This is a genomic window from Novosphingobium mississippiense (genome assembly GCF_044029535.1).
GTDB lineage: Bacteria > Pseudomonadota > Alphaproteobacteria > Sphingomonadales > Sphingomonadaceae > Novosphingobium.
Map to the genome: position 1 here is coordinate 1141292 of NZ_CP147001.1, position 113632 is coordinate 1254923.

At 64.8% G+C, this 113632-nt stretch carries 98 protein-coding genes, 6 tRNA genes and 1 pseudogene (2 of these 105 cut by a window edge); 54 read left to right on the plus strand and 51 right to left on the minus strand.

The window, feature by feature from the left end:
• The 9 genes from katG to trxA form a co-directional block, all read left to right on the plus strand.
• Positions 1 to 1327, plus strand: the 3' portion of a protein-coding gene (gene katG / locus WBP06_RS05320; RefSeq protein ID WP_395332587.1) for a catalase/peroxidase HPI. 860 nt of this gene lie to the left of the window's left edge; only the last 1327 of its 2187 coding nucleotides appear in the window; its start codon lies beyond the left edge, outside the window; it ends in the stop codon at positions 1325 to 1327.
• A gap of 176 nt (positions 1328 to 1503) precedes the next feature.
• Positions 1504 to 2961, plus strand: coding sequence for an adenosylhomocysteinase (ahcY, locus tag WBP06_RS05325; protein WP_395334041.1), 1458 nt, complete (start codon positions 1504 to 1506; stop codon positions 2959 to 2961).
• Between the two features lie 246 nt (positions 2962 to 3207).
• Positions 3208 to 5568, plus strand: coding sequence for a PAS-domain containing protein (locus WBP06_RS05330; protein WP_395332589.1), 2361 nt, complete (start codon positions 3208 to 3210; stop codon positions 5566 to 5568).
• Complete coding sequence (tsaE, locus tag WBP06_RS05335; RefSeq protein ID WP_395332591.1) at positions 5565 to 6026, plus strand: tRNA (adenosine(37)-N6)-threonylcarbamoyltransferase complex ATPase subunit type 1 TsaE; 462 nt, start codon at positions 5565 to 5567, stop codon at positions 6024 to 6026. The genes WBP06_RS05330 and tsaE overlap by 4 nt, the downstream gene beginning before the upstream one ends.
• A 98-nt stretch (positions 6027 to 6124) precedes the next feature.
• Positions 6125 to 7123 carry an aminoglycoside phosphotransferase family protein gene (locus WBP06_RS05340; protein WP_395332593.1) on the plus strand — a complete coding sequence of 333 codons (999 nt, stop codon included), beginning with the start codon at positions 6125 to 6127 and terminating at the stop codon, positions 7121 to 7123.
• On the plus strand, positions 7120 to 7845 hold the full coding sequence (locus tag WBP06_RS05345) for a nucleotidyltransferase family protein (protein ID WP_395332595.1): 726 nt from the start codon (positions 7120 to 7122) through the stop codon (positions 7843 to 7845). The genes WBP06_RS05340 and WBP06_RS05345 overlap by 4 nt, the downstream gene beginning before the upstream one ends.
• Complete coding sequence (locus tag WBP06_RS05350) at positions 7838 to 10849, plus strand: PD-(D/E)XK nuclease family protein (RefSeq protein ID WP_395332597.1); 3012 nt, start codon at positions 7838 to 7840, stop codon at positions 10847 to 10849. The genes WBP06_RS05345 and WBP06_RS05350 overlap by 8 nt, the downstream gene beginning before the upstream one ends.
• Entirely contained in the window at positions 10846 to 14352 is a 3507-nt protein-coding gene (addA, locus tag WBP06_RS05355; RefSeq protein ID WP_395332599.1) for a double-strand break repair helicase AddA, read from the plus strand. Before WBP06_RS05350 ends, addA begins: the two co-directional genes overlap by 4 nt.
• Before the next feature lie 84 nt (positions 14353 to 14436).
• Positions 14437 to 14757: a thioredoxin gene (gene trxA / locus WBP06_RS05360; protein ID WP_395332601.1), complete on the plus strand. Its 321-nt coding sequence runs from the start codon at positions 14437 to 14439 to the stop codon at positions 14755 to 14757.
• A 99-nt stretch (positions 14758 to 14856) separates the two neighbouring features.
• Here the strand turns inward: trxA and WBP06_RS05365 are convergent, their stop codons facing one another.
• The 6 genes and pseudogenes from WBP06_RS05365 to argJ all read right to left on the minus strand — a co-directional run bounded on the left by WBP06_RS05365 (position 14857) and on the right by argJ (position 19414).
• Positions 14857 to 15105 (minus strand): hypothetical protein, encoded by a 249-nt coding sequence (locus tag WBP06_RS05365; protein WP_395332603.1) that lies wholly within the window; start codon positions 15103 to 15105, stop codon positions 14857 to 14859.
• A 76-nt stretch (positions 15106 to 15181) separates the two neighbouring features.
• Positions 15182 to 15373 carry a hypothetical protein gene (locus tag WBP06_RS05370; protein ID WP_395332605.1) on the minus strand — a complete coding sequence of 64 codons (192 nt, stop codon included), beginning with the start codon at positions 15371 to 15373 and terminating at the stop codon, positions 15182 to 15184.
• Between the two features lie 111 nt (positions 15374 to 15484).
• Entirely contained in the window at positions 15485 to 16483 is a 999-nt protein-coding gene (locus tag WBP06_RS05375) for a hypothetical protein (protein WP_395332607.1), read from the minus strand.
• 225 nt (positions 16484 to 16708) lie between these two features.
• The gene (locus WBP06_RS05380) at positions 16709 to 17521 is read right to left on the minus strand and encodes an inositol monophosphatase family protein (RefSeq protein ID WP_395332609.1); all 813 of its coding nucleotides are present in this window, start codon (positions 17519 to 17521) and stop codon (positions 16709 to 16711) included.
• Between the two features lie 23 nt (positions 17522 to 17544).
• Positions 17545 to 18183, minus strand: coding sequence for a glutathione S-transferase family protein (locus tag WBP06_RS05385; protein WP_395332611.1), 639 nt, complete (start codon positions 18181 to 18183; stop codon positions 17545 to 17547).
• A gap of 3 nt (positions 18184 to 18186) precedes the next feature.
• A pseudogene (argJ, locus tag WBP06_RS05390) lies at positions 18187 to 19414 on the minus strand (bifunctional glutamate N-acetyltransferase/amino-acid acetyltransferase ArgJ).
• Between the two features lie 150 nt (positions 19415 to 19564).
• Here argJ and WBP06_RS05395 point away from each other — a divergent pair.
• On the plus strand, positions 19565 to 19843 hold the full coding sequence (locus WBP06_RS05395) for a hypothetical protein (RefSeq protein ID WP_395332613.1): 279 nt from the start codon (positions 19565 to 19567) through the stop codon (positions 19841 to 19843).
• 114 nt (positions 19844 to 19957) lie between these two features.
• Positions 19958 to 22696, plus strand: coding sequence for a preprotein translocase subunit SecA (gene secA / locus WBP06_RS05400; RefSeq protein ID WP_395332615.1), 2739 nt, complete (start codon positions 19958 to 19960; stop codon positions 22694 to 22696).
• Between the two features lie 102 nt (positions 22697 to 22798).
• Here secA and WBP06_RS05405 read toward each other — a convergent pair whose 3' ends face one another.
• The 4 genes from WBP06_RS05405 to WBP06_RS05420 form a co-directional block, all read right to left on the minus strand.
• Positions 22799 to 24919, minus strand: coding sequence for a TonB-dependent siderophore receptor (locus WBP06_RS05405; RefSeq protein WP_395332617.1), 2121 nt, complete (start codon positions 24917 to 24919; stop codon positions 22799 to 22801).
• A 193-nt stretch (positions 24920 to 25112) separates the two neighbouring features.
• Positions 25113 to 25187 (minus strand) — tRNA-Asn (locus WBP06_RS05410).
• Between the two features lie 81 nt (positions 25188 to 25268).
• Positions 25269 to 25343: transfer RNA gene (locus WBP06_RS05415), tRNA-Asn, on the minus strand.
• A 156-nt stretch (positions 25344 to 25499) separates the two neighbouring features.
• On the minus strand, positions 25500 to 26279 hold the full coding sequence (locus WBP06_RS05420) for an NAD kinase (protein WP_395332619.1): 780 nt from the start codon (positions 26277 to 26279) through the stop codon (positions 25500 to 25502).
• 102 nt (positions 26280 to 26381) lie between these two features.
• Here WBP06_RS05420 and WBP06_RS05425 point away from each other — a divergent pair, with 102 nt between their 5' ends.
• Complete coding sequence (locus tag WBP06_RS05425) at positions 26382 to 27704, plus strand: EAL domain-containing protein (protein WP_395332621.1); 1323 nt, start codon at positions 26382 to 26384, stop codon at positions 27702 to 27704.
• A gap of 200 nt (positions 27705 to 27904) precedes the next feature.
• Here WBP06_RS05425 and mfd read toward each other — a convergent pair whose 3' ends face one another.
• From mfd to WBP06_RS05440, 3 genes are read right to left on the minus strand one after another with little or no spacing between them, the layout of a single operon-like run.
• The gene (mfd, locus tag WBP06_RS05430) at positions 27905 to 31390 is read right to left on the minus strand and encodes a transcription-repair coupling factor (RefSeq protein ID WP_395332623.1); all 3486 of its coding nucleotides are present in this window, start codon (positions 31388 to 31390) and stop codon (positions 27905 to 27907) included.
• Between the two features lie 24 nt (positions 31391 to 31414).
• A complete protein-coding gene (locus tag WBP06_RS05435; protein ID WP_395332625.1) occupies positions 31415 to 31696 on the minus strand; it encodes a succinate dehydrogenase assembly factor 2 in 282 nt (93 codons plus the stop codon).
• 47 nt (positions 31697 to 31743) lie between these two features.
• Positions 31744 to 32166, minus strand: a complete 423-nt coding sequence (locus WBP06_RS05440; protein ID WP_395332627.1) for a host attachment protein — start codon at positions 32164 to 32166, stop codon at positions 31744 to 31746.
• A 78-nt stretch (positions 32167 to 32244) separates the two neighbouring features.
• On the opposite strand from WBP06_RS05440, the gene recG reads away from it, so the two are divergent.
• Together recG and WBP06_RS05450 are read left to right on the plus strand one after the other, a co-directional pair.
• Positions 32245 to 34332, plus strand: coding sequence for an ATP-dependent DNA helicase RecG (recG, locus tag WBP06_RS05445; RefSeq protein ID WP_395332629.1), 2088 nt, complete (start codon positions 32245 to 32247; stop codon positions 34330 to 34332).
• Positions 34333 to 34412: 80 nt separating this feature from the next.
• Entirely contained in the window at positions 34413 to 34718 is a 306-nt protein-coding gene (locus tag WBP06_RS05450; protein WP_395332631.1) for a YdaS family helix-turn-helix protein, read from the plus strand.
• A gap of 128 nt (positions 34719 to 34846) precedes the next feature.
• Here the strand turns inward: WBP06_RS05450 and WBP06_RS05455 are convergent.
• From WBP06_RS05455 to WBP06_RS05465, 3 genes are all read right to left on the minus strand, one after another.
• A tRNA-Pro gene (locus WBP06_RS05455) sits at positions 34847 to 34923 on the minus strand.
• A gap of 86 nt (positions 34924 to 35009) precedes the next feature.
• Entirely contained in the window at positions 35010 to 36557 is a 1548-nt protein-coding gene (locus WBP06_RS05460; RefSeq protein ID WP_395332633.1) for a methyl-accepting chemotaxis protein, read from the minus strand.
• Positions 36554 to 36889 carry a hypothetical protein gene (locus WBP06_RS05465; RefSeq protein ID WP_395332635.1) on the minus strand — a complete coding sequence of 112 codons (336 nt, stop codon included), beginning with the start codon at positions 36887 to 36889 and terminating at the stop codon, positions 36554 to 36556. Before WBP06_RS05465 ends, WBP06_RS05460 begins: the two co-directional genes overlap by 4 nt.
• Positions 36890 to 37003: 114 nt before the next feature.
• On the opposite strand from WBP06_RS05465, the gene thyA reads away from it, so the two are divergent.
• The 5 genes from thyA to WBP06_RS05490 all read left to right on the plus strand — a co-directional run bounded on the left by thyA (position 37004) and on the right by WBP06_RS05490 (position 42400).
• A complete protein-coding gene (thyA, locus tag WBP06_RS05470) occupies positions 37004 to 37975 on the plus strand; it encodes a thymidylate synthase (protein ID WP_395332637.1) in 972 nt (323 codons plus the stop codon).
• 153 nt (positions 37976 to 38128) lie between these two features.
• Complete coding sequence (locus WBP06_RS05475) at positions 38129 to 39427, plus strand: 3-methyl-2-oxobutanoate dehydrogenase (2-methylpropanoyl-transferring) subunit alpha (RefSeq protein WP_395332639.1); 1299 nt, start codon at positions 38129 to 38131, stop codon at positions 39425 to 39427.
• Between the two features lie 5 nt (positions 39428 to 39432).
• Entirely contained in the window at positions 39433 to 40485 is a 1053-nt protein-coding gene (locus tag WBP06_RS05480) for an alpha-ketoacid dehydrogenase subunit beta (protein WP_395334043.1), read from the plus strand.
• A 4-nt stretch (positions 40486 to 40489) separates the two neighbouring features.
• A complete protein-coding gene (locus WBP06_RS05485) occupies positions 40490 to 41797 on the plus strand; it encodes a dihydrolipoamide acetyltransferase family protein (protein WP_395332641.1) in 1308 nt (435 codons plus the stop codon).
• An 18-nt stretch (positions 41798 to 41815) separates the two neighbouring features.
• Positions 41816 to 42400, plus strand: a complete 585-nt coding sequence (locus WBP06_RS05490) for a YdeI/OmpD-associated family protein (RefSeq protein ID WP_395332643.1) — start codon at positions 41816 to 41818, stop codon at positions 42398 to 42400.
• A 7-nt stretch (positions 42401 to 42407) separates the two neighbouring features.
• Here WBP06_RS05490 and WBP06_RS05495 read toward each other — a convergent pair whose 3' ends face one another.
• Positions 42408 to 42875, minus strand: a complete 468-nt coding sequence (locus WBP06_RS05495; protein ID WP_395332645.1) for a hypothetical protein — start codon at positions 42873 to 42875, stop codon at positions 42408 to 42410.
• Positions 42876 to 43097: 222 nt separating this feature from the next.
• On the opposite strand from WBP06_RS05495, the gene WBP06_RS05500 reads away from it, so the two are divergent.
• Positions 43098 to 43174: transfer RNA gene (locus WBP06_RS05500), tRNA-Asp, on the plus strand.
• A gap of 89 nt (positions 43175 to 43263) precedes the next feature.
• Positions 43264 to 43340: transfer RNA gene (locus tag WBP06_RS05505), tRNA-Asp, on the plus strand.
• Positions 43341 to 43503: 163 nt separating this feature from the next.
• Here the strand turns inward: WBP06_RS05505 and WBP06_RS05510 are convergent.
• From WBP06_RS05510 to WBP06_RS05525, 4 genes are all read right to left on the minus strand, one after another.
• The gene (locus WBP06_RS05510; protein ID WP_395332647.1) at positions 43504 to 43719 is read right to left on the minus strand and encodes a DUF2842 domain-containing protein; all 216 of its coding nucleotides are present in this window, start codon (positions 43717 to 43719) and stop codon (positions 43504 to 43506) included.
• A 2-nt stretch (positions 43720 to 43721) separates the two neighbouring features.
• Positions 43722 to 44336 (minus strand): 5-formyltetrahydrofolate cyclo-ligase, encoded by a 615-nt coding sequence (locus tag WBP06_RS05515; RefSeq protein ID WP_395332649.1) that lies wholly within the window; start codon positions 44334 to 44336, stop codon positions 43722 to 43724.
• Positions 44337 to 44639: 303 nt separating this feature from the next.
• The gene (locus tag WBP06_RS05520) at positions 44640 to 45005 is read right to left on the minus strand and encodes a cell division protein ZapA (protein ID WP_395332651.1); all 366 of its coding nucleotides are present in this window, start codon (positions 45003 to 45005) and stop codon (positions 44640 to 44642) included.
• Positions 45002 to 45187, minus strand: coding sequence for a hypothetical protein (locus WBP06_RS05525; protein ID WP_395332653.1), 186 nt, complete (start codon positions 45185 to 45187; stop codon positions 45002 to 45004). Before WBP06_RS05525 ends, WBP06_RS05520 begins: the two co-directional genes overlap by 4 nt.
• A 210-nt stretch (positions 45188 to 45397) precedes the next feature.
• On the opposite strand from WBP06_RS05525, the gene tkt reads away from it, so the two are divergent.
• The 5 genes from tkt to WBP06_RS05550 all read left to right on the plus strand — a co-directional run bounded on the left by tkt (position 45398) and on the right by WBP06_RS05550 (position 52041).
• The gene (gene tkt / locus WBP06_RS05530; RefSeq protein WP_395332654.1) at positions 45398 to 47386 is read left to right on the plus strand and encodes a transketolase; all 1989 of its coding nucleotides are present in this window, start codon (positions 45398 to 45400) and stop codon (positions 47384 to 47386) included.
• 16 nt (positions 47387 to 47402) lie between these two features.
• On the plus strand, positions 47403 to 48410 hold the full coding sequence (gap, locus tag WBP06_RS05535; protein WP_395332656.1) for a type I glyceraldehyde-3-phosphate dehydrogenase: 1008 nt from the start codon (positions 47403 to 47405) through the stop codon (positions 48408 to 48410).
• Positions 48411 to 48707: 297 nt separating this feature from the next.
• Positions 48708 to 49907, plus strand: coding sequence for a phosphoglycerate kinase (locus WBP06_RS05540; RefSeq protein WP_395332658.1), 1200 nt, complete (start codon positions 48708 to 48710; stop codon positions 49905 to 49907).
• Between the two features lie 25 nt (positions 49908 to 49932).
• A complete protein-coding gene (locus WBP06_RS05545; RefSeq protein ID WP_395332660.1) occupies positions 49933 to 51060 on the plus strand; it encodes an acyltransferase family protein in 1128 nt (375 codons plus the stop codon).
• 57 nt (positions 51061 to 51117) lie between these two features.
• Entirely contained in the window at positions 51118 to 52041 is a 924-nt protein-coding gene (locus WBP06_RS05550; RefSeq protein ID WP_395332662.1) for a fructose bisphosphate aldolase, read from the plus strand.
• Positions 52042 to 52098: 57 nt separating this feature from the next.
• Here the strand turns inward: WBP06_RS05550 and WBP06_RS05555 are convergent, their stop codons facing one another.
• On the minus strand, positions 52099 to 52689 hold the full coding sequence (locus WBP06_RS05555; protein WP_395332664.1) for a hypothetical protein: 591 nt from the start codon (positions 52687 to 52689) through the stop codon (positions 52099 to 52101).
• 143 nt (positions 52690 to 52832) lie between these two features.
• Between WBP06_RS05555 and WBP06_RS05560 the strand changes: the two genes are divergently transcribed.
• Positions 52833 to 53381 carry a hypothetical protein gene (locus WBP06_RS05560; RefSeq protein ID WP_395332666.1) on the plus strand — a complete coding sequence of 183 codons (549 nt, stop codon included), beginning with the start codon at positions 52833 to 52835 and terminating at the stop codon, positions 53379 to 53381.
• Between the two features lie 27 nt (positions 53382 to 53408).
• Positions 53409 to 54047, plus strand: a complete 639-nt coding sequence (gene thiE, locus WBP06_RS05565) for a thiamine phosphate synthase (protein WP_395332668.1) — start codon at positions 53409 to 53411, stop codon at positions 54045 to 54047.
• Positions 54048 to 54230: 183 nt separating this feature from the next.
• Here the strand turns inward: thiE and WBP06_RS05570 are convergent, their stop codons facing one another.
• Genes WBP06_RS05570 through npdG form a run of 4 tightly spaced genes read right to left on the minus strand, consistent with a single transcriptional unit; the run spans position 54231 to position 57333 of the window.
• Positions 54231 to 55151, minus strand: a complete 921-nt coding sequence (locus WBP06_RS05570; protein WP_395332670.1) for a TIGR03619 family F420-dependent LLM class oxidoreductase — start codon at positions 55149 to 55151, stop codon at positions 54231 to 54233.
• A gap of 19 nt (positions 55152 to 55170) precedes the next feature.
• Positions 55171 to 56028: an SDR family NAD(P)-dependent oxidoreductase gene (locus tag WBP06_RS05575; RefSeq protein WP_395332672.1), complete on the minus strand. Its 858-nt coding sequence runs from the start codon at positions 56026 to 56028 to the stop codon at positions 55171 to 55173.
• A 13-nt stretch (positions 56029 to 56041) separates the two neighbouring features.
• Complete coding sequence (gene cofC / locus WBP06_RS05580; protein WP_395332673.1) at positions 56042 to 56686, minus strand: 2-phospho-L-lactate guanylyltransferase; 645 nt, start codon at positions 56684 to 56686, stop codon at positions 56042 to 56044.
• On the minus strand, positions 56683 to 57333 hold the full coding sequence (npdG, locus tag WBP06_RS05585; protein WP_395332675.1) for an NADPH-dependent F420 reductase: 651 nt from the start codon (positions 57331 to 57333) through the stop codon (positions 56683 to 56685). The genes cofC and npdG overlap by 4 nt, the downstream gene beginning before the upstream one ends.
• Positions 57334 to 57416: 83 nt before the next feature.
• Between npdG and cofE the strand changes: the two genes are divergently transcribed.
• Genes cofE through cofH form a run of 3 tightly spaced genes read left to right on the plus strand, consistent with a single transcriptional unit; the run spans position 57417 to position 61470 of the window.
• Positions 57417 to 58199 (plus strand): coenzyme F420-0:L-glutamate ligase, encoded by a 783-nt coding sequence (gene cofE / locus WBP06_RS05590; RefSeq protein ID WP_395332677.1) that lies wholly within the window; start codon positions 57417 to 57419, stop codon positions 58197 to 58199.
• Positions 58196 to 59140 carry a 2-phospho-L-lactate transferase gene (cofD, locus tag WBP06_RS05595; RefSeq protein ID WP_395332679.1) on the plus strand — a complete coding sequence of 315 codons (945 nt, stop codon included), beginning with the start codon at positions 58196 to 58198 and terminating at the stop codon, positions 59138 to 59140. The genes cofE and cofD overlap by 4 nt, the downstream gene beginning before the upstream one ends.
• Before the next feature lie 11 nt (positions 59141 to 59151).
• Complete coding sequence (cofH, locus tag WBP06_RS05600) at positions 59152 to 61470, plus strand: 5-amino-6-(D-ribitylamino)uracil--L-tyrosine 4-hydroxyphenyl transferase CofH (protein WP_395332681.1); 2319 nt, start codon at positions 59152 to 59154, stop codon at positions 61468 to 61470.
• On the opposite strand, the gene WBP06_RS05605 is transcribed toward cofH, so the two are convergent.
• On the minus strand, positions 61440 to 62006 hold the full coding sequence (locus WBP06_RS05605; RefSeq protein WP_395332683.1) for a TetR family transcriptional regulator: 567 nt from the start codon (positions 62004 to 62006) through the stop codon (positions 61440 to 61442). The genes cofH and WBP06_RS05605 overlap by 31 nt on opposite strands.
• Before the next feature lie 180 nt (positions 62007 to 62186).
• Between WBP06_RS05605 and WBP06_RS05610 the strand changes: the two genes are divergently transcribed.
• Positions 62187 to 62969 carry a Coq4 family protein gene (locus tag WBP06_RS05610; protein ID WP_395332685.1) on the plus strand — a complete coding sequence of 261 codons (783 nt, stop codon included), beginning with the start codon at positions 62187 to 62189 and terminating at the stop codon, positions 62967 to 62969.
• Here WBP06_RS05610 and WBP06_RS05615 read toward each other — a convergent pair.
• The 4 genes from WBP06_RS05615 to WBP06_RS05630 all read right to left on the minus strand — a co-directional run bounded on the left by WBP06_RS05615 (position 62956) and on the right by WBP06_RS05630 (position 65842).
• Positions 62956 to 63087, minus strand: coding sequence for a hypothetical protein (locus WBP06_RS05615; protein ID WP_395332687.1), 132 nt, complete (start codon positions 63085 to 63087; stop codon positions 62956 to 62958). The genes WBP06_RS05610 and WBP06_RS05615 overlap by 14 nt on opposite strands.
• Before the next feature lie 49 nt (positions 63088 to 63136).
• On the minus strand, positions 63137 to 63430 hold the full coding sequence (locus WBP06_RS05620; protein WP_395332689.1) for a hypothetical protein: 294 nt from the start codon (positions 63428 to 63430) through the stop codon (positions 63137 to 63139).
• A gap of 184 nt (positions 63431 to 63614) precedes the next feature.
• Positions 63615 to 64796 carry a sulfotransferase family protein gene (locus tag WBP06_RS05625; protein WP_395332691.1) on the minus strand — a complete coding sequence of 394 codons (1182 nt, stop codon included), beginning with the start codon at positions 64794 to 64796 and terminating at the stop codon, positions 63615 to 63617.
• Between the two features lie 149 nt (positions 64797 to 64945).
• Positions 64946 to 65842, minus strand: coding sequence for a helix-turn-helix transcriptional regulator (locus tag WBP06_RS05630; protein ID WP_395332693.1), 897 nt, complete (start codon positions 65840 to 65842; stop codon positions 64946 to 64948).
• Positions 65843 to 66025: 183 nt separating this feature from the next.
• On the opposite strand from WBP06_RS05630, the gene WBP06_RS05635 reads away from it, so the two are divergent.
• Genes WBP06_RS05635 through WBP06_RS05645 form a run of 3 tightly spaced genes read left to right on the plus strand, consistent with a single transcriptional unit; the run spans position 66026 to position 69096 of the window.
• On the plus strand, positions 66026 to 66817 hold the full coding sequence (locus WBP06_RS05635) for an SDR family NAD(P)-dependent oxidoreductase (RefSeq protein WP_395332695.1): 792 nt from the start codon (positions 66026 to 66028) through the stop codon (positions 66815 to 66817).
• Between the two features lie 22 nt (positions 66818 to 66839).
• The gene (locus tag WBP06_RS05640; protein ID WP_395332697.1) at positions 66840 to 67847 is read left to right on the plus strand and encodes a zinc-binding dehydrogenase; all 1008 of its coding nucleotides are present in this window, start codon (positions 66840 to 66842) and stop codon (positions 67845 to 67847) included.
• Position 67848: 1 nt separating this feature from the next.
• Complete coding sequence (locus WBP06_RS05645; protein WP_395332699.1) at positions 67849 to 69096, plus strand: MBL fold metallo-hydrolase; 1248 nt, start codon at positions 67849 to 67851, stop codon at positions 69094 to 69096.
• 185 nt (positions 69097 to 69281) lie between these two features.
• Here WBP06_RS05645 and WBP06_RS05650 read toward each other — a convergent pair whose 3' ends face one another.
• Together WBP06_RS05650 and WBP06_RS05655 are read right to left on the minus strand one after the other, a co-directional pair.
• A complete protein-coding gene (locus WBP06_RS05650; protein WP_395334045.1) occupies positions 69282 to 69662 on the minus strand; it encodes a response regulator transcription factor in 381 nt (126 codons plus the stop codon).
• Positions 69590 to 69913 (minus strand): MYXO-CTERM sorting domain-containing protein, encoded by a 324-nt coding sequence (locus WBP06_RS05655; protein WP_395334047.1) that lies wholly within the window; start codon positions 69911 to 69913, stop codon positions 69590 to 69592. Before WBP06_RS05655 ends, WBP06_RS05650 begins: the two co-directional genes overlap by 73 nt.
• 577 nt (positions 69914 to 70490) lie before the next feature.
• Here WBP06_RS05655 and cysD point away from each other — a divergent pair.
• The 11 genes from cysD (at position 70491) to WBP06_RS05710 (ending at position 82000) form a co-directional block, all read left to right on the plus strand.
• Positions 70491 to 71393, plus strand: a complete 903-nt coding sequence (gene cysD, locus WBP06_RS05660) for a sulfate adenylyltransferase subunit CysD (RefSeq protein WP_314465638.1) — start codon at positions 70491 to 70493, stop codon at positions 71391 to 71393.
• Positions 71393 to 73330, plus strand: a complete 1938-nt coding sequence (gene cysN, locus WBP06_RS05665) for a sulfate adenylyltransferase subunit CysN (protein WP_395332702.1) — start codon at positions 71393 to 71395, stop codon at positions 73328 to 73330. Before cysD ends, cysN begins: the two co-directional genes overlap by 1 nt.
• Positions 73330 to 74067, plus strand: coding sequence for a 3'(2'),5'-bisphosphate nucleotidase CysQ (locus WBP06_RS05670; protein WP_395332704.1), 738 nt, complete (start codon positions 73330 to 73332; stop codon positions 74065 to 74067). Before cysN ends, WBP06_RS05670 begins: the two co-directional genes overlap by 1 nt.
• 75 nt (positions 74068 to 74142) lie before the next feature.
• Complete coding sequence (locus tag WBP06_RS05675) at positions 74143 to 74811, plus strand: TetR/AcrR family transcriptional regulator (protein WP_395332706.1); 669 nt, start codon at positions 74143 to 74145, stop codon at positions 74809 to 74811.
• Positions 74812 to 75053: 242 nt separating this feature from the next.
• Positions 75054 to 76037, plus strand: a complete 984-nt coding sequence (locus tag WBP06_RS05680) for an MDR family oxidoreductase (RefSeq protein ID WP_395332708.1) — start codon at positions 75054 to 75056, stop codon at positions 76035 to 76037.
• 113 nt (positions 76038 to 76150) lie between these two features.
• Positions 76151 to 77851 carry a class I adenylate-forming enzyme family protein gene (locus WBP06_RS05685; protein WP_395332710.1) on the plus strand — a complete coding sequence of 567 codons (1701 nt, stop codon included), beginning with the start codon at positions 76151 to 76153 and terminating at the stop codon, positions 77849 to 77851.
• A gap of 12 nt (positions 77852 to 77863) precedes the next feature.
• Positions 77864 to 78280, plus strand: coding sequence for a nuclear transport factor 2 family protein (locus WBP06_RS05690; protein ID WP_395332712.1), 417 nt, complete (start codon positions 77864 to 77866; stop codon positions 78278 to 78280).
• An 81-nt stretch (positions 78281 to 78361) separates the two neighbouring features.
• Positions 78362 to 78808 (plus strand): MarR family winged helix-turn-helix transcriptional regulator, encoded by a 447-nt coding sequence (locus WBP06_RS05695; RefSeq protein ID WP_395332714.1) that lies wholly within the window; start codon positions 78362 to 78364, stop codon positions 78806 to 78808.
• Positions 78809 to 78949: 141 nt separating this feature from the next.
• Positions 78950 to 79687: an SDR family oxidoreductase gene (locus tag WBP06_RS05700; RefSeq protein WP_395332716.1), complete on the plus strand. Its 738-nt coding sequence runs from the start codon at positions 78950 to 78952 to the stop codon at positions 79685 to 79687.
• A 59-nt stretch (positions 79688 to 79746) separates the two neighbouring features.
• Positions 79747 to 81228: an aldehyde dehydrogenase family protein gene (locus WBP06_RS05705; protein ID WP_395334048.1), complete on the plus strand. Its 1482-nt coding sequence runs from the start codon at positions 79747 to 79749 to the stop codon at positions 81226 to 81228.
• Entirely contained in the window at positions 81170 to 82000 is an 831-nt protein-coding gene (locus WBP06_RS05710) for a TetR/AcrR family transcriptional regulator (RefSeq protein ID WP_395332718.1), read from the plus strand. The genes WBP06_RS05705 and WBP06_RS05710 overlap by 59 nt, the downstream gene beginning before the upstream one ends.
• Before the next feature lie 209 nt (positions 82001 to 82209).
• Here WBP06_RS05710 and WBP06_RS05715 read toward each other — a convergent pair whose 3' ends face one another.
• Both WBP06_RS05715 and WBP06_RS05720 read right to left on the minus strand, forming a co-directional pair.
• Positions 82210 to 83028: an enoyl-CoA hydratase/isomerase family protein gene (locus WBP06_RS05715; protein WP_395332720.1), complete on the minus strand. Its 819-nt coding sequence runs from the start codon at positions 83026 to 83028 to the stop codon at positions 82210 to 82212.
• 12 nt (positions 83029 to 83040) lie between these two features.
• The gene (locus WBP06_RS05720; RefSeq protein WP_395332722.1) at positions 83041 to 85251 is read right to left on the minus strand and encodes an acyl-CoA dehydrogenase family protein; all 2211 of its coding nucleotides are present in this window, start codon (positions 85249 to 85251) and stop codon (positions 83041 to 83043) included.
• A 217-nt stretch (positions 85252 to 85468) separates the two neighbouring features.
• On the opposite strand from WBP06_RS05720, the gene WBP06_RS05725 reads away from it, so the two are divergent.
• Positions 85469 to 86809, plus strand: coding sequence for an amidohydrolase family protein (locus WBP06_RS05725; RefSeq protein ID WP_395332724.1), 1341 nt, complete (start codon positions 85469 to 85471; stop codon positions 86807 to 86809).
• Between the two features lie 105 nt (positions 86810 to 86914).
• On the opposite strand, the gene WBP06_RS05730 is transcribed toward WBP06_RS05725, so the two are convergent.
• On the minus strand, positions 86915 to 87718 hold the full coding sequence (locus tag WBP06_RS05730) for a helix-turn-helix domain-containing protein (protein ID WP_395332726.1): 804 nt from the start codon (positions 87716 to 87718) through the stop codon (positions 86915 to 86917).
• Between the two features lie 313 nt (positions 87719 to 88031).
• On the opposite strand from WBP06_RS05730, the gene WBP06_RS05735 reads away from it, so the two are divergent.
• Positions 88032 to 88979, plus strand: a complete 948-nt coding sequence (locus tag WBP06_RS05735; protein ID WP_395332727.1) for an enoyl-CoA hydratase/isomerase family protein — start codon at positions 88032 to 88034, stop codon at positions 88977 to 88979.
• On the opposite strand, the gene WBP06_RS05740 is transcribed toward WBP06_RS05735, so the two are convergent.
• From WBP06_RS05740 to WBP06_RS05760, 5 genes are read right to left on the minus strand one after another with little or no spacing between them, the layout of a single operon-like run.
• A complete protein-coding gene (locus WBP06_RS05740) occupies positions 88905 to 90332 on the minus strand; it encodes an amidohydrolase family protein (protein ID WP_395332728.1) in 1428 nt (475 codons plus the stop codon). The genes WBP06_RS05735 and WBP06_RS05740 overlap by 75 nt on opposite strands.
• Complete coding sequence (locus tag WBP06_RS05745) at positions 90326 to 91525, minus strand: CoA transferase (RefSeq protein ID WP_395332729.1); 1200 nt, start codon at positions 91523 to 91525, stop codon at positions 90326 to 90328. Before WBP06_RS05745 ends, WBP06_RS05740 begins: the two co-directional genes overlap by 7 nt.
• A complete protein-coding gene (locus WBP06_RS05750) occupies positions 91515 to 93014 on the minus strand; it encodes a class I adenylate-forming enzyme family protein (RefSeq protein WP_395332731.1) in 1500 nt (499 codons plus the stop codon). Before WBP06_RS05750 ends, WBP06_RS05745 begins: the two co-directional genes overlap by 11 nt.
• A 6-nt stretch (positions 93015 to 93020) precedes the next feature.
• On the minus strand, positions 93021 to 93311 hold the full coding sequence (locus tag WBP06_RS05755; RefSeq protein WP_395332733.1) for a hypothetical protein: 291 nt from the start codon (positions 93309 to 93311) through the stop codon (positions 93021 to 93023).
• Positions 93312 to 93363: 52 nt separating this feature from the next.
• A complete protein-coding gene (locus WBP06_RS05760; RefSeq protein ID WP_395332735.1) occupies positions 93364 to 94593 on the minus strand; it encodes a CaiB/BaiF CoA transferase family protein in 1230 nt (409 codons plus the stop codon).
• Between the two features lie 338 nt (positions 94594 to 94931).
• Here WBP06_RS05760 and WBP06_RS05765 point away from each other — a divergent pair, with 338 nt between their 5' ends.
• The gene (locus tag WBP06_RS05765) at positions 94932 to 95249 is read left to right on the plus strand and encodes a hypothetical protein (protein ID WP_395332737.1); all 318 of its coding nucleotides are present in this window, start codon (positions 94932 to 94934) and stop codon (positions 95247 to 95249) included.
• A gap of 80 nt (positions 95250 to 95329) precedes the next feature.
• Here the strand turns inward: WBP06_RS05765 and WBP06_RS05770 are convergent, their stop codons facing one another.
• Together WBP06_RS05770 and WBP06_RS05775 are read right to left on the minus strand one after the other, a co-directional pair.
• Complete coding sequence (locus WBP06_RS05770; protein ID WP_395332739.1) at positions 95330 to 95818, minus strand: MarR family winged helix-turn-helix transcriptional regulator; 489 nt, start codon at positions 95816 to 95818, stop codon at positions 95330 to 95332.
• Between the two features lie 20 nt (positions 95819 to 95838).
• Complete coding sequence (locus tag WBP06_RS05775; protein ID WP_395332741.1) at positions 95839 to 97092, minus strand: acetyl-CoA C-acetyltransferase; 1254 nt, start codon at positions 97090 to 97092, stop codon at positions 95839 to 95841.
• 288 nt (positions 97093 to 97380) lie between these two features.
• On the opposite strand from WBP06_RS05775, the gene WBP06_RS05780 reads away from it, so the two are divergent.
• Both WBP06_RS05780 and WBP06_RS05785 read left to right on the plus strand, forming a co-directional pair.
• Positions 97381 to 99033 carry an MFS transporter gene (locus WBP06_RS05780; protein ID WP_395332743.1) on the plus strand — a complete coding sequence of 551 codons (1653 nt, stop codon included), beginning with the start codon at positions 97381 to 97383 and terminating at the stop codon, positions 99031 to 99033.
• Positions 99034 to 99104: 71 nt separating this feature from the next.
• Entirely contained in the window at positions 99105 to 100142 is a 1038-nt protein-coding gene (locus tag WBP06_RS05785) for a dihydrodipicolinate reductase (RefSeq protein ID WP_395332745.1), read from the plus strand.
• Here the strand turns inward: WBP06_RS05785 and WBP06_RS05790 are convergent, their stop codons facing one another.
• Genes WBP06_RS05790 through WBP06_RS05800 form a run of 3 tightly spaced genes read right to left on the minus strand, consistent with a single transcriptional unit; the run spans position 100143 to position 105932 of the window.
• Positions 100143 to 101552, minus strand: a complete 1410-nt coding sequence (locus WBP06_RS05790; protein ID WP_395332747.1) for an efflux transporter outer membrane subunit — start codon at positions 101550 to 101552, stop codon at positions 100143 to 100145.
• The gene (locus tag WBP06_RS05795) at positions 101549 to 104746 is read right to left on the minus strand and encodes a multidrug efflux RND transporter permease subunit (protein WP_395332749.1); all 3198 of its coding nucleotides are present in this window, start codon (positions 104744 to 104746) and stop codon (positions 101549 to 101551) included. The genes WBP06_RS05790 and WBP06_RS05795 overlap by 4 nt, the downstream gene beginning before the upstream one ends.
• Positions 104747 to 104753: 7 nt before the next feature.
• A complete protein-coding gene (locus tag WBP06_RS05800; protein WP_395332751.1) occupies positions 104754 to 105932 on the minus strand; it encodes an efflux RND transporter periplasmic adaptor subunit in 1179 nt (392 codons plus the stop codon).
• A gap of 186 nt (positions 105933 to 106118) precedes the next feature.
• On the opposite strand from WBP06_RS05800, the gene WBP06_RS05805 reads away from it, so the two are divergent.
• Positions 106119 to 106511, plus strand: a complete 393-nt coding sequence (locus tag WBP06_RS05805; RefSeq protein WP_395332753.1) for a hypothetical protein — start codon at positions 106119 to 106121, stop codon at positions 106509 to 106511.
• 90 nt (positions 106512 to 106601) lie between these two features.
• On the opposite strand, the gene WBP06_RS05810 is transcribed toward WBP06_RS05805, so the two are convergent.
• The 5 genes from WBP06_RS05810 to infA form a co-directional block, all read right to left on the minus strand.
• Positions 106602 to 106677 (minus strand) — tRNA-Phe (locus tag WBP06_RS05810).
• A 100-nt stretch (positions 106678 to 106777) separates the two neighbouring features.
• Positions 106778 to 106972, minus strand: coding sequence for a DNA gyrase inhibitor YacG (locus tag WBP06_RS05815; RefSeq protein WP_395332755.1), 195 nt, complete (start codon positions 106970 to 106972; stop codon positions 106778 to 106780).
• The gene (locus tag WBP06_RS05820; protein ID WP_395332757.1) at positions 106969 to 107943 is read right to left on the minus strand and encodes a ribonuclease E/G; all 975 of its coding nucleotides are present in this window, start codon (positions 107941 to 107943) and stop codon (positions 106969 to 106971) included. Before WBP06_RS05820 ends, WBP06_RS05815 begins: the two co-directional genes overlap by 4 nt.
• Positions 107936 to 108589 carry a Maf family protein gene (locus WBP06_RS05825; protein ID WP_395332759.1) on the minus strand — a complete coding sequence of 218 codons (654 nt, stop codon included), beginning with the start codon at positions 108587 to 108589 and terminating at the stop codon, positions 107936 to 107938. The genes WBP06_RS05820 and WBP06_RS05825 overlap by 8 nt, the downstream gene beginning before the upstream one ends.
• The gene (gene infA, locus WBP06_RS05830; RefSeq protein ID WP_007014967.1) at positions 108570 to 108815 is read right to left on the minus strand and encodes a translation initiation factor IF-1; all 246 of its coding nucleotides are present in this window, start codon (positions 108813 to 108815) and stop codon (positions 108570 to 108572) included. The genes WBP06_RS05825 and infA overlap by 20 nt, the downstream gene beginning before the upstream one ends.
• 236 nt (positions 108816 to 109051) lie before the next feature.
• Between infA and WBP06_RS05835 the strand changes: the two genes are divergently transcribed.
• Positions 109052 to 111607 (plus strand): TonB-dependent receptor plug domain-containing protein, encoded by a 2556-nt coding sequence (locus WBP06_RS05835; RefSeq protein WP_395332762.1) that lies wholly within the window; start codon positions 109052 to 109054, stop codon positions 111605 to 111607.
• A gap of 105 nt (positions 111608 to 111712) precedes the next feature.
• A protein-coding gene (uvrC, locus tag WBP06_RS05840) for an excinuclease ABC subunit UvrC (protein ID WP_395332764.1) crosses the window boundary here: on the plus strand, positions 111713 to 113632 show its 5' portion. Its footprint extends 42 nt past the window's final position; the window shows 1920 of its 1962 coding nt (coding positions 1–1920); the start codon lies at positions 111713 to 111715; its stop codon lies off the right edge, out of view.

The following is a 113632-nucleotide window of genomic DNA, read 5'->3' on the forward strand; positions in this document are numbered from 1 at the left end:
TGCGCAGCAGGGCCTCGGCTGGCTGAGCGGACATGAAAGCGGCTATGGCGATCACACGATCACTTCCGGCCTGGAAGGTGCATGGACGCCCACGCCGACGAAGTGGGACATGAGCTATCTGCACATGCTGCTGGATTACGACTACGAGCTGGTCCGCAGCCCCGCCGGTGCGCAGCAATGGCAGCCGATTGGCCAGAAGCCGGAAGACATGGCCCCCGGCGCGCACAGCCCGGATCGCCGCTTGCCGACGATGATGACCACCGCCGACATGGCGTTCAAGGAAGACCCGGAATACCGCAAGATCATTGAACGGTTCCGCGCCGAACCGGCATGGCTGGAAGACCAGTTCGCCAAGGCCTGGTTCAAGCTCTGCCACCGCGACATGGGCCCCAAGGCGCGCTATCTGGGCGCCGAAGTGCCGGCTGAAGACTTCCTCTGGCAGGATCCGCTGCCCAAGGGTGGCGGTTCGACCGTTGGCGACGTGTCTGCGCTGAAGGACAAGATCCGCGCTTCGGGCCTTTCGGTGTCCGAACTGGTCTCCACCGCATGGGCCTCCGCATCGACCTATCGTTCGTCCGACCATCGCGGCGGCGCCAATGGCGCGCGCATTCGCCTTGCGCCGCAAAAGGACTGGGAGGTTAACGAGCCCGCCAAGCTGGCCAAGGTCCTGAAGGTCTATGAGGATATCAAGGCTGGATCCGGCGGCAGCGTCTCGATTGCGGACCTGATCGTGCTGGGCGGCGGCGTCGGGATCGAGAAGGCGGCGGCCGATGCCGGCACCCCGATCGAGGTGCCGTTCACGCCGGGCCGCGTCGACGCCTCGCAGGAACAGACCGACGTTGACGGTTTCGCCGTTCTTGAGCCGCGCGTGGACGGGTTCCGGAACTATCTCCAGGTGCCGTACAATGTCCCCACCGAGGAACTGCTGGTGGACCGTTCGCAACTGCTGGGCCTCAGCGCCCCGCAGATGACGGTGCTGGTCGGCGGCCTTCGCGTGCTGGGCGTCAACTTCGGCGGGTCGAAGGATGGCGTCTTCACCACGCGCGAAGGGCAGTTGACCAATGACTTCTTCGTCAACCTGCTCGACATGAAGACGGCGTGGAAGCAAGTGGATGACGAGGCGGACGAAACCTTCATCGGCACTGACCGCGCCAGCGACCAGCAGAAGTGGACGGCGACGAGGACCGATCTGGTGTTCGGTTCCAACTCGCAGCTTCGCGCATTGAGTGAAGTCTACGCTGCGGCCGATGCGGGCCAGAAGTTCGTGCGCGACTTCGTGGCTGCCTGGGTGAAGGTGATGAACGCCGATCGCTTCGACCTGGCGTAAACAGCTTTGGGTTGAAGCAGGAAGGGGCGGGGGAGTGCGGTCTCCCGCCCCTTTCCCGTGCGTGAAAGCCAGGCGGCAGGAGCTTCTGAAAATCGGATATAAAGATATCTTTATATTTGCGTCGCGCGGATCGAACGGGTAGGGACGGCGCCATCGCGGCACCCTTCGTCATCCCGATGCAGGGGCCGCTGAGGCAACACTTCCAGGAGTTAGCGCCCGTGGCCACGACCACCGCCCCCGACTACGCCATTGCAGACATCTCGCTCGCCGATTTCGGCCGCACCGAGATCGCCATTGCCGAAACCGAAATGCCCGGCCTGATGGCGCTGCGCGAGGAATACGGCGCTGCCCAGCCGCTGAAGGGCGCGCGCATCACCGGCTCGCTGCACATGACGATCCAGACCGCCGTGCTGATCGAGACGCTGGTCGCGCTCGGCGCCGAAGTGCGCTGGGCCACCTGCAACATCTTCTCCACGCAGGACCACGCCGCCGCCGCCATCGCCGCGCGCGACATTCCCGTCTATGCCATCAAGGGCGAGAGCCTGGCCGAATACTGGGACTATGTGGGCCGCATCTTCGACTGGTCGAGCGAGGGTAACCCCGACCTGACCTGCAACATGATCCTGGACGACGGTGGCGACGCCACCATGTTCGCGCTCTGGGGCGCGCGCGTCGAAGCCGGCGAGCCGCTGTTCGAACCCTCGAACGCCGAGGAAATCGAGTTCGTTCGCGCGCTCAACGCCTTCCTCAAGGCAAAGCCGGGCTACCTCTCGCGCACCGTCAACGCCATCAAGGGCGTTTCGGAAGAGACCACCACCGGCGTGCACCGTCTCTACCACCTCGCCAAGGACGGCAAGCTGCCGTTCCCCGCGATCAACGTGAACGATTCGGTCACCAAGTCGAAGTTCGACAACCTCTACGGCTGCAAGGAATCGCTGGTCGACGCGATCCGTCGCGCCACCGACGTGATGCTGGCCGGCAAGGTGGCTTGCGTTGCCGGCTTCGGCGACGTCGGCAAGGGTTCGGCTGCTTCGCTCCGCAACGGCGGCGCCCGCGTGATGGTCACCGAAATCGACCCGATCTGCGCCCTGCAGGCCGCCATGGAAGGCTATGAAGTCGTCACCATGGAAGACGCCGTGAAGCGTTGCGACATCTTCGTGACCGCCACCGGCAACGAAGCCGTCATCACCGGCGAGCACATGGAAGCGATGAAGGACAAGGCGATTGTCTGCAACATCGGCCACTTCGACAGCGAGATCCAGATCTCGGCGCTCGACAACTACGAGTGGAAGGAAGTGAAGGCCGGTACCGACCTCGTCACCTTCCCGGACGGCAAGCAGATCATCGTCCTCGCCAAGGGCCGCCTGGTGAACCTGGGCTGCGCCACCGGCCACCCCAGCTTCGTCATGTCGTCCAGCTTCACCAACCAGACGCTCGCGCAGATCGAACTCTTCACCAAGAATGACGAGTACGACAACAAGGTCTACGTGCTGCCCAAGCACCTCGACGAAAAGGTCGCCGCGCTCCACCTCGAAAAGCTGGGCGTGAAGCTCACCAAGCTTTCGAAGAAGCAGGCCGACTACATCGGCGTGCCGGAAGCCGGTCCGTTCAAGCCGGACCACTACCGCTACTGATTGGGGACGGGGTTTGGGGTGTGGCTCTGGAGTGTCACCCTTAGACCCCGTCGTCCCCGCGAAGGCGGGGATCCCGCTTCCTTCTTCCCTACCCGCACAACAAGCGGAGCCCCCGCCTTCGCGAGGGTGACGGGAAAAGAGGCGTCGAGGGTCAAACCTAACCCGCGAACAACATGGGGAGAGTACCGGTACCACGGTACTCTCCCCATTGTCTTTGTGGTCCCGGGCAAGCATAGCCGGAAGCGAATGGATCACGAACGCTTCGTACCCCTCATCATCGGGCTGCTCCTCGCCGCATGGATGCTGGCGGCGGCTTGGGCGGTGCTTTCCGCAAGAAGCCGCCAGAAACGCGCCGAAGCACAGCTTCGCTCCGCGCGCCGGTTGGGCCGCATGGTGGAGGAATCGCCAGCGATTCCGCTGCTGGTCCGTTCGGACGGCCGCATCGAAGGGCCGCCGCGCGTCGCGCAATGGCTGGGTTTCGAGGCGGTGCCCCAGTTTCTGTCCGAACTCGATGGCGGCGATCGCGGCTTGCCCACGGACAAACTGGCCGAACTGACCGAAGCAGTGCGCCGCACGCAGAAAACCGCCGCGCCGTTCCGCATGGTTGTCACCCCGCGCAATTCCGCGCGCTCGCTGGCGCTGCGCGGCCATCTGGCCGATCCCCAGGTCTCGCCCGGTGGAGCCGCGCTGGTCTGGCTCTTCGACTTTTCGGATAGCGAGGGCGAACTCGTCCGCCTGCGTGACGAGGCCGCGCGTGCGCGTGGCGATTTCACCGCGCTGGTCTCGCTGATCGAGGCGGCGCCGATGCCCATGTGGTTCCGCCGTCCGGATGGCGAGCTGCAGCTGGTGAACTCGGCCTATGTCACGGCGGTTGGCGGGGAAAGCGCGCAGGGCGTGGTCGCGGCCGGCACCGAGCTGGTGGAGATCGTCGACGGCGTCACCCCCGCGCAAGTGGCGCGCATCGCCGCGCAGAAGGGCGCGCCGATCCAGCGCATCGTTTCCACCACGATCGACGGCCAGCGCCGCGCCATGCGCGTCAGCGACCTGCCGCTGGGTGACGATGGCGTGGCGGGCTATGCGGTGGACATCGAAGACCTTGAGGAAATGTCGCGATCCTTCCGCGCGTTCCGCGATGCCCAGCGCGCCCTGCTCGATCAGCTTTCGGCGGGTGTTGCGCAGTTCGACGGCCGCAAGCGGCTCAGCTTCGCCAACCAGCCGTTCCAGCGCCTGTTCAAGCTGAACCAGAACGCACTCCAGGATCCGCCGGTGTTCGAGCGACTGCTCGACGCCGCGCGTGACGCCGGGCGCGTGCCTGAGGTCCGCGATTTCCCGGCATGGCGGCGCGAGAAGGGGGCCTGGTTCGCTTCCAGTGAAACGAACGAGGAAGCCTGGACGCTTTCGGACGGCACGCATTTGCGCATCGTCGCCCAGCCTTTGCCCGATGGCGGGCTGCTGCTGATCGCCGAGGATCGCACGGAACAACTGCGCCTTTCGGCCGTGCGCGATACGCTGCTGCGCACGCGCACCGCGATGTTCGACAGCCTGTACGAATCGGTGGCGGTCTTCGCGCCCGACGGCCGCGTGCAACTGTGGAACCGCCGTTTCGCCGCCGATTGGGGCTTGGAGACCGACTTCCTCGACACGCACCCGCATGTGGAGGCGCTGCTCAAGAAGATCGCGCCGCGCCTCAAGTTCCCGGCGGAGGTGGAGACGGTGGGGAACGTCGTGCGCGCTGCCGCGTTGGACCGCGCGCAGAAGGGTGGACGCCTTGCGCTCGCGGATGGGCGGATGCTGGAATATGCGGGCGTGCCGCTGCCGGACGGCAATGGTCTGCTGGCAGTGCTGGACATCACGGATTCGCAAAAGGCCGAAGCCGCGCTGCGTGAAAGCAACGAGGCGCTGATCGAAGCGGACGCGATCAAGACGCGCTTCCTGGCCAAGATCAGCTACGAACTGCGCACGCCGCTCACCTCTATCGGCGGTTTTGCCGAGTTGCTGGAAGCAGGCGTGGGTGGCGATCTCAACCCCGGCGGCCACGAATATGTCGCCGCCATCCTCGCTTCGGTCGATCAGCTGGGCGAGCATATCGACAGCCTGCTGGACCTTTCGCAGAGTGAGGCCGGTCTCCTGCCGCTCAAGAAGGAAGAGATCGATCCGATGCCCTTCATCCGCGCGGTGGTGGAGGAACGCTCCGCCCGCCTAGAACGCGCCGGACTGGTGCTGGATCTGCGTGCGGACGGGTTGCTGCGGCCGTTCCAGGGTGATCGCCGCCGCCTGGCCCGTGCGGTGGGCCACCTTGTCGACAACGCCATTGCCGCCTCGCCGCGTGGCCAGCGCGTCCTCGTGCAGATGGCGCGGCGCAGGTCGACAGAGGGGGAGGACGTGGTGCAGATCCTCGTGCAAGATCGCGGGCAGGGCATGGACAGTCGCAGCCTCGCGCTGGCGTTGGACGGCATGAAGCAGAGCGCCGACGGCAAGAGCGTGGAGCGTAGCCAGGGCCTCGGCCTGCCGCTCGCGCGGCAGTTGGTAGAGGCGCATGGCGGCGCGTTGCGCCTCGTTTCGGAGCGCGGCAAGGGCACCAGTGCCTTGGTGGAGTTGCCGGAATGAAGATCGCGCTTCCCGACCTTGCGGCGATGGACCGTTTCGGCCGCGCCATCGCCGATGCGCTGCGGCCCGAGGATGTAGTGGCACTGGAAGGCGGGCTTGGCGCCGGCAAGACCACACTGGCGCGCGCGATCATCGCCGGTTTGGGGCATGAGGGCGAGGTTCCCTCGCCCAGCTTCGCCATTGTCGAAGTCTACGATCCGCCGCCTCTTGGTCAATCCGCGGTGCGCCTTCCGCTGGTCCATGCCGACTTCTACCGCCTCGCCCATCCGTCGGAGGCGGACGAGATCGGGCTGGACGACTATCGGCAAGGCGCGGCGCTGATCGCGGAGTGGCCCGATCACGCGGGTGGCTTCACGCATGAGCCGGGCTGCCTCTCGATTACGCTGGAAGTTGCGGAAGAGGGGCGGATCGCCATTGTCGAAGGGGGGGCGGATTGGCGGGATCGCCTTGCGTTCTGACTTCGTCAAAACGGCGATCCCCGTTGTTGGTTTGTCGCATTTTCCGAGTCGTCAGGTGTTTCCACCTGACTTGAAAATGCTCTAGGGCGAATCCCGAAATGAGCACGATTCCCGCCAATCTCCCCGAGGGCCTTGAGCCTTTCCTTGCCGATGCCGGCTGGCATGGCGCCATTGTAGAGCCGCTGGTCGGCGATGCATCCTTCCGCCGCTATTTCCGCGTGCGTGGATCGCATGGCGAATCGGCGATGCTGATGGACGCCCCGCCCCCCACCGAGGACCCACAGCCCTTCTTGCGCGCCGCGCGCTGGCTGGACGCGAACGGCATGCGTCCCCCGCGCATTCTGGCGGAGCGGGCCGATCGCGGCCTGGTGCTGATGGAAGACTTTGGCGATGCGCGGATGCGCGACTATATCGACCAGTGGCCGGATGACGAACGCGCGATCTACAAGGGCGCCGTCGATGCGCTGGTGCAACTGCACAAGCTGCCGCCCGGGCCGTTCCTCGACTATTCGATGAGCGAATACCAGCGCGAGGTGCGCCTGTTCCTGGAATGGTATGCGCCCGCCCAGAACCTCTACGTCGATGCCGCCGGCTTCACGGCCGCTTGGGAAGCCGTGCTGGGCGAAATGCTCCCCCGCCAGCGCCCCGGCGTCACCGTGCTGCGCGACTACCATGCAGAGAACATCATGTTGCTGGGCGCGCTGGAAAAGCAGGGCCTGCTGGACTTTCAGGACGCGCTGGTCGGCCACCCGGCTTATGACCTTGTCTCGCTGCTGCAGGATGCCCGCCGCGATGTCTCGCCCGAGCTTGAGGCGGAGATGTTCGACCATTACCTGCGCGCCACCGGCGTCGATGCCGAAACCTTCCTGGCCGATTACGCCCGCCTGGGCGCGCAGCGGAACACCAAGATCGTCGGCATCTTCGTGCGCCTGTTCAAGCGTGACGGCAAGCCGCGTTATCTCGACCTGATCCCGCGCGTCTGGGCCCAGCTTGAACGCGATCTGGCCCACCCGGCGCTGGAGCCGGTGGCGCGCTGGTTCGATGCCAACGTGCCGGACGAACTGCGCGCGGCCAATGGCGGGAGCTTCACTGCATGAACCAGACGCCGCTCGCCAGCGATACCGCGATGGTGCTGTCCGCCGGTATCGGCAAGCGCATGCGTCCGCTGACCGCCACCCAGCCCAAGCCGCTGGTGCGCGTGGCCGGCAAGTCGCTGATCGACCATACGCTGGACAAGCTGGATGCGGCCGGGATCGCCAAGGCCGTCGTCAACGTCCACTATCTGGCGGACGCGCTGGAAGGGCACCTGAAGGTCCGCCGCAAGGGGCCTGAAATCGCGATCTCAGACGAGCGCGAGCAGTTGCTGGAAACCGGCGGCGGCATGGTGAAGGCCGCGCCGCTGCTGCCCGACACCTTCTTCTGCCTCAACAGCGACAACATCTGGCTCGACGGTCCGGTGGACGTGTTCCACGAGCTTTCGCTGGCGTGGGATGAGGACAAGATGGACGCGCTGCTGCTGCTGGTGCCGCACCCGCGCGCGATGAACTACCGGGGTGAGGGGGACTTCCACCTCGACACCGTGGGCCATGTGATCCGCCGCAAGCCGGGCTATGTCGCGCCGTTTATCTATTCGGGCATTCAGATCGTCTCCAAGCGCCTGCTGCGCGATGCGCCGGAAGGGCCGTTCTCCACCAACCTGCTGTGGACCCGCGCGATCGAGGAAGGGCGACTGTTCGGCATCGTTCATACCGGCCTGTGGTTCGAAGTGGGCTCGCCGGACATGATCAAGCCCACCGAGGAATGGCTGACCCGTGCCTGATAGGGGCGGGCCGAAAGTCCACTCCATTGCTGCCCACCGCGGTTTCGCCGATGCCCTGGTGGCGGGGCTGGCCGCACGACATGGGGAGGGCGAACTCGGCTTCGCGCGGCTGACGCTGCTGCTGCCGAGCCGCCGCGCGGTGCGCACGGTGACGGAAGCGTTCGTGCGCCACGCCGGCGCGGTGGAAAAGCCCGGCCTGCTGCTGCCACGCATGGCGGTGGTGGGCGATCTCGACCTTGATGAGACGCTGGGCCCGCTGCTCGATCCGCTGGGCGCGGCAGACATTGCACCTGCCGCCGATCCCACGCGGCGCTGGCTGCGGCTTGCCCATTTTCTGCGCGAAGTGGATGGCGATGCGGCGGGGAAGGGCGCGGCCCTGCTGCGCCGCGCCTGGGAACTCGGCCGTACGATGGATCGCCTGCTGGTCGAGGGGATTGCCCCGCTCGATCTGATGAGCGAGCGGGTGATCGGCGTCGTCGGCGAACTCGCCAGCCACTGGACGGACAACACGCGCACGTTCCTGAAAGTGCAGCAATACTGGCTGGCGGAACTGGCCGAGCGCGGCGAGATCGACGCGCCGGAACGCCGCAACCAGTTGTTCGAGCATGCCGCGCGCGAATGGCGCGCCGCGCCGCCGCCGTTCCCGATCGTTGCGGCCGGCGTGACGAGCGCCTCGCCCGCACTGGCGAAAATGCTGCGGGTCGTCAGCGAATTGCCCGAAGGCAGCGTGGTGCTGCCGGACTTCGACCTTTCGCTGCCGGAAGACGTGTGGGACGAGCTTGGCACTGCCGGCAATTCGGCCGAGCCGGAAGACCCGCCGTTCGGCCCGCATGACGCGGTTACGCACCCGCAATATCACCTGAAGCTGTTGCTGAACCGCATGGGCGTCTCGCGCGAGGAAGTCTCCGCATGGCATCGCTCCGGCCCCGGTGCATCGCCGCCGTCGCGCAGCACGGTGATTTCCAACCTGTTCCTGCCGCCGCAGGCGTCCACGTTGTGGGTGGACCTGCCGGTAGAGAAGCGCCGCCTGCCCGGTGTGCGCCTGATGGAAAGCCCGCATCCGGAACAGGAGGCGCAGGCCATCGCCATTCTGGTGCGAGAGGCACTGGAAGTGCCCGAGCGCCGCGTCGCGGTCATCACCCCGGATCGCGGGCTTGCGGCGCGCGTGGTCGCGCATCTCACCCGCTGGGGCATTGCCGCCGACGACACTGCCGGTCAGCCGCTTTCGCAGACGGCGGCCGGACGTCTCATGCTGCTGCTGGCCGAAGTGATGGCCGATCAGGCCGCGCCGGTGCCGCTGATCGCCTTGCTGGTCCACCCGCTGGCGGGTGCGGGAGAGGGCCGCGCCCGCTGGCTGGAATCCGCGCGCAAGCTGGACCGCGAACTGCGCGGGCCGCGCCCCGGTGGTGGCCTTGCCGCACTGGCGGAGATTGCCCAGGCTCGCAAACTGGGCGAGTGGTGGGACGAAGTGGAAGCCGTGCTGGCGCCGCTTTTCGCGCTGGCGGAGGGCGATCCGCTCGACATGATGCTGGGCAAGCTGGTCGATGCGGCGGAACTTCTCTGCGGAGAGGCGATCTGGTCCGGTGCGGACGGGCGCGCACTCAGCGCTATGGTGGAGGATTTGCGCGCTGCCGCCGCCTCGGCGGGTACGTTGTTCGATCCGCGCGAACTCCATGCCACGCTGCGCGATGTGATGGACCGCGCCGCGGTGCGTCCGCCATGGGGCGGGCATCCGCGTGTATCGATCTACGGTCTGCTGGAAGCGCGCATGAGCCGCGCCGATCTGGTGATCTGTGGTGGACTGGTGGAGGGGACCTGGCCCGCGTCGCCTTCGCAGGATGCGCTGTTGCCGCCTGCCGTGCTGCGCGCGCTGGGCGTGCCGGGTGCGGACTTCCGCATCGGCCTTGCTGCGCATGACCTTGCCGCAGCATTGGGCGCACCCGAAGTGGTGCTGAGCTGGGCATTGCGCGATGCCGGAGGCCCGGTGATCCCGTCGCGCTTCGTGCTGCGCGTGAAGGCGCTGTTGGGCGAGCAGGCGGAGCGCCATGTCGAGAGCGAGGCACCTCGTCTTGCCCGCATGATCGACGATGCCGTGCCGGTGCCGGCCCATCCGCGTCCGCAACCGATGCCGAGCGTGGATCAACGCCGCGTCGATCTGTCGGTTACCGGGCTCGATCGCCTGCGCGGCGATCCTTACGAGTTCTACGCCAATGCCATCCTTGGCCTCTCGCGCCTCGATGCGTTGGATGCGGAGCCGAGCGCGGCGTGGAAGGGCGAAGTCGCGCACCTTGTCATGGAGCGCTGGCACCGCGCGGGTGAGCCGGTCGACGGGTTGCACGCGATCGCGCAGCAGGTGCTGGTGGAGAAGAACGCGCACCCATTGATGCGCGCGCTTTGGTGGCCGCGCCTGTCTGCTGCGCTCGATACGTTTCGCGATCTGGTGCTCGCGCACAAGACCCATGGCCGCCGCGTCATCGCCACGGAGGCGAAGGGCGGCATGGATTATCGCGGCATCAAGGTTCATGGCCGTGCCGACCGGCTTGACCGGCTGGCGGATGGCAAGCTGGGTGTGGTCGATTACAAGACCGGCTCGCCGCCGACGACGCGCCGCGTGGAGGAAGGCTTTGCGCTGCAACTCGGCCTAGTGGCGATGATCGCCGAGGCGGGCGGGTTCAAGGACCTTGAGGAAAAGGTCATCCAGGGCGAGGCGGAGGCGTTCGAATACTGGTCGATGGCCAAGAACAAGGATTCCATCGGCTATACCACCACCCCGCTGAAGGAAGGCAGCAAGCGCACCGGCGTGCTGCCCGATGAGTTCATGCCGCATACCGAGGACTATCTGAACGACGCGCTGGACCGCTGGATCCTCGGCACCGAACCCTTCACTGCTAGGCTCAATCCGGAACTGGGCTCGTACGCCGATTACGACCAGCTGATGCGGTTGGACGAGTGGATCACCTCGCTCGGCGGCCGTCCCCAGCCCAAGGCGGAGGAGGGCGCATGAGCGGCCCGGCTACCGTCCATCCGCTGCACGGCAACCAGATGCTGGCGGTGGACCCGCGCGATAGCGTGTGGCTTTCGGCCTCGGCCGGCACCGGCAAGACGCAGGTGCTGTCCTCGCGCGTGCTGCGGCTTTTGCTGCAGGAGGGCGTTTCGCCTTCGCAGGTGCTGTGCCTTACCTTCACCAAGGCCGGCGCCACCGAAATGGCGGCGCGTATCAACGGCACGCTGGCCGAATGGGTTCGTCTGGAAGAGACGCAGCTATTCCTGCGCCTGGACGCCATCGGCGCGCCCACCGATCCCGATACGATGGCCCGGGCGCGCACGCTGTTTGCTGCGGTGCTCGATTGCCCGGGCGGTGGGTTGCGGATCGACACCATCCACGCGTTCTCGCAATGGCTGCTGGCGACGTTCCCGCTGGAGGCCGGGCTCGTTCCCGGCACCCGGCCGATGGAGGACCGTGAGCGGACCTTGCTGGCACGGCAGGTGCTTTCCGACCTGTTGGTGGAGGCGGAACAGGCCGCGCTGGGCGACACGCATCTGCTGCGCGCCATTGCCCAGCTTTCGCTGCGCCATGGCCCGGATTCGGTGATGGACTTCCTGCTGCGTTGCGCGAACGCGCGGGAGGCGTGGTTCGGGCCGGGATCGTGGCAGGCGGGCGACATGCGCGATCATGTGCTGCGTCTGCTTGGCCTGCCCGGCGACGCGGGCGAGGACATGCTGGCGGCGATGTGCGCGGACGATCAGTTCGACGTGCGTTCGCTGCGCCGGTGCTGCGAAGTGCTGGCCGAATGGAACACCGCCACCGCGCACAAGGCGACCGATGTGCTGGTGCCCTGGCTGATGCATTCGCCGGCCAAGCGCGCCGAGCAGGTGGACGATATCTATGGCGCGCTGTTCACCAAGGACGACGCAGTCCGCAGCGCCAAGAACCTTGCGAAGTTCGAGCCGGATTACGAAGGCTATGCCACGCGCGTGGGCGAATGCCTGGCCCGTATTCGCGAGGTGAAGGCGCTGTTGGGGCTGGCCGATCGGCTCGTCCCCGCGCTGCGCCTTGGCCGTGCCTTCGCCATCGCCTGGGACGAGGCGAAGCAGCGCGAAGGCCTGATCGACTTCGACGACCAGATCCGCCGCGCTGCCGACCTGCTGCGCGGGCAGGCATCCGCCGACTGGATCCGCTACAAGCTGGACCGCCGCTTCGACCATATCCTGGTGGACGAGGCGCAGGACACCAACGCCGCGCAGTGGGACATCGTCTTCGCCATGGCGGAGGAGTTCTGGGCCGGTGAAGGCCAGCATGAGGGGGGGCATCTCGACCTGATGCGCACGCTCTTCGTGGTGGGCGACTACAAGCAGGCGATCTTCCGCTTTCAGGGCACCAGTCCGGAAAACTTCCGCCGCGCGGCGGACCGCGTGCGCGGGCTGATGGACGATGCGGCGGACAACGCCGATATGCTGCGCAGCGCGATCATGCCGCGCCGGCTTGTCGAACTGGGTCTGGACCGAAGCTTCCGCACCGCGCAGAAAGTGCTCGATTTCGTGGACGACGCCATCGGCGGCATCGGTCATGGCAATTTCGGCCTCGACCGTCCGGCGGAGCGCCATGTCGGGCAGGAACGGCCCGGTTACGTCGCGCTGTGGCGGCCGGTGGCCGAGGAGGTCGACGAAGAAGAACCCCTCGAAACCGATGACAACGACGGTGCGCAGCCCAACTGGCTTTCGCGTCCGGATCGCCAGATGGCGGAGCGGATCGCGCAACAGGTCAAGGCATGGCTCGATCCCACCGGGCCGGGCTTTGCGCTGCACAAGGGCAAACCTCGCCGCGCCCATGCGGGCGACATCATGGTCCTGGTCCGCCAGCGCAAGGAACTGGCCGGGCTGATCGTCGCGCGGCTTCATGCGGCGGGCGTGCCGGTGGCGGGCGTGGACCGTCTGCGACTGGGTGCGCCGCTGGCGGTGAAGGACTTGATCGCCGCGCTGCGCTTTGCGGTGCAGCCGCTGGACGACCTGACGCTGGCCAGCCTGCTCGTCTCGCCATTGGTGGGCTGGAGTCAGGAGCAATTGCTGCGCTTCGGCCATCGAGAAAAGCGCGTGCGGCTATGGGATCACTTGCGCACGCAATCCGGCCCCGAAATCGGCATGGCCATGCAGCAGTTGGGCGATCTGCTGGCGCTGGCGGACTATGCACCGCCGCAGGCCACGCTGCACTGGTTGCTGGTCGGCCCGTGGCAGGCCCGCCGCAAGCTGGTCGCGCGGCTGGGCACCGAGGCGAACGACCCGATCGACGAACTGGTCAACGCCGCGCAGGCCTATGTCATGACCGATACGCCCAGCCTGGCGGGCTTCCTGGCATGGTTCGACGCCGGGGATGGCGAGTTGAAGCGAGAGGCCGATGCCGCGCAGGGCCTTGTCCGCGTGATGACCGCGCACGGATCGAAGGGCCTGCAGGCGCCCATCGTCATCCTTGCCGACGCCACCGGCAATCCCGAAGCCGCCCGCGAACGGGGCTTCGAACTCTCCGACCCGCGCGAGGCGCGCCGCAAGGTGCCGCTGCCGCCGCTGGCGAAGGACGAGAAGGTCGGCCGCATCGCCGCGCAGATCGCCGACAATCGCGAAGGGGACGAGCAGGAGCACTGGCGCCTGCTCTACGTCGCCATGACCCGCGCCGAGGAAGCGCTGTTCGTCGGCGGCGCGCTGGGCAAGCGCGATACGGACGGCCCGGCTGAGAAAAGCTGGTTCGCCCGCTTGCGCACGCTGTTCGAGGACGGCGCCGAGGTGGAGGACGCGATCTGGGGCATGCGGTGCGAATACGGCACGCCGCCCGCGCCGCTTCCGGCCGAGGTCGTTTCCGTCGAACTGCCGCTGCGCGAGCCGCTGCCGCGTTGGCTGGAGCGCGTGGCCCCCGCCGAACCGCGCCCGCCGCGCCCGCTGGCACCGTCCGCACTGGGTGAGGACGATGCCCCCGATCCGCCGTTCCCGCCCGGAGCCGGCCGCGATGCCCTGCGGCGCGGTACGCTGGTGCACAAGCTGCTGGAACGCCTGCCGCAAGTTTCGATCGATGCGCGTGAGGAGGCAGGCTGGCAGTGGCTGGCCCGCAACGCCGCCGATCTGGATGAAACCGCGCGTCAGGCCATGCTGGACAGTGCCTTGGCGGTGCTGGGCAATCCCGATTGGGCGGACCTGTTCGGGCCGCAGAGCCTTGCCGAAGTGCCGGTGGCCGCCGTCGTCGGCGGGCAGGTGGTCGCGGGCACGATCGACCGTCTGGTGGTGGAGCCCGACCGCGTGCGACTGGTCGATTACAAGACCGCGCGCCGTCCGCCGGAACGGCTGGATCAGGTGCCGCGGGGCGTCCTGCGGCAGATGGCGGCCTATGCCGCCGCGCTGGAAGTGGCCTTTCCGGGCCGTGCGGTGGAGGTGGCCTTGCTCTACACTTCCGTTCCGCGTCTGATCGAAGTTCCGCGCGCGGCGCTGGAGGCGAACAAGCCGGACTTTGCACAGGTCCAGTAAAGCTATGTGGTTGGGGACGTTGCCACGCAACAATTCGTCCCTAGATTGCGTTCAACCCGAGATACCCCCGAGGAGTTCAATTTCATGGCGACCATCGCTGTTACCGACGCCAGCTTCGAAGACGACGTTCTGAAGTCCGACAAGCCGGTGCTCGTCGATTTCTGGGCCGACTGGTGCGGCCCCTGCAAGATGATCGGCCCCGCTCTCGAAGAGATCAGCGAGGAACTGGGCGACAAGGTGACCATCGCCAAGATGGACATCATGGCCAACACCGGCATCCCGGCCGAGATCGGCGTGAAGTCGATCCCGCTGATGGTGCTGTTCAAGGACGGCCAGGCCGTTGCGCAGAAGCTGGGCGCCGCGCCCAAGAGCGCACTGAAGGGCTGGCTCGAAGGCGAACTGTAAAGAGTTCGCCGGGGCACCGATTTCCCCGAGCAGTAAGTGCAAAAACCCCTTCGGCAGCGATGCCGGAGGGGTTTTTGTTTGCTTCGTGTAAACGGACTCTCAGTCCTTGCGGACCAGAGCCACGCGCAGTCCGGCGTCTCCATCCACCGTGATGGCTTGCCCATTGGACAGGCTGACGTTTTGCGTCATCTGGATGGTGCGATCGCCCGCGCCCGCGCAGTTGTCGAGATCGGCCGGGCGTGTCCACTCGATCCGGAGGGCATAGCTGTCCGGATTGCTTTCGCCGGAGTAGCTTTGGTTGAGCGATACGGTCACCCGGCGGGATACGTTCTGGCGCCGTGATGGCACATCCACGCAGCGGGTGGGCGCGGCATCGCTCTTTTCCTGCGAATAGCGTGCGCCAGCACCGCGGGATACCGCCAGTTCACCCCTGCCACAGCAGTTCCGATCCGGCCGTCACGCGTACATTCACACGCTGCACGCGGTCGGTGCCGCTTGTACCGACGGCTCTGGGCGTAAGAACCGGCGGCGGGATGGCCGTGGTCTGGATGGGTGGGGGCGGCGGCGCGGCGGCAATCGCGGTCTGGGCCATTAACAGGGCAAGCATAGTTGGCATCGTTCATTCCCCTTGTCGCAAGGGTACGGCTATCTCGCCCGGGAATTTAAGAATGCATTACGTTCGGCAGAGAGTGGCGATTACAATTTGGTCAAGATCAGGATGATGCAATCATTGCATAATTCCAGATTGGGCGGTGTTGGCCGCATGGTTGGGCGATTGCGGGTTTGCTGCAGCAAGGACCAACTCGGCGTGCGGGAGCTGATCGAGCGCCAGCCGTTTCCACAACGGATGATGGGCAATTCGGGTGCACAATGCCGCCCAGAAAGCGCCTTCGCCTGAGAGCGGATGCCCGTCGTTCTTGGGCCAGGCGCGATGCAGCAGGTCTTTCGCAAGATCGGCGTGACCCGACAGGGCCAGATCGGCAAGGGCTTGGACCGTTACGGGCGTGCCCGTGCCTGATTCCGGTGGATAGAGTTGGGCAACCGCATGTCTGTCTTTCGCCCATTCGTGCAGTTCATGGCGCATCGCGGCCAGGCGGGCCTCAAGTTGCCGGGCAGATGGAGGAAATTTGCCCAGGGCGACGAAATCGAGCGCGAAATCGCCACCTTGCGGGCTCGATTTCCAGCGAACGGGCAGGTTCACGATTATCGCCCCGGCATGAGGGGCGCCGTTGAAGAACTCGATATCGAAAGGCAGCTCGAACGCGGGCAAGGGGCCTTCCGAGTGGACCGCCACGCTATCCATCCGCTCACCCTGCAACTGGCGTATCGCAAGTGCTGGCGTCAGCGTGACGACGAACAGATCGCCAAAACCGCCCGAGCCGCCACTGTCGCCAAGGATCACCAGGCTCGGCGCGGAGGCTGGCGAACTTGCGATCCACAAGGGCGTCACACTCATATACCTCGCGCCCAGCGGCGTAACCTTTTTGCCCTGCTGGACGGCGACGCCACGGCAGAAGTCGTCGGTATCGCCGCCGGGCGGGCAGGGGGTGACGATCACGGCATCGCTGCCGTTCTGCCAGATTGCGCCCAGGGGTTGAGGGGCGGCTTCGGCAACTCCGGCGAGTGCCAGCGAAGGAAGACTTGCGAGCAGAAAGAAGGGGATACGCATCCGAAGCCGCCTGTGAAATGCGGCTTCAAGTCTCAACCGGCGCGCTTCGCCGGTCAAGGCGGCGTCCATGTGCTTTCAGGGGAAAGCGATTTTCCTACCTCGCCGCGATCTGTCACTGTTCGGGAAGGCAAGGTTCTTTGAAATCGTCGGAAATCCGGGGCTGTACCGCTCGCAAGGTGACAGATGGAGCGTCCAAGGTGACACTTTGGCACAAGGTGACGCCTTTTGCCTCAGGACCGTGTCAACCGTGTCAACCGAAGTGTCACCTTGTGGCGGAGGCGATCAGGCCTCCAGGGCGGCGAGGCGGGTGGCAAGGTCTTCGAACAGCGCGGGCGATGCGGCGCCGATCAGGCCCTTCCGCTCGATCTCGTCCACGCGATAGGGGCTGCCATCCGGGCGCGCGGCCATGCCGCCGGCTTCGTTGAGGAACAGCGCGCCGGCTGCGTGGTCCCACGGCAGGGTGCGCTCGAAGATGGCCACGTCGTTCTGGCCGAGCGCGAGACGGGGATATTGCTCGGCGGCGCAGCGGGGGATGTCGACCATGCGGTAGTGCGGGGCGACTTCCGTGCGGATGCGTTCGCGGCGCGATTCGTCGGTGAAGATCAGCGAGATCGCGGCGACGGGCGGCTCCTCGCCGGTGGCACGGGCGCTGAGGCGTTCGCCGTTCACCCAGGCGCCGCCGCCGGCCGATGCGTGGCAGAATCGGCCGGTCAGGCAATCGAGGATCCAGCCGCCCAGCGTCTCGCCCTTGTCGGCCAGCGCGATCAGCATGCCGAAAGGCGCCTTGCCCGAGGCGAAGTTGTTGGTGCCGTCGAGCGGGTCGACGATCCAGCAGAGCCGGTCCTTCAGCTTCAGCAGTTCGTTCTCGTCGGCGAAGGTCGCTTCCTCACCCACCACGGCGGCTTCGGGCAGGAGGGCGGTGAGGCGTTCGGTCAGGATCGCCTCGCTCTGCCGGTCGGCCACAGTGACGACGTCGTTCACCGCCTTGCTGATGATCTGCTCGCTCGTCAGCGACTGGTAGAATGGCAGGATCACATCGCGGGTAACCTCGCGCATGATCGTTTCGACCGCGATGTGGAGCGTGGGGGTGATCATGCGAAAGGCCTTCAGTGTGGGGGTCAGGTAAGCGGGATCATGACCTGCTGGGCATAGCCCTTGCGCTCACGGATGCGGGCGTACCATTCGGTGAGCGCCGGGAACTCCGGTCGCTCCAGCCCGAATTGGTCGAGCGGCAGGCTGAACCAGGTGTAGGCGTAGACGCCCATGGGAATGTCGCCGATGCCGAACTGGCTGCCGGAGAGCCAGGGCTTTTCGGTGAGGGCGCGCTCCAGCACGGTTAGATGGGCGATGCAGGTCTTCACGTCGCGGTCGATGGCGGCCATGTCCCACCGATCGCGCGGGGTGCGGGCCATCGCCAGGAAAGGCACTCGCTGCGCCTCGGCATAGGTGATCTGCCAGTCCATCCAGCGGTTGGCCAGCGCCCGGTCGATGGGGTCGCGCTGGAACCAGCGCTCACCGCCGTATTCGGCCGCCATGTAGCGCAGGATCGCGTTCGATTCCCAAAGCGAGAGCTTGCCGTCCTCGATCATCGGCACCAGCCGGTTCGGGTTCTTGGCGAGGTACTCGTCCGTATAGCCGAACTGGCCGCCGATATCGTGGCGGACGTAGTTCAGGCCCAGTTCCTCTGCGAACCAGGCGACCTTCTTGACGTTGTGGGAGTTGAGACGACCCCAGATCGTGAACACGGGTGCGGCCATCGCTTAGCTCCGATAATCAGCGTTGATCGAGATGTAGCCGTGCGTCAGATCGCAGGTCCACACGGTGGCGGCGCCTTCGCCAAGGCCCAGATCGACCTCGATGGTGACGTCCTGCCCCTTGAGGTGGGCGGCGACGGGGGTCTCGTCGTAGTCGGCGAGCGGCAGCCCCTCGCGCGCGGCCCAGGTGCCGCCGAAGCCGATCGAGAGCTTGTCGCGGTCGGCCGGTTCGCCCGCCTTGCCCACGGCCATGACGACGCGGCCCCAGTTGGCGTCCTCGCCCGCGATCGCGGTCTTCACCAGCGGCGAGTTGGCGATGGCCATGCCGACCTTTCGGGCGCTTTCATCGGAAACGGCGCCGGAAACAGCCACTTCGATGAACTTCTGCGCGCCTTCGCCATCGCGCACGACGAGGTGGGCCAGCTGGCGGCAGACGTCATGGATCGCGGCGGCAAAGGCGTGGGCGCCGGGCGAGGCGATCGAGGAGATCGGCGCGTTGCCGGCCTTGCCGGTGGCGAAGGCAAGTACGGTGTCGCTGGTGGAAGTGTCCGAAATCGACGGTGATGCAGGAGAAGGTGCGGAAGTTCGCGGCGGAGAGGCATTCCTGAAGGAAGGCAGGCTCCACGGCGGCGTCGGTGAAGATATAGCCCAGCATCGTCGCCATGTCCGGCGCGATCATGCCCGAGCCCTTGATGACGGCGGCAAGAGTGACCTTAATGTCGCCGATCATGGCGGTGGCCGTGGCGCCCTTGGCGAACGTGTCGGTGGTGGAAATCGTGTTGGCCACCTCTTCCCACGAGCAGGGCTCTGCGGTGAGCGCCTTCTCCACGCCTTCGCGCGCCTTGTCCTTGGGCAGCGGCACGCCGATCACGCCGGTGGAAGAGACGAAGACCTGTTCGCGCGGGCAGCCGATATGGGCGGCAACCTGGTCCATGATCTGCTCCACCGCCTCACGCCCGCGGTAGCCGGTGAAGGCGTTGGAATTGCCGGCGTTGACGACGAGTGCGCGGGCGTGGCCCTGCTTCACATTGTCACGGCCCAATTCCACTTCGCTGGAGCAGCACAGGTTCCTGGTGAACACGCCGGCAACGGCGGTGCCTTCGTCCAGCTCCACATACGTCAAGTCGCATCGGCCCCAGTCCTTGTACCCGGCACGCACGACGTGCGGGGTGACGCCGGCGATCGGCGGCATGGCGGGGAAGGGCGAGGCGAGCGGTGAGGTGGGATAGGCCATGGCGGGTGCGTAGCGCATGACCATGACAGGTCAATAGTCGCTGCAATTCCAGATCGCCTCGCAAGTATCATGGCGATCTTCCGTGCGTAAATCGGGTTGCGGCGCTCTCTTGTGTGGACAGGGCGGAAAGCGGCCCCTATCTGATCCGCCATGGCAAACCGCCTGCTACTCACCCTGCTGGCCCTGTTGACGGGCCTTGCCGCGCAGATCGGCCCTGCCGATGCGCGCGCGTCGCAGGTGGCCAGCCTGCAGGTCGTGCTGACCGAAGCCGCCGTGGCCGCCAAGGCTCCGCGCGCGCCGGTGGCCTTGGCCCAATTGCCCGAACCCGGGCTGCGCAACACCCGTCGCCATGCGCCGCCGCTTGTCGCGGTGCCGGATTCGCCGGCGGTGCCTTCGGTCCTGACCGGGATAGACCGGGCGCGCGAATAAGCGCGCCGTCTGCATTTCGCATCTTCGCGAAAACCTAATTTCACGCGCTCCGCCACGGGCGGTTGCGCGCATATTCGACATTCTCGACTTAAAACGAAAACAGGGATTCCCGCCATGTTCGGCGCACTCGCCAAGTCCATTTTCGGCTCGTCCAACGACCGCTACGTCAAGTCGCTCGACAAGATCGTCGCCCAGATCAACGCTTTCGAGCCCGTCCTTGAAGCGATGAGTGATGACGAACTGAGCGCGCAGACCGCCAAGTTCCGTCACCAGCTGTCCGAAGGCAGCACGCTGGATCAGATCATGCCCGAAGCTTTCGCTACCGTGCGCGAAGCGTCGAAGCGCGTGTTCGGCATGCGCCACTTCGACGTGCAGCTGATCGGCGGCATCGTGCTCCACCGCGGTGAAATCGCGGAAATGCGCACGGGTGAAGGCAAGACGCTGGTGGCAACCACCGCCACCTACCTCAACGCGCTGGAAGGCAAAGGCGTCCACGTTGTTACCGTCAACGATTACCTCGCCCGCCGCGACGCGGAGCAGATGGGCAAGCTGCACGGTTTCCTGGGCCTGACCGTCGGCGTGATCGTGCCGAACCTCAACGAGTACGAGCGTCGCGACGCCTATGGCGCCGACATCACGTATGGCACCAACAACGAATTCGGCTTCGACTACCTGCGCGACAACATGAAGCATGAGCGCAGCCAGATGGTGCAGCGCCCCTTCAACTTCGCGATCGTCGACGAAGTCGACTCGATCCTGATCGACGAAGCGCGCACGCCGCTGATCATTTCGGGCCCGACCGACGACAAGTCGGAACTCTACATGCAGGTCGACGTCGTCGTTAAGCAGTTCCTGCCCGAGGACTACGAGACCGACGAGAAGACCAAGAACATCAGCCTGACCGAAGACGGCGTCGAGAAGGCGGAGCGTATGCTCGAAGCCGCCGGCCTGCTGGTCGGTTCGAACCTCTACGACGTAGAGAACACGCAGGTGGTCCACCACCTCGACCAGAGCCTCAAGGCCGTGGTCATGTTCAAGCGCGATACGGACTACATCGTGAAGGACGACAAGGTCGTCATCATCGACGAGTTCACCGGCCGCATGATGGATGGCCGCCGTTGGTCGAACGGCCTGCACCAGGCAGTCGAGGCCAAGGAAGGCGTGCGGATCGAGCCGGAGAACCAGACGCTCGCCTCGATCACCTTCCAGAACTACTTCCGCATGTACCCGAAGCTTTCGGGCATGACCGGCACGGCTGCCACCGAGGCGGCCGAGTTCTACGACATCTACAAGATGAACGTCGTCACCATCCCGACCAACGTGCCGATCCAGCGCATCGACGAAGAGGACGAGTTCTACAAGAACACGCTCGACAAGTTCGGCGCCATCGCCAAGCTGATCCGCGACAAGCACGAGATCGGCCAGCCTGTCCTCGTCGGCACGGTGTCGATCGAGAAGTCGGAACTGCTGTCGGACTTCCTGACCAAGGAAGGCGTCAAGCACTCCGTCCTCAACGCCCGTTTCCATGAGATGGAAGCGCACATCGTCGCGCAGGCCGGCAGCCTTGGCGCGGTGACGATCGCCACCAACATGGCCGGTCGCGGCACCGATATCCAGCTGGGCGGCAACGTCGAGTTCCGCGTGGAAGACGAACTGCGCGACATGGCCGAAGGTCCGGAGCGCGATGCCGCCATCGCCACGATCAAGGCCGAAGTGGCCGAGCAGAAGCGCTTCGTCCTTGCGGCAGGCGGCCTCTGCGTGATCGGCACGGAACGTCACGAGAGCCGCCGCATCGACAACCAGCTGCGCGGCCGTTCGGGCCGTCAGGGCGATCCGGGCCTGTCGAAGTTCTACCTCTGCCTTGAGGATGACCTGCTGCGCATCTTCGGGCCGGACACCCTGTTCGCCAAGATGATGAACAGCAATCTGGCCGATGGCGAGGCGATCGGTTCCAAGTGGCTGTCCAAGGCGATCGAGACCGCGCAGAAGAAGGTCGAGGCGCGCAACTACGAAGTGCGCAAGCAGGTCGTCGAATACGACGACGTGATGAACGACCAGCGCAAGGTCATCTACGAGCAGCGTTCGGACATCATGGATGCCGACACGGTCGACGATGTCGTGATCGACATGCGCAACGACACCGTGAACGCCATCGTTGCCGATACCTGCCCGCAGGGTTCCTATCCGGAGCACTGGAATATCGAGGGGCTGAAGACCAAGTCGGCGGAAATGCTGGCGCTGGAAGTCCCGATCGAAGCGTGGATCGACGAGGACGGGATCGATCCCGAACTGATCGAGGAACGCATTGCCGCCATGGCTGAGGCGCACATGGCCGAGAAGATGGCCAATGACGATCCGGCGATCTGGCGTCAGGTCGAAAAGTCGATCCTGCTCGATCGTATCGACCACTACTGGAAGGAGCACCTCGCCACGCTGGACGCGCTGCGTCAGGTGGTGTTCCTGCGCGCTTATGCCCAGAAGACGCCGATCAACGAGTACAAGACCGAAGCCTTCGGCCTGTTCGAGCGCATGCTGGAAACCATCCGCGAGGATGTGACCCGCATTCTCTCGGTCAGCCAGCTGCAGATTCCGGAGCCGGTGCAGCTTCCCGAACTGCCGGACTTCCTGACCGGCCACATCGATCCGCTGACCGGTATCGACAACTCGAACGACGGCGACGGTTCGGCCCTGATGCCCGAACTGTTCGGCTCGCTGGCGGGCAGCCCGCAGGCCGGCGTCGGCCCCGGCGCCACGGGTGAGAACCCCTATGCGGACCTGCCGATCAGCCGCAACGCCCTGTGCCCCTGCGGTTCGGGCCAGAAGTACAAGCACTGCCACGGCGCTTTGGCGTAAGGCGGAAACGGAAAACGGCGGCCGTTGCATCTGCAACGCCCGCCGTTCCCTGGAGAGTTCTTCAAGGGGCCATGGCGCAATGCCGTGGCCCCTTTCTCTATGTCAGAAGCTGACGCCCAGCGTGCCGCGCACGGTACGCGGCGCGCCGTAATAGGCCTGATCCCACTGGAGGCTGGTCCAGTACTTCACGTTGGTCAGGTTATCGAGGTTGACCGCAAGCGAGACGTTCCTGGTCACCTGATAGCGGGCCATCAGGTCGACGATCACGTATTCGGACTGCGCGATGTAGTCGTTGTGGATCTTGCTCTGATACCGGGCCGAGGCGCCCAGACGCAGGTCGTTGAAGAACTGCGGGGTATAGCTGGCGTTCAGGCGAACCGTGTGGCGCGGAATGAAGGCGCGTGCGTTGTTGCCCTCGTCGTCCTCGATATCGGTCCAGGCATAGCCGCCGGAGACCTGCATCCCGGCGAAGACTTCGCCGGAGACGTCCACCTCGACGCCGTGCGACTTGGCGTCGACGGCTTCGTAGATCGTCTGGAGCATCTTGGGGTCGAAGCCGATCGATTGGGCGACGTTGTCCTGCTGCGTCTTGAACACGGCGACGGCGGCTGTCAGCTTGCCGCCGTTCCATTCGCCCTTGATACCGGCTTCGTATGTCTTGCCCTCAAGCGGGGCGATGTTCGAATAGTCGGCGGTCAGGTAGACTTGCGGGCTGAAAATCGTGGCATAGCTGGCATAGGCGGTCAGGTTGTGGGACAGGTCGAAGGTCAGGCCGGCAAAGGGCAGGAACTTCGTCTTGTCGAAATGGAACGGCGCGTCATAGCTGCTGCCGCTGCGCTTTGCGTTGGTGACGTTGGCGCCCAGCATTAGCTTCAGCGGATCGGCCAGTGACAGGCGGACAAGGCCGTAGGCGCTGGCAATCTTGGTCGTGTAGTCGGCGGTGACGCTGTAATCGCCCCAGTTCGGATAGGGGAAGCTGCCTTCGAAGGCGCTGTTGCCCGGCAGCGGCGTGCCGATCGCGTCGCCATCGACCGATTCCTGCTCCACCAGCTTCGACTGGCCGTAGTTGACGCCCAGAACCACGTCATGCTCGCGCCCGGCGACATGGATCTTGCCGGTGATGTTGGCATCCACCGTCGTCTCGCGCAGCTTGTCGAGATAGGCGCCGGGATAGGCGAGCAGCGAATCCGTGCTGTAGTAGACATAGAACAGCTTGGAATCCTGATTGCGCGCGCGGCGCAGCACGGAAACCTTGCCGACCCAGCCATTGCCGAAATCGTGGGTTACGTCGCCGAACAGGTTGCGGTCCAGCGAGTACCAGGTCGACCAGGGCTGGGCCGAGTTGGTCGAGCGAGGATAGGTGGCCGGCGTGCCGTCGGCATTGGTGAAGGGCAGGGCGCCCCAGCTGACGCCGCGCGGATCGCTTTCCTGCCAGGAATAGCCGACCGTGGCTACGGTATCCGGGCCGAGATCGGCGGCCGCGACGCCGTAAAGCGTCAGGCGCGAGGTATGGTAGTAATCGAGGTAGGAATCGCCATCCTGATAGGAGGCCACGAAGCGTGTGCGGATCGAACCGTCCTCGTTCAGCGGCGTGTTCACATCCACGTCGCCCCGGATCTCGTTGTAGGATCCGTAGCTGAGGCTGGCGGTGCCGCCCAGATCCTTGGTCGGGCGCTTGCGCACGAAGTTGATCGCGGCGGAGGGATTGCCCGTTTGCGAAAGCAGGCCGGTGGCACCGCGCACGATGTCCACGCGCTCGAAGATCGAGGTGTCGATCTGGCCGTTCTGCAGGCCATAGCTGAGCGGCTGGCCGATGCCGTCGAACTGGAAGTTGACGATGTCGAACCCGCGCGCATTGTAATAGGTGCGGTCGGTCTCCGCACTGTCCACGTTCACGCCGGTGGCGCGGCGTAGCAGGCTGTCGACGGTGTTGAGGCCGAAATCCTCGATCTGGGCGCGCGTGATCACACTTACCGCCTGCGGGGTTTCACGCAGCGAGAGGTTCAGGCGGGTGGTGCTGTTCTGCGCGTCCACGCCATAGTCCGTCGCCGTGCCGGTCACCACGATTTCGCGATCGGGGTTGGTTTCGTCCGCATCTTCCGCCCAAGCGGCCGGCGCAAAGGCCATGGTCGCGAACGCGGCCAGCGCCAGGCGCGATGCTCCGTTTTGAAAGACCGTGCGCCGGACCTGTTCGCCCGCCCTTACCCCCTGCGTGATGACCACCGAAATCTCCTTTGATAATGCGAGTGACTTGCAATAGTGGCTTGCATAGAGGCGCAATGTCGCATGTCAACGTCGCCGGGATTTCAGCGCGCAGGCGTGTTTTTCCAGCCACAGGTGACGATGAAGGTCACTGGGGCGGGATTGCGAATGTGCAGGAGGTGGTGCTGATTCCGACCGAACGGCCTGGGAAAGGTGGCTCCCCGAGTAGGATTCGAACCTACGGCCATTCGATTAACAGTCGAATGCTCTACCACTGAGCTATCGGGGAACAGCCTGTCGGTGTTTCCACCGTCGGGCGGAAAGGTTGCCTCCGATGCCTGAGCACCGCTTCGAACCCTTCAGAAAGAAGTGGCTCCCCGAGTAGGATTCGAACCTACGGCCATTCGATTAACAGTCGAATGCTCTACCGCTGAGCTATCGGGGACCAGCCTATCAGTGTCTCCACCGGCGGGCAGGGGTGCGCCTATAACAGCGCCATCGGGATTGGCAAGCCTGACTTTGACCAAAATGCTGCGAAAAGTTTTCCACAGCAGGCAGACTCCCGGAAAATGGCGCGGAAAGGTGTGCTTTCTCTTGGGTTTCAGACCTGGAACTGTTCGGCGAAAATGCGCTCTTCCAGCGTGAAGCCCGGGTCGAACAGCAGGGTAAGTTCCTTCTCGTATGTCGCGCGGATTCGCACCGAACGCACGTCGCGCACTTCCTTCTGGTCGGCAACGGCGGCCACCGGACGCTTGTCCGGCTCGCGCACGTGAAATTCCACTTCGGCGCTTTCGGGAAGAATCGCGCCTTTCCAGCGGCGTGGGCGAAACGGGCTGAGCGGGGTCAGCGCCAGCATCGGTGCGCCCAATGGCAGGATCGGGCCGTCTGCGGAAAGGTTGTAGGCGGTGGAGCCGACCGGCGTTGCCACCAGCACGCCATCGCCCACCAGTTCTTCCATGCGGACGCGGCCATTGATGCGCACTTCCAGCTTCGCTGTCTGACGCGTTTCGCGCAGCAGGGAGACTTCGTTGATGGCGTAGTACTTGAATTCGCTTCCATCGTTGCAGACTGCATACATCCGCAAAGGCGTCACCGGAACGCGGTGGGCTTCGGTCACGCGGTGGATGATCGGGATATGATCGTGCGGCCCGTTCATCAGGAAGCCGACGGTGCCCAGGTTCATGCCGTAGACGGGCTTGATGCTGTCACGGTCCAGCATTTCGTGCAGCACATGCAGCAGGAAGCCATCGCCGCCCAGCACGACCAGCACGTCCGCGTCCTCTGGGCTGACCCATGCATGCGCGTCGCGCAGCGCCTCGGCGCCTTCCTGGGCCTTGGCACTGTCCGAAACGATAAGGGCAAGCCGGAGTTCTTCGCTCATTTCCAATTCCTCAAAGGCGCGACCTCTGCGTCTCCGTCATCCTTTCGGCGACCTTTCGAATTTTGAAGGCTTTGGCAAGGGCGTTGCGCTAAGGAAGCGACCATGGGCTCGAGAAGGGATGGGGCACCGCAGGGCAAGGCCCGGGCGCTTGAAGACAGGTTGACCGGGATTCCCGGGCTGGAAACCGTGCGAGAGCGCGTTGCGGCCTGGCGCCTGGGTCACGAATCGGGTTCTGCGCATATCCACGCGATGCTGCTGGGACTGCGCCGGCTGGATGCGATCAACATGGCCTACGGTGCCGATGCCGGTGACGGGGCGCTTGCCGAAGTTGCTAGCCGCATTGCGCATTTTGCGGGCGAGGAACTGGACGGCCACTGGCTGCTGGCGCGTGCCGGGGGCGGTTCGTTCATTCTGGTCGCCAACGAAGCGTGTAGTCGGGAACGGTGGCAACTGATCGCCGATCAGTTGGCCGAGGCGGTGTCGCGGCCGGTAACAGTGCCCTCTGGCGTGCTGCGCCTGTCCCCCCGTATCGCGCTGGTGCGTACTCTGGCGGAAGAAAGCGTCGATTCTATGCTTGATCGCTTGAGCCATACGCTGGAGACGCTGCGCGACCAGCAAGGCACGATGTTGGCCTGGGCGGACGGAGAGGCCAGCCCGCCGGGCCATTCCGCCGCGCAACTGGAGGCCGATCTGCTGGGCGCGATCGACCGGGACGAGATCGAGATCCTGTTCCAGCCCCAGTTCTGCCTTGCCGACGATCGCCTGACCGGGGCCGAGGCGCTGGCGCGCTGGAAGCATCCGCAATTGGGCCGCATCGGCGCGGGTGCGCTGTTCGCGATTGCCGAGCGGGCGGACCATGTTGCGCCGCTCTCCCGCCATATCGCTGCGAAAGCGCTGGCCGCGGCGGGAGGCTGGCCGAAGAATCTGCGCCTTTCGATCAATGTCACTCCGGCGGACCTGGCCTTCGGCAACTATACGCGCCAGATGCTTGACCTCGTGCGGGCAAGCGGTTTCGCGCCGCGCCGGCTGACGCTGGAAGTGACCGAGCAGGCACTGATCGGCGATATCGCCCAAGCCGCGCAGATCATGGCGGAATTCTCCGCACAGGGCATTCGCATCGCGCTGGACGACTTCGGGGCGGGGTTCTGCAACTTCCGCTACCTGAAGGTCTTGCCGATCCATTACCTCAAGCTCGACCGGTCGATGATCGACGGGGTGACGACCGACAAGCGGGATGTGGCCGTGTTGCGCGCCATCGTCGCCATGGCCAAGGCGCTTGACCTGCAGGTCATCGCCGAGGGGATCGAGGAAGAAGCCCAGCGCAAGGTCGCCGCGCGTGAGGGCTGCGCCTATTATCAGGGCTTCCTGCGCGCACAGCCGATGAGCGTGGCGATGTTCGCCAAGTTGGCGCGCGCGACGGGGTAGGGTTTGTCGCTGGCGTTGCGTGGGCCCACCCCGCTGCGACTAGCTTCACTGCGTTCAGCAAGTCTCGCGCCCCTCCCGCTTGCGGGAGGGGAAAACAGAGCCACGGATAGTCGGCGCGCTGACACCCCCTCCCGCAAGCGGGAGGGGCGCGAGACTTGGCAGTTTACTGCCTAGTCGAAGCGGGGTGGGCCCGAAGCGACCTACCCCTTGCGCGCAACCGAAGCCAAACCCTTGGTCAACTGAAGCAACCCGTTCAGGCGGCTCTTCGGATCGCCCCAGGCGCGCGTCAGTACCAGCTTGTTGTCCGGCCGCAGCTTGACCGTCCCCTCAAGCCGCTCCGCATAGGCGATAAGGCCCACCGGGTTCGGGAAACTGTCGTTGTGGAAGCTGACGAGCGTGCCGCGCGGCCCCACGTCGATCTTGGCGATATGCGCCTCGATCGCCTGACGCTTGATCTGGATAAGCTTGATGAGGTTCGACGTTGCGGAGGGCAGCGGGCCGAAGCGGTCGATCATCTCGGCCGAGAGTGATTCGATCTCGTCCTTGCTGTCTGCGTCGTTAAGGCGGCGATAGAGCGCCATGCGGACGGCCAGGTCGGGAACGTAATCCTCCGGGATCATGATCGGTGCTTCCACCGTGATCTGCGGGGACAGGCCCGAAGTGTTCTTTTCCAGCCCAACGCCGCCCGCGCGGGCTTCGAGGATCGCGTCCTCCAGCATCGACTGGTAGAGTTCGAAGCCCACCTCTCGGATATGGCCCGACTGCTCGTCGCCCAGCAGGTTGCCGGCGCCGCGAATGTCGAGGTCATGGCTGGCTAGCTGGAAGCCGGCGCCCAGCGAATCGAGGTCGCTCAATACCTTGAGGCGCTTTTCGGCCACTTCCGACAGCGCGCGGCCGGCCGGCGTGGTCAGATAGGCATAGGCGCGCAGCTTGGATCGGCCGACGCGCCCGCGTAGCTGGTAAAGCTGGGCAAGGCCGAAACGGTCGGCGCGGTGGATGATGATTGTGTTGGCGCGCGGAATGTCGATGCCGCTTTCGACGATCGTGGTCGACAGCAGCACTTCGTACTTGCCTTCGTAGAAGGCGCTCATGCGCTCTTCCACTTCGCCGGCGCTCATCTGGCCGTGGGCGGAGATGACCTTCACTTCGGGCACGTTCTTGGCGAGCCATTCCTCGACCTCGGCCATGTCCGTGATGCGGGGCACGACGATGAAGCTCTGGCCGCCGCGATGGTGTTCGCGCAGCAGGGCCTCGCGCATCACCATCTCGTCCCATTCCATCACGTAAGTGCGCACCGCAAGACGGTCGACCGGCGGGGTCTGGATGGTCGAAAGTTCGCGCAACCCGCTCATCGCCATCTGGAGCGTGCGTGGGATCGGCGTGGCGGTGAGCGTCAGGACGTGAACGTCGGTGCGCAGCTGCTTCAGTCGCTCCTTGTGGTTGACGCCGAAGCGCTGCTCCTCATCGACGATGACGAGGCCGAGGCGCTTGAAGTTCACCGACTTGGAGAGGATCGCGTGGGTGCCGCAGACCACATCCGTGGTGCCGGCGGTCAGTCCATCGCGCGTGGCCTTGGCTTCCTTTTCGGGGACGAGGCGGGAAAGACGGCCCACTTCCAGCGGGAAGCCGCTGAAACGCTCTGCAAAGCTGGCGTAGTGCTGGCGGGCGAGCAGCGTGGTCGGCGCGACGACGGCGACCTGCTGGCCGGCCATGGCCGCGACGAACGCGGCGCGCAGGGCCACTTCGGTCTTGCCGAAGCCCACATCGCCGCAGACCAGGCGGTCCATCGGCTTGCCTTCGGAAAGGTCGCCCAGCACGTCTTCGATGGCGTGTTCCTGATCCTCGGTTTCCTGCCACGGGAACCGATCCACGAACTGATCGTAGGAAGACTTTTCCGGAAGCAGCGCGGGCGCTGTGCGCAGGGCGCGCGCGGCGGCGGTCTTCATCAGTTCGCCCGCGATCTCGCGGATGCGTTCCTTCAGCCGGGCGCGGCGCTTCTGCCACGCTTCGCCGCCCAGCTTGTCCAGCGCGACGCCTTCCGCCTCGCTGCCGTAGCGGGAGAGGACGTCGAGGTTCTCGACCGGGATGTAGAGCTTGTCGCCGCCCGCGTAGGTCAGCATCACGCAGTCGTGGGGCGACTTGCCGACCGGGATCGACTGCAGGCCTTCGTAGCGACCGATGCCGTGGTCCATGTGGACGATCAGGTCGCCGGGCGTCAGCGCCGCCAGCTCGGCGAGGAAGGCGTCGGAATCCTTCTTCTTTTTCTTCCGGCGGACAAGGCGGTCGCCCAGAATGTCCTGCTCGGTGACGACTTCGACCGAATCGTTGGTGAAGCCGGTTTCCAGCGGCAGCACCAGCGCGGCGCTGCGACCCTGCACGGCAAGGCCGAGCGCTTCCTGCCAGGTTTCCGCCAGCTTCGGCTCGGGCCCCTGTGCTTCGCCTAGGATCGAGACGAGGCGAGCGCGGCTGCCGGTCGAATAGGCGGCAAGGATGGCCTTGCGGCCGGTCTTCGCCACGGCGTGCAGATGCTTGGCTGCGGCCTCATAGGCATTGTCGCCGCGCGCGCGTTCGGGCGTGAAATCGCGGGCATTGCCGAAGCCGAAGTCGATGACCGTCTTGCTTTCCGGCTGCGCGAAAGGATCGGCGCGGTGGACCGGGAAGGCGGCAACCGCCCGCTCGAACTCCTCGCGCGCCAGATAGAGCGCGTCGGTCGCCAGCGGGCGGTACGATCCCGCCTTCTGGCCCGAGGTTTCGAGGCGGGCCTTGTGATAGTCCGCAATGTCGTTGAACCGCTCGTCAGTGGCGCCCAGTGCGGCGCTGTCGATCACCAGCAGGTCGTCGTCCGACAAGTGGTCGAACAGCGTGACCAGACGGTCCTCGAACAGCGGCAGCCAGTGTTCCATGCCGGCAAGGCGGCGACCGTCGCTGACGGCTTGATAGAGCGGGTCAGCCGTAGCGTTGGCGCCGAACATCTCGCGATAACGGCCGCGGAAGCGCTTGACGCTGTCCTCGTCGATCAGCGCCTCGCTCGCGGGGAGCAGCAGGTGTTCGGGCACAGTGCCGGTGGAGCGCTGCGTGCCGGTATCGAACAGGCGCAGCGTTTCCAGCTCGTCACCGAAGAAGTCGAGCCGCAGGCCGCCATCAAGTCCGGAGGGCACGATATCGAAGATGGAGCCGCGCACTGCGAACTCGCCCGCGTCGATCGCGGTGTCGCTGCGCTGGTAGCCCTGCCGACGCAGCAGCGCGATCAGGCTTTCATGGCCGATTTCCGTGCCGGGCTTCAGCAGGCGCACCGATTCGCGAATGCGGAACGGTGTGAGCACGCGCTGAAGCACGGCATTGGCGGTGGTGACCAGCAGTTGCGGGCCGCTGCGCTTCTGTTGGAGCCGGTGCAGCGCGGCCAGACGGCGGGCGCTGACCGACAGGGCAGGGCTGGCGCGGTCGTAGGGAAGGCAATCCCACGCGGGGAATTCGACGACATCCAGCTCCGGCGCGAAGAACTGCGCGGCTTCTGCAACCGCGCGCATGGCGCTTTCATTGTCGGCGATGAAGACTGCCCGGCCTCCAGCGCTCGTACTTGCCGCCGCGCGGGCAAGGTCCGCCATGACCAGCGGCTGGGCGCCGCGCGTTACCGAGGAGAGGGTAAGCGGCGCGGTCGCCGAGAGAATGCGTTGGAAATCGGCCATGCCGCCGCCAGTGTCCTTATAAGATCAGCGCGGAATATCGACGTAATCGAGCTTCATCATGCGGTCCATCAAGGGGCCGCGATATTCCTCGGGAATGCTTTGGGTGCCGAGCGCCCATGCCATGATGTCGACGTCTTCTTCCTCGATCATCGTCTCGAAGAGGTCGATTTCCGCATCGGACCATTCGGCGTGGAATTTGTCGAAGTAGCAGCCGATCATGTAGTCGGCCTCGCGTGTGCCGCGATGCCAGGCGCGGAACTTGAGGCGGGCGAGCCGCTCCGACCTCTGGGGTGTAAGTTCGGTCATGCCCGCGCCGTTACGATACGGCGCGGGCATGAGCAAGGTTTTGGGTATTAGCGCTGGATCACCTTGATGATCTCGCTGACTGGCCTGCCGGTCAGCGTCTTGGGCACTTCGGCGCGCAGCGTGGCTTTCAGTTCCTTGTGATAATGCCGCCGCATTTCGCCCAATGAGCGCGGATCGGCGACGATGACCAGTTCCGCGATCTCGCCTTCCAGCACCTGTTGGTTCAGCCACCCGGCCACGGCGGCGGCATGGGCGCTTTCATCCAGCGAATCGTTGCTGCCATCCCCGGTGCGGGCCTGATGGCGCTTGGGCGCATCGTTGCGGCGCGCGCCGGCGCTGAAATTGGTGGCCTCAAGCGAAGGGGGCTTCATCGTCGTCAACTGGGGCACGGCTTCGGCGCCCGAGTTGCGATAGAGTTCGAAGTTCTCGCCATCGACGATCGCGAAAACGGTTCCGTGCGGTATGAGCATGGAAGGCTCTCCTTTGCTGTGGGGTTCACCAGAGCCAACGAGGCTGTCCGCAAATCCGTTCCCCGGCGGTCTGGCGAAATGCGCCATAGTCACGCTAAGAGGCTGAGCATGCGGCCCGAAGCTTTGAATTGCCTGTTTACCGAGACCGATTCCCTCGATGGCGTGGGCCCGAAGCTCAAGCGCCCATTGGAAAAGCTTGGCCTCACGCGTCTTCGCGACCTTCTCTATCACTTGCCGGACCGCTTCGTGGAACGCCGCGCGGTGACGAATCTGGACGAGGCGAGCGTGGGCGAGAACGTGATCGTCCAGCTTACCGTGCGGGAACATCGCGCCTCATCCGGGCGCGGGCCGTTCCGGGTGCTGGCGGAGGACTCGATCGGCAATGTCTGCACGATCACCTATTTCGGCCGTGCCTCCTACACCGCGAAGAAGCAGCTTCCGGTGGGCGAGACGCGCTGGGTGGCCGGGCGGCTCGACCAGTACGGCCAGATGCTCCAGATGGTGCATCCCGAACACGTATCGGAAGACAGCGCCGCGCCGATCGGCCAGCTTTGCGAGGCGATCTATCCGCTGTCCGAAGGGCTGACGCAGGGGCGCGTAGCGGGACTGGTCCAGCAGGCGCTGAAGGTGCTGCCGGAACTGGCGGAATGGATCGAGCCCAGCCTCTACGACAAGATGAAGTGGCCGGCCTGGCGTGACGCGGTGATCGAGGCGCATCGCGGCGTCCACGCGGCCGCGCGCGACCGGCTGGCCTATGACGAATTGCTGGCCAACGCGCTGGCGCTGATGCTGGTGCGTGAGAGCAATCGCCGCCAGTCGGGCACGCCTCTCAAGGGCGATGGCTCGCTGCGGGCCAAGTTAAAGCTGCCGTTCGGGCTGACCGGCGCGCAGAAGCGCTCGATTGCCGAGATCGAGGGCGATGTTGTCCAGCAGGCGCCGATGCTGCGTTTGCTTCAGGGCGACGTCGGTGCGGGCAAGACCGTGGTGGCGCTCAACGCCATGCTGATCGCGGTGGAGGCCGGGGCTCAGGCGGCCATGTTGGCGCCGACGGAAATCCTTGCGCGCCAACACTATGAGACGCTGACGCGGATGCTACAGGGCACCGGCGTCGAAGTCGCCCTGCTGACCGGTCGCGACAAGGGCAAGGCGCGCGAGGCGATCCTGATGGGGCTGGTCGATGGCTCCATCAACATCGTCGTCGGCACCCACGCGATCTTTCAGGACACGGTTTCCTACCGCAACCTCGCGCTGGTGGTGATCGACGAGCAGCACCGCTTCGGTGTCGGCCAGCGCCTGATGCTGGCGCGCAAGGGGCGGCGCACGCCGCACACGCTGGCGATGACCGCCACGCCGATCCCGCGCACGCTGACTTTGGCGCAATACGGCGAGATGGAAGTTTCCAAGCTCGACGAACTGCCGCCGGGCCGACAGGCGATCGATACGCGTGTCGTTTCGGTGGAGCGCATGGGCGATGTCGTGGGCGCTATCGCTCGGCATATCGAGACCGGGCAGCAGGCCTATTGGGTTTGCCCGATGGTCAGCGAGAGCGAGAACGATGATCTGGCCGCTGCCGAGGCGCGTTATGCGACGCTGAAGGAGCGGTTCGGTGACGGTGTCGTGCTGGTCCACGGCCAGTTGAAGCCCGAGGCGAAGGATGCCGGCATGGAGCGCTTTGCCAGCGGCGAGGCTTCGGTGCTGGTGGCGACCACGGTGATCGAGGTTGGCGTCGACGTTCCCAATGCAACGCTGATGGTGATCGAGCAGGCCGAGCGCTTCGGCCTCGCCCAGCTTCACCAGCTGCGCGGGCGCGTGGGGCGCGGCAGCGAGAAATCGACCTGCCTGCTGCTACGCGGCCAGCAATTGAGCGAAACCGCCCGACAGCGCCTTGCCTTGATGCGCGAGACGCAGGACGGTTTCCGACTGGCGGAAGAGGATCTGCAACTGCGCGGCGGCGGCGAACTGCTGGGCACGCGCCAGTCGGGCGACACGCCGTTCCGTATCGCCAGCCTTGAGCAGATCACCAAGCTGTTGCCGCTGGCTCATGACGACGCGCGCCTATTGATAGAGCGCGATGGCGGCCTCACCGGTCCGCGCGGAGAGGCGGCGCGGTTGCTCCTCTATCTGTTCGAGCGCGACTGGGGTGTTCAACTGCTTCGCGGCGGATAGGGCCGAGTTGGAATGCGGGGGCCAAAAACCGGGGGACGCTGCGATTGACTTGGCTGCGTGGCCCTGTGATGGCCTGAGCCATGCCCCAGAAACCGGATATCCAGCTCGCCATTTTTGCCCAGGCAGTCGACGCAGTCGGCGGACAGCGCGCGATGGCGCGTTACATGGGGGTGTCCGAGAAGGAAGTGCGCGATTTCCTCTCCGGCGATATCCCGCTGGACCGCAATGCGTTGCGCTCCGCCTCGCAGGGGCTGATCAAGCAGGCGGACATGTGCCGCCGCCTTGAGCGCAAGCTGTCTCCCGCTTTCGTGGAGAACATGACCGAGAAGCAGTTGGAAGGGCTGACGCTGCCCGATGGACGGCCCGAGAACCACAAGCCGGGCTGATCCGGTATAGTCACGTTACCGCAGGGCGGAGGTTCGGATGGAACCTTCGCCTTTTTCTTTGCGTGTGCGATAGGCAACAAAAAACCCGGCGTTTCCGCCGGGTTGTTCTGCTCACCCGAGGGTGAAAATGGTCGGGGAAAGAGGATTCGAACCTCCGGCCCCTGCCTCCCGAAGACAGTGCTCTACCAGGCTGAGCTATTCCCCGACCGGTGGGCGTTCCGAAGACCGCCCTGGGCAGGAGCGCGCCTATATAGGGCGACTCACGGGGTGGCAAGGGGCCAAAATCGCTTTTCATGCGACGCGGCGATTTCCTCCTGTGGACAAGTCGACACTTTTTTCGGATCGCCCTCCGGAAACGCGGAAATGCGCCACTATTCGCGCCATCGTTTGTGCTTCTTCGGAAAGATGGCGGGCCGCAGCGGTGCCTTCTTCCACCATTGCGGCGTTGTGTTGCGTGGCCGAATCGAGGTTTCCGACCCTTTCGCTGATTCGACCGATCTCGTTCGCCTGCTCCTCGCAGACCTGCACGATGCGGGCGACGGCGCCGTCGATTTCCGAAATGTCGGTGACGATCGTTTCCAGCGTCTCGCCAGACTGGCCCACCAGCTTCACGCCTTGCGAGACCTGGCGCGAGGAGGTGTCGATCAGACCCTTGATGCGATTGGCAGCGTCGCCCGACCGCTGGGCAAGCGCGCGCACCTGGTTGGCGACGACCGCGAATCCCTTGCCGGCCTCTCCCGCACGGCCAGCCTCGATCGCGGCGTTGAGGGCGAGGAGGTTGGTCTGGAAGGCAATTCCGTCGATCAGTGCCACGATCTGCGCGATTTCATGCGCGGACTGTTCGATTTGGCCCATGGCGGAGACGGCGTTGTTCACCACGGCAGTGCCCGCCTGCGCATCGTCACGCGCGCGGGCGGCGTTGCCTTGCAGGGTGCGGGCGCTGGTGGCGTTGTCCTGCACGGTGATATTGAGCTGACGCAGGGTGTTGGCGATGTCTTCCAGCGTGGATGCCTGCTGCTCGGTCCGCTGGGCCAGATCGTCGGTGGCGATGCTGATCTCCCGCGATCCGGTTTCGATCTGGCGGGCCGCTTCGCTGACGCTTTGAACGATGGCATCCAGATCGTTGGCGGCGGCGTTGAAGAAGCCGCGCAGGTCTTCGTAGCTTTCCGGGAATTCGCGCGCGAGGCGCAGCGAAAGGTCGCCACTGGCGAGCGAGCGCAGGCCTTCGCCGATCTGTTCGATCACCACGCGCTGTGCGTCGGCGGCGCGGGCGCGTTCGCGCGCGGCAGCTTCCTGCACGCGCTCCCGCTCCGCATGGGCGGCGGCCTGTTCGAGGATCAGCGTCTCTAGCCGGGCGGCGATCATCACCAGCACTGCCGTTTCCAGCACGACGACGACGGCGTGCAGGATAACGCGGCCCAGTTCGCCGCCGTTGGGGAACACCAGTGTCGGCGCCACGAAGTTGGTGAGCAAGTGATGGGCTGCCGTGATCGCAGCGGCGGCCAGGATGGGGCGCCAGTCAGCCAGAATCGCCAGCATGGCGATCGCGGCGAAGAAGATCATGTGAAGGTCCAGCATCCACTCGCGGCCGGACCACTGCCACAGCAGGATTGCGGGATAGAGCGGCAGCGTGATGCCCAGTGTCATCCGGGCTTGCGCGCCGTTGCCGCCGCCCAGGACAAGAAGCGTGGGAACGATCGTGATCAGCACCGCCGCCACCACGGGGGCAAGGCCGGTCTGGGCAAATGGCAGGCCGCCAAGCGTGACGAGCACGCTGAGCCAGCAGACGATCAGGAGCCCGCGGGCTCCCTTGCTTCGCAAGTCTTCGAGTTGGTTCATGATGAAGAAGCCGGATTGTTGCGGGGGGATGTGCCGCACAGGGATTCCGGTACGGCGAGAAGAAGTGCGCCTTCGCGCAAGGCGGAAAGCGTCGCGGCGGGGGAGGGCACGCGCACGAAAGCGGCGCCGGTATAAGGGCCGGCGGCAAGATAGCCGGCATGCTCATGTCGGGCCCAATCCACCGCGCCGGCGGGATTGCCGCCGATCGGCAGGTAGAGCGCCGCGCCGCCGCGCGCCGGGGTGAGCGCAAAGGCCATCACGGCCAGCGCGATCAGGCCCTGAAGGGCCAGGGCGCAGCGCGAGACGGTCTTGCGTTCGGGGGCGGGGGTCATGTCTGCATTATAGATCGCCGCATCGCTGCGCGGCGGCATTGACCATTACGTAAAGTGGCTCGGCGACCTTCGCACACTCTTCCCCTGTGCGCTTTGCACGGTTAGGTCTGAGGCATGACCGAAAGCCTGCTCGAAGCCGCCGCTCCTTCCTCGTCCGGTGCCGGACGCCATTGGGAGTGGCAGTACCTCGATCTCATGCGACAAATCTGGGAGCATGGCGACGAACGCATCGATCGCACCGGCGTCGGTACGCGGTCCGTGTTCGGCGCGACGATTCGCTTCGATCTGTCCGGCGGGCTGATGCCACTGCTGACCACCAAGCGGATCTATTGGAAGACCGCGAGCCGCGAGATGCTGTGGTTCCTGACGGGTGACACCAATATCCGCTCGCTCTGCGCGCAGGGCGTGGAAATCTGGACCGACTGGCCGCTCGATCGCTATCGCAAGGCGACCGGCGAGGACATCGCCCGCGCCGATTTCTCCCGCCGCATCGTCGAGGACGAAGGATTTGCCGAGGAATGGGGCGATCTCGGCCCCGTCTACGGCAAGCAGTGGGTCGACTGGCCGGTCTACGAGCCGGCAGGCGACGGACTCTATAGTAAGCGTGCGCAGGGCGTGAACCAGGTCGCGCAAGTGATCGAGAGCCTGCGCAACAATCCCGGCAGCCGCCGTCACATTATCGAGGGCTGGAATGTTGCCGAGCTGGACGCGATGGCGCTGCCGCCTTGCCATAAGACCTATCAGTTCCACGTCGCCAATGGGCGGCTGTCCTGCATCCTCTATCAACGCAGCTGCGATCTTGGCCTCGGTTTCGCTTTCAACATGTGGTCTTTGGCGCTGCTGACCCGCATGTTCGCGCAGCAGTGCAACCTTGAGCCGGGTGAGGCCGTTTGGATGGGTGGTGATGTCCATCTCTATCTCAATCACGCCAGCCTGGTCGAAGAGCAGCTGTCACGCACGCCATCGGGTGAAGCGCGGCTGGATATCACGCGCAAGCCCGATTCGATCTTCGACTACCGGATCGAGGATTTTGTCGTGTCCGGCTACGCGCCGCAGGCGCATATCGCCGCGCCTGTCGCGGTCTGACGGGGCGACCTGTGGTCGGATCGAGTTTGTATTGACATTACTCTTGGTTGAAATATTGTGACCTGACCGTGGAATTTTGAAACGCGCCGTTAACCGTTGTTTTCGGCCCGTTTCACTCTTCCCGGCCCGATTCAAGGCGGGAGAGGAAGCAAGATGGCCGAAGGCCCGACACGTACAGGAAAGTCGCGCGGTAACCTGCCGCCCCTCGATCTCTATGTCCCCGAGCCGAAGTTCCGGCCGGGCGATCCGGTCGACTATTCGCATCTGGAAATTCCCGCCGCCGGCAAGCTGGCGCGGCCCGACGAGGGCTGCCCGGCCAGCGAGACATGGCCGCTGACGCTCGACCTCGTGCGCGTTCTGGATGAGAACGACGCGGCCGTCGGCGCGTGGAACCCGAACCTCGATCCCGAAACGCTGCGCCGCATGCTTTCGATGATGGCGCTGACGCGCGCGTTCGACGATCGCATGTATCGCGGCCAGCGGCAGGGCAAGACCAGCTTCTACATGAAGTCCACCGGTGAGGAGGCGGTGTCGATCGCTTGTGCTCACGCGCTGGCTTCGGACGACATGGTGTTCCCCAGCTATCGCCAGCAGGGCATCCTGATCGCGCGCGGCTATCCGCTGGTGGAGATGGTCAACCAGATCTACTCCAACCGCGCGGACCCGCTGAAGGGCCGCCAGTTGCCGATCATGTATTCGGCCAAGGACTACGGCTTCTTCTCGATCTCCGGCAACCTGGCCACGCAGTTCCCGCAGGCGGTGGGCTGGGCGATGGCCAGCGCGATCAAGGGCGATACCCGCATCGCCACCAGCTTCGTGGGGGAAGGTTCCAGCGCAGAGGGCGATTTCCACGCGGCGATGACGTTCGCGGCGGTCTACAATGCGCCGGTCGTGCTCAATATCGTCAACAACCAGTGGGCGATTTCCAGCTTCTCCGGCTTTGCCGGGGCGGAGCGGACCACGTTTGCGGCACGCGCGGCGGGCTATGGCATCGCCGGCCTGCGCGTGGACGGCAACGACATCCTGGCCGTCTACGCCGCGATGGAATGGGCTGCCAACCGCGCCCGCTCCAACCAGGGGCCGACGCTGATCGAGCACTTCACCTACCGCGCAGAGGGGCACTCCACCTCCGACGATCCCACCGCCTACCGATCCGCGCATGAGCGCGAGGAATGGCCACTGGGCGATCCGATCATGCGGCTGAAGAAGCACCTGATCGCGCTGGGCGAATGGTCAGAAGAGCAACACGCCGAAATGGACCGCGACGCGGCCGAGCAAGTGAAGGCTGCCACCAAGGAGGCCGAGAAGAACGGTATTCTGGGCCACGGCCTGCACCATCCGTTCCACACCATGTTCGAGGACGTGTTCGAGGAACTGCCCTGGCACCTTGAAGAGCAGGCGGATCAGGCGATCCGTGAGCGGCAGAGCAAGTTCCCGGATTGGAAGGACTGATCATGATGATTGAGGAAGATTCGGTCAGCCTCCACGACGCGCCGACCCGGCAGATGAACATGATCGAGGCGATCAACGACGCGCTCGACATCATGATGGCGCGCGATCCCGATGTGGTGACCTTCGGCGAAGACGTGGGCTATTTCGGCGGCGTGTTCCGCGCGACGGCCAACCTTCAGAAGAAGTATGGCCGCAACCGCGTATTCGATACGCCGATCAACGAATGCGGCATCATCGGCGCCGCCGTCGGCATGGCTGCCTATGGCCTGCGCCCGGTGCCGGAAATCCAGTTCGCGGACTATATATATCCGGGCATGGACCAGTTGGTCTCCGAGGCGGCGCGTCTGCGCTATCGCTCGGCGGCGGAGTTCATCGCGCCGATCACCGTGCGTTCGCCCTTCGGTGGCGGCATTTTCGGCGGCCAGACCCACAGCCAGAGCCCGGAAGCGCTGTTCACGCACGTTTCCGGCCTGAAGACGGTGATCCCGGCCAGCCCCTATGACGCGAAGGGCCTGCTGATCGCCGCGATCGAAGACAACGATCCGGTGATCTTCTTCGAGCCGAAGCGCATCTACAACGGCCCGTTCGATGGTTATTACGATCACCCGTCGAAGACGTGGAAGGGCCATCCGCTCGGCATGGTGCCCGAAGGCTATTACTCGATCCCGCTCGGCAAGGCGCGGATCGTGCGGGAAGGCGCGGCGCTGACGGTCGTCACTTACGGTACCATGGTCCACGTGGCCGAGGCGGTGCTGGCCGAAAAGGGCGTAGATGCTGAGATCATCGATCTGCGCACGCTGGTTCCGCTCGATCTGGAGACTGTGGAAAAGTCCGTGGAAAAGACTGGGCGTTGCCTGGTGATACACGAGGCCACCCGCACGTCCGGCTTCGGCGCCGAACTGGTGACCTTGGTGCAGGAGCGCTGCTTCTATCACCTGGAAGCCCCCGTGGAGCGCGTGACCGGCTTCGATACGCCTTACCCGCACAGTCTTGAGTGGGCCTATTTCCCCGGTCCCGTCCGCATTGGCGAGGCGGTCGATCGTCTGTTGAAGGATTGATTTGATGGGACGGTATACTTTCAGGCTCCCCGACATCGGTGAGGGCATTGCCGAGGCCGAGATCGTTGCCTGGCACGTCAAGATTGGCGACCGGATCGAGGAAGACGACCGCGTTGCGGACATGATGACCGACAAGGCGACGGTCGAGATGGAAAGCCCGGTTTCGGGCGTGGTGGTCGAAGTCGCCGGTGAGGCGGGTGACGTCATCGCCATCGGATCGCCGCTGGTGGTGATCGAGGTCGAAGGCGCGGGCAACGAGGTCGACGGTGGTAGGCCCACCGAGACCGTTGCAGCGGTTGCTTCAGTGGAGGTGGACGTTGTGGAGGCGGCTCCTGCGCCGGCACCGGCGTCTGTTGCTGCTCCCGAACCGGCACCGGCGCCCAAGCCCGCTCCGGCTGAGCCCGCAGAAGCGCGCGCGCCGGTACCGGCCGCAGTTCATGCAAAGGTCATGGCCAGCCCGGCCGTTCGCAAGCGCGCGTCGGACCTGGGCATCGATCTGTCCGAAGTGCGTGCCGCCGAAGACGGGCGCGTGCGGCACGGCGATCTCGACGCGTTCCTGTCCTACAATGCCTCGGGCGGTTTCCAGCCTGCCGGTATGCGGGGCAAGGACGAACAGGTTCGCGTGATCGGCCTGCGCCGCCGCATTGCCGAGAACATGGCTGCGTCCAAGCGCCAGATCCCGCACTTTGCCTATGTCGAGGAATTCGACGTGACGGCGCTGGAGGAAACGCGCGCGCAGCTCAACGCTGGGAGAGGTGACCGTCCGAAACTGACGATGCTGCCGTTCCTGATTTCGGCGATCTGCAAGCTGCTGCCCAAGTATCCGATGCTCAACGCCCACTATGATGACGAGGCAGGCGTGGTGACGCGCTATGGCTCGGTCCATCTGGGCATGGCGGCGCAGACTCCGGCAGGCCTGATGGTGCCGGTGATCCGCGATGCGCAGGATCGCAACCTGTGGCAGCTCGCCACCGAGATCGGCCGCCTTGCCAATGCGGCGCGCGACGGTTCCGCCAAGTCGTCCGAGCTTTCGGGTTCAACGATAACCGTTACTTCGCTCGGGCCGATGGGCGGCGTAGCCACCACGCCAGTCATCAATCGTCCCGAAGTTGCGATCATCGGTCCGAATCGCATTGTCGAGCGGCCGATGTTCGTGAAGGGCGCCGATGGCGTGGAGCGCATCGAGAAGCGCAAGATCATGAATATCTCGATGTCCTGCGATCACCGTGTGGTAGATGGCTGGGATGCAGCCAGCTTTGCGCAGGACCTGAAGAAGCTGATCGAGGCGCCGGCGCTGATTCTCGCCGGCTAAAAACGGGAGAGGGCATTCATGGGCAAGGATCCGCGCGTCGACGAGTATATCGAAAAGGCCGCGGACTTTGCCCGCCCGATCCTCATCCACTTGCGCGAAATCGCGCACCGCGCGCTGCCCGAGGCCGAAGAGGCCATCAAATGGGGCATGCCGCACTATCTGGTGAAAGGTAAGAACGTGGCCGGGATGGCCGCGTTCAAGGCGCACTGCACTTTCGTCATCCACGGCGACGGGCGGCAGGGCGATGCCATGGGCCAGTTCGGGCGAATCGCCGTGATCAGCGATCTGCCGCCCGAAAACGAACTCATCGAAAAATTGCAGGCTGCGCAGGAGCGGGTACTCGACAAGGGTACCGCGCTGAAGCGTGACGCGCCGCGCGCGCCCAAGGCGGAGATTCCGATGCCGGATGATTTCGCGGCTGCGCTGGCGGCCTGTCCGGCCGCGCAGGGGCATTATGACGGCTTCTCACCGTCCCAGCGGCGCGAATATCTGGAATGGATCACCGAGGCCAAGGCAGAGGCCACGCGCACGAAGCGCATGGCTCAGGCGGTCGAGTGGATTTCCGAGGGCAAGCGCCGGAACTGGAAGTACGAGCGCTGCTGAACCGGATTCAGCGGACGATGCCGCTGTAGGTTATCTGCCCGCGTCCGCGCGCCGCGCTCTGTGCAGGGATGCGCCAGCGGACATGGGTGACGTCTTCGGGCGTGGCGAGGCGGTTGCCGATTCTCAGCGTTCCGATGCGGCCCCAGGTTCGCCCGCCGTCCACGGAGACTTCCTGAAGGTCCTGTGCGCTCTCTTCATAGGAGAGGGCGGTGGGCATCGGGTTGGTGATGACGAAGCTGCCGCTGCCGCCCGTGCGGGACCAAGTGAGGATCGTGACCACCCGATCGCCGCGCATGAGGCGACTGGCGGGCTCCAGGCGGCGAGAGGCGGCGGGGCCGGTCCGTTCCACATAGACGGCGCTGGCAGTCGCCACCGAGGCTCCCGTGTGCATTTCGGCCTGGGCCGGGCCGGAAGCGAGCGCGCTGCCCGCGAGCGTGAGCGCCATGGCCAGATGGAACCGGCGGCCTGCTTTCATAGAGACAATCCCCTGCCGTCCTCATGCGGACGGGACATTTCGTGCAATTCCAGTCGCCAAGATATGGTTAACGTCAATCGGGGCCGATCAGGCGGGAATGGGTTGGCCGGGAGAAAATTCGGGGTGTGGATAAAAACTTTTCATTGTTCGGGTCATTCCCGTTGACAGGGTGGGGTGCCTGCCATAGAGGCGCGGCTCCCAAGCGGACGCAAACGCAAGAACGCGGGTGTAGCTCAGTTGGTTAGAGTGCCGGCCTGTCACGCCGGAGGTCGCGGGTTCGAGCCCCGTCACTCGCGCCACTTGGGAAATTCCCTGTCTGTGACAGGTAGGGAAAATGCTGGTAAACCAGCGACTTGAGGTAGTCTAAAAACCTCACATACATTGCTGCGCGGGTGTAGCTCAGTTGGTTAGAGTGCCGGCCTGTCACGCCGGAGGTCGCGGGTTCGAGCCCCGTCACTCGCGCCATTTCCTTCATGGAAATGGTAAAGCAATGAAACGAAAAAGGCCGGGTTCACACCCGGCCTTTTCTTTTGTCTGCGCGACTCATGTCAACGTGAAGACAGGGGCTAAGGTGGGCGGCGAAGCGGCCGAAAAGGAATCGCGAGGCGAAAATAAAAGCGCCGGGGAATCACCCCCAGCGCCCGGTCTCCATCCAGATCAGGAACCGCTTCAGCGGCAATATCCAGACGACACCTAGAATGACATAGACTGGCGTTTGGAACAGCGGATGCCAATCGGCCATCACTGGGGCCAGATAACGTGCGATCAGCAGGCCATAGGCGATCAGGACCGCGAACAGCCCCAGCACGCCAAGCGGGATTCTGAGAGTCGGTGTCTCTCGCAAGGTCAGATCTCTCCCTCATATATTCTGGTCGGCGTCACGACGGCGTCGAGGATGCGGTCGTGCGGTTCCAGCGGGAGGGTTTCGGCCAACTGGCAGTCCCAGGCAAGTCCGATTGCGGGCACGTCGGGATTGGCATCGAGCCAGCGATCGTAATGGCCGCCGCCCTGGCCCAGTCGATGCCCTTCGGCCGTGAAGGCCAGTAGCGGGACGATGACGATGGCCGGAACCACCGGATCGCTTTCGGGAAGCGGCTGCAGCGCGCCCCAGGGGCCGATCGTCAGCTGCTCCTCGTCGAAAGGGTTGTCCCAACGGCGAAATTCCATCGGCGATTCGCGCGATTCGAACCAGGGCAGGGCAACCCTGCGGCCATTCTCCGACAGCCAGCGTGCCCAGCCGAAGGCCGGGGCTTCATCGCCGACGGGCGCGTAGAGGCCGATGGTCAGCCCTTCCGGCATCATTTCGGCCACCGGCGCGGGCGGACGGTTCAGCACAAGCGCACGCAATCCTTGCGGAAGCGTGGCGACATACTCGGCGCGGGCGGCGCGATGCTGCTTGCGAAGCGCCGCCTTTTCGGTGGCGGGGGAGAGGGGGTGTGTCGAATCCACCGGTAATCCCATTCCTGGCATTCGGAGCCGCAAAGTAACATCTGTGCTCTCGATCGGCATATTGGATTTCCAACATGACACATGTTGGAAAGGGCGAGTTTTCGAGGGGGGAGGCTAAATCCCCGAACGGAACATTCGGGAAGGGGTGACGGGTCCACCATGGGTCGGTTGCCTAGAAATCCTCTGACGCCTTCACGTCAGGTGGGGACCATGTATTCCGGACCAGGGTCCAGACAGGGACAGCCCCCTTGGATTTGCTTATAGCCTCAGGGATGTTCGAACGGCTCGTGCCGGGCAGATCCCGTCCCCCCCTAATTAGGAGGTCTTGCCCGATCCCTCAAGGAGGTCGGCAAGATTTTCGATGCGTTCGGCAATGGCGCCCAGTCGTGCGGCCATTTCCGGCGGAAATTCGGCGGATGGAGCCGGGGTCGGAGCCGGTTCGACGGGCGGAGGGGGGGCAGTAACCGCCTTGGCCGCCGCCGCTTCGCGCAAGTTATGCACTTCGTCCGCCAGCATGATCGCCGCGAACAGCAGCATCCGTGTCTCGGTCTGGCCCACGGCACCGGCCGCGGCGACCTTGTCGTCGATCAACCGGCCGAGATACTCGACATGGCCTTCCTGGCCATCCGCGCAGGCCAGCGTGAACCCGCGTCCGCCTATCGTGAGGTTGACGTTGCTCATGGCCGGATCTTCGCATCAGGGCGCGCCAGCAGTTCGTCGAGTTCGCCCAGAGCGTGTTCGACCGTGATCCGCAGACGCGCATCGCGCGCCCGCTGCTCTACTGTTTCGGGGATCGCCCGGTCGAGACGCGCCAGCGCCGCCTCGATCCGTTCGACGACCTGTCCGATCGATACTTCATTCATGGAACTCGGTTACCGCGAAACCGCAAAAAGGCAAGAAATCGGCACGGTTTGCCGACAATTGCTTCGACGAAACGAAGAGTTTGTGCCACCACGCGATTGTCCGAGGGCCACGCATGATTGCGGTGCGGGTGAACTTGACGCCCGCTGGCCTCTCCCTAAAGGGGGTCGGCAAGCCGAATCGTTCCTTTTTCCGTTTACCGGAGCCACCCGATGACTCTTGCAGCCGACCGTCTCGCGCCGATGGCCAACGCCATCCGGGCGCTTTCCATGGACGCGGTTCAGGCCGCCAACAGCGGCCACCCCGGCATGCCGATGGGCATGGCCGATGTTGCCACCGTCCTCTTCTCGAAGTTCCTGAAGTTCGATCCCGCACAGCCCAAGTGGGCCGATCGCGACCGCTTCGTGCTGTCCGCCGGCCACGGCTCGATGCTGATCTACTCGCTGCTCCACCTGACCGGCTATGCCAGCCCGACGATGGACGACATCCGGAACTTCCGCCAGTTGGGCTCGGTCTGCGCCGGCCACCCGGAAAACTTCCTGATCGAAGGCGTGGAATGCACCACCGGTCCGCTGGGTCAGGGCGTGGCCATGGCCGTGGGCATGGCGATGGCGGAGCGCCAGTTGAACGCCACGTTCGGTGACGATCTGGTCGATCACCGCACCTGGGTGATCGCCGGTGACGGCTGCCTGATGGAAGGCATCAACCACGAAGCCATCGGTCTGGCCGGCACGCTGAAGCTGGGCCGCCTGAAGGTTCTGTGGGACGACAACAAGATCACCATCGACGGCGACACCTCGCTTTCGACCAGCGAAGACATCCCGGCGCGCTACCGCGCTTCGGGCTGGGACGTGTTCGAGTGCGACGGCCATGACTTCGCCGATATCGAACGCGCGCTGACCCAGGCTGCCGCGTCGGACAAGCCCACGCTCGTCGCCTGCAAGACGGTGATCGGCAAGGGCGCCCCCAACAAGCAGGGCGGCCACGACGTTCACGGTTCCGCGCTGGGCGATGCCGAGGTGGCCGCTGCCCGCGAATACCTGGGCTGGACTTCGGCTCCGTTCGAAGTGCCTGCCGAAATCCTGGCCGACTGGCGCTCGCTCGGTGAAAAGGGCGCCGCCGCCAACGCGGCATGGTTCGCCCGCCTCGCCGCATCGGACAAGGCCGACGAGTTCACCCGCCGCATGGCCGGCGAACTGCCGGAAACCGATGCGATCCGCGCCAAGCTGGCCGAATGGCTGGAAGGCGAATCCACCGTCGCCACCCGCAAGGCCTCGGAAAACTGGCTGAACGTGCTGGCCCCGGCGATCCCCGAGATGATCGGCGGCTCGGCCGACCTTACCGGTTCGAACAACACCAAGGCCAAGTGCCAGGAACCGTTCACTCCGGACAACTACGGCGGCCGTTACGTCTATTACGGCATCCGTGAATTCGGTATGGCCGCGGCCCTGAACGGCATGGCGCTGCATGGCGGCGTGATCCCCTACGGCGGCACCTTCCTGATCTTCTCGGACTACTGCCGCAATGCGATCCGCCTGTCGGCGTTGCAGCAGACCCGCGCGATCTACGTGCTGACCCACGATTCGATCGGCCTTGGCGAAGACGGCCCGACCCACCAGCCGGTCGAGCATGTCATGTCGATGCGCATGATCCCGAATCTCTACGTATTCCGCCCGGCCGACGTGATCGAGACGGCGGAATGCTGGAACGTCGCCCTGGAATCGCAGGATACGCCTTCGGTGCTGGCGCTTACCCGCCAGAACCTGCCGCAGCTGCGCAAGACCGGCGACATGCTCTCGGCCCGCGGCGCCTACACGCTTCGCCATGCAGAGGCGGATCGCAAGGTGATCCTGATCGCCACCGGCTCGGAAGTCGAACTTGCGGTCAAGGTCCGTGCGGAGCTTGAATCGCAGGGCATCGGTGCCGATGTGGTGTCCATGCCGTGCATGGAACTCTTCGCCGCACAGGGTGAAGCCTACCAGCACGAAATCCTGCCCCATGACGCGTCGATCCTGAAGGTTTCGATCGAAGCCGGCGTCACCATGGGCTGGGAACGCTATACCGCACAGAGCCGCAATGGCGGCCTGAACATCGGTCTCGACCGCTTCGGTGCCTCGGCTCCGGCCAAGGACCTGTTCGCTCGCTTCGGCTTCACCGTCGAAGCGATCGTCCCGAAGATCCTCAACAAGCTTAGCGTGTAAACAGGAGAATTTACCTATGGCGACCAAGGTTGCGATCAACGGTTTCGGACGCATCGGGCGCAATGTGGCCCGCGCCATTCTCGAACGCACGGACCATGACCTCGAGCTGGTTTCGATCAACGACCTGGCGGACGCCAAGGCCAATGCTCTCCTGTTCAAGCGTGACAGCGTCCACGGTACTTTCGAAGGTACCGTGGAAGTTGACGGCAACGATCTGGTCGTCAACGGCAAGCGCATCCACGTGACGGCAGAGCGCGATCCCGCGAACCTGCCGCACGCCGCGCAGGGCGTGGACATCGTGCTGGAATGCACGGGTTTCTTCACCGACAAGGCCAGCGCCGGCAAGCACATCGACGCGGGCGCCAAGCGCGTTCTCGTTTCGGCCCCGGCCAAGGGCGTGGACCTCACCGTCGTTTACGGCGTGAACCACAAGGAGCTGACCGCCGAGCACGTCGTCGTGTCGAACGCCTCGTGCACCACCAACTGCCTCGCGCCCTTCGCCAAGGTTCTGCATGAGAAGATCGGTATCGAGCGCGGTCTGATGACCACGATCCACTCGTACACCAACGACCAGAAGATCCTCGACCAGATCCACAAGGATCCCCGCCGCGCCCGCGCCGCCGCGATGAACATGATCCCCACCAGCACCGGCGCCGCCGTTGCCGTGGGCCTCGTTCTTCCGGACCTGAAGGGCAAGCTGGACGGTTCGTCGATCCGCGTGCCGACCCCGAACGTCTCGGTCGTCGACCTGACCTTCGTGCCGAAGCGCGACACCACCGCCGAGGAAGTCAACGCGCTGCTGAAGGAAGCGGCTGAGGGCGAACTGAAGGGCGTGCTTGGTTACACCGAAGAGCCGCTGGTCTCGATCGACTTCAACCACGACGCGCACTCGTCGACGATCGACAGCCTCGAGACCGCCGTGCTGGAAGGCAAGCTGGTCCGCGTCCTGTCGTGGTACGACAACGAGTGGGGCTTCTCCAACCGCATGGTCGACACGGCCGGCGTGATGGCGGGCCTGCTCTGAGGAGCTGATGGCGGCGGATCGCCCCGTTGGCGTCGCGCGGAGGAGGAGCCGTGCTGATGCCGATGGCGGGCGGTCTGCCCCACCACTGTCGCCGCGGAAGTCCCCACCGGGACTTTCGCGGCGCAGTGTATCGGGAGAAGGATGCAATCCTTCCTCGTCATTGCGAGCGTAGCGAAGCGATCCAGGGCAGCCCGCGCGCGCTCTGGATCGCTTCGCTACGCTCGCAATGACGGAATTTGCTGGATCAGGCGGTTGGTGCGGTGAATCTGCCGCCGTCGACGAGATAAGGATCGAACGATGAGCGCTTTCAAGACCCTTGATGATCTTGGTGACGTGAACGGCAAGGTTGCGCTGGTGCGCGTGGACTTCAACGTGCCGATGCAGGACGGCGTCGTTACCGACGATACCCGCATCCGCGCTGCTGCCCCGACCATTCTCGAACTTTCGGAGAAGGGCGCCAAGGTCCTCCTGCTCGCCCACTTCGGCCGCCCCAAGGGGGAGCGCGTGCCCAGCATGTCGCTTTCCATGGTTGTCGGCGCGGTGGAGAAGGTGCTGGGCAAGGAAGTGATGTTCGTGCCGGAAGTGGCGGGTGACGTGGTCAAGCAGGCCGTCGGCATCCTGCGCGCGGGCGACATCGCGATCCTGGAAAACACCCGCTTCTGGAAGGGTGAAGAGAAGAACGACGCCGAACTCGTCCAGGCGATCGCCGCGAATGGCGACTTCTATGTGAACGATGCGTTCTCCGCCGCGCACCGCGCCCATGCCAGCACCGAGGGTCTGGCCCGCGTGCTGCCGGCCTATGCCGGCCGCTCCATGCAGGCCGAACTTGAAGCGCTGGAAAAGGCGCTGGGCAAGCCGGAAAAGCCGGTTGCGGCCGTGGTCGGCGGCGCCAAGGTATCGTCGAAGCTGGACGTGCTGAAGCACCTGGTCACCCAAGTCGATCACCTGATCATCGGCGGCGGCATGGCCAACACCTTCCTCGCCGCCAAGGGCGTGGACGTGGGCAAGTCGCTCTGCGAGCATGACCTGACCGGCACCGCGAACGAGATTCTCGAAACCGCCGATCAGTCGGGCTGCACCGTGCACCTGCCTTACGAAGTGGTGGTGTCGAAGGAATTCGCCGCCAATCCGCCGTCGCTGCGAACCTGCAACGTCCACGAAGTGGCGGCGGACGAGATGATCCTCGACGTCGGCCCGCTGGCGGTGGAAGCGCTGAGCGACGTGCTGAAGACCTGCCGCACGCTGGTGTGGAACGGCCCGCTCGGCGCGTTCGAGACGGTGCCTTTTGACGCGGCGACGGTGGCCCTGGCCAAGACGGCGGCCGCGCTGACCCGCGAAGGGTCGCTGGTCTCGGTCGCCGGCGGTGGCGATACGGTCGCGGCACTCAACCACGCGGGCGTGGCGAACGACTTCTCGTACATCTCGACCGCGGGCGGAGCCTTCCTGGAATGGATGGAAGGCAAGGAACTGCCCGGCGTGGCGGCTCTCGAAGCCTGATCGCGGCAAAGGGCGGGCGGCGCGCATGAACACTCCGGTCCATGTTGCTGCTCAGGGCCGGCCGCAAGGCTGGCAGGGCCCGCGCCCGCCGTGGCACGGCCGCTATGTAACGCTCGACGGCATGCGCGGGATCGCCGCGCTTGCCGTCGCGCTGTTCCATTTCAACATCTCGCAGGCCCCGCACGGCTATGTGGCGGTGGACTTCTTCTTTGCGCTTTCGGGCTTCGTGCTCGCCACCAGCTACCTGCCGCGTTGGCAGGCGGGCATGGGCACCGGCGAGTTCATGCTGAAGCGCCTGGTCCGGCTTTATCCGCTGTTCCTCGTGGGCGTTGCGCTGACGACGGTGGTGGGGCTGGCCCGACTGCACAGTGGAGGCGATACCGCGCTGAGCCTCAAGACCATTCTGATCAGCACCGGCATCAATGCGCTCATGCTGCCGTCGCCGCTGACCAACACGCTGTTTCCGCTGAACGTGCCGGCCTGGTCGCTGTTCTACGAACTGGTCGCCAATCTTGCGATGATCGTGCTGCTGTTCCGCCTGCCGCGCCTTGGCGTTGCGGTGGTCTGCGCCTTGTCCGCAGCGTGGTTCGTGCCGGCGGTGCTGGAGAACGGATCGGGCAACATCGGCGCGGTCTGGCACGAATGGCCTATCGCATTGGCGCGTACGCTTTATTCGTTCGGCGCGGGGATGCTGATCGCACGACTGCCGCAGCCTGAACACCGCCCGGCGACGTGGGCTGGCGTTGCCTGCCTTGTCGCCATAGCGGCAATGCTGATGGCCGACCCGCAGTTCATTTCCACCACCCAATACGACCTTGCCTGCGCGCTGGTGCTTTCGCCGCTGCTGGTCTGGTGTGGTTCGCGCGTGGAACCGTCCCGCCGTTTCGCCCGCAGCGCGTGGTTCGTGGGCGAGGTGTCCTTCGCGCTCTATGCCGTCCATTGGGCGGTGATCGAGCCGATGCGTTACTTCAAGGACGATCTGCATTACGATGCCGTGCTGATGGCCTTCGTGTTCCTTGGCGCGTGCCTGGCCATCGCCTGGCTTTGCGTGCGCTGGATCGACGTGCCGGCCCGTACGCTGCTGACCGGCCTGCTGCGCCGCCGCGAAAAGGCGCGGCAGATGCGTCATGCGGCCGCCCATCCGCTGCCTTGAGGCGCGGACATACCGTTTCGTTCCGGTTCGCCGGAGCAAATCTAGGAGGAGAAACCCATGGAATTTTCTGAGATGGCGGCCAAGATAGCCGGCGGAAACGGCTTTATCGCCGCGCTCGATCAGAGCGGCGGCTCGACCCCGAAGGCGCTGAAGGGCTACGGCATCGAAGAAGGCGCCTGGTCGACCGAAGAGGAAATGTTCGGCCTGATCCACCAGATGCGCGCGCGCATCATTTCGTCGCCCTCTTTCACCGGGGACAAGGTTCTCGGCGCGATCCTGTTCGAACGCACGATGGACGGCGAAGTGAACGGCGTTCCCACCCCGCAGGCGCTGATCGCCAAGGGCGTGGTGCCGTTCATCAAGGTCGACAAGGGGCTTGAGGACGAAGGCTTTGGCGGCTTTGGCGGCGTGCAGCTGATGAAGCCGATGCCGACGCTCGACGCGCTGCTGGAGCGTTCGAAGGCGCTGGGCGTGTTCGGCACCAAGGAGCGTTCGGTGATCAATTCGGCTAATGCCGAAGGCATCGCCGCTGTCGTCAAGCAGCAGTTCGAGATCGCTGCGCAGGTCCTCTCGCACGGCATGATGCCGATCGTCGAGCCTGAGGTGAACATCAAGAGCGCCACCCGCGCCGAGTGCGACAAGATCCTGCTCGCCGAAATCCTCAAGAACCTGGACGCGCTGCCGGAAGGCCAGCGGGTGATGCTGAAGCTTTCGCTGCCGATCGTGCCGGGCACGTTCGATCCGCTCGTCTCGCACCCCAAGGTGCTGCGCGTCGTGGCGCTTTCGGGCGGTTACGAGCGTCCCGAGGCTTGCGCCGAGCTGGCCAAGAACAAGGGCATCATCGCCAGCTTCAGCCGCGCGCTGCTGCAGGACCTGCGCTCGCAGATGAGCGATGCCGAGTTCGACGCCGCGCTGAGCGACGCGATCGACGAGATCTACAAGGGTTCGACCCAGAAGGTGGACGCTGCGGCGGCCGCCTGATCTTTCCGATCACGCGATAGGAAAGGGCGGTGCCGCAAGGCGCCGCCCTTTCTCGTTTCAGATGCCGCCCATGAAGCGGAACCCGAACTGATAGGCGAACGGCGCGGGCTTTTTGCCGGCGACCGGACCGGGCTGCGCGTCCCGCAGTTCCAGCGCACCGTCAGCGATCTGCACGGGCTGGCCCAAGGTCATGTCGATCTTGTGAGAGCCGGAGCCGAGATCGACACGCACGCGCAATTTCAGGCGCCCGGCCTGGATGCACTGCACGCCTTGCGGGCATCGGCTGTCCTCGATCAGCGAAAGCGGTGTGACCTTGGGGCCATCGACAAAGACTGTCTCGCCGATGCGGGTATAGGCCAGCGGCGGGCCCTGATAAGGGCCTGACGGCGCAGGTGGGGCGGTTGCCGGTTCCGGCGCGGGCATGGGCTCAGCTGCGGGCGAGACCGGATTGCTCGGCGGCGTGTAGGCGGGGGCCGGCGGCGGCGGTTCAACCGGTCGCTGAGGAATGGCTTGCGCAGGAGGGGAGGCTGGCGTGGAGTAGGACGTTCCTCCTCCTTCGGGAATGATACGGCATCCGGCCATGGCGAACGCGAGCAGGGCCAGCGTGACGATGGGCGAAAGGGCGGGCGTCGCTGCGCGTCTTTTCATGTTCCTCCCACATAGCTTGAACGGACTTGTGGTTCCCAATGCCGTGCCGAACCTATCGGCCGGGCCTGAACCTGTCCCGAACGAATGGTGCTTTTCGGCGATGGACGAGATGGTTAGGATCTATCCTGACCATCGGGGAAACCATGAATTACTTCACGAAATCGATCGGCCTTCGCACACCGACTCTGCTCTGGATCGCGGCCGTGGTGTCGGTGAAGGTTGCGCCGTTGGTCCTGCCTGACAACGTGCTGGTTCTGGTTCTGCCGCCGTTCTTTGCCGCATTGGTGGCGACGAAGCTGATCGCGCTGTTTCGCCCCTCGCTCGATCCGATGCTGCGCCGTGCGATTGCCCTCTTGGCGGGCGAAACCTTCTGGCTGATGGCCGATGTCTTTCGCACGGACCTGATCCCCATGCCGATGGCGATCGACATCCTGGCCGGTTTCGCCCTGGCCGTCCTGCTGGTCTGGCGCCCATCGCGCGTGCTGGTGCGCGTGCTGATCGGCGGAGTGAGTCTTGCCGCTGCAACCGGCATCTACCTTGCATTGACCGCGCCGGGCTGGAGCCTCGACACCGCAGCCGAAGCGCTGCACGCGGTCTTGCGGTTGACGATCGTGCTGTTTGCGGTGGCCGCACTCAGGACCGTCAATCGTGAGCGCGAAGATGCGCACTTCGAAGAGGAAGTCTTTTCCTGAGCCTCGCGAAAGGCTAGGTGCGCGCACATGGAAGAGAACGAACGCGAACCGACGCAGCTTTACCTGATTTCCCCGCTGGACGTGACGGGTGGTTTCCCCGACCGTCTTGCCCGCGCGCTGGACGCCGGGCCGGTTGCGGCGTTCCAGTTCCGCGTGAAGCACGTGGACCAGCATGAGGCCGCCCGTCTGGCCGAGCCGCTGCAGAAGATCTGCGCTGACCGCGATACGGCGTTCATCGTCAACGATTCCACCAGCCTCGCCAAGCGCCTTGGCGCGGATGGCGTGCATCTGGGGCAGGAAGACGGCACGGTGGAGGAAGCGCGCAACGCGCTCGGCCGGGATGCGCAGATCGGCGTGACCTGTAACAACAGCCGCCATCTCGCGATGGACGCAGGTGAAGCAGGGGCGGACTACGTGGCGTTCGGCGCATATTTCCCGACCACCACCAAGGACGTGAAGCATATGGCCGGGCTGGACCTGCTGGAATGGTGGCAGGCGATCTTCGAGATTCCCTGCGTCGCCATCGGCGGCATCACCCCGGAGAACTGCGCGCCGTTGGTGACGGCGGGCGCGGATTTCCTCGCGGTTTCGGGCGCGGTGTGGAACGGCGACGAAGCGGCTGCGGTGAAGGCCTTCCACGAGGCGATTACCGGCGCGATGGCCTGAGGCGGACGCGGGCGTTCGCCCGATGACCGCTAAACTAGCCCAATAGAACCTCGTCATCCCCGCGAGGGCGGGGATCCCGCTTGTTCTTCATCGGCGGCGCGAAGGAAGCGGGGCCCCCGCCTTCGCGGGGGCGACGGAGTGTTGTGGTGAAAGGCCAGGTTGGGGCGTCCACCGCCCCGCCGGTCAAAAATCGATCTTCGCGATCACATCCTCGCCGAACTTCAACGCCAGCTCGCAGTATTCTGCGCGCGTTTCGGCATAGACCGTCGCCCCGGCACCATGAATGCCCAGCGATTTCAGATGCGCGAAGTGGTCTAGCGCTTCCTGCGCACTCCAGCCCGGCTTGATCGAATAAGTGGACGAGGCGATGACCTTCGGCGGCTCCGCGCGGCCGATCTTCTCGGCATGGGCGTGCATGTAGGCGATGGCTTCGCTAATATCCTCGTCACCCTCCAGATTGGCGGTGCGGGCGGTGTCGGTGACGGACTTGGGCACGAAGAACGGGTGCCAGGCGTCGCCCATCTCGGCAGCGCGGCGCAGTGCGCGCTTCGAATTGCCGCCCACCAGCAGCGGCGGGTTCGGCTTCTGCGCCGGCGTCGGCAGCATGCGGTTGCCCAGTGCGGTGTAGCCGGTGCCTTCGAAGGTGAAATCCTCACCGGTCCAGGCCAGCTTCATGGCGGTGATGTACTCGTCCATCAGATCGTTGCGGCTATCGAAATCGACGCCCAGCGCCTTGTATTCCGCCTTCATGTACCCCGCGCCAAGGCCCAGAATCACGCGGCCATTGGTGAAGTGATCGAGCGTGGATACTCCGCGCGCCACCACGAAGGGGTTGCGATAGGGCAGGACCAGGATGTTGGTCTGCAAGCGCAGCTTGGTCGTCACCGCGCCCAGCATGGAAAGCATGACGAACGGGTCCTGCGCATAGTGCCCGCCCGCATCCAGCCAGCGGGTCGAGGGCGCGGGGTGATCGGTGACGGTGCCGGCATAGAAGCCCGCCTTTTCCACGGTGCGCGCAATCTCGTGCACGGCTTCCATGGTGCCGTATTCCTGCGGCTTGTCGACCCGGTCGAAGGGCAGGCTGGTGCTGAGCGTGAAGGTCATGCTTGGCTCTTTCGTTTGTTCAGGCGGCCGCTTCGGGCGGCAGCACCCAGTCGTCATGATCGTTGCGCACCCATCCACCAGAGGCCCAGGTTCCTCCATCGACCGGGATGATCGTGCCGGTGACGTAACTGGCAAGGTCGGAGGCCAGGAACACGGAGACGCGGCCGCATTCTTCATCGATTCCCGCACGGCCGAGCGGGATGCGGCGACGGATCGCCTCTTCCTGCGCAGGCGTGGGCCGATGCCAGAGTTCCGGATCGACCGGCCCGGCGAACTGTCCGCGCGTACCGGGCGTCACCGTGTAGTCGGGCGCGATGGCGTTCACGCGGATGCCATGGTGGGCCAGTTCCACCGCCAGCGTGCGGGTGAGGTTGTTGATCCCGGCCTTGCACGCGGCATAGACCGCGTATCCCGGGGCCGCGCGAGAGGCCTCGATGCTGGTGACGTTGATGATCGATCCGCCGTTTCCGCTCTCGATCATGATCGGTAGCGCCGCTTGCGTTGCGGCCAGATTGGATACCAGGTTGAGGTCGATATGCCGCCGCCAGTTCTTCTCGGTCAGGTCCGCGAAGGGGCGCCGTGTTACACCGCCGACGTTGTTGGCCAGCACGTCCAGTCGCCCGAAATGGCGCGCCGCCTCGCTGACGGCATTCTGCACGACCTCCATATCCATGGCATTGCCGGCGATGCAGAGGGCGCGCCGGCCGCGTTCCTCCACCAGTTCGATCATCTGCTCGCAGCGTTCGGGGATCACGTCCAGGATCGCCACGTCCGCGCCCATGTCGGCCATGCAGAGCGCAACGGAACGCCCGATGCCGCCGCCACCGCCGGTGACGAACACGACTTTCCCCGTCAGGTCGATGACTGAGCCATCCACACCCGTTCTCCCTTCAAATGGGCCGTTTTCGGCCTCCGGAGCGTGGCCAACCGTCGATTTCCGGGTTGTAGACGCGCCTTAGAACGCGAACAGCATCAGCGAGATCGAGAGGGTCGTCTATATCTTTCTCCAGTCCGCAGGAGAGGATCGTCTCCACGGTAAGGTTGCGATTTTTCGCGTTTTCACAATGGGTTGAGAAGCTGTTCTCACCAAAGGAGAAAGGAAACCATATCCCTGCCGGCAATGGCAGCGACAGCGCATTGGTGCCGGTGCGGTGCCGGTCCGGCGCAATGCCCAGCGTATCGGCGGGCAGCGTGGCAAGGCGTTCGACATCGGCCAGGCCCAGGCAGGGCAGATCGGCGGGAAGCACCACGATCCGCTCCGGCCCGGCGGCGGTGATGGCCGACATCGTGCTTTCCAGCGCACCATTGAGGTCTGGCCCCGGATCGTCGAAGCGCAGCACCTTGCTGCCCAGATTGGGCCGCGCCGGTCCCAACACGCAAACGCGCTGGATGGCGCGGCACCCGCTCACCGTGTCGAGCACGTGGCGCAGCATTCCGCAGACCAGCGCCTCGCGCTCGTCGGGATCGAGGGCGGAGGCCAGCCGGGTCTTTCCCAACCCGGGCGCCTTGACCGGGATGAGCGCCCAGCAGCTCACGGCACCTCAGGTGCTGCGGTAAGGTTGGTGAAGCGTATTCCGGCCCCGTCGGCCTTGTAGGTCTTGTTCATGTAGATGAGGATAGAGGTCAGCGCCTCGGCCGCCGCCGAATTGGCCAGAGCCCCGCCGGAGAGCCCACGCAGGCCCATGCCGGGGCAAAGGTCCACCACCGTTTGGCGCGCCTCTACATCGTCCGAGAAGACCAGCACGTCGCAGTCGATCGCATGGTCGCTGTCGAGGTGATGGGCCGAGACATTGTGGAACGCGGTGACGAGCCGGGCGTCCGGGCCAAGATGGTCGCGCGCCTGCATGGCGGCGCTGCCTTCGGCCGGAAGCTGCACGCGCATGACCTTGGGCGGCACCAGCGGCACGGTGGTATCGACGACCACGGCATTGCCCACCGCACCGGCGATCTGTCGCAAGGTATCGCCCTGCGAGGCGTGTGGCACGGCAACGATCACCACGTCCTTGCCCTTGGCGGCCTCACCATTCTCGGCATGGCCGGCGGCGCCCAGTTCCGCGGCCGTCGCACGGGCCTTGTCCGCCGTGCGCGAGCCGATGGTCACCTGATGCCCCGCCCTGACGAGCCTTCGCGCGATACCCCTGCCGAGTGCACCGGTTCCGCCGATCACCGCGATTGCTGCCATCAGATTATCTCTCCCGCGAATTCTTGGTCGTTGTCATTGTCGTTTCCAGCGTGGCGGCTCTAGACAGGCGTTCGGGAGGATCGATGAAGCGAAATCCAGAACTGACCGTGCGACCGCTCGCCGGATTGCCCATGTTCGCTACCGGAATGTCGATTGCGCAAGCGATATGCGTAGGCCTTGAGGCTGAAGGCGACCGGTTCCGCGATGGCGATATCTTGGTGGTGGCGCAGAAGATCGTCTCCAAGGTAGAGGGCCGCGCACGCGATCTCCATACGTTCACGGCTTCTGAGGAAGCGCATGAGCTTTCGCGCGCAACCGGGCGTGAGCCGGAGATGATGCAGGCGATACTGGAGGAGAGTTCCCAGATCCTGCGTCGCACCCCGGCGGCGGTGATCGCGGCGCATCGTACCGGGCATGTGCTGGCGAACGCCGGGATCGATGCATCGAATGTCGAAGGCGGGGATGCGGGGCGGGTGCTGCTCTGGCCGCTCGATCCCGATGCATCCGCACGGGCGTTGCGGCACGAAGTTCAGGTATTGTCTGAAGTTCGGATCGGCGTGGTGATCGCGGATTCAATGGGGCGGGCCTGGCGGATCGGCACTTTGGGTACTGCCATCGGCTGTGCGGGACTGGCCGTGCTGGAGGATCGCCGCGGCCGCGCGCAGGACCTGTATGGCCGTACGCTTCAGGCGACCGTGATCGGCATTGCCGACTCCGTTGCCGCCATGGCGGCGTTGGCGATGGGCGAAGGCGCCGAGGGCACCCCGGTCGCGCTCGTGCGCGGCTGCGAACGCTGGGTTACCGAGGAAGACGGGCCGGGCGCGGCCAGCGGGCTGCGGCCTATCGAGCAGGACATGTTCCGATGAGCGGCAAGCATATTCTCGCGCTTTCGGGCGGTGTTGGCGGCGCGAAGCTGGCGGCGGGGCTGGCTGCCGTCATGGCGCCGGAGGATCTGACGCTTGTCGTCAACACCGGAGATGATTTCGAGCATCTTGGCCTAACCATCTGTCCTGACATAGATTCAGTCACTTATGCACTGGCCGGGCTCAACGATACGCAGCGTGGCTGGGGCGTGAAGGACGAGACATGGCAGACCTTGGCCATGCTCCGCGCACTGGGTGAAGAGGGCTGGTTCAACCTCGGCGACCGCGACATGGGCATGCACATCGCCCGCTCATGGCGTTTGCGCGCAGGTGAGACACTTTCTGAAGTGACGGCGCGGTTGACGAGGGAACTCGGCATCGCGCACAGGGTCGTTCCGATGAGCGACGATCCCGTTCGCACGCAAGTCCTGACCGACGCGGGGTGGACCGACTTTCAGCGCTGGTTCGTGGGAGATCAATGCGCTGCACCCGTTTCCGATGTGCGTTTCGAGGGGGCGCCCGGCGCCAAGCCGTCGCCCGGTCTGGCTGAGGCGCTGGCGCGGACCGACCTTGCCGCGATCGTCATTTGCCCTTCCAACCCGTTCCTCAGCGTCGATCCGATCCTGGCCATCGACGGCGTGCGACAGGCGCTGGAGACGCGACGGGTTCCGCTGATCGCGGTCTCGCCGATTGTTGGCGGCACCTCGGTGAAAGGCCCGCTCGCCAAGATGCTGGCCGAGCGTGGGCAAGCCGTCAGCAACCACGCCATCGCCCATCACTACAGCGATCTTCTCGACCACCTCTTGATCGATCATGCCGATGAGGCCGATGTCTCTGGTTTGCAGGCACGGGGCCTGAAGGTCACCGTGACGAAGACAATGATGCGCGAAGCCGCCGACAGGGAAAGGCTCGCGCAGGAGGTGCTTGCCATCGCGGGCATCTGAAGGGTGAGCAGATGCAGGACGATCGCCACACGCTGAAGGCATGGCTGCTGGGCGCTCCGTTGGAGGAGGTCACAGCCCACGCAAGGGCCAGACGAGACGCAAACGGCCCGGCACGGATGACCTATTCGCCCAAGGTCTTCATTCCGCTGACGCGGCTCTGCACCGACGTCTGCCACTACTGCACCTTCGCCACCACGCCTTCGCGACTGGAAGCGCCCTACCTGACGGCTGAGGAAGTGCTGGAAATCGCCCGCGCCGGTGTCGCTGCGGGCTGCCGAGAAGCACTGTTCACGCTGGGAGACGCGCCGGAGCGCCGCTATGCCGTCGCGCGCGAATGGCTGGCGGAGCGCGGCTTTACCCGCACGATCGATTACGTCCGCCACTGCGCCGAACTGGTGCTGAAAGAGACTGGCCTGCTGCCGCACGTCAATGCCGGTGTGCTGGAGGAAGACGATTACCGGATGCTCCGCCCGGTTTCGGCGTCGGCGGGGCTGATGCTGGAAAGCACCTCGGAGCGGCTGCTGGAAAAGGGCATGTGCCACCACGGCTCGCCCGACAAGGAGCCGGCTTTGCGGATCGCCTCGCTCGCTGCGGCCGGCCGCGCGAAGGTGCCGATGACGAGCGGCGTGCTGATCGGCATTGGCGAGACGGCGGAGGAGCGGATCGACGCGCTGCTCGCGCTGCGCGATCTGCACCTTGAGCATGGTCACTTGCAGGAAGTGATCGTCCAGAACTTCTGCCCCAAGCCGGGCACGAAGATGGCGAAAGCGCCCGAAGCGAGCGAGGCCGACTTTCTCCGCATTGTCGCCGCCGCGCGCATCCTGCTGCCCGATGAGGTTTCGGTTCAAGCGCCGCCCAATCTTAATGACGAGCGCTTGGTCGAACTGATCGATGCGGGGATCGACGATTGGGGTGGCATTTCGCCGGTCACGCTAGATCATGTGAACCCGGAAGCACCCTGGCCTGAAGTAGAGCGTCTGCGCGGGATTTGCGCAGCCAAAGGCCTGCCGCTGGTCGAGCGGCTTACCGTCTATCCGCGCTTCGTCACGGGCGAGGATCGCTCATGGCTCGATCCGGCGATCCGTCCGGCGGTGCTGCGCCATGCCGATGCCGAAGGGTTGGCGCGCGACAGCGTCTGGAGCCCGGGGCTGGCCGATCAACATGCGCCGGGCAGCGTGCGCGCGCCGCTGGGGCATCATCACGATGGCCCGGTCGCAGCCTCGCTCCACCGCATCCTTGATCGCGCGGCGAGCGGGGCGACCTTGAGTGAGGACAAAATCGTCGCGCTTTTCGCCACGCGCGGGGCGGCGGCGCAGGCAGTGGTTGCGGCGGCGGATGCTCTGCGGGCGGAAGTCAGCGGCGATACCGTGACTTACGTGGTCAACCGCAACATCAACTACACTAATATCTGCACCCACACCTGTTCGTTCTGCGCGTTTTCCAAGACGAGCAGCAAGGCGGGCTTCCGCGACAAGCCGTATAATCTGGACCTGTCCGAGGTCGCCGGCCGCGCGCGCGAGGCGGTGGAGCGCGGGGCGACGGAGGTCTGTCTGCAAGGCGGCATCCACCCGAGCTATACCGGCGAAACCTATCTTTCGATTCTGCGTGAAGTGAAGGAGGCTTGCCCGAACCTTCACGTCCATGCTTTCTCGCCGCTGGAGGTCAGCCAGGGCGCGCGGACGCTGGGCATGCCGGTGCGGGACTATTTGGCGATGCTGAAGGACGCGGGGCTGGGCTCGCTGCCCGGCACGGCGGCCGAGATCCTTTGCGACGACATTCGCGAACAGATATGCCCCGGCAAGCTGACGACGCAGGAATGGCTCGATGTGGTCGGCACTGCGCATCGTGTGGGCCTGCCGACGACCTCCACGGTGATGTTCGGCCATCTCGAAGGCATCGAGCATTGGGCGCGGCACTTGCTGGCGCTGCGCAATCTGCAACTCGATACCGGGGGCATCACGGAGTTCGTGCCGCTGCCGCTTGTCCATATGGAAGCGCCGTTCTACCGGCGCGGACAATGCCGCAAGGGGCCGACCTGGCGTGAGGCGGTGATGATGCACGCGGTGGCGCGTCTGGCGCTGAACGGGGCGATCAACTCGATCCAGTGCTCGTGGGTGAAGCTGGGCATGGACGGCGCCGCCGCCGTGCTGGCGGCCGGCGCCAACGACTTGGGCGGCGTGCTGATGGATGAGAGCATCAGCCGCGCAGCGGGTGCGGCGCATGGCCAGGGCGTAACGATTGCCGAACTGCGTGAGGCTGCCGAAAGTGTCGGTCGCACGCTGAAGCAGCGCACCACCCTCTATGGCGAAGTGGTGCCGGAGCCGGCCTGAACTGGATGAGCCAGATCGGCGTAACCCATCACGAGACGCACCAGCCCATCCTCGATTTCGGTGTCGCCGGGCGCGGTTTCGGGGCGCATGATCATCGCGCGCAGCACGCCGACGAAGGCGTTGGTCAGCACGAAGGCTTCTCCGCGCGTCAGCCTGCGGTTGCCGCCGGGCGCGTTCGGACCTGACGGCGAGGAGAGCAGGGCGGTCAAATGCTCCAGCAGCGGTGCCATACGGTGCGTGCCGCGCGCGAGAGAGCGCTCCATCAGCAGCCGGTGCACGCGCCGCCGGTCGCCATAGGCTGTCGTCACGGCGCGCACGATCAGGCCCACGCGCTCTCGCACCGATACCGTGGCCTGATCGGCCAGAACGGTCAGAATCCGATCCGACAGTGCGGCCATCTCACGATCGGCCAGGCTATCGAGGATCGCCTCCTTGTTTGGGAAGTACTGGTAAAGCGTACCGATGCTGACGCCCGCCGTTTCGGCGACGGCATTGGTAGTGAAGCCTTCGTGGCCCTTGTCTTGCAGCAGCCGCATGGCCGCCTCCAACATGAGTTCGACTTTGTGCACCGCCCGTCCCTGACGTGGCCTGCGCGTCTTTAATGGCGGATTTTCGGGCGGTTTTGAGGTCATGATGAGCAGTGCGGAACGCGAGTTTCAGAACGTGAGCTTTGCTCATATTAATATCGTTATCGGCTTCTTGCCAAGGAACGGATTATGACATCGGATATCTCCACCGTGATCCCTGACCGTCGCGACTGGGCTACCGCCTTCAAGGCGCTGCGCCGCTTGCTGGCGGATGCCAACGATACGCAGCAAGTCTTCCGCATCATGCGCGCGCTCAATGCGGGCACGGCAAAGGCCGGTTATCTGCGGCTGCTGCGCACGGCGGATGGCGGGCGCATCGCCTACGAGCGGGTGGAACTGGCCGAACGCTTCTCCGATCCGGCCTTCGTCGCGCAATTCGGCGAAGGCACCGTGGGCGCAGCCTACGCCGAATTCCTGCGCGCGACCGGCTATTCCGCCAATGGCCTGGCCGAAGTGAGCCAGATCGACGGCGTCGCTCTCAACGTGCGCCATCCCTACCTCTGGTACGGCCGTCGTATGCGGGACACGCACGATATCTGGCACATCCTCACCGGATATCGCGCCGACGAGCCGCTGGGAGAACTGTGCCTCGTGGCGTTCTCCTATGCGCAGACCCGCGGGTTGGGCTGGGCCTTCATTGCGCTGGGCGGCGCTCTCAAGTCCTTGCGCGTGCCCGGCGGCAAACTGGTGCGGCGAGCGATCCGCGAAGGCTACCGTCGGGGGAAGAACGCAGCGTGGCTACCCGGCGAGGATTACGAACGCCTGCTTGCCGAGCCGCTGGACGCGGCCCGGGCCCGGCTCAACATTCCCGAGCCCACCGCCTATCGCGCGGCGCGGGAGTCGGTGGGACGTGCCGCCGTACGAGCCGACGGCACGTTGCCGGTTTCCTTTCCGCCGATCACATTTTCCTGATCTGCTGCCACATCGCGTCAGGCATCCAGGTATATTCGATGTAGTGTCCGAAGACCTTGCGCGCATCGAGGTAGAGGAACTTCAGCGCGTTGGGATCGTCGCCCTCGGGGCGCTCCATGGCGAGCGGAAATTCCTGCGCGTCCACGCGCTTGCGGAAGTCGGCCCAGTCATCGACGCCGAAGCAGATGTGGTGGAAGCGCAGCGGGCCGCCATTCGAACAGGCAATTGGCGTAGATCCCCACTTCGTCGATCTCGTTTTCGATCAGTTCGATCTGTAGTTCGCCGATCCAGATGAAGCAGATGCGACCTTTCTGGCGCTTCAGCCCCTGTGGGGTAAGCACTTGCTGGTCCACCGGAATGATCATCGGTTCGCGGGTCAGTCCGCGCCCGCGGAATAGGTCGATCCCGGCTTCCAGATTGTCGCAGACATAGGCGTTCTGGTAGTGGCGGCCTTCGAGCATCAGTCTCTCCTAAATTCCATGTCCACCATCTCCGTCATCCCCGCGTAGGCGGGGATCCCGCTTTTTCTTGCGGCGTGGCTAGAAGAAAGCGGAGCCCCCGCCTTCGCGGGGGCGACGAGGTGGGTTGGGCAGGCGGCAGTTCGTGTCCGGTCCATACCGGATTCCTGCCGAGCGGTGCCTTCTATCAGCCTTCGCGGGCCACGTCGTAACGCGACAGATAGCGTTCGAAGAGCGGCTCAAGCTCCGCCTTCTCGATGCCGTACTGGGCCAGCTTGTATTCGTGCTTGCCAAATTTGTCTTGCGGGTTGTCGTCCACCCACTGCTGGATGCCGGCCTCTGCCTCGGCGGTCCATTCGTCGCCCAGCTGCTGGTAGACCCTCTTCATCGTGCCGATCGGATCGGCGGTCATGTCCGCGTAGTGGACGTCGATCACCTTGTCCTCGCCATGCTTGTCGCGGAAATCCATGATGCGGTTGGCGTGCTCCGCCGCCTGCCAGGTGTAGTTTTCCTTGAGCCACGCCGTGTCCGGCTTGCCCATGTGCGCCATGTGGCTGAGCGAGATGATCGAGCAGAGCGATCCCGTTGCCGTGAACGGATCGCGGTGCGCCCAGAGCACGCGGGCATCGGGATAGACCTTGAAGATCGTCTCCAGCCACAGCGCGTGGCTGGGCTTCTTCACGTTCCAGACGCCGCCGGCATTCTGCTGGAGCACCTGAAGGAACTTCTTGTGGTACTCATAGGCGCTGGTCATGTCGCAGGAGAAGATGAACTCCTTGTATTCCGGCAGCTTGCCCTTGGAATCGATCATCAGCGTCTTGAAATCATGCGCCATGAAGAACACGCATTCGTTCGGGTAGACGGCCGATCCGCGATAATACTTGCCCATGGCCGGATTGGCTTCGAGCATCGCCTTTTCCTGCGCCAGACGGGCCTGCGCGCGCGGGTCGGTGGTGAGCAGGTCCTTCGAGGCGACTGGCGGCACCGGATCTTCGATTTCCCAAGTCAGCGGCGAGCGGCGCGCGGGATCGGCGGCGAGCAGGTTGGACAGCAGCGTGGTGCCGGTGCGCGGCACGCCCATCACGAAGACGGGGCGTTCCACCGGACAGGTGAGCAGTTCCGGATTCTGGCGAAGATAGTCCGAAATCTTCAGCCGGCCGCGAAGGTAATGCAGCGTGTCCGCCGTGGCGCGAGCGATGCCGCCTTCGGTGTACTGTCCGCGTGAAATGCCGGCGTTGAAGTCGTTCACGAAGACGTCGAAGCCCTCGCGCCAGGTGTCGTTGTCGAAGGCATCGATGCCGGTGTCCTTCATCGCCTGCTCGACGAGGGCGTCGCCGACGATCTGGTCCGCCGTGAGTTGCTCGGCCATTGCGTGATCCTCTTTCCCGTGTCTCTTTGCGGGCCGCTGCGGCGGCCTCATGGATACGAGGATAGCCCGTGCGCAGGGGCGATTGGCAATGCGGCAGGCGCCTCAGATCGGGTCGATATGTCGAATCCGGGCCAAGACCGGCAGGTGTCTTACGCCGCTACCGAAGGCATTGCAGCCAGCGCGCGGCCCTGCCGCTGGCGGAAGGTGCTGGGGCTGGCGCCGACTGCACGGCGGAACGCGAAAGTGAAGCTGGATGGCGAGGCAAAGCCCATCGAAAAGGCGATGGTCTTCACGCTCTCCCCCTCCATCAGCAGGCGCTTCGCTGCCTCCATGCGGCGCTGTTCGATATAGTCGCCGATCGAGCAGGCACGGCTGACGCGGAACCCGCGTGTCAATTGGCGCACCGACAGCCCGCACAGGTCGGCCAGTTCCTTAAGCGGCGGGGCATTCAGATCTCCGGCAAGGCGTTCCTCGATCACGCGCAGGCGCCAGCCGGACAGTCCGCCGGTCATCGGCCTTTCGGAAACTTCCAGACCATATCGCCCGAGTTCGATGGCCAGTTCGCCGCCCAGCAGTTCCAGCATCCGGCGCGAGGCAAGGCCGGGGTGGCGTACTTCGGCGGTGATGCGGAACAGCAGGGCGCGGACTTGCGCGCTGCCGATGTCCAGCGCCGCGGCAAGGTGTGAATCGTCCCACGGCAGGTCGCGCCCCAGAAGTTCGTGCACCAGCGCCGCGTCGATCGTGCAGACCAGCGATGCCTGCCGTCCGCTGCCGCCCCGGATATAGAGCGATTCGCCGGGCGGGATCGCGAAGACGTCGCCCAGTCGCTCGAACCGATGCGGCCCCCAGCGCTCACGATAACCGCCGCGCGATTGCAGCGGGCGGGGGGTGAGGCACATGTTTACATGATAGCCTTGGCCCACGGCGTGGCGGGTGTCGGTGGGCTCCGGAATGTCGAAGCGCACGATTTCGGCATGGATTCCGGGCGCGGACAGGGCGGCGTCCACGATCATCGTCGGCAGCGGGGTGGCCGTGCTGGCAGGCATCTCTCGTTCTCCGGAACGCCTCAGGTGCTTCTCGGGTCTATGGCCCGAATTCGTGTCCCTGACGCTTGGATAAGGCCTGATTTCTATGCCCCCCGCGCTTGCGGGACAAGGCAGGTCTCGGGAAACATCGCGCCAACGAAAGCGGGCAGGTCAGCGCCGCATATTGGGATTGAGGAAAGAATGATGGCAAAGGGCCTTTTCGACTGCACGGGCAAGGTGACCGTGGTGACCGGCGGCAATGGCGGCATCGGCTTCGGCTTTGCCATGGGCGTTGCCAAGATGGGGGGCGACGTCGCGATCTGGGCCCGCAATGCCGAGAAGAGCGCCAAGGCCAAGGCCGAACTGGAAGCGGCCGGCGCGGGCAAGGTGATCGCCTATCAGGTGGACGTTTCGCAAGAGGCGAACATCGTCGAAGGCTACAAGCAGGTCATGGCGGACTTCGGCAGGGTGGACTGCGTGTTCGCCAACTCAGGCGCTTCGCCGCGCTATAACTCGGTGTTCGAGATGCCGACCGAGCACTGGCACGAATTCCAGAACACCGCTCTTCACGGCGCCTTCTTCACCTTGCGCGAAGGCGCGCGGTTGATGAAGGAGCGGGTTGAGGCGGGTGACGAGAGCGGCGGCAGCCTGGTCGCTTGCGGGTCGCTCTCGCTGTTCCAGGGCCTGCCGGGTAAGATGGAATATGCCTCGTCCAAGGCTGCGATCGCGGCGGCAGTGCGCTGCCTTGCCATCGAACTGGCGCCGCTGGGCATTCGCGCCAATGTGGTCGCGCCGGGCCTGATCATGACGCCGATGATGGGCGAGGGGCCGCGCGCCGATGCTGTGGCCGCCCACTTCGCCCCGACGATCCCGATGAAGCGCACCGGTTATCCGGCGGACTTCGAGGGTATCGGCGCCTATCTGTGCTCCGACGCCAGCTCGTTCATGACCGGCGAAACCGTCACCATCGACGGCGGCTACATGGTTCGTCCGTAAGCGGCGCGAAGGGAGAGAAGCGATGGAACTGCTCAAGATCCATGGGCAAGGCGATGTCCGCCTCGATGCTTACGAACGTCCGGCGGCGGGGCCGAAGGACGTGGTGGTGAAGATGAAGTCGGTCGGCATCTGCGGATCGGACCTGTCCTACATCAAGATGGGCGGCATCCCGCCGGGCGTGGAGACCGCGCTGGGCCATGAAGGTGCCGGCGAAGTGATGGAAGTGGGCGCGGAAGTGTCCGGCATTGCGGTGGGCGACGCTGTGATCGTCAATCCGATGATGACCCCCAGCAACATCGGTTCGGGCGGGCCGGAAGGTGCGTTTACGCAGGAATTGCTGGTGCGCGAGGCGCGACTGGGCGACTCGATCCTGCCGATCCCGGAGGGCATCTCTTATGACGTTGCCGCCATGTGCGAGCCGCTGGCCGTCGCCATGCACGGCGTCAACCGCGCCGACGTGAAGCCGGGCGACAAGGTCGTGGTGTTCGGCTGCGGGCCGATCGGCCTTGGCATGTTGCTGTGGTTGATCGATCGCGGGGTGACCGATGTGGTCGCGCTCGATCTTTCGGAAGAGCGGCTGGAGCGCGCACGGGCGCTGGGCGTGCAGGCGGCGCTCGATCCCAGCAAAGTGGACTTGCGGGCGGAACTGGCGAAGCTGCACGGCGAAGTGCCCAGCTATGGCCGCGTGGGCGTGGGCACCGATGCCTTCATCGACGCGGCGGGCGCACCGAACATCCTGACCGAAGTGATCATGATGGCCAAATTTCATGCAAAGCTGGTCATCACGGCGGCCTATATGCGGCCCATCGAGTTCCCGGTTGGCCGGATGCTCACCAGCGAGATGACCATCACCACGGCGGTCGGCTATCCTACTGAAATGCCCGAAGTGATCGCCGCGATGCCGCGCCTGAAGGACAAGATTGCGGCGATGATCAGCCACAAGCTGCCGTTTAGCGAGATCATGAAGGGCCTGGAAATCGCCGCAACGCCGCAGTCCGCCAAAGTCATGATCGGTATCGAGGAGGCTTGAGATGAGTGATGTGAAAGACGCCGGACCGAAGCTGGCTGGTCTCGTCCGCTCGGGCGACGAACAGGCGGACGCCATCGCGATCACCGATTTCGTGTTTCAGGCGAACGATATCTCGAACGCCTATCTGGTCACGACGTCCGAGGGCGACGTCATGGTCAACACCGGATTCATGGACAATGCGGAGCGCACCAAGCGCCTGCTGACTCCGCCGCGTACCGGGCCGCTGGCCTTCATCATCCTCACCCAGAGCCATGCGGATCATTACGGCGGCGTGCCGGAATTCCTGGAGGACGGCACGCAAGTCGTTGGCGGGCCGGGCTTCAACGAGGCGCTGGGCGACATGATGGGTCTCCAGTCCTTCTTCGGGCCGAGGAGCGGCAAGCTCTGGGGATCGACGCTGAAGCGCGGCGGCACGCCGAAGCCGGCGCCGAACGTGGTTCCGGACATTCTGGTCGACCGGAAGCTGACCATCGAACTGGGCGGCCGCACGTTCGAACTGATCTCCACACCAGAGGGTGAGACGATCGACTCGCTGACGGTGTGGATGCCCAAGGAGAAGATCGCCTTTACCGGCAATGTCTTCGGCCCGGTCTGGCTCTCGATGCCGTTCCTCAACACCCTGCGCGGGGACAAGCCGCGGCTGGTGCGCAACTACCTGAAGTCGCTGGAGACGATCCGCGATCTTGGCGCGGAAATCATCGTCACCGGTCATGGCGAGGCCATTCGCGGTGCCGAACGTATTCGTGCGGATCTAGACAAGATGCACGCGGCGGTGAGCCATGTGCGCGATTACACGCTGGAAGGCATGAAGGCGGGCAAGGACGTCCACACACTGATGCGCGAGTTCGCCTGGCCGGAAGGGCTGGAGATCGGCGAGTTCCACGGCAAAGCCGCCTGGGCGGTCAAGTCGATCTGGCGCGAGTATTCGGGCTGGCTTCACTACGAGGATGGCACCACCGCGCTCTACGGCGTGCCGCGTTCGAGCGTGGATGTCGACCTTGTCGAACTGGCCGGTGGGGCTGCCAAGCTGGCCGACCGCGCACAGGCGAAGCTGGATGCCGGGGCTGCGCTGGAGGCCGTGCATCTGACCGACATCGCGCTGAGTGCGGAGCCGGACAATGCGGCGGTGCTCACCGTACGCAAGGCGGCGCATGAGGCGCTGCTGGCGGCGTCCGGGGGCAAGAACTTGTCCGAGACGATGTGGCTGCGATCCGAGATCGCGGCGATGGAGGCTAAGCTCAGCGCTTGAAGGGGGCGGGATGGGCCCATCACCTCCAACCTGACAATCTAAAACCTCGTCGTCCCCGCGCAGGCGGGGACCTCGCTTTTCTTTGCGCGCTTGGCAAAAGGAAGCGGGGCCCCCGCCTGCGCGGGGGCGACGATATTTGTCTTGGGAGGCCGATGGTTGGGACAAGTAAGCCTAAGTCTGTTTGCTCACCCCATCACCGCGCAGCTCTCGTAAACCAGCCGCACCAATTCCGCCTGTCCGCGCACGCCCAGCTTGGCATAGAGCCGCTTGGAGTAGTTCCGCGCGGTCTCCAAAGTCAGGCCCATACGCTCCGCTGCTTCGGCGATGGAGTAGCCGTCCGCCAGCGCCATCGCCAGTTCCGCCTCGCGCCGGGGCAAGTCGAACACTTCGGCCAGTCGGTCCGCGCCATCACCGGAAAGTGCGCGGGGAAGAGTGCATAGCGCCAGGATCGCCGGCGCGGCGAGGGCCTGCTGTTCCGGACTCTCGGCCGGCATCAGCAGCGCTTCGACATGCGGTTTTTCGCGTAGCAGCAGCGGTCGTGCCGGCAATGCGCGGTCCTGTGCCATCTCCGCCGCCGCACCTGCCAGCTTGCGCTCGGCGCCAAGGTCCAGGCCCAGTACACGCTCGCCGGGGCGCAAAGCCGCACCGCAATGTTCCTGCCAAAACTGTGAGAGCGCCGCATCGGCCGAGACCACGCGCGCTTCGGCATCCAGCAGCATCCAGCCCTTGCCGGTGCGTTCCAGCCCCATGGCATTGATCCGCGCTGCCGTGCGCTCTCGGTCCATCGAGACGAGGTTTTCGACCGCGATGCCGACATAGGGTGCAAGGCTGGAGAGCAGGGCACTGTCCGCTGCCGTGCACTCGCGCGTGCGGGCCATCATCAGCCAGGCGCTGTAGCGTTCGCCGCCGGCGATCCGCACCACGCGCTCATCGCCGATGCCGAGTTTCGCCATGCGCCGGTTGCGATCCGCACGCGCCACGGGATCGTGGTCGATCATCTCCCCAATCGAATAGACACGACCCGGCCGCAGCCCGTCATAGAGGTAGCGGTCGAGATCGAGCGGCCCCTGCTGCTCCGATTCGCGAGCGCGTTTGCGCAGGTCGATTCCGGCGTAGCTTTCGACGATTGCGGCATGCGGGCCATCGCCCATGCGAAGGATCAGGCTGACGTAATCGGCTTGGGTACGGCGACGCAATCTTTCCAGAAATGTCGAAAATCGCGGATTTTCGGCATTTCCCTGAAAGAGCGGGATGAGGAGATCGGTCTCGTCGTTGCTCGTAAGGGCCATGCCCTCCCATATGGGAGGTTCGCGCAAATGTCATCCCTGCGATTCGGTTTGGGACAGCACCAGAGGAAACAGCCAACGGGCACGCGCCCCGGCAGAGGAAACCTGATGAAGACACTCACGCACCTGGAGCGCCTCGAAGCCGAGAGCATCCATATCATCCGCGAAGTCGTCGCCGAGGCTGAAAAACCGGTGATGCTCTATTCGGTCGGCAAGGACAGCGCCGTGATGCTGCACCTCGCCCGCAAGGCCTTCTATCCCTCGCCGCCGCCGTTCCCGCTGCTTCACGTCGATACGACCTGGAAGTTCAAGGCGATGTACGAGCTGCGCGACAAGATGGCGCGTGAGAGCGGCATGGAACTGCTGGTCTATCAAAACCCCGAAGCCATCGAGAAGGGCATCAATCCCTTCGACCACGGCGCACTCCACACCGACATGTGGAAGACCGAAGGCCTGAAGCAGGCTCTGGACAAGTACGGCTTCGACGCGGCCTTCGGCGGCGCCCGCCGCGACGAGGAGAAGAGCCGCGCCAAGGAGCGCATCTTCTCGTTCCGCACCTCCTCGCACGGCTGGGATCCGAAGAACCAGCGCCCGGAACTGTGGAACCTCTACAATGCCCGGAAGGCTCGCGGCGAATCGATCCGCGTCTTCCCGATCTCCAACTGGACCGAGCTGGATATCTGGCAGTACATCCACCTGAACGACATCCCGATCGTGCCGCTCTACTTCGCCGAAAAGCGCCCCACCGTGGAGCGTGACGGCATGCTGCTGATGGTCGACGATGAGCGCTTCCCGCTCCAGCCGGGCGAGGTTCCCGTCGAACGCTCGATCCGCTTCCGCACGCTCGGCTGCTACCCGCTGACCGGCGCGGTGGAGAGTGAGGCGAAGACGCTTCCCGAAGTGATCCAGGAAACGCTCCTCACCACTACATCGGAGCGGCAGGGCCGCGCCATCGACAAGGACGCCGGCGGTGCCGGCATGGAAGTCAAGAAGCAGCAGGGGTACTTCTGATGGCCGACATCGACACCAAGGAAGCGGTCTACGTCACCGACAAGCTGATTGCCGAGGACATCGACGCATACCTCGTCCAGCACGAACACAAGACGATGCTGCGCTTCATCACGTGCGGCAGCGTCGATGATGGCAAGTCCACGCTGATCGGGCGTCTGCTCTACGATTCGAAGATGATCTTTGAAGACCAACTGGACGCGCTTCAGTCGGATTCGAAGAAGGTCGGCACTCAGGGCCAGGAAATCGACTTCGCACTGCTGGTCGACGGTCTTGCCGCGGAGCGTGAGCAGGGCATCACCATCGACGTGGCCTATCGCTTCTTCAATACCGAGAAGCGCAAGTTCATCGTTGCCGACTGCCCCGGCCATGAACAGTACACCCGCAACATGGTGACCGGCGCCTCCACCGCCGACCTTGCGGTGATCCTGATCGATGCGCGCAAGGGTGTGCTGGTGCAGACGCGCCGCCACTCGTACTTGTGCCACCTGATCGGCATCAAGAACATCGTCCTGGCCGTGAACAAGATGGACCTGGTGGACTACAGCCAGGAGGTCTTCGACAAGATCGTGGCGGACTATACCGAGTTCGCGAAGTCGATCGGGATCGAGAGCTTCACCGCGATGCCCATCTCGGGCTTCAAGGGCGACAACATCACCACGCTTTCGGACAAGACCCCGTGGTACAAGGCACCGCAATACGCGGGCATTCCGCTGGTCGAGCATCTGGAAACGGTGGAGGTTCTCTCCTCCGTCGATGCCGACAAGCCGTTCCGCCTGCCGGTGCAGTGGGTGAATCGCCCGAACCTCGATTTCCGTGGCTTCTCGGGACTGATCGCCACCGGATCGGTGAAGGCGGGTGACAAGATCCGCGTTCTGCCCTCGGGCAAGACCAGCACGATCACCCGCGTCGTCACGTATGACGGTGATCTGGAGGAAGCGGTCGCCGGCCAGTCGGTCACGGTCTGCTTCGCCGACGAGATCGATTGCTCGCGCGGGTCGGTGATCTCGGTTGCGGACAATCCGCCGCAGACCGCCGACCAGTTCGAGGCGACTTTCGTGTGGATGGCGGACGAGGCCATGGTGCCCGGCCGTGCCTATTGGCTGAAGATCGGCACGCAGGTGGTGTCGGCAACGGTTCAGGAGCCGAAATACGAAGTCAATGTCAACACGATGGAGCATCTGGCGGCCAAGACGCTGGAACTGAACTCGATCGGCGTGGCGGAACTGACCACCGACAAGCAGATCGTGTTCGAGGCCTATGCCGACAACCGCACGCTGGGCGGCTTCATCCTGATCGACAAGATGACCAATGCCACCGTGGCGGCGGGCATGATCCACTTCTCGCTGCGCCGTTCGCAGAACGTGCACTGGCAGGCCGTGGACATCGATCGCAAGCAGCACGCGGGCCTGAAGAACCAGCGCCCGGCGGTGCTGTGGTTCACCGGCCTTTCGGGCTCCGGCAAGTCGACCATCGCCAACCTTGTCGAGAAGAAGCTGCACCGGATGAACCGGCACACCTTCCTGCTCGATGGCGACAACGTGCGCCACGGTCTCAACAAGGATCTGGGCTTCACCGAGGCTGATCGCATCGAGAATATCCGCCGTGTGGGCGAAGTCTCGAAGCTGATGACCGATGCCGGCCTGATCGTGATCACCGCCTTCATCTCGCCGTTCCAGGCGGATCGCGAGATGGTGCGCACGATGCTGCCGGAAGGCGAGTTCTTCGAAGTGTTCATCGACACGCCGCTGAAGGTGGCCGAGGCGCGCGACGTGAAGGGCCTCTACAAGAAGGCGCGTTCGGGCGAACTGAAGAACTTCACGGGTATCGACAGCCCCTATGAAGCGCCCCGCAACCCGGAAATCCGCATCGACACCACGGCGATCTCGCCGGAAGAGGCCGCGAACCTCATCGTCGACACGCTGCTGGGAGATGCCTGATGAGCCTCAACGACGGCGATCTCGCCGCGCATCTGGCCGAAGTGGCAGGGAAGATCCTGCTCGATGTGCGGGCTTCCGGCCTGTTCTCGGGCAAGTCGCTGGGCAAGGCGGGGGACCAGACCGCCAACCAGTTCCTCTGCCACGCCCTTCGCGAGCAGCGGCCTGAGGACGGGCTGCTCTCCGAAGAGGAAAAGGACAATGCCGAGCGTCTGGCCAAGGATCGGGTGTGGATCGTCGATCCGGTCGACGGCACGCGCGAATATGGCGAGGAACGTGCGGACTGGGCGGTGCACATCGGCATGGCGGTGGATGGGGCTCCGGTGCTGGGCGCCGTGGCGCTGCCGGGCGCAGGCATAGTCCTGCGCTCCGACCAGCCGGGCGAGGTTCCGCCCGCGCCTGAAAAGCTGCGCATGGTCGTCAGCCGCACGCGTCCCGCCAAGGAAGCGACCGGCGTGGCCGAAGCCATCGGGGCCGAACTGGTGCCGATGGGATCGGCCGGGGCCAAGGCCATGGCGATCCTGCGCGGAGAGGCGGACATCTACCTCCACTCCGGCGGCCAGTACGAGTGGGACAGCTGCGCCCCCGCCGCCGTCGCGCAGGGCTGGGGCCTCCACGTCTCGCGCATCGATGGCAGCCCGCTGGTCTACAATCGGGAGGACGTCTATATGCCGGACCTGCTGATCTGCCGGAAGGAACATGCCGATTTGGTGCTCGAGAAGGTGAAAGCCTTCCTTTGAGGACAAGCTGATCAACATTGTCGATTAGTAAGCACGCCGCTATGCTCGCCCTTTGATACAGGAAAAGGGGCGGGCATGGAGGCGAAAACACGGCGCAGGACGCGCGATCCGGTCGCGACGCGCGCAGTCATTCTGGATGCGGCGGCCAACCTCTTGGCCAAGGACGGGCCTGAAGGCGTTAGCCTCTCTGCCGTCGCGCATCTCGCCGCCGTCAATCGTGGCACGGCCTATCAGCATTTCGAAACACGCGAAAAGCTGATCGAGGCGACCATCCAGTGGGTTTCGGACAAGCTGTTTCACGCCGTTTTCGGCGATCCGGAGACCGTGGGCGAGCGGCGGGTCGAGGAAGTGGACGTCGCATCGCTTACCGACCGACTGGCCGATTTCGCGATGGAAAACCCGGATATCTGCCGCGTCTGGCTCCAGCAGGTGCTAGCCTCTCCGGACCCGTCGCAGGACCCGTTCTGGCGGGAATATTGCGGATCGCTGGGCCGCTTTGCCGGCACCGATCTGGCCGAGCCGGGCATCGATTTCGAGGTCTATTCGGTGATGAACCTCGCCGGGGTGTTCTTCTGGCCGATCCTGGCCCGCGCTCACGCTGCCGATGAAGGCGAGCGCAAGGAACTGTCACGCCGCTATTCGCGCGAGATTCTGCGGCTTTCGATGTACGGAACGATGCGCGCCAAGGCCTTTCCGAAGGTGGCGGACCTGCTGGCCGCGCACGGGGTTTCTCCGGGCGGCTGAGGAAGCCTTCCCAGAGCCTTCCACTTTCCCATCCCTCGTCATTGCTTCGCTACGCTCGCAATGACGAGGGATGGGAAAGCGGGGCGGAGCGGGGGTCTTGCGACCGCCAACGATACCCCATCGGTGATGCCGCTTCGCCTAGGCGATGGCGTGGGGCGGCGGCATTGACGGAGCCGTGCATATTCCCTTTCAGCTAGGGCCTGCATCGTCGGGCTCCAAAGCAGCCCTTGAGGGAGTATGCCATGTTTTCCGCTATCGTGATCGACAAGACCGATGAGGGCCAGACGGTCACTCTCCAGCAGCTTGACGAAAGCGCGCTGCCCGAAGGCGATGTCGCCATCGACGTCGCGTTCTCCACGCTCAATTTCAAGGACGGCCTTGCCGTCACCGGCGCGTCGCCCGTCGTGCGCAAGTTCCCGATGGTTCCGGGGATCGACCTTGTCGGCACCGTTACCGACAGCAGCCATGCCGACTGGAAGGCCGGCGATACCGTCGTGCTCAACGGCTGGGGCGTGGGTGAGGGTCACTGGGGCGGCCTGTCGCAGAAGGCCAAGCTGAAGGGTGACTGGCTGGTGCCGCTGCCTTCGGCCTTCACGCCGAAGCAGGCCATGGCGATCGGCACCGCTGGTTACACCGCTGCGCTTTGCGTCGATGCGCTGGTGGACTGGGGCGTGACCCCGGATCAGGGCGAGATCCTGGTCACCGGCGCCACAGGCGGTGTTGGTTCGGTCGCCATCGCCATTCTCAAGAAGCTGGGCTACTCGGTCGCCGCGCTCACCGGCAAGCCGGGTGAGGCGGACTATCTGAAGTCGCTGGGCGCGGAAACGATCATCGACCGCGCCGAACTCGCCGAAAAGGGCAAGCCGCTTCAGAAGGAGCGCTGGGCGGGCGTGATCGACACGGCCGGCAGCCACACGCTGGCCAATGCCATTGCACAGACCAAGTACGGCGGCGCGGTCGCCGCTTGCGGTCTGGCGCAGGGCTTCGACCTGCCTTCGACCGTCATGCCTTTCATCCTGCGCGGCGTTTCGCTGCTGGGCATCGACAGCGTCATGGCCCCGAAGGCCAAGCGCCTGAAGGCCTGGGACCGTCTGGCCAAGGATCTCGACCCGGCTGCGCTGGAAACGATCGGCCAGACCATCGGCCTGGGCGACGCCATCGAGGCTGCTCGCAAGTTCATGTCCGGTGAGGTCACCGGCCGTTACATCGTTGACGTGAACGCCTGATGCAGCCGGTGCGGCGGGTGGTTTGAGGGAGCCGCCTGCCGCACCTGTAATTTGATGGGACAAGCGGGCCGAAGGCGCGCAAGGACGATGAGGCCCAAGGACATGAGAAACGCATGGTCGAGGTAATCGAAGGCTTGTCGATCGCACGCGGCATTCCGCTCGCGGAAGAGCAGGGCATCGGCCCGCTGACGCTGGGCGGCTTCGTTCGCGAAGTGTCGCGCCGTTATGGCCCCTCCGAAGCGGCGGTGATCCACCTTGGCGACAAGGTCGAGCGCTGGACGTACGACGACCTCTGGGCGCGCTCGATGGAAGTTGCCCGTGCACTCGTCGCTTGCGGTGTCGGCAAGGGCACTCGCGTCGGCGTGCTGGCAACCAACCGACTGGAATTCCTCTCCGGCGTCTTCGGCACCGCACTGGCGGGCGGCGTCGCCATGACGGTGAGCACGTTCTTCACCCCCGCCGAACTCGAAACCGTGCTGCAGATGGGCGGATGCTCGGTGCTGCTGCTCGAACGCCGGGTTCTGAAGAAGGACTTCGCGCAAACGCTCATCGAACTCGAACCGCAGATCGGCACGGCCAAGCCGGGCGAAGTGGCCTCCCCCCAGTTCCCGTTCCTGCGGCATCTCGCGGTGATCGACAGCGACGAAGGCCTCGGCGCGATCGAGGGCTGGAGCACCTTCCTCGCGCGCGGGAACAGCGTCGATCCGGCACTGGTCGATGCAGCCGCCGCCTCCGTGCAACCGAGCGATCCCGGCGTGCTGTTCTTCTCCTCCGGCTCGACCGGCAAGGCCAAGGGCATCCTTTCCGCGCATCGCGGCGTCTGCCTGCAACTCTGGCGCTGGCCGCAGTGGTATGACGTGAAGGTGCCGCCGCGCACATGGTCGGCCAACGGCTTCTTCTGGTCTGGCAATTTCTCGATGGCGCTAGGCGGTACGCTCGGCTCCGGCGGATCGCTGGTGCTTCAGCGCTGGTTCGATGCCGAGGAAGCGCTGGCCCTGATGGACGCCGAAAAGGCCTCGATGATGCTCGCCTGGCCGCACCAGTGGGCCCAACTCATGGCTGCCTCGAATTATGAAAGCGTCGATCTTTCGGGGATGTACTATATCGATGCGCTGACGCCTTGCGCGCAGCATCCGACGATCGATACCGACTGGCGCGAGCCGGCGCAGGCCTTCGGCAACACCGAGACGTTCACGCTGATTTCGGTCTTCGCCTCGGGCACGGCGGAAGAGATCGCCGGCAAGTCGCACGGCGTGCCAACCGCCGGCTCCACGATCAAGATCGTCGATCCGATGACCGGCGCAACGATGCCGCTGGGCGAACGCGGCGAGATTGCCGTGAAGGGGCCGACGCTGATGCTCGGCTATCTGGGCGTGCCGCTGGACGAATCGCTGGATGGCGAAGGCTTTCTGCGCACGGCGGACGGAGGCTACATCGATGAGCAGGGGCGCCTGTTCTGGGAAGGCCGCCTGAACGACATCATCAAGACCGGCGGCGCCAACGTCTCTCCTCTGGAGATCGACGAAGTGATCCGCGCTCATCCTGAAGTGAAGATGGTGCAGACCGTGGGCGTGCCCGACGATCTGCTGGGCGAACTGGTGGTCTCCTGCGTGGTCCCGGTCGAAGGCGCGCGCCCCGATGCTGGCTCGATCCGCGATTTCGCCAAGGAAAAGCTCGCCAGCTACAAGGTGCCGCGCAAGGTGCTGTTCGTGGCGGAGAGCGATCTGAAGACCACCGGCAGCGCCAAGATCAAGACGGCGGACCTCCGCAAGCTGGCCGCTGAACGGCTGGAGACGGAATCTACGCCCGGTTAAGGGGAGGACAGCATGGCACAGACGCCGAGTTTCGAGGAGTGGCTGGAGATTTGCAATCTCAAGGCCCGCTATTGCCGCCTACTCGATACCAAGGACTGGGACGGCTGGGCTGCCTTGTTCACCGAGGACTGCGAGATCGATACCCGCCCGGCAGGCGGCACGCTGGAAAAGGGGCGCGACACTTTCGTTGCGATGGTCCGCCATTCGCTGGCCGATGCGAAGACCGCGCACCAGATCCACTCGCCGGAAGTGACGTTCCGCGGGGACAGCGCCGAAGTGATATGGGCCATGCAGGACCGGGTCATTAAGGGCGAATTCGCGTTGACCGGTTATGGCCATTATCACGAGACGTACGTGCGCTCCGCCGACGGCTGGAAGATCGCGAAGCAGACGCTTTCTCGCCTGATCGTGGACATGGCCAAACCCTGAGGCGCCACCGCCGGGGCGTTCCCTGCGAAGCGATTGCGATTTCATTCGCAAATACTAAGCAAGCCTAGTATTTAACGGGCAATGGAACGCAAGATCGGCACCGTTCTGTCGCAAGTGGCGCGCTTGATGCGCCGGTCTTTCGACGAGCGGGCACGGGCGATCGGTGTAACCCGGCCGCAATGGCAGGTCCTCAGCGTGCTGCAGCGCATGGAGGGGATCAACCAGGGCGGTCTTGCCGAAATTCTGGAAGTGGAGCCGATTACGGCCGGTCGCATGATCGACCGGATGCAGGATGGCGGGCTGGTCGAACGCCGCGCCGATCCGGCGGACCGACGCGCCTGGCGGCTCTATCTGACGCCGCGCGGCCGCGAATTGCTGGAACAGTTGCAGCCTCTGGCCGAGGAAACCGCCGATCTGGCGCTGGAAGGCGTGTCCGATGCGGACAAGGAGCGCCTGTTGGACGTGCTGGACACGATGCGCCTCAACCTGACGCGCCATCGGGCTTCGGATGCCACAGCTCAGGGGTGATTGGGTGCTGTAATGTATCGCGGGGACGGTCCTGTCGAACCATCGTGGCCGCGATAGGCAGCGCCTTGCAGAGAAGCTAGAGTTTGGGAAATCGTGCCGGCCAAGGATCGGCACTCGAAAGCCGTAATAGCGGGAGGATGCGTGGGTAAGACGATCGTGATCACTGGCGCCGGTGCGGGCCTCGGCCGCGCGCTTGCAAGGCGTTTCGCCAGTGAAGGGGAAACCGTGATCCTGCTGGGGCGCACGCTGTCCAAGGTGCAGGAACTGGCCGACGAGATCGGCGGCACTGCCATGGCGGTGGAATGCGACGTTGCCTCCGCCGCCTCCGTGCGCAAGGCTTTCGCGACCATCGCCGAAAAGCACCCGAGGATCGACGTGCTGATCAACAATGCCGCGATCTACGAACCATTCACTGTGGCCGAGGCGACCGATGCGCAGATCGATGGCATCATCGCCACCAACCTCAACGGCCCGATCTATTGCTGCCGCGCGGCGATCCCGATGATGGAGAAGGGTGCGCAGATCATCAACGTGGGCAGCGAATCCATCGCCGTGCCTTTCGTGATGCTTTCGCTCTACCAGACTACCAAGGCGGGCCTCGAACGCTTTACCGAAGCGCTGGTGGAGGAGCTGGAGCCTGCCGGCATCCGCGTCACCACCGTGCGCGCCGGGCCGATGTACGAGCCGGGCAAGACTGCGCCCGGCTGGGATCCCGATGCCGCGATGCGCTTCCACGGTGGCTGTGCCGCCAAGGGGATCGATCTGCGTACGCGCCCGATCTCGCAGACCGAAAACGTCACCGGCGTGTTCCGCTCGGTGCTCGACCTGCCACCCGACGTGCGCGTGCTGCACGTCTCCGTCGGGGCGCGTCACGCATGACCTCCTCCACGATCGTCGCCGATCTCGCGCAAGAACCCGTTTCCGCCAAGGACCCGAACATGACCACTCTTCCCGAAGCCAAGCTCTATATCGACGGACAATTGCGCGGCGCCAGCAACGGCGCCACGTTCGACGTGATCAGCCCCTGGACGGGCGAGCCTGTCGGCAAGGCGGCCGATGCCACCGCCGATGACGTGAATGCCGCCATCGCCGCCGCCCGCCGCGCTTTCGACGAGACCGACTGGGCCACCAATGTCGAAAAGCGCGTGGCGCTGGTGACCAGGTATCGTGAGCTATTCGAAGCGGCCCGTCCCCGCCTTGGCGAACTGGCCATGTACGAAGCCGGCGCGGCGCAGGGCGCGGTGAACCGCGCGCATGTGGACATGGCTCTCGACGGTTGGGACGACTACATGCGCGTCTTCGACCAGCTGGAATGGGAAAAGGACTACGGCGAAAAGCCCGCTTTCGGCATGATCCACAAGCGCGTGGGCGTGCGTGAACCGGTGGGCGTGGTCGGCGCGATCACGCCGTGGAATGTGCCGCTCTACGTGAACATCGGCAAGATGGTCGCCGCACTGCTGGCCGGTTGCACCGTGATCCTGAAGCCCGCGCCCGATACCCCGGGCATGGGCGCGATCTTCGGCGAACTGGCCAAGGAAGCCGGCTTCCCCGATGGCGTGATCAACGTGGTGTTTGGCGCCGATCCGGCGCTGGCGGGTGAAATGCTGGTCACCGATCCGCGCGTGGACCTGATCTCGTTCACCGGCTCCACCGGCGTTGGCAAGCGTATCATGGAGCAGGGTGCACCTACGCTGAAGCGCGTGTTCCTCGAACTCGGTGGCAAGTCGGCCAAGATCGTGCTCGACGATGCACCGAACTTCGCGATGGAAGTGGGCATGGCGATGCTGGTTTTTCACGCCGGGCAGGGCTGCGCCGTGCAGTCGCGTCTGCTGGTGCCCAAGAGCCGCTATGAAGAAGCCAAGGCCATCCTCAAGGGCGCCTATGGCAACTTCGGCGACAACTGGGGCGATATCGCCAATCCGGCGCACATCATGGGCCCGGTGATCTCCAAGCGCCAGATGGAGCGCGTGAAGAGCTACATCGACCTTGGCCAGGAAGAGGGTGCGACCCTGCTTGCCGGCGGCAATATCCGCCCGGACAAGGGCGGCGGCTACTTCGTGGAGCCGACCTGCTTCGTGGACGTTACCAACGACATGCGCATCGCCCAGGAAGAGATTTTCGGCCCGGTGCTGGTGGTCATCCCCTATGAGGACGACGAGGATGCCGTGCGCATTGCCAACCAGAGCTCCTATGGCCTATCGGGCGGTGTCAGCTCGGGCGATCTGAACCGGGCCATCAATATCGCCAAGCGCGTGCGCACCGGATCGATGAGCGTCAACAACGGCATGTGCATTGCCGGCGACATTCCTTTCGGCGGCTACAAGGCGAGCGGCATGGGCCGTGAATGGGGTGTCGAAGGCATTGAAGAGTTCACCGACGTCAAGATCCTCGCCTGGCCGGTCGGCCAGGTCGCGGCCTGACGTAAACGGTTCGACAGAGGCTTTTCTGGGAAGCGACTCCGGAGAAGAGAACGGCGGCGAGGGCACCGGTATCCCGGCGGTCCCGCCGCACCTCGCCGCCGCCGTCACCGACGCTTCGGCGGCGATCAGTCACAACCTTCATGGGCAGAGACTGGGCCGCAAGGGCCGCGTCACGCGGGAACGCATTCTTGCCGCGACGATCGAGCTGGTCGAAAAGACGGACGAGCCGGTAACGCTGGGCGCCGTCGCCCGCGCCGTCGGGCTCGGCATGACGTCGATCTACAATTACTTCACCGACTTTACCGAACTGCTGCTGGCCGTGCTGGAGCCGGTGATGGGCTCGGCGCAGGACGAGTATTTCTCGCTGGCACGCGACTATTGGCCGGACGACGATCTTAACGCGCGGGCCATGGCCTTCGTGCGCGCTTATCACGCATTCTGGGCCAGCCACACGGGCCTGCTGCACTTGCGCAACTCGCTGGCGGATCAGTTCGACGTGCGGATCATGCACCAGCGCGTCAATTCGACCCGGCCGCTGATCGGGCTCTTCGTCGCCCAGATGGACCCGCGCGGGGTGCTGGGCGATACGGCGGTGCTGATGGCAACGACGCTGATGACTGGTATCGAACGCTCGATCACGCTGGCGACCGACAGGCGCTTGCGGCGCATCCTCGGCACGCTGCCGGGGCGGCGCGAGGAGAGCCTGCTGGAGATCAACGCGCGGCTGATGGAACTGGCGATCCGCGATACGCGGGAGCGGGCGGCGGGTTAACGGCGCAGTTCGGTTTCAGCCTGGCGCGCTCTCGTATTTGGATAAGGCTGCACCAACACCAGTCTCGTCATCCTCGCGAATACGGGGATCCCGCTTGTTCTTCTTGGCTCGCAAAAGGAAGCGGGGCCCCCGCTTTCGCGGGGGCGACGGAGTGTTGTGGCGTAAGGGGCGTGTGTGAACGATAAGGCAGGTGCCTGCGCAGTCCAGCCTTACTTCTTCTTCCCGCCCACGCCCTTCAGATACTCTTCCATGCCTCGGATGTAGTCCGGGTTGAGCATCAGCGCGCTGTTGGCCATGCGCTCGATGTGCCGGGCACTGTCGCGACCGACTTCGGCGCTGAGTTCGATGGCGACCTTGGCCGCGCCCATCTGCTCCGGGTTCTGCTTGGTCAGATGACGGCAGAAATCCATGACGTCCGCCTCGAACGTCTCATCCTCGTAGACCTGATGGACCAGACCCATGGTGAAGGCCATGTCGGCCGGCGCAGGCTTGTTTGCCATGATCAGCCAGCGCGCCCAGTGCGGGCCGCAGATGCGGGTGAGGCGAGAGACGCCGCCCGAGGCCGGCAGCACGCCGAACAGGCCTTCCGGAAAGGCGTAGGCCGCGCTCCTGGCGGCAAGCCGGAAATCGCAGGAGAGGCTCATCTCCAGCCCGCCGCCCACGCACATGGCGTGGTGTGCGACGACGAAGGGCTTCTCGATATGCTCGATCTCGTCCCACAGCTGCTGCATGTTGTTGAGATTGAGCCGGTGGTTCTCGCGAATGCCGCGCGCGCTGCCGCCGGTGGAGACGGGCGAGACGATGTTCTGGTTACCGCCGCGCAAGTCCGCACCGGAACTGAAATAGCGCCCGGCCGAGCGGATCAGCATGACTTTCAGCTCGGGCGTTTCGCGAAAGCGCAGCACGGCTTCGGTCAGTAGGTCCATCATCTGCCGGCTGATGGCGTTGAGCTTGTCGGGCCGGTTCAGCGTGGCGATCAGGATGCCGTCCACGTCTTCGGTGAGCAGGTGTGGTGCTTCTTCGGTCATCGTGTTCACCCCTCAGTTCCGCGACCGCGGCAGGCCAAGGCCCTTTTCGGCGATCATCGAACGGTGCACCTGGCTGGTGCCGCCGTAAATCGTCGTCCCGTGGGCATGGCGATAGGCGAGGTTGATCGCATTGGCCGCGCCCTTGCGCTTCGACAGCGAGTAAGGCGCCGTCAGGTCCAGCAGATCGCGCGAGTCGGTGATGAACAGTTCGGACGAGAACATCTTCGCCATCGGCCCATAGGCGCCGTTGCCCTTGCCGTGAACCTGCGTCCAGTTGGCACGATAGGCGATCAGTTCGGAGGCCAGCACATTGGCATAAGTGCGCGCCAGCCGCGCCTGAGCCTTGGGCGTATCGATCAGCTTGCCGCCGCCCGCTACGGGGATCTCTTCGCAAAGTTCCACCGCATTCTCCAGCATTGCGCGCTGGACTTTGGCGAAGCCGCCGCCGTGTTCGAGTTCCAGGCTGGCCGCCATCGTGCGGCCGCCGGCGTTGATCTCGCCCAGGCGCCAGGTGTCCGGGATCTTGACGTTGTCATAGAAGGTGATGTTGGTGCGCTCGTCCATGAACGTATGGACGGCCTGCACCGTGACGCCTTCGGCCTTCAGCGGCACGATGAACATCGTCAGCCCCTTGTGCTTGGGCGCATCCGGATCGGTGCGGCAAAGCATCAGCACATAGTCGGTAAGGTTGGCGCCGCTGGTCCACATCTTGGTGCCGTCGATCCGCCAGGAGCCGTCCTCAAGCTGCGTGGCCTTGCACTGCGCGGCGAAGACGTCCGACCCGCAGCCCGGCTCCGAATAGCCCAGCGAGCAGATCGCCTCACCCGCCATCACCTTGGAGAGCACGTCGCGCTTCAGCTCGTCGGTACCGAAGCGGTGCATGATCAGGGCCACCATCTGCGAAACGCCAGCAATCGGATTGCTCCAGCCTTCCTCCTCGAACGCATAGCGGGCGGCAGTGACGGCATAGGGGCTGAGGCCACGCCCGCCCACGTCCTTGGGAAGCTGGAGGTAGGCAAGGTTCGCCTCGACAAGCTGTTTGTGGATGACCGGGTTGTGGCCTTCCCACGAGAAGTGGAACTTCTCGCGCTGTTCATCGGTAACGTTCTTCGCGAAGAACGCGCGGATTTCCTGCTGGATCGCGCGGGCGTCCTCACCCAGATCGAATTCGACCGGAACTTCACCCACATCGGGAAGGCTGGCTTTCTCGCCCGCATAGAGGCGACGGCCGGCTTCGGCCAGCCAGTCTTCAGGGTCGCCCGCCACCAGCGGCCAAGCCTTGGCGCGCAAGTTGTAAAGGTGGACGTCATGCTCGGTGGTGAGGCCGATGCCGCCGAACGTCTGGACGGCGTGGCGTACAGTGCGTCCGGCGGCAGCTGCCGCATACCATGGCGATAGCGACACTTGCGCACCTGCTGCGGCATCGCCATCGGCGATCGAGCGCATGGCTTGCCATGCCAGGAACTTGGCGGAATCGATCTCGCAGATCAGGTCGGCCATCGGGTGCGATAGCGCCTGGAACGTACCGATGAACACGCCGAACGCCTTGCGCTCACCGGCATATTCGGCCGCCATCGTCAGCGCCGCGCGGCTGAGGCCGGATAGCGCCAAAGCGATCAGGATCTTCCATTCCTCAAGCCCGGCGGAGAACGCCGCGAGTGCGTCTTCGCCGCTGCCCAGCACCGTGGTCGGCAACGCCGCCAGATCGAGTTCGGCAATGGCCGTGGTGGCAAGGGTCGGTTCCGCGATACGTGCGTCGGCCGGCACGGTGACCAGCACCACATCGTTGCCCTTGCGTGCCACAACCGCGTTGGCAACCAGGCCGCCAGCGACCCATTGCCGGGGGAACTCGGCTATATCCCGCATGGCGATGGAAACCACCGCTTCACCACCCACTGTGCTTGCCAGAAGGTCTTCCTGGCCGCCCAGCAGGCCGAGCAGGCGCGTCGCCACCAATGCCTCTGCCAAGGGCCCGGAGGCAAGCGTGCGGCCCGCTTCTTCCATCAGCAGCCCTGCGTCGAACAGGCCAAGGCCCATGCCGTCCGCCTCTTCCGGAACGCGCATCGCAAAGGCGCCAAGTTCGGCAAGCCCGGACCACAGTTCGGGATCGAAGCCGCCGGTTTCCTGTGCCTTGCGCACGCGGGCGGAACTGGAATGCTCGTCGAGGAAACGCGCGAAGGTGTCGCGCATCATGCCCTGTTCGTCGGTGAGGTCGAAGTTCATTTCAGGCTTTCCCCGGGGCTTTTGGTTTTCGTGTTTCCTCGTCAACATCATACCTCGCCGCGCCGTTCAATCGCCCGGGATACGCAATCGCAGGCGCGATAGCTGGAAACGTGCGCTGGCCGCTGGAGGAGGGTGGGCGTAGCTTCCCCGGTCAAGGCGCCGCGAAAGATGCGCCCGCCGGCAGCCGATCCGGCCCGGCAACTTTGGGAGTGCCGTCATGCAAATGAACGACATGGTGCTGATCAGTGTCGACGATCATATCAGCGAACCGCCTGACCTTTTCCAGAAGCACCTTTCCGGCGCCGCGCTCGAATCCGCGCCTAAGCTGATCCAGGACGACAACGGCAAGGACCTCTGGATCTACCAGGGCATGAAGTTCCCCTCCGTGGGGCTGAATGCCGTGGTTGGCCGTCCTTTCGAGGAATACGGCATGGAGCCGACCTCGCTCGATCAGCTGCGCGCCGGTTGTTATGATGTGCATGAGCGCATCAAGGACATGGACGTCAACGGCATCGCCTCGTCGCTCAACTTCGGTTCGGTGTTCGACTTTGCCGGCGGCCGCCTCCATCGCGTGCCCGATCGCGAACTCGCGAAAATCCATGTAAGCGCTTATAACGACTGGCATATCGACGAGTGGTGCGGCGCCTATCCGGGGCGTTTCATCCCCTGCGCGATCCTTCCGACCTGGGACATGGACGCGACGATCGCCGAGATGAAGCGCGTCTCCGCCAAGGGCTGTCACACCGTCTCGATCAGCGAGAACCCCACCTGCCAGGGCCTGCCGAGCATCCACAACGGCTATTGGGACCCGTTCTACAAGGCGATCAACGATCTCGACATGACGATCTGCATCCACATCGGTGGCGGCAATCCGGCGCCCCATGCCTCGATGGAAACGCCGATCGAGGCATGGATTTCCACGATGCCGATGTCGATCGCCTATGCCGCGTCGGACTGGCTCCAGCTTGAGGCGTTGCATCAGTATCCCGATATGCGCATCGCGCTTTCGGAAGGCTCGATCGGGTGGGTGCCCTACTTCACCGAGCGGGCGGACTTCTCGAACTGGCGGCACAAGGCCTGGACCAATTCGCGGTTCCAGAAGATGAAGCCGAGCGAGATGTTCAAGCGGCACTTCCTGAACTGCTTCATCGACGATGCCTTCGGCCTTCAGAACATCAAGTTCATCGGCGAGGACAACATCGCCTACGAATGCGACTATCCGCATTCCGATACGCTGTGGCCGGAAGTGCCCGAGAATCTCTGGCCCTCCATCAACCATCTGACCGACGAGCAGATCGACAAGATCACGCACAAGAATGCGATGCGCTGGTTCCGTTTCGATCCGTTCCAGCACTTCACGCGCGAGGAACTGACGGTCGGCGCGCTGCGTGAAAAGGCGAAGGCCGAGGGCGTCGATACCAGCCCGAAGTCCTCAGCCGGTGAGCGGCCGGTTGAAGAACATGAAACCCGGCCCGTAACTTCAGGCGACATCATGAAGATGTTCATGCGCCATGAGGATACAGACCGCACGGCCCGGATGCAGAAGCAGGAAGTCTAAGTACGTCTGCTGCAAAGGCGCTGCGCCGAAACGAAATAGGGCCCCGCGATCGATTTCGCGGGGCCCATTCCGTAACGGTGTGCGACCCGTTCAGGATTTCGTGGATCAGGCGGCGTGCGGCAGCTGTTCCGGTTCGGCGAACTGCGCCGGATCGGGCAGGCACTTGCGCATGGCATCGCTCAGCGACTGGAGCAGGGCTTCCGGATTCACCTTGTCGTCCTTGCCATAGACCAGGCTGATCACCAGCGGATGGCCTTCGGGCTGGCGGGGGACAAGGCCGCAGAGCGATTCCGCGCCGCTGCCGAAACCGGCCGGGCCGAACACGTAACGCGGATCGCGGCAGGCATCGATGCGGGTCATCATGTCCGCAAAGGCGAACTTGTGCATCTCTTCCGCTTCGGCGTTGAGACGGCGCACCATGCCTTCGCAACGCTGGCGGGCCACGGTGGAGAGCATCAGCCAGCCGGCTGCGCTCTGTGCCAGCGGCTCCTTGATACCACCGGAAAGCTCACGCGTGGCGGCAAGGGCGCGGGGGCCGTGGCGCCAGTTGACGATCTGGACGTCCAGCCCGACCATCGCGTGAAGCGCAACCGAAAGGCCGGTCTGGGCGACAAGGCGGTCCATCAGGCGCACGACGCGGCCATCGCGCACCAGTTCAGGCTGGCCCGAGGTGCCGATCAGCGCGGCGCGCGGGGTAAGGCTGTAGGCGCGGGAGTAGGGGTCCTTGTGGAGCAGGCCGAGTTCGACGAGGCTCGACAGCAGTTCGGACGTGCTCGACTGCGGGCGGTTGTAGCGGCGGACGATGTCCATGACCGTGGCTTCGCGATGGGCATCGTCGAAATATTCCAGCACTTCGATCACGCGACGGGCGATCTTGGCCTTGTTCGATGACGTGGTCTTTCCAGGCATGAGGTCTCTCCTCCCTCAAGTGTGGTTATGGTGAACGCACTTCTCTCCCGAGTCGGGTCTCTTAAAAACTGAGCCTAACTCGTTTTTTGCTAAGCTTGGTTATCATTGCTTTTGGAAGGCTGCAATAGGCTTCGCGCTGACGATAAGTTGCGTTGAATTGCCGCTGGCGGAAATATCGCGAAATCCTGCGGTTTTTGACCATGTGTTCAGCGATAAAATGTGATTTTCACGAGGTGGGCTGGTCAAGCCGGGATGGTCCGGCCATGCTTTCCAACGCGCGGCAAGTGGCTGATCTGGAAGGAATTGTTCGAAGATGCAGCCGAAAGACCTGACATTTGCCGCAGCCGATCTGGCCGAAGCCGCGAAAGCCGCGCCCATCGCTTTCGTGGATCTGGCGCACGAGTTGGGCGATCATCCGCAGATGCGGCTGCCGGCATGCCCGGTCGTCGGAATTGGGCCATGCGGCCATCCGCTGGCAGCGCAACTCGATGCCGTTCTGGAGCCACGTTTCGATGCTGCGCAGCTGATGCAGGCTGCGCTTGCGCAACCGCACGCTGCCGCCGTGGTCGCGCAGGTCCTGCGTATCGTTCCTTCCTTGGCGATTGAGGATGCGCTGACGGTCGAGTCGCTGGCTTATGCGACGTTACAGGGCAGCGAGTCGCACCGGCGGTGGATTGCCAGCCACCGGAAGAGCGATGGTGAGCAGGCGGGCCACGTCAGGCTGCATCGCGACGATGCGCGGTTGACGATTACGTTGGACAGGCCTGCAGCCGGCAATGCGATTGATCGGCCGATGCGCGATTCGCTGCATGAGGCGTTCGCGCTGGCGGCCATGGATACGAGTATCCGGCATGTGCTGCTTCGGGCCGAGGGCAAGGCGTTCAGCCTTGGCGCCGATCTTTCGGAATTCGGCACGACCGTCGATCCCGCCGAGGCCCATCGCATCCGGCAGCTTACCCTGCCCGCGCGGGAAGCGGCCTTATGCCGGGATCGTCTGGAAGCGCGGATAGACGGCGCCTGCATCGGCGCGGGTCTGGAACTGGCAGCATTCGCGACGCGGATTGTCGCAACGCCGCGCGCGTGGTTCCAATTGCCCGAACTGGCCATGGGAATATTGCCGGGAGCGGGCGGTTGTGTGTCGTTGAGCCACCGAATCGGGCGGCAGCGTACCCTGCTGATGGTGCTGTCAGGCCGTCGTCTCAACGCGCGGGAGGCGCTCGATTGGGGGCTCGTTGACGCGCTGGTGGATCAATTGGCCTGAGCAGATGGTGGCGTGTACATCAGCGGAGTTCAGCCGCGTCCGCGCCGTCGCCCATGGTCGATCGAGCAGGCAGAGATCGGCCGATTCTCCCACCGCGATCCGGCGCGGACGGGAGAGGTCGAGCGGATCGGCAAGGAACAAATCCAGCGCCTGTTCGGGCGAAAGCGCTTCCTTGGAATTGAACGCCATTCCCGTCGCGGTTCTGCGCAGCACGGCAGCGCTCATCGCCTGCCAAGGATCGGTGCTTCCGTAAGGGGCATCACTGCCGCCGGCGAGGGGCACGCCGGCATCCTGCAGCGTGCGCAGGCGGTAGAGGTCGCGATGGTGATGCCGATCGACATCGCGAAGATAGCGATCGCCGCTTTCATGGACGAAATGCGGCTGAACGCAGGCCCACAGGCCCAGAGCAGCGATGCGCGTGGCAAGTTCCTGCGGCACTATCGATGCGTGTTCGATGCGGTCGCCAGTTCGTGGTCCCGCCGTTTCGAAGAGCGCGAGCGTGAACACCAGTTCGACTTCGGTCACGCAATGGACGGCGACGCCACGGCCTTGCGCATGGGCCTTGGCGATCCATTCGCAGGTCGCGTCGAAATCGGGCAACGCGGCTTCATGCAGGTGCAGTTTCGCCGGACCCAGTTGCCAGCCATGTTGCGCGGCATCGGCCAGCGAAAGCTGCCCCGCCAGAATGGCGTTCTGGCGAAGACGTCCATGTTCGGACTGGGCAGCGAAATGCTGAGCGATGGCTGCGTCGTTGCGGGGCGACATGTCCGTCACGCCAGTCACGCCGTGGCGGGCGAGGTCCTTGCTCACCGCCGAAAAATCGGGCGGCGTGCTACCCAGCGCGGCCTGCAGCCACGCATCCTCATCGAAAAGGCGGCCGGTCAGACGTCCGCCGACGCGTTCGAGACCGGCGGGCGGCGTATTTTTGGCGAGCAGTTCGTCCAGCGCCGCGCTGTTGAACAGCCACATGCGACCGGTGCGATGCTGCAACCGGATGGGGCGATGCGGCACCATCCGGTCCAGCGTGGCGAGGTTTGGCAGGTCGCCGTCAAGCACGCTTTCGCAAAGGCCGAAACCGCGCAACCAGCCTTGGCCGGGACGGGAGAGGGCCCGTGCCAGATCGTCGTGACTGCGCACGGCCGGCGGGGCGCAATTGACGGAGGCCGCGCGTACCGCAAGGGCGGCCAAATGGATGTGATGATCGTGCAGCCCGGGCAGCAGTGCGCCGCCCCTGGCATCGAAAACGGTTTCACCGGGAAGGGGGGCAAGTTGGCCGATGGCGGCAATGCGGGTTTGCGCTATGCGCAGATCCGCCAGACCATGGCCGTAAATCTCCGCAGCGCGGATCAGCACCGTGCAAGTTCCGGCAGATAGTGCGCGGTGTCCGCGCCGATGGGGCTGACGGGCGCGATCAAGCGGCGGCGTTCCAGCGCCGGAAAGCGACGGCCGATGGCGGCGCCCCAGTCGCGCAGTTCGGCTTCGAGCAGGGGCGCGTCGAAGGCGCGTTCTTCATCCAGGGCCATGGCGGTGATTGCGCTCATGGATAGACCGATGCGCCGGGCTTTGCCGTTGCGCAAGGCTTTCAGGACTTCGCGCGCGCCGGTGATCCCGGTGAGCGGATCGGCAATCGCATCGCCGACATACCCTGGCTCTCCGCTTACCTCTGCCAGCGCGCGGGAGAGGCCGCCGGCCACGCCGCAATCGTTGCCGATGCCCACCCAGTTTGCCGCGTCGCCCTGCGCGCCGTGCCCGGTAACCGAAAGCCAGACGAGTCCGGGAACCTCCCGCACCAGTGCCTGCGCGTCGATGCCGAGATGGCGCAACGCGCGTGGGCGAGAGCTTTCGATCACGACATCGGCGCGGCGGATCAGGTCGATCAGCAGGGCCTTTTCGCCGTCGCTGGCGAAATCGACCAGCACGTTGGCCTTGCCCTGGTTGATAAGGTCGAAGGTTGCCGGATCGTCGCGCCGGATCAAGTCGGGCCGCGTGCGGCTTTCGACTTTTACTACTTCCATTCCGGCCTGCCAGAGAAGGTGCCCGGCCAGTGGTCCGGCCCAGATCGCCGACATGTCCACCACCAGGGGGCGGTGCGACGAAGCCCGTTCGCGGTGTGCTCCGCGTGCGATCACTTCGATTGGCGGGGAAGCAGGCTCTTCGCCCAGCAAGGCGACGGGGAGGCCGAGCAGGCGGCCGGTTTCCAGTAAGGCGGCGCCGTCGCTGCGCAGCACGGCAGCAGCGATGGAATCTGCGCAGCGGATGTCGAGATCGGTATCGCCGAACAGTGCCGGCAGCAATTCCCGGTCGATCTCGCGGATCAGCGTGAGCGCGAACCAGTTGCCATCGCGCGTCGGCATGAGGCGACTGCCGCCAAGTCCGGCCGAGACGCGTCCGGCAATCCGATATTCGCCATGTGCTGCGCGCTCGCCCAGCAGAGTGGCGCCGGAAAGGCGCGGCAACCCGAAATCGCGGGCAAGCGCTTCCAGTTGCCGGTCGGCCCAGCGCCCCAAAGGGATCGCCGGGCCAGGGATTTCGGTTTTAGTCGGCAAGGACTTCCTTGACCTTGCGCCGCAGCAGCTTGCCCATCTCGTTGTAGGGCAGCTCCGCAACGAACACGACTTTTTCCGGTACGCGCGAGGAACGCAGGCGGGCGCGGACAAGGTCCTTCAGCTCCGTCTCGCAAGGCAGATCATGGCCTTCGCGCGTGACGATCGCGACGCCCACCGTTTCGCCCCACTCGACCGAGGGGATCGCGCAGGCGCAGGCATCGGCAATGGCCGGGTGCGTGAGCAGCACATCCTCGATCTCTCCGGGCGACATGTTTTCGCCGCCGCGCACGATCACGTCGTCCGCGCGGCCGGAGAGGAACAGGTAGCCGTCCTCGTCCATGAAACCGGCATCGCGGGTGGGGAACCAACCTTCTGCGTCGAGCGCGCTCTTTTCCTTGTATTCGCCCGAAACCTGCTCGCCGCGCACGTAGATCTCGCCGGGTTCGCCGAGCGGCAGAACTTCGCCGTTCTCGCCCCGGATCTCGATCTCCACCGTCGGGATCGGCTTGCCCAGTGAAGTGAGCCGGGCGCGGACTTTTGGGTCGGACGAAGCCAGCGCCTCCCGGTGATCCTCGGGGCCGAGCAGGGCGATGGTCGAACTGGTTTCGGTCAAGCCATAGGCATTGGTGAAGCCCGCTCCGGGGAAGCGTTCAAGCGCCTTCTGGATCACTTCGATGGGCATCTTGCCGCCGCCATAGGCCACGGCGCGCAGCGAGGAAACGTCTCCGTTGGCACCCTTCTCCATGGCATCGATGATGCGCGCCAGCATGGTGGGCACCACGAAGGCATTGGTGACCGTCTCGCTCTGCACCAGGGCAAGCCAGCCTTCGGGCGAGAAGCTGGGCAGCATGACGATCTTGCGCAGCGAATAGATCGAGGAGAGCAGGGCGGAGATGCCGGCGATGTGATAGGGCGGCACCACGACCAGCGCGGCATCGCCCTCGTCCGCGGAACCGAATTCCACGGTGCCGAGGATGTAACCGAGCAGGTTGGAGTGACGCAGGATCGCAGCCTTGGGGGCAGCGGTGGTGCCGCTGGTGAACAACTGGATGGCAACGCCTTCACCGGGATCGTATTCGCGCGCGTCGTCGGCCGGCACGGTTTCCTGTGCCTTCAGCACGAATTCCTCGCGCGAGAACACGGTATGGCCCTGATCGCCGGCAAGCCGGACGATCCGCTCCTCGTCACCGATCACCAGCGCCGGGGCGACGCGGCCGAGCAGGGCGGCCAGGTCGGCATCGGGCAGGCGGTAGTTGAGCGGGCAATAGGGTACCCCCGCCAGCGCGGCGCCGAATACCGCGACTACGGCAGCCTCGCTGCTTTCGTCGAGCAGGGCGACATAGTCGGCCTCGCTCTGCCGGATCAGTTCGAACGCACCGCGTGCAGCATCCAGCAGATCGCCATAAGTCCAGCGCCGCCCGTCGCAGACCAGCGCCACGCGATCGGGCGCGGCCTCGGCCGCCATTTCGAGAAGAAGCGCGATGTTCATATGGGATCAGTCCGAAGCGGGCAGGGGCTTGGCGTCCTTGATGACGAGCGCGACGCCATCGACCGAGAGCGAACCCTTGCCGGGCTTCACGCAAAGCAGTTCGTACTTGCCGTCGGCATCGACGTAGCGCTTGCCCATCAGGGTGCCGGCCGAGAAATCAGCCGCGAGCGGGGCGGCTTCGGCGGGCTTGGCTTCGCCCATCGGGGCACCGCCGCATTCGATCGTGCCGTCGGCGCAGCGGATCACCATGACTTCGGTGTCGCAGGCGGCGCTCTTGAGACGGGTTCCAGGCTTCATTTTCCCAATTCCTCGTATTCTGTTCTCGTATTCCGAATTCGGCCAAAAGACGTCAGGCGATTGCGCCCTTGGCCTTGAGATCCTCAATCTTGTCCCATTCGACGCCGAGTTCCATGAGGACGATTTCGGTATGTTCGGATGCCTGCGGCGAACGCGTGGTTTCCAGCGCTTCGCCGTTCCACTGCACCGGGCCGCGCACCAACTTCAGCGGTGCGCCGCCATCGGCCGCTTCCACTTCGATCAGCATGTCGTTGGCCAGTGCCTGTTCGTCTGCGGCCAGTTCCAGCAGGTTGAGGATCGGCGCCCACTGGCCCTTCAGCGTCTTCAGATGCTCACGCCAGTAGGTGAAGGGCTTTTCGGCGAAGGCTTCGACCAGGATTTCGCTGGCGGCCTGCGAATTCTCGATCAGGCTGAGCACGTCCTGGAAGCGCGGATCGTCCGCCGCTTCGGGGCGGCCGACATGTTCGAAGGTGTCGCGGATCAGACCGGTGGGGCTGACCATGCACAGATTGATCGTGCGCCCGTCCGACGTCCAGAAATTGCCCATGAACGGGTTCTTGGCGCCGCCGCCGGAACTGGGCATGGAGTTCTTGGTGATCACCCCGGTTTCCACCGCCTGCGCGATGTTGGCGCCGGATGCCCAGGCGGCCGTGCTCATCAGCGATACGTCGAGTTCGGCAGCCTCGCCGGTCTTCTCGCGATGGAACAGGGCGGCGGAAATGCCGCCGGCGATAAACATGCCGCCGATCGAATCGCCGAATGCGGGCATGCCCTGTGAAAGCGGGCCGGGCAGTTCGGGCGGGGTCATGCAATCGGCGATGCCGCTGCGCGACCAGAACGCGGTGCCGTCGAAACCGCCCTTTTCGCGTTCCGGCCCCTTGTTGCCCCAGGCGCTGCCGCGGGCGTAGATGATCTTGGGATTGGCGGCGCGGATGTGTTCCACGTCGAAGCGGTTCTTCTGGCGAACCTGCGGCAGGTAGTTGGTAAGGAACACGTCGCAGTGCTTGGCCAGTTCGTAGAGCAGTTCCTGCCCTTCCGTGGTCGACAGGTCGATGCCGACGCTGCGCTTGCCGCGGTTGGGGTGTTCGAACAGGGTCTGGCGCAGCGGGTCCAGCTTCACGCCGCCCATGTTGAGGAAGCCGCGCTGCGTATCGCCGCGCACGGGATGTTCGATCTTGATGACGTCCGCACCCCAGTCGGCCAGGATCGCACCGGCAGCGGGAGTGAACGTGAACTGCGCCACTTCGAGGACGCGCACGCCCTGCATGACCTTTGTTGGCATCTGACAGTCCCCAACTAATCTTGTGTTTTATCTTGTATCGGTTCTGGCGCGAAAGGCGGGTTTCCCCCGGTCGCGCCGCTTGCCTTCGATGTGCGCTGAAAGGTGTTCGGGGGCAACACCACCGCCATCGTACCGACGATCATCGGTCGGATTCGCCTGTGCGATCTTTGCATGCTGCGCTGCGACAGGCATGGGCTCCCGCGAAACCGCGCGGGAGCGATGGTTGCGAAAAAAGTTTGTGCAGTTGCGTCAATCACAATTGACACCTAGGCAGGTAATTACTAACCTAGGTGAGTAAATCGCGGGATGGACCCGCTTCAAGGTTTTGGAGAGTACCCATGAAGAAGTTCGTTGCCCTTGCCGCTGTCGCTTCGATCGCCTCTTTCGCTGTCGTTCCGGCTGCCTTCGCTGAAACCAACCAGTCGGTTCGCGCCGTGACCGAGGAAGCTGCCGCTCCGGTCGACCTGACCGCCGGTAAGATGCTCTATGCCGCCAACGGCACCCGCATCGCCCCGATCTACCGCGTCGCTGCCGACGGCAACCCGCAGGTGATCCTCAACGGCCGCCTGATCACCGTTCCGGCCACCAGCCTGACCGATGCGCAGGGCAAGCTGACCACCTCGCTGAGCAAGAAGGACCTTGCTTCGGCGAAGTAATCCTTCCAATCGGTTGGAAACAGAAAAGGGCGGCACTTCGGTGCCGCCCTTCTTCGTTTGTGCGATGTAAAAAAGGAATGTCAGCCGCGGCTGACATTGTCGTAGATGCGGCTGAGGTAGTCGCGCAGTTGCTCCACCTCATCGTCCGAAAAGCCGTGGAACATGCGGCCTTCGGCTTCGGCTGCGATCAGACCCAGCTTGTCGAGCAGGGGGTGCGCGGCGTCGGTCACGTAGACCGAGCGGGCGCGCCGGTCGTCGCGGCGATCGCGCCGTTCCAGCAGGCCATCCGCGCAGAGCCGGTCGATCAGCCGTCCGGCCGAGGCTTCCGACATCTCCAGATATTCGGCGATGGTGCGTTGGGTCGATCCCGGATAGCGCGCGACCACCGCGATCATCGCCCATTGCGAGCGAGTGACGTTCAGTTCGGTGACGAGCCGGTCGAAGTTATTGCGCTGGAGGCGCGCGATCACCGTCAACCGCAGGCTCACCTGGCGGCGCGGGCTCTCGGTCTTGTCGTTGAGGACATCGCCAAGTTTGCCCGTCAGTTTTTCTTCCGCCTCGGTGGCCACACGTATCTCCTTGTAATGACTTAAATGCGTTCGATGATGATGGCAGGGGCCATGCCACCTGCTGCGCACATGGTGATCAGGCCATAGCGCCCGCCGGTGCGTTCCAGTTCGTCCAGTGCGGTGCCGATCAGGATCGCGCCGGTCGCGCCGATCGGATGGCCCAGCGCGATCGAGCCGCCGTTGGGGTTCACCTTGGCGCGATCGAGATCGAGATCGCGGATCAGCTTTTCGACCACGACGGCAAACGCCTCGTTCACTTCCCAGACGTCGATCTGATCCTTGGTGAGCCCGGCCTTGGCAAGAACCTTCTTGGCCGCCGGCACCGGGCCGTTGAGCATGAGCGTGGGGCAATCGCCGATTTCCGCCATGGCAACGATGCGCGCGCGGGGTTTCATGCCGTGCTTTTCCGCATAATCCTTGGATGCGAGCAGGATCGCCGAAGCGCCGTCGACCACGCCGGATGAAATGCCGACATGGTGGATCGGCTTCACGTCGAGGTCCGGATAGACCTGATTGACCAGTTCCACGTAAGTCTTGCCGCCCGGCGCAGAGGGCATGTTGTAAAACATCTCGAACGCCGGCTTGAGCTGGGCGAGGCCTTCCGCCGTAGTGTCGGGACGGGGGTATTCCTCATGATCGAGGATCACGTTGCCCTCATCGTCCTTCACCACGATGGTCGACTTATCGAACCGGCCCTCCGCCATGGCAACGGCGGCGCGGCGCTGGCTTTCGACGCCGAATGCCTCCAGCTCTTCACGCGTGATGCCTTCCATCGCGGCGATGGCGTCGGCGGCGACGCCCTGGTTGGTCTGCGGATGCTTGGCCTGAAGGCGCGGATTGCCCGCGCCCATGCCCGCGCTGCCGACGCCGGCCTCGCGCATCTTCATGCCGTGGGCATTGGCGTAGGACAGCATGTCCATGCCCCCGGCGACCATCAGGTCGGACATGCCGGACATGATCATCGCGGCTGCCAGATTGGTGGCGGTGATGCTCGATCCGCAGAAGCGATTGAGCGTGACGCCGCCGGCCCGCACGTCATATTCGGCGTCGAGCGCGGCCATGCGGCCGATGTCGCCGCCCTGAAGGCCGATGGCAGCAGAAACGCCCCAGATCACATCATCGACATCGGCGGTTTCAAGTGCGTTGCGGTCCTTGATCGCGGCGAGCACGGTGGCGGACAGGTGCTCGGGATGCATTTGCGAAAGCGCGCCCTTGCCCATCTTGCCGATGCTGCGCGGGGTGCGGACAGTGTCGATGATCCAGGCTTCGGTCACGATCGGATCTCCTCAATTTCCCAGACGGGCGCGCGATGTGTGGCGCCGTTTGCCGAGGTCATGCTGGCAGGTCGGGGGAATTGCAATTGGAGGGGTCTGTCCTATCGCAGCGGCGATTGCTTTCATTTGAAAGTATATCGTGGCTCACGTTCACCCCGTCAACCTTTGCAGATGAAACAATAGATCGTGGCGGCGGAGTGGCCATGCTTGACGCGGCCAGCGGCCCCGACCCAACATTGTGGAAGGGACAGGACGAAGGGGAAGTGCGTGCCGGCAAGCCAGGAGCCGATGGAGGGTGCATCCGCGGGCGGCGCGTTCACGCCCTTGCGCGAACCGACGTTCAGGCGGATCTGGACCGCCAGCCTGTTTTCCAATTTCGGACAGCTTTTCCTGGGCGTTGGCGCGGCCTGGGAGATGACCAAGCTGACCAGTTCGGCAGAGATGGTGGCGCTGGTGCAGAGCGCGATGATGCTGCCGCTGATGGTGGTGACGCTGCCCGCGGGGGCCATCGCCGACATGTTCGATCGTCGGCGTATCGCCATGAGCGGGCTGGCGTTCAGTTCGATCTGCGCGGCAACGCTGGCGACGATTGCCTTTCTGGGCCTGGTAACGCCATGGCTGCTGCTGGGGTTCTGCGCGCTGATCGGCGCGGGCGTGGCGCTCTATTCGCCGTCCTGGCAGGCATCGATCCCCGAGCAAGTCTCGCGCGAGCATCTGCCGGCGGCGGTGGCCTTGGGGACGATCAGCTACAACGTCGCGCGCAGTTTCGGGCCGGCCTTGGGCGGGTTGATCGTCGTGCTCTATGGCGTTCGCGTTGTCTTCGGCATGACGGCGCTGCTCTATCTGCCGCTGCTGTTCGCCTTCTTCCTCTGGCGTCGCCGCCACGTTCCCTCCCGCCTTCCGCCCGAGCGGATGGATCGGGCCATGCTGGGCGGCGCGCGCTATGCGCTGCATGCGCCGGCCATCCGCACGGCCTTGCTGCGGGTGCTGACGTTCGGGCTTTCGACCGCGACGGCCTCCGCACTGGCGCCGCTGATCGCGCGCGATCTGCTGCACGGCAATGCCGCGACATACGGACTGCTGCTGGGCGCGCAGGGCGTCGGCGCGGTTGCCGGGGCGCTGTTCGTCAGCCGTATTCGCGAGGCGATTTCCACCGAACTGGCCGTGCGGATTTTCGCGATCGGCACCGGCGTTGCGCTGGCGGTGATCGGTTTCAGCCATGAACTGGTGCTGACATGCGCGGCCTTTCTGGTGGTCGGCGCCTGCAACATCCTGACGATCGCGATGCTCAACGTCACCGTGCAGCTTTCGGCCCCGCGCTGGGTGACGGCGCGCGCGCTTTCGCTGTTCTCCTCCGCCATCACCGCCGGTATCGGCATCGGCGCATGGGTTTGGGGGCAGGTGGCGCAGCAGACGGGTGTGGCGAACGCCATACTCGCGTCGGGCGTGGCGGTGGCGGCCACCGCGCTGCTGGGCTTCGTCCTGCCGATCGCCCGCGATGCGTTAAGCGGCACGTCCGAAGCGCCGCTGGGGCACGAGCCGCAAGTGGGTATGGCGCTGACCTTGCGCTCCGGCCCGGTGGTGATCGAGGTCGACTACGATGTCGATCCCGTGCATGCGCGCGAATTCTATGCGGCGATGATGAAGATGCAGTCCATGCGCAAGCGCAATGGCGCGTTTGCGTGGTCCATCGCCCGCGACATCGCCAATCCCGCGCTCTGGACCGAACGGTATCATTGCCCGACCTGGGGCGATTATCTGCGCCTGCGCGACCGTTTTACCGAGGCGGACCTGGCTGTGCAGGCGGCGGCGGACGCTTTCCATCGCCGCAGCGAAGGCGGCCGTGTGCGGCGTCAGCTCGAAAGGCCATTCGGCTCTGTTCGATGGAAGGCGGAATCCTACGATCCGAAGCAGGAAACCATGGGCTGGATCGCGCCGTGACAGTCCCCATACGGGAATTGCCGTGTGGTCGGGCGATTGGCGAGATGCGGCGATAACCGGGAGAGTAGCGAATGCAGGAAAAGACCTGGCGCGTGGTGCAATGGGCCACGGGCAACATCGGCAGCCGCGCGCTGCGTACCGTGATCGAGCATCCGCGCATGGAACTGGTGGGCCTGTGGGTCTCCTCTCCCGAGAAGGTGGGCAAGGACGCGGGCGAGCTTTGCGGGTTGCCGGCAACCGGGGTGAAGGCCACCAACTCGCTGGCCGACATCGTCAAGCTCGATGCCGACTGCGTACTCTACATGCGGCAGGGTACCGATTGGGACGAGCTTTGCGCGCTGCTGGAATCGGGCAAGAATGTCGTCACCACGCGCGGGGATTTTCACAATCCGCGCCTGATCGACAAGGATGCGCGCGCGCGCATCGAATCGGCCTGCGCCAAGGGCGGTGTTTCGATCTATTCGACCGGATCGAGCCCCGGCTTCGTGACCGAGGCTTTGGCGATTCCGCTGCTGTCGCTGGAGCGGCGGCACGGTGTCCTGACCATCGACGAATTTGCCGACGTCTCCAGCCGCGATTCGCCGGATATGCTGTTCCATATCATGGGGTTTGGCGCGGAAATGGCGCCGTTCGATCAGCGCCGGGCCGAGCATCTCAAGGGCGATTTCGGCAGTTCGCTTTCGCAAGTGGCAGACGCCATGGGGCTGGAGATCGACGCGATCGAGGCTTTCGGGGAGCTTTCGGCCACGAAGCAGGACCTGACCATCGCGGCCGGTAAAGTTCCGGCGGGCACGGTGGGTGCGATGCGTACGACGATCACTTGCCTGCACAAGGGTGAGCCGGTGATGCGCTTCCGCGCCAACTGGTACGTGACGACCGATATCGAGCACGACTGGGATCTGCGCGAATCGGGCTGGCGAGTCACGACCAGCGGCGATGCGCCGGTGCGGATGGACATCATGTTCCCGGTCGCGCCGGAGGACTATGCCGCCTTCACGCCGGGCCTGACCGCGCATCGCCCCGTCAACGCGATCCCCGCCGTCTGCGCGGCAGCGCCAGGGATCAGGACGACCGTGGACCTGCCGCAGATCATCCCGATCTTCGGGTGATCATGGCTGCTGGGGTGCGGTCGCCTGATCGCCCCCCAGCACGCGGTAAAGCGTGACGCGGTTGCTGGCGACGGCCAGACGCACGGCGATTTCCTGCTTGCGCGCGGTGTAGAGGCTGCGCTGCGCGTCCAGGTTGTCCAGCGAACTGGAGATGCCCTGCTTGTAGCTGGCCTCGGTCAGCCGCGCGGTATCGGCTGCTGCATTGGTATAGGCGCTGGCCGCGCGCAGGCGCTCGTCCAGCGTGCCTTGGTCGGCAAGCGCATCGGCCACTTCGCTGAAGGCGGTCTGGATCGATTTCTCGTAAGTTGCCAGCGCGGCGTCGCGCTTGGCCTTGGAGACGTCGACATTGGCCGCCTTGCCACCGGCGTTGAAGATCGACCAACTGGCGTCGCCGCCGGCGCTGGCCGAAAACGCCCCCTTGTCGAACAACGATGACAGTGAGCCGCTGGCAAAGCCGAGCAGGGTGGTGAGCGAAATCGATGGGAACAGTTCTGCCCGCGCCACGCCGATATCGGCATTGGCGGCGCGCAACTGGTATTCGGCCTCCACCACGTCCGGGCGGCGCAGCAGGACTTGCGAACTGGTGCCAGCGGGCAGCACCGCCAGTTGCGCGTTGACCTCATCCACGCTGGCCGGAAGCAGGCTCTCGTCAAAATCGGCGCCGACCAGCAGGCGGATCGCGTTGACGTCCTGCGCCAGCGCGGTCTTCTGCGCGGCAAGATCGCCCTTGGCGGTTTCCAGAACCTGTTCGGCCTGCCGCAGATCGGTCCGCGGCGCGACACCGCCTTTGAGGCGGGCGCCGGTCAGCGTGACCGAGCGTTCGGCATTGGCGGCAGTGGCCTCGGCGATCTTCAACAGATCATTGTCCGCCGCATAGTTGGCCCAGGCCTGCGCCAGATCGGCAACAAGGCCAAGTCGCACGGTGCGGGCGTCCGCTTCGGTGGCGACGGCGGTGTCGCGCTGCGCCTGCGTGGCGCTGGCATATTTGCCGAAGAAGTCGATCTCGAAGCTGGAAATGCCACCCTTGAGGGAAAGGGCGGTGCTGTCGCCCGGGCCGTTCACCGCCGTGCGCGTACCCGACGCGGTAACACCCAGCGCCGGGATCTGGTCCGCACGGGTGACGCGCACTTGCGCGCGGGCCGCCGCCACGTTGGCGGCCGCAGTGCGCAAGTCGCGGTTATTGACCAGCGCCTGTTCGATCAGCTTCTGCAGGCGGGGGTCGCGGAAGATTTCCGTGTAGGAAACCAGCGGCAGGTTTGCCTCGCTCTGCGTTAGATAGGCATCGCCCACCGGCCACGATGCTGGCGCCGGAAGCGCAGGCTGGACATATTTCGGCGCCATCGAGCAGGCGGCCAGCGCCATGGCCGGCAGGGTGAGCAGCGTCAGCTTGAGAATGCGAGGGCGGATCATGCGGCATCTCCCTTCGCTTCGCGGCGCTTCTGGATCCGGCTGCGGACGGCGGCAAGGCCATCGCGGACGCCACGGCGCACGAGCACGAAGAACAGCGGGATGAAGAAGATCGCCAGCAGCGTTGCCGTCAACATGCCGCCGACCACGGCGGTACCGATGGCGATACGGCTGTTGGCACCGGCACCGCTGGCAACGGCCAGCGGCAGCACGCCGAAGATGAAGGCGAAGCTGGTCATCAGGATCGGACGAAGGCGGATGCGTGCGGCTTCGAGGGCTGCCTCGATCACGCGCTTGCCCTGCTTTTCGGCCTGCTCCGCGAATTCGATCATCAGGATCGCGTTCTTGGCGGCCAGGCCCATCGTCGTAAGCAGGCCGATCTGGAGATAGACGTCGTTCTCAAGCCCGCGCAGCGTCACCGCCAGGATCGCGCCCAGCAGGCCGAGCGGAATGATCAGGATCACCGCGATCGGGATCGACCAGCTTTCGTAAAGCGCCGCAAGGCACAGGAACACCACCAGCAGCGACAACGCGTAGAGGATCGGCGCCTGGCCGGAGGAGAGCCGCTCCTGATAGGACGAGCCGGACCATGCGACGGCCGTGCCCGGAATCTGGCCGGCGAGATCCTCCATGATCTGCATCGCCGTGCCGGAGCTGACGCCGGGCGAAGGTGTGCCGGAGAATTCATAGGCCTGCAGGCCGTTGAAGCGCGAGGTGGAACTGGGCGCGGAAGACCAGCTCAACGTCGAGAACGCGGAGAAGGGCGCCATCTGGCCGCTTGTGCCGCGCACGAACCAGCGGGAGAGGTCTTCGGGGCGCGAGCGGAACTGCGCATCGCCCTGCACATAGACCTTCTTCACGCGGCCCTTGTCGAGGAAGTCGTTGACGTAAGTGCCGCCCCACGCGGTCTGCAGGGTGGAGTTCACGTTGGACGCGGTCAGGCCATAGGCGGTCAGCGCGCGCGTGTTGGTGGCGATCTTCAGGGTCGAGACTTCGGGAAGATCGCTCAGGCGCACGTTGGTCAGGCGGGTGTCGCCAGCGGCCTTGGCCAGCAACTGGTCGCGCGCCTGCTGGAACTGGGCGCGGGTCATGCCCGAACGGTTCTGCAGTTCCATGGTGAAGCCGGACGAGGAGCCAAGGCCACGGATCGCGCCGGGCACCAGGGTGAACACCTGAGCGTCCCGCAGGCCGCGGAAGGCGCCGTTGGCGCGCTGGACGATGGCGTCCGCCGTATTCTTCGCGCCCGGGCGCTGATCCCAGTCCACCAGCGTGACGAAGGCCTGGCCGGTGTTCTGGCCCGCCGCGCCCTGGCCGCCGCCGGAAACGGTGAACATGCTGGCGATGTTGTCCTTTTCGTACTTTGCGAAGTACTGTTCGATCTGGCGCTGCACTGCCTCGGTCCGCGTGCGCGGCGATCCGGCGGGCAGGCGCCACTGGACGATGATCGATCCCTGGTCCTCGTTCGGCAGGAAGCCGGTGGGCAGACGCTTGAACAGCATGAACGTACCGGCGCAGGCGATCAGGAACAGCACCAGCCAGCGCCACTTGTGCTGCACAACGCGCTCCACGCGGCGACCGTAGGCATCGGTCATGCGTTCGAAGCTGCTGTTGAACCAGGTGTGGAAGCGGTGCCAGAGGTTGGCCAGCCACGGAATATGGCGGTCGATCCAGGTGGGCTCTTCCTTGCCGTGGACTTTCGCCTTCAGCAGTGTGGCCGTCAGCGCCGGGCTGAGGATCAGCGCGACCAGCACCGAAAGCACCATGGCGACGACGATGGTCAGCGAGAACTGGCGATAGATCACGCCGGTCGATCCGCCGAAGAAGGCCATCGGCAGGAACACGGCCGACAGCGCCAGCGCGATGGCGACCAGCGCGACCTGGATTTCCTCCATCGACTTGATGGTCGCCTGCCGGGCGGACATGCCCGGATTTTCTTCCAGCAATCGCTCGACGTTCTCGACCACGACGATGGCGTCGTCGACCAGCAGGCCGATGGCGAGGACGAGGCCGAACAGCGTCAGCGTGTTGATCGTGAACCCGGCGACGTAGAACACCGCGAAGGTGCCCAGCAACACCACCGGCACGGCGATGGCCGGGATCAGCGTGGCGCGCCAGCTCTGCAGGAACACGAACATGACGATGACGACCAGCACGATCGCCTCGAACAGCGCCTTTTCGACTTCCGAAACCGAAAGCTTGATGAACGAGGTAGAATCGTTGCCGTAGGTGTAGTCAAGCCCGTCCGGCATGCCCTTCGCCAGCTGCTCCATCGAGGCTTTCACCCGCTCCGCCGTGGCCAGCGCATCGGCGCCGGGGGAGAGCGAAATGGAGATGCCGGCGCCGGGGTGGCCGTTGATGCGGCTGACGGTGCTGTAGTTGTCCGCCCCGATTTCTACGCGGGCGACGTCGCCGATGGTGACGGACGAACCGTCGGGGTTGGTCTTCAGGACGATGTTGCGGAACTGGTCGGCCGTCTGCAGGCGCGATCCGGCCGTGACGATGGCGTCGATCGCCTGGTCCTGGGGCGCGGGCAGGCCGCCGATCTCGCCGGCGGCGACTTCGGTGTTCTGCGCGGTGATCGCCGAAGTCACATCGCTGGGCATCAGCGCAACGGCGGCAAGCTTGTTGGGGTCGAGCCAGATGCGCATCGCGTGCGGTGCGCCGAACACGTTGACGTCACCCACGCCTTCGAGGCGGGAGAGCGGATCCTGGATGTTCGAGGCGAGATAGTCCGAAACGTCCTGGTTCGAACGGCCGTCCGTCGAATCGTAAACCGCCACCAGCAGCAGCTGGTCGGGGTTGGACTTGGTGACGGTAACGCCCTGGTTCTGCACCGCCTGCGGCAGGCGGGAGAGCGCGGACTGCACCTTGTTCTGAACCTGGACCTGCGCGATGTCCGGATCGGTGCCCTTGGCGAAGACGGCGCTGATCGTCGCCTGCCCGCGGTTCGAGGACTGCGACGAGAAGTAGAGCAGACCGTCGATGCCGGTCAGCTGCTGCTCCAGAATCTGGGTGACGCTGTTCTCGATCGTCTCGGCCGAGGCGCCGTTATAGGTCGCGCGGATGTTGACCTGTGCGGGCGCGATGTCCGGGTATTGCTCGTTGGGCAGGAAGGCCAGCGCGCCGGCGCCGGCCAGCATGACGATGATGGCGAGAACCCAGGCGAAGATCGGCCTGTCGATGAAGATGCGCGACATGGGAGGATCAGTGGCCCTTCGCGCCGGCGCCGCCGGCTTCGCCCGGCTTGCCGGATTTCGGCTTCACCTCTTGCGGGGTTGTGGACGGGACGGCCTTGATCTCGGTGCCCTGCTTCAGGCCGTTCAGGCCCTGCACGATGACCTTGTCTCCGCGCTGGAGGCCGGAGGTGACGACCGCGCTGACGCCACTGGTGCGGTCCGCCACGACCTTGCGGCGAACCGCCTTGCCGTCGTCTCCGGCGATCATCACATAGGCGGAACCGTCGAAATCGCGCTGTACGGCGTTCTGCGGCACCAGGAAGGCGTTGGGGTCATTGGCCTGATCGAACACGGCCGAAACGAACAGACCCGGCAGCAGCAGGCCATCGGGGTTCGGGAATTTGGCGCGCAGGGTTACCGTGCCGGTGCCTTCGTCCACGGTGACTTCGGAGAACTGCACGGTGCCGGCGTAGGCATAGCGAGAGCCGTCGTCGAAGTTCAGGTGCACCGTGGTGCTGCCCTGAATCACGCCGCCTGCGGCCAGCCGGCGGCGCAGCGCGGTGATTTCCGCGGCCGACTGCTGCATGTCTACATAGATCGGGTCCATCCGCTGGATCACGGCCAGCGGATCGGTCTGGCTGGCACTGGCAAGCGCGCCCACGGTGATGAGCGAGCGGCCGATGCGGCCGCTGATCGGGGCGGGCACGGTGGTGAAGCGCAAGTTGGTCTTGGCCGTATCCAGCGATGCGGCATTCTGCGCGATCGAGGCCCGGGCCGAGCGGGCGGTGGCCAGCGCATCGGCATAATCCTGCTTGGCCACCGCTTCCATGTCGGCCAGCGGCTTGTACCGATCCGCCTTGGCGCTGGCCGCCTCTGCCGTGGCGCGGGCGCTGGTGAGGTCTGCCTGCGCCTGGTTCACGGCGGCGCGATAGAGGCTGGGGTCGATCTGATAGAGCGGTTGGCCCGCCTTCACGTAGCTGCCTTCGGCGAACAGCCGCTTGGCGATCACGCCGGTGACCTGCGGGCGCACTTCGGAAGTTTCGAAGGCGACGGTGCGGCCGCTGAGCGTCACCGCGACCGGCACGGTCGACTGTGCGGCCACGATATAGCCGACTTGTGCGGGCGGCTTCGACTGATCCTTGGCGCCATGGCCCGAACAGCCGGCGAGGATCGAGGCGAGAGTCAGCGTAAGGAGGGTCCGGCGCATCGGAAGGGCCGGTAGCGTCGAAAGCATGGTCGATTTCAAGGTGCGCACCGCGTGTCGAAGGGTGCGCGAGCTATCGAGGCATTCGTGAAACTGCGCAAGCCGCCATTTCGCGAGTGCGACAATTTGTGACCAATTGCCGTTCCTTGGAATTTAATGACGCGGACGGCGGAAGGGCGCGGGGTTTCGGTGGCAGTTTTGAAAGAGGCGACGGTTGGCGCTGGCGGTATCGAGAGCGGGGCCTTGCGATGCGCGATGGTCGGCGTAGCTTGCCGGGCCATGATCTATCTGCAGCATCTCGTCGCCGCTCTCCTGGTCCAGTTCTGCATTGCCCGCGCATTTTCCAGCTGGTGGGCCGGCGCGGGAATCGCTTCGGCCTATTTCGTCGGGCGTGAGATCGCCCAGGCCGAGTACCGCTGGATCGAGCACTTCGGTGGCGGGCTGCGCGCGAACATGCCGTGGTGGGGGCCGTTCGATCTGCGTGTCTGGACCACGCTGGATCAATGGGTGGACTGGATCGGGCCGTTGGTCGGCACGTTCGCCGTGGCGTGGATCGTCACCCGCAAGAGGCGATCGGCCTGACCGAAAGCTTCCGGGCAGAACCCTGTCTGCCATGTGGCTGGATTGTCTGATCCGGAGAAAAGGAAAAGGCACCACTTCCGGTGAAGGAAGTGGTGCCCGGGGACGGAATCGAACCGCCGACACCATGATTTTCAGTCATGTGCTCTACCAACTGAGCTACCCGGGCATCCCTGGTCCGGTGCGGTGCCGAAGCTGCCGTACCGTGTCGGTGGCGGGCCTATGGCGAAGGCAGCGGACCTTGGCAACCCTAAAATGACATGACCGCTTCAATCGTCCTGTGGAAAAATATTCGGCCGCGATAATTCCGGCAGATCCGGGTCGGCGGGCTGGCCGGGCAGGGCGTAGCCATCGTCCAGCCACTTCAGGAGATCGCGATCGCGGCAGCCCTTGGAACAGAACGGAGTGTGTTCTTCGCTGCGCGGCTTGCCGCAGATCGGGCATTTGCGGGTTTTGGTGGTCATGATGTGATCGCCTGCGCGAATCCGCCGGTCAGCGCAAGCGTCGCATCCTCCTGCCAGCGCAGGGTGCGGCCGGTGCGGCGGGCCAGTTCGGCCTCCCATTCGGGCAGGACCTTTGCGCGCACGCGCGGATGGGCGGTGAGCAGCAGGGTGCCGGGTTCGGCCACGCGCTCTGCCCGACGCAGCAGCAGGCGCGCGCCGGCGCCCGCCGGGTCATGGTGCAGGCGGTGGAGAATCGACGGCCGCTCCAACTTCGCCACGATCTGCACGAAGCCGAATCCGTTCATCGCCGTGCTCTGGTGCGGCCAGTGGTCGAGCGCGTCAGCCAGCGCCTGATCTACCGCGCGGCGATCGTCCTTGCGTTCCAGTGTTGGAAAATCGATGCCGATCGAGCCGCCGAGATCGAATTGTTCGATCGCGCGGGCAATCGCAGGAACCGCGGCGCGGGCGAGGGTGGCCGGCGGCAAGGTGCCGTCGATGTCGATAAGTGTCATCGCCGGTGTCGGAATCACCAGGATCGCACCGCCATCGAACGAGACTTCGCCGGAAAACGCTTCGGCGAACAGGTCCGGCCATGGATCTTCCGGAAAGGCGCGAATCTTGCGGACGGGCATTCCGCCGGCCTGAAGCGATTCGGCGAGCGAGGGAGCGGGGCGCGGCGGCAGGTTGCTTGGCTTCGCCTGCGCGCGCTTCAGGCGGCCGGTTTCGGCAACTGCCGCGCGGGTGACGATCAGGCGAAGCGGTGCGCCTTCGCTGGCATCGACCGGTAGGCCATCCACCAGTGCTTCCTCACCGGAAGGGAAGCGGGCAGTGCCGCGCTTCGATCCCCTGGCGCGGGAGACGAGCACGGCTTCGGCCACTTCGCCGGGCCGCAACCCGCTGTTCCATTCGAGTCTGGCGGCGAGCAGGTCGCCATTGGCGACCAGGATCGCGCGGCTCTCGCCGATCCCGTCCTCGACCAGCCATTCAGCCAATGGCGAAGCCCGCTGCCTTCAACAGCGCGCGGGTCTCATAGAGAGGGAGGCCGACGACGCCGGAATGGCTGCCGGAAATCCACGTGATCAAACCTTCGGCACTGCCCTGGATGGCATAGCCGCCAGCCTTGCCGTGCCATTCGCCGCCGGCGATGTAGGCTTCCACCTCGTCCTTCGACAGCGATTTGAAGCACACGATGGTTTCGGACAGCCGCTCACGCAGCGTGCCGTCGGGGGATTTCAGGGCAATGGCGGAAAGCACGCGATGGCGGCGACCGGACAGCAATGCCAGACATTCGCGCGCGGTCTTCTCATCCTCGGCCTTGGGCAGCACGCGGCGGCCACAGGCAACCACGGTGTCTCCGGCAAGGATGTGCGCGTCGTCGGCGGATACCGCCAGCGCCTTTTCCTGCGCCATGCGGCGGGCATAGGCGCGCGGATGTTCGCGCGGATCGTGCGTTTCGTCGATATCGGCAGCGATGACGGCGTGAGGAGTTACGCCAAGCCGCCCGATCAGTTCGCGCCGACGCGGGCTTGCCGAAGCGAGGATCAGCCGCAAGTGGGCGGAAGCGTCGGCAGAGGCGTCTGGGCGCGGTGCGATGGCGTCTCCCGCGGGAGACGCGGCTTCAGTACTGACCGGGGCCACCGCGACCGGGCATGAAGCGATAGGTGATACGGCCCTTGGTAAGGTCGTAAGGGGTCAGTTCGACGAGAACTTCGTCGCCGACCAGAACGCGGATGCGGTTCTTGCGCATCTTGCCCGCAGTGTGGCCGAGGATCTCGTGACCGTTTTCCAGCTCCACGCGGAACATGGCGTTGGGGAGCAGTTCGACCACACGGCCGCGCATTTCGAGGAGTTCTTCTTTCGCCATCGGCGATCAATATCCATAAGCTAGCTTTGTCGTTGCGGCGCGACATAGCTTCGACTTGTCGAAAATGGAAGCCTTGGCGAACGTTTGGCGAAATTGAGCCTATTTGTCGTTACCCGGCTGCCACTGCGACAAAATGTTACCCGCCCCCGTCTTGCGAGCAATTCTCCGCCACGGCATCAGCGCGCCGGGGGTTTTGGGGCTTTCAACATACTATTTTTTCTTGGCGGAGACCGGACTTGCGTTGCGTTCATCTGATCCCCCTTGCGGCGGGCGTCAGCCTGGCTGCCATGGTGCCGACCCTGGCCCATGCGCAGGAGAATCCGGCGCCGGCCGGGATGGGGCAAACCGGCGCGGGACAAACTGGGGCGGCAGAAACCTCCGCGACCGTTGAGGAGTCGCACGTTGTGCGGCCGCCGGTGCTGTCCGGCGAAGGTGGCAGCATCGGTACAGGGACGGTGGTTGTAAAGAACAACGAGATCGTCGTTACCGCCGCGCGCATCGACGGCCAGCTGGATGTGCCGCAAAAGCCGATCGAGACGATGGATGAGGATGACATCGCCGCATACGGCGTCAATTCGATCAGCGACCTGATCGATGCCATTTCGCCGCAGACCAACAGCGGGCGCGGGCGCGGCGATGGTCGGCCGGTGATCCTGGTCAACGGCCAGCGGATTTCCAGCTTCCGAGAGATGCGGGACATTCCGCCTGAGGCCATTCGCCGCCTGGAAATCATGCCGGAGGAAGTGGCGCTGCGGTTCGGCTATCCAGCCAACCAGCGCGTGGTGAACATCATCCTGAAGAAGAAGTTCGCTGCCACTACCGTTTCCGGTGAATACAATCGCCCGACCGAGGGCGGCTATGACAATTACGAACTGGAAACCGGCCTGTTCAAGGTAGCAGGTCCGCGCCGCTTCAACGTCACCGCCAAGTATACCGACACGTCGATGCTCACTGAAAACGAGCGCGACGTGCGGCAGGCCGATGGCACCCAGCCGGGGCCGGGCGAACCCGATCCCGCGCGCTACCGCAGTCTGGCGCCGGCCGATTCCGAATTCACGTTGAACGGCACCATGACCCAGGGGCTTGGCAAGGACGGCTTCGATGGGTCGTTCACCACCAATGGCACGTTCACGCACTCGGTCACCAACAGCTGGTCCGGCCTGAACGACAGCGATGCGAACCTGCCGACCCAACCCGACCCGCTGGCGACGCGGGTGGAGACCAACGAGTTTCAGGCCGGGCTTGGCTACAGCCGTATGCTGGGCGCGTGGAACTTCAACGTCACCAACGATGGCAGCTACACGATTACCGAGACCGACAGCGATCAGCGCCGCAGCGAATCCGGCGTGGTGCCGGGCGACGGGGTGGATGAGGCATTGAACCGGACGGCGACGCTGTCCTCGCTGGCGACCCTGTCCGGCCGGCCGTTTGCCATGCCAGCCGGCGATGCCAACCTGACGTTCAAGGGGGGCTACGACTATACGCATAGCACCAGCGAAAACTCCGCCTCCAACATGGATGCGATGCGGTTGACGCGTGGCGACCTGTCGGGCGGGCTCAACCTTGCGCTGCCGCTGACCAGCCGCAGCCGGGACGTTCTGGGTGCGGTTGGCGATATCACGCTGAACCTGAGCGGCGGGCTGGATCACCTCTCGGACTTCGGCACGCTGTACAACTGGAGCGGCGGGGTGACCTGGGCGCCGACCGGCAAGCTGAGTTTTCAGGCGAGCTATATCGTCGAAGAGGCGGCACCCACACTCACCCAACTGGGCGCCCCGGTGGTGCAGACCTATAATGTCACCGTCTACGACTTCACCAACAACCAGACTGCGCTGGTGACGGTGACGAGTGGCGGCAATCCCGATCTGGTCAAGGAAAAGCAGCGCGACATCAAGCTTTCGGCCACTTGGCAGCTGCCTTTCATGCAGCGGTCGAACTTGCTGGTGGAATACTTCCACAACCGCTCGAACGATGTTTCCGAAGCATTCCCGATGTTCACGCCGGCGGTGGAAGCGGCCTTCCCTGGCCGGGTCACGCGTGATGCGGAAGGCAATCTGATCGCGCTGGATCGCCGCCCGGTGACTTTCGAGCAGGAAACCAGTTCGCGCATCCGCTGGGGCCTCAATCTGTCGGGTAACATCGGCCCGCAGCAGCAGGGCGGGCCCGGCGGCTTCGGTGGGCCGCCCCCGGGTGGGCCGCCGCCGGGCGGCTCTGGCGGTGGTTCCGGCGGTAGCGGTTCGCACGGCGGCAGTGGCGGCGGCGGCGGTTCCGGTGGCCCTCCGTCGATGATGGGGGGACGCGGTCCGCAAGGTGCGCGCTGGAATTTCTCGATCTACCATACCTGGCGCTTCACCGACCGCGTGAAGCTGGCGGACGGCGTGCCGGTGCTCGACCAGCTCAATGGCGATGCGCTGACCGCCGGTGGCGTCCCGCGCCATGTGATCGAGGCTGAGGGCGGCGTTTTCGTGAACGGCTATGGCCTGCGTCTCAAGGGGGAATGGGATGCACCCAGCACGGTGAACGGCACTGGCGCGCCGGACAGTTCCGATTTGCGCTTCGGCAGCACGTTCGAACTTAACCTGCGCGTATTCGCCGATATTGGCCGCAATGCCGAACTTGTGAAGAAAGTGCCGTTCTTCAAGGGCATGCGCGTGTCGTTCGTTGCCGACAACCTGCTCAATTCGCGGCAGAAGGTTACCGACGACAATGGCGTGGTGCCGATCGCCTACCAACCGGCCTACCGCAATCCGCAGGGTCGCGTGATCGGGATCGACTTGCGCAAGATGTTTTAAGGGAGTGGTTTTGGCGGCACGGGCGCCGTGCCGAAAATGCCTGGTCGGGCATTTTCAAAACAGACTCTGGATTGATCGCGGCCGGGTCTACCCGATCCGGCCGCGATGTCCTATCTGGCGGTGATGGCGCGAACACCTGCCGGAACTCCCGAACACCCCAAGGGCACCGCACGCTTCAACGAGGAGCATGCGACGTCGACCTTGCGCGGTTCAGACCAGCCCGATCTCCAGCAAGGTGTGGAGGCGATCCGCGAGGTCGTGCGCACGCTGCCCGCCAAGCCCGGCGTCTACCGGATGCAGGACGCGCGTGGGGATGTGCTCTACGTCGGCAAGGCGCGGGTACTGCGCAATCGCGTGGCGAACTATACGCAGTGGGAGCGTCTGCCGATCCGTCTGCAGCGCATGGTCAGCCAGACGCGCAGCATGACCATCGTCACCACCAATTCCGAGGCGGAGGCGCTGCTGCTGGAAGCGCAGCTGATCAAGCGCTTTCGCCCGGCCTACAATGTGCTGTTGCGTGACGACAAGTCGTTCCCCTTCATCCTGCTGCGCGCCGATCACGATTTTCCGCGCATCATGAAACACCGCGGCGCGCGCAAGATGAAGGGCAACTATTATGGCCCCTTCGCCAGTGCCGGTTCGGTGAACACCACGATCAACGCGCTGCAAAAGCTGTTTTTGCTGCGCAGTTGCACCGACAGTTTCTTCTCCCGGCGCGATCGGCCCTGCTTGCTCTATCAGATCAAGCGCTGCTCCGCGCCCTGTGTCGGCCGCATCGACGAGGCTGGCTATGCCGAACTGGTGCGTGAGGCGAAGGACTTCCTGGGCGGCAGGTCCGGCGCGGTGCAGAAGAAGATCGAAAGCCAGATGGCGGAAGCTGCGGAAGCGCTGGACTTCGAACGCGCGGCCATGCTGCGCGATCGCTTGCGCGCGGCTACCTTCATTCAGGGTAGCCAGGCGATCAATGCAGAGGGCATGGACAGCGCGGACATCTTCGCGATGGCCTGCAAGAACGGGCAGGTCGGCATCCAGGCCTTCTTCATTCGCGGCGGCCAGAACTGGGGCCATCGCGCCTTCTTCCCCACCCACACCGAGGGCTTGTCCGAAGAGGAAGTTTTCGAAAGCTTCCTGGCCCAGTTCTATGAGGAAGTGCCCCCCGCGCGCACGATCCTGGTCGATCGTGAACTGCCTGAGGCCGAACTCATGGCAGAGGCGTTCCGCGAACTTGCGGGCGGGAAGGTGGAGATTTCGGTGCCCCAGCGCGGCAATCGCCGCCGGCTGATCGAACAGGCCATGCGCAATGCCGTGGAAGCGCTCGATCGCCGCATGGCGGAGCGCGGATCGCAGGCGAAGATCTGGCGCGAGATGGCCGAATTCCTGGAACTGCCGGACCTGCCGCAGCGCGTGGAAGTCTACGACAACTCGCACATTCAGGGGGCCAAGGCCGTCGGCGCCATGGTGGTGGCGGGGCCGGAGGGCTTCTTGACCAGCCAGTACCGCAAGTTCAACATTCGTGAGGCCCAGAGCAACGATGACTTCGCGATGATGCGCGAAGTCATGACCCGCCGCTTCGGCCGCGTGCAGGAGGAAGACCCGGAGCGCGAAAGCGGCACCTGGCCCGACCTGGTGCTGATCGATGGCGGCAAGGGGCAGATGAGCGCGGTCCGCGATGCCCTGGAGGAGCTGGGGATCGAGGACGTGAACCTGATCGCCATCGCCAAGGGCCCGCATCACGGGCGCGAGGGGCGCGAAGTGTTCCACTTCCCCGATGGGCGCGAGAAGATGCTGCCGGTGAACTCACCGCTGCTGTTCCACCTCCAGCGCCTGCGGGACGAGGTGCACCGCTTCGTCATCGGCGCGCACCGGGCGAAGCGCAGCCGCGCGATCACCGCCAGCCCGCTGGACGAAATTCCCGGCATCGGCCCGGCCCGCAAGCGCGCGCTGCTGCTCCACTTCGGCACGGCCGGGAAGGTGAGGGCGGCCAGCCTGGAAGACCTTCAGCGCGCGCCGGGCGTCAGTGCGGCG

What these genes read in the sequence shown, in the direction of transcription:
- ahcY (WP_395334041.1), top strand. Translation starts at nt 1,504, where the DNA reads ATGCAGGGGCCGCTGAGGCAACACTTCCAGGAGTTAGCGCCCGTGGCC.
- WBP06_RS05330 (WP_395332589.1), top strand. Translation starts at nt 3,208, where the DNA reads ATGGATCACGAACGCTTCGTACCCCTCATCATCGGGCTGCTCCTCGCC.
- tsaE (WP_395332591.1), top strand. Translation starts at nt 5,565, where the DNA reads ATGAAGATCGCGCTTCCCGACCTTGCGGCGATGGACCGTTTCGGCCGC.
- WBP06_RS05340 (WP_395332593.1), top strand. Translation starts at nt 6,125, where the DNA reads ATGAGCACGATTCCCGCCAATCTCCCCGAGGGCCTTGAGCCTTTCCTT.
- WBP06_RS05345 (WP_395332595.1), top strand. Translation starts at nt 7,120, where the DNA reads ATGAACCAGACGCCGCTCGCCAGCGATACCGCGATGGTGCTGTCCGCC.
- addA (WP_395332599.1), top strand. Translation starts at nt 10,846, where the DNA reads ATGAGCGGCCCGGCTACCGTCCATCCGCTGCACGGCAACCAGATGCTG.
- trxA (WP_395332601.1), top strand. Translation starts at nt 14,437, where the DNA reads ATGGCGACCATCGCTGTTACCGACGCCAGCTTCGAAGACGACGTTCTG.
- WBP06_RS05370 (WP_395332605.1), bottom strand. Translation starts at nt 15,373, where the DNA reads ATGCCAACTATGCTTGCCCTGTTAATGGCCCAGACCGCGATTGCCGCC.
- WBP06_RS05380 (WP_395332609.1), bottom strand. Translation starts at nt 17,521, where the DNA reads ATGATCACCCCCACGCTCCACATCGCGGTCGAAACGATCATGCGCGAG.
- WBP06_RS05385 (WP_395332611.1), bottom strand. Translation starts at nt 18,183, where the DNA reads ATGGCCGCACCCGTGTTCACGATCTGGGGTCGTCTCAACTCCCACAAC.
- WBP06_RS05395 (WP_395332613.1), top strand. Translation starts at nt 19,565, where the DNA reads ATGGCAAACCGCCTGCTACTCACCCTGCTGGCCCTGTTGACGGGCCTT.
- secA (WP_395332615.1), top strand. Translation starts at nt 19,958, where the DNA reads ATGTTCGGCGCACTCGCCAAGTCCATTTTCGGCTCGTCCAACGACCGC.
- WBP06_RS05420 (WP_395332619.1), bottom strand. Translation starts at nt 26,279, where the DNA reads ATGAGCGAAGAACTCCGGCTTGCCCTTATCGTTTCGGACAGTGCCAAG.
- WBP06_RS05425 (WP_395332621.1), top strand. Translation starts at nt 26,382, where the DNA reads ATGGGCTCGAGAAGGGATGGGGCACCGCAGGGCAAGGCCCGGGCGCTT.
- mfd (WP_395332623.1), bottom strand. Translation starts at nt 31,390, where the DNA reads ATGGCCGATTTCCAACGCATTCTCTCGGCGACCGCGCCGCTTACCCTC.
- WBP06_RS05435 (WP_395332625.1), bottom strand. Translation starts at nt 31,696, where the DNA reads ATGACCGAACTTACACCCCAGAGGTCGGAGCGGCTCGCCCGCCTCAAG.
- WBP06_RS05440 (WP_395332627.1), bottom strand. Translation starts at nt 32,166, where the DNA reads ATGCTCATACCGCACGGAACCGTTTTCGCGATCGTCGATGGCGAGAAC.
- recG (WP_395332629.1), top strand. Translation starts at nt 32,245, where the DNA reads ATGCGCCATAGTCACGCTAAGAGGCTGAGCATGCGGCCCGAAGCTTTG.
- WBP06_RS05450 (WP_395332631.1), top strand. Translation starts at nt 34,413, where the DNA reads ATGCCCCAGAAACCGGATATCCAGCTCGCCATTTTTGCCCAGGCAGTC.
- WBP06_RS05460 (WP_395332633.1), bottom strand. Translation starts at nt 36,557, where the DNA reads ATGAACCAACTCGAAGACTTGCGAAGCAAGGGAGCCCGCGGGCTCCTG.
- WBP06_RS05465 (WP_395332635.1), bottom strand. Translation starts at nt 36,889, where the DNA reads ATGACCCCCGCCCCCGAACGCAAGACCGTCTCGCGCTGCGCCCTGGCC.
- thyA (WP_395332637.1), top strand. Translation starts at nt 37,004, where the DNA reads ATGACCGAAAGCCTGCTCGAAGCCGCCGCTCCTTCCTCGTCCGGTGCC.
- WBP06_RS05475 (WP_395332639.1), top strand. Translation starts at nt 38,129, where the DNA reads ATGGCCGAAGGCCCGACACGTACAGGAAAGTCGCGCGGTAACCTGCCG.
- WBP06_RS05480 (WP_395334043.1), top strand. Translation starts at nt 39,433, where the DNA reads ATGATTGAGGAAGATTCGGTCAGCCTCCACGACGCGCCGACCCGGCAG.
- WBP06_RS05485 (WP_395332641.1), top strand. Translation starts at nt 40,490, where the DNA reads ATGGGACGGTATACTTTCAGGCTCCCCGACATCGGTGAGGGCATTGCC.
- WBP06_RS05490 (WP_395332643.1), top strand. Translation starts at nt 41,816, where the DNA reads ATGGGCAAGGATCCGCGCGTCGACGAGTATATCGAAAAGGCCGCGGAC.
- WBP06_RS05495 (WP_395332645.1), bottom strand. Translation starts at nt 42,875, where the DNA reads ATGAAAGCAGGCCGCCGGTTCCATCTGGCCATGGCGCTCACGCTCGCG.
- WBP06_RS05515 (WP_395332649.1), bottom strand. Translation starts at nt 44,336, where the DNA reads ATGGGATTACCGGTGGATTCGACACACCCCCTCTCCCCCGCCACCGAA.
- WBP06_RS05520 (WP_395332651.1), bottom strand. Translation starts at nt 45,005, where the DNA reads ATGAGCAACGTCAACCTCACGATAGGCGGACGCGGGTTCACGCTGGCC.
- WBP06_RS05525 (WP_395332653.1), bottom strand. Translation starts at nt 45,187, where the DNA reads ATGAATGAAGTATCGATCGGACAGGTCGTCGAACGGATCGAGGCGGCG.
- tkt (WP_395332654.1), top strand. Translation starts at nt 45,398, where the DNA reads ATGACTCTTGCAGCCGACCGTCTCGCGCCGATGGCCAACGCCATCCGG.
- gap (WP_395332656.1), top strand. Translation starts at nt 47,403, where the DNA reads ATGGCGACCAAGGTTGCGATCAACGGTTTCGGACGCATCGGGCGCAAT.
- WBP06_RS05540 (WP_395332658.1), top strand. Translation starts at nt 48,708, where the DNA reads ATGAGCGCTTTCAAGACCCTTGATGATCTTGGTGACGTGAACGGCAAG.
- WBP06_RS05545 (WP_395332660.1), top strand. Translation starts at nt 49,933, where the DNA reads ATGAACACTCCGGTCCATGTTGCTGCTCAGGGCCGGCCGCAAGGCTGG.
- WBP06_RS05550 (WP_395332662.1), top strand. Translation starts at nt 51,118, where the DNA reads ATGGAATTTTCTGAGATGGCGGCCAAGATAGCCGGCGGAAACGGCTTT.
- WBP06_RS05555 (WP_395332664.1), bottom strand. Translation starts at nt 52,689, where the DNA reads ATGAAAAGACGCGCAGCGACGCCCGCCCTTTCGCCCATCGTCACGCTG.
- WBP06_RS05560 (WP_395332666.1), top strand. Translation starts at nt 52,833, where the DNA reads ATGAATTACTTCACGAAATCGATCGGCCTTCGCACACCGACTCTGCTC.
- thiE (WP_395332668.1), top strand. Translation starts at nt 53,409, where the DNA reads ATGGAAGAGAACGAACGCGAACCGACGCAGCTTTACCTGATTTCCCCG.
- WBP06_RS05570 (WP_395332670.1), bottom strand. Translation starts at nt 55,151, where the DNA reads ATGACCTTCACGCTCAGCACCAGCCTGCCCTTCGACCGGGTCGACAAG.
- npdG (WP_395332675.1), bottom strand. Translation starts at nt 57,333, where the DNA reads ATGGCAGCAATCGCGGTGATCGGCGGAACCGGTGCACTCGGCAGGGGT.
- cofE (WP_395332677.1), top strand. Translation starts at nt 57,417, where the DNA reads ATGAAGCGAAATCCAGAACTGACCGTGCGACCGCTCGCCGGATTGCCC.
- cofD (WP_395332679.1), top strand. Translation starts at nt 58,196, where the DNA reads ATGAGCGGCAAGCATATTCTCGCGCTTTCGGGCGGTGTTGGCGGCGCG.
- cofH (WP_395332681.1), top strand. Translation starts at nt 59,152, where the DNA reads ATGCAGGACGATCGCCACACGCTGAAGGCATGGCTGCTGGGCGCTCCG.
- WBP06_RS05605 (WP_395332683.1), bottom strand. Translation starts at nt 62,006, where the DNA reads ATGCGGCTGCTGCAAGACAAGGGCCACGAAGGCTTCACTACCAATGCC.
- WBP06_RS05610 (WP_395332685.1), top strand. Translation starts at nt 62,187, where the DNA reads ATGACATCGGATATCTCCACCGTGATCCCTGACCGTCGCGACTGGGCT.
- WBP06_RS05615 (WP_395332687.1), bottom strand. Translation starts at nt 63,087, where the DNA reads ATGGAGCGCCCCGAGGGCGACGATCCCAACGCGCTGAAGTTCCTCTAC.
- WBP06_RS05620 (WP_395332689.1), bottom strand. Translation starts at nt 63,430, where the DNA reads ATGCTCGAAGGCCGCCACTACCAGAACGCCTATGTCTGCGACAATCTG.
- WBP06_RS05625 (WP_395332691.1), bottom strand. Translation starts at nt 64,796, where the DNA reads ATGGCCGAGCAACTCACGGCGGACCAGATCGTCGGCGACGCCCTCGTC.
- WBP06_RS05630 (WP_395332693.1), bottom strand. Translation starts at nt 65,842, where the DNA reads ATGCCTGCCAGCACGGCCACCCCGCTGCCGACGATGATCGTGGACGCC.
- WBP06_RS05635 (WP_395332695.1), top strand. Translation starts at nt 66,026, where the DNA reads ATGGCAAAGGGCCTTTTCGACTGCACGGGCAAGGTGACCGTGGTGACC.
- WBP06_RS05640 (WP_395332697.1), top strand. Translation starts at nt 66,840, where the DNA reads ATGGAACTGCTCAAGATCCATGGGCAAGGCGATGTCCGCCTCGATGCT.
- WBP06_RS05645 (WP_395332699.1), top strand. Translation starts at nt 67,849, where the DNA reads ATGAGTGATGTGAAAGACGCCGGACCGAAGCTGGCTGGTCTCGTCCGC.
- WBP06_RS05650 (WP_395334045.1), bottom strand. Translation starts at nt 69,662, where the DNA reads ATGGCACAGGACCGCGCATTGCCGGCACGACCGCTGCTGCTACGCGAA.
- WBP06_RS05655 (WP_395334047.1), bottom strand. Translation starts at nt 69,913, where the DNA reads ATGTCGGCATCGCGGTCGAAAACCTCGTCTCGATGGACCGAGAGCGCA.
- cysD (WP_314465638.1), top strand. Translation starts at nt 70,491, where the DNA reads ATGAAGACACTCACGCACCTGGAGCGCCTCGAAGCCGAGAGCATCCAT.
- cysN (WP_395332702.1), top strand. Translation starts at nt 71,393, where the DNA reads ATGGCCGACATCGACACCAAGGAAGCGGTCTACGTCACCGACAAGCTG.
- WBP06_RS05670 (WP_395332704.1), top strand. Translation starts at nt 73,330, where the DNA reads ATGAGCCTCAACGACGGCGATCTCGCCGCGCATCTGGCCGAAGTGGCA.
- WBP06_RS05675 (WP_395332706.1), top strand. Translation starts at nt 74,143, where the DNA reads ATGGAGGCGAAAACACGGCGCAGGACGCGCGATCCGGTCGCGACGCGC.
- WBP06_RS05680 (WP_395332708.1), top strand. Translation starts at nt 75,054, where the DNA reads ATGTTTTCCGCTATCGTGATCGACAAGACCGATGAGGGCCAGACGGTC.
- WBP06_RS05685 (WP_395332710.1), top strand. Translation starts at nt 76,151, where the DNA reads ATGGTCGAGGTAATCGAAGGCTTGTCGATCGCACGCGGCATTCCGCTC.
- WBP06_RS05690 (WP_395332712.1), top strand. Translation starts at nt 77,864, where the DNA reads ATGGCACAGACGCCGAGTTTCGAGGAGTGGCTGGAGATTTGCAATCTC.
- WBP06_RS05695 (WP_395332714.1), top strand. Translation starts at nt 78,362, where the DNA reads ATGGAACGCAAGATCGGCACCGTTCTGTCGCAAGTGGCGCGCTTGATG.
- WBP06_RS05705 (WP_395334048.1), top strand. Translation starts at nt 79,747, where the DNA reads ATGACCACTCTTCCCGAAGCCAAGCTCTATATCGACGGACAATTGCGC.
- WBP06_RS05715 (WP_395332720.1), bottom strand. Translation starts at nt 83,028, where the DNA reads ATGACCGAAGAAGCACCACACCTGCTCACCGAAGACGTGGACGGCATC.
- WBP06_RS05720 (WP_395332722.1), bottom strand. Translation starts at nt 85,251, where the DNA reads ATGAACTTCGACCTCACCGACGAACAGGGCATGATGCGCGACACCTTC.
- WBP06_RS05725 (WP_395332724.1), top strand. Translation starts at nt 85,469, where the DNA reads ATGCAAATGAACGACATGGTGCTGATCAGTGTCGACGATCATATCAGC.
- WBP06_RS05730 (WP_395332726.1), bottom strand. Translation starts at nt 87,718, where the DNA reads ATGCCTGGAAAGACCACGTCATCGAACAAGGCCAAGATCGCCCGTCGC.
- WBP06_RS05735 (WP_395332727.1), top strand. Translation starts at nt 88,032, where the DNA reads ATGCAGCCGAAAGACCTGACATTTGCCGCAGCCGATCTGGCCGAAGCC.
- WBP06_RS05750 (WP_395332731.1), bottom strand. Translation starts at nt 93,014, where the DNA reads ATGAACATCGCGCTTCTTCTCGAAATGGCGGCCGAGGCCGCGCCCGAT.
- WBP06_RS05755 (WP_395332733.1), bottom strand. Translation starts at nt 93,311, where the DNA reads ATGAAGCCTGGAACCCGTCTCAAGAGCGCCGCCTGCGACACCGAAGTC.
- WBP06_RS05760 (WP_395332735.1), bottom strand. Translation starts at nt 94,593, where the DNA reads ATGCCAACAAAGGTCATGCAGGGCGTGCGCGTCCTCGAAGTGGCGCAG.
- WBP06_RS05765 (WP_395332737.1), top strand. Translation starts at nt 94,932, where the DNA reads ATGAAGAAGTTCGTTGCCCTTGCCGCTGTCGCTTCGATCGCCTCTTTC.
- WBP06_RS05780 (WP_395332743.1), top strand. Translation starts at nt 97,381, where the DNA reads ATGGAGGGTGCATCCGCGGGCGGCGCGTTCACGCCCTTGCGCGAACCG.
- WBP06_RS05785 (WP_395332745.1), top strand. Translation starts at nt 99,105, where the DNA reads ATGCAGGAAAAGACCTGGCGCGTGGTGCAATGGGCCACGGGCAACATC.
- WBP06_RS05790 (WP_395332747.1), bottom strand. Translation starts at nt 101,552, where the DNA reads ATGATCCGCCCTCGCATTCTCAAGCTGACGCTGCTCACCCTGCCGGCC.
- WBP06_RS05795 (WP_395332749.1), bottom strand. Translation starts at nt 104,746, where the DNA reads ATGTCGCGCATCTTCATCGACAGGCCGATCTTCGCCTGGGTTCTCGCC.
- WBP06_RS05800 (WP_395332751.1), bottom strand. Translation starts at nt 105,932, where the DNA reads ATGCGCCGGACCCTCCTTACGCTGACTCTCGCCTCGATCCTCGCCGGC.
- WBP06_RS05815 (WP_395332755.1), bottom strand. Translation starts at nt 106,972, where the DNA reads ATGACCACCAAAACCCGCAAATGCCCGATCTGCGGCAAGCCGCGCAGC.
- infA (WP_007014967.1), bottom strand. Translation starts at nt 108,815, where the DNA reads ATGGCGAAAGAAGAACTCCTCGAAATGCGCGGCCGTGTGGTCGAACTG.